Below are 113,486 nucleotides of genomic sequence, written 5' to 3' on the forward strand. Positions count from 1 at the left end.
TCTTCCGCTCGCCATTCGGCATGCGCCGTCATCCGATCCTCGGCTATAGCCGCATGCATACCGGCGTGGACTGGGCAGCACCGCGCGGCACGCCGATCATCGCGTCCGGTAATGGCGTGGTGGAAAAAGCCGGATGGACCAACGGTTATGGCAACCAGACCTTGCTTCGCCACGCCAATGGTTATGTGAGCAGCTACAATCACCAGAACGCAATCGCCCGTGGTGTTACGGCCGGTGCACGCGTAAGACAGGGACAGGTGATCGGCTATGTTGGATCGACGGGCCTGTCGACCGGTCCTCATCTTCACTACGAGCTGATCGTGAACGGCACCAAAGTCGATCCTCTACGCATCCGCCTTCCGGACAACAAGGCACTTTCCGGCAAGGAACTCGAAGCCTTCAAACAGGAACGAGACCGCATCGACACGCTTTTGAACAGCGATGAAAACGGCACCAAGCTTGCCTCGAACGGATCGACCAAGAGCTGATAAAGAAAAGGCCGGGCGAAAAACTCCCGGCCTTTTACTTAAAGAATGTTGTCAGACTTACTCGGTGAACTCGACCGTAACGCCAGCCTTCACCAGCTTTGCCAGCTCTTCCGCGTCCCAATTGGTTAATCGCACACAACCGTGGCTCGACGTCTTGCCGATTCTCGACGGTTCAGGCGTGCCGTGAATGCCGTAGGTCGGCTTGGAAAGCGCAATCCAGACAGTACCAACCGGACCATTCGGCCCTGGCGGAATAGTCAGCACCTTGTCATTATTACCCTGCTTGAAGTTGATCTTCGGATTATAGGTGTAATTCGGATTGATCGCGATGCGCTCGACCTGAACGATGCCGGATGGCGACGGATTGTCCGACGAGCCGATGGTCGAGGGATAGGCGACGACCAGCTTGCCGGTTTCGTCATAGCCGCGAACCTGCTTGCGCCCCTTATCTGCAATGATGCGGGCGACTTTGGTCCTGACAGGCTTGCCGAGATTCGGAATCTTCACAATCGAGCCGGGCTGGTTGAAGTTCACACCGGGATTGATCTCTTTCAGATAGGTCTCGTCTATATGAAATTTCTCGCCCAGCATTTCGGTGATCGAAGTATAGGCCATCGCCGGGAGCTCCGCCTTATGGGCGTAATCCTCCGGAATAGAGGCAAGATATTGCCGCCCGACATCCTCGTTGGTGATGGTATATTCCGAGAAGGCCGGGCCGCCTGTAGCTTCAAGCTCGGCATTGACGGCCGATTCGTCTATCGGGTTGATCGACTTTCCGGTCAACTCGCCATAGGCAGCAGCCGCCTTGTCGACATTGCTTCCCGAACGACCGTCGATGACGCCTGGCGATGCACCGGCGCGGTCGAGAAGTATCTGATAGGCTGCGATCTTTGCCTTGGCGCCTTGCCCCTTTGGCATTTCGATGGCCGGAGCCATGTCGTCCGGATTGGGAACACCCCTCGGCTGCTCATAACCCGGCTGTTCGTTACCGGGCTGGCCATAATCCTGTTGGCCATCATAACCGGGATTCGCACTCGCTGAGCTCGTGTTGGTATTGTCGGGATATTGATCGCCTGCCGGAGGCAGCTCCGACCGCTGCACTTGTCCATCCCGGTTACCGCCATATTGCGGTGCCGCCGGCGCATCCGGGTAATAGTTCGGATCTTCGGGCACATTGCCAAAGCCGTCATAGGGCGCGCCACCACCGACCGGACCATCGAGCGTCCAGTTGTCGTCGGGCTGCGGTGCGCGGCGAACCCGACGATCATAAGCGTTCGGGTCATAATTATTGGCGTCCTCGACACTGAGAATACGCCCGCGACGATCCATGGTAACGCGGCGACCCTGTTGGTCGATAAAGACCCGCACCCGTCGATCATGATAGATTTCTTCACCCGGATCATAAAGCTGCGCAAGCTGCACGGGGCGTTCGGTAGCTGTTGCAGAACCGCCTTCCTCTGCGCGTGCACTACCGTCAACGGCGGTTGCCGCAACAGAAGCAAACAAAGCGAAATGAAGCATGCGTATGTAATGCGCCATGAAGAATGCCCTGGGTGATCGAGAGATCATGGATGCCGCGAATATGGTTAATAACTGATTAGCTGATAACAGCAGATGCCAGATGAACTGGACATGAAAATGGCCGACATCGGAGGAAACCCGGAAAAACTATCAGGATCAGTATGAAAAAGGCGCCGCAACCTATCCGGTTGCGACGCCTGATGGCTTCAACTCTTGAACGTTCAGGCGTTCTCGTCGACCTTCTGACCTTCACCCTCAAGCGCACCGCGAATCGGACGGAAGTTGAGCCTGTCCGAACCAGCACTAATCTTGACGATGGAGCCATCCAGAATATCGCCCAGAAGAATACGCTCGGCGAGCGGATCTTGAACTTCCTTCTGAATGACACGCTTCAACGGACGTGCGCCATAGGCAGGGTCGTAGCCCTTGTTGGCCAGCCACTCGCGTGCATCTTCTTCAAGCTGCAACGCAATCTTGCGATCGCTCAAGAGCATCTGGAGCCGCTGCATCTGGATATCGACAATCACACCCATGTCCTCGCGGCGCAGCCGGTGGAACAGGATGATTTCATCGACACGGTTCAGGAATTCCGGACGGAACGCAGCACGCACCACGCCCATCACTTCATCACGAACCGACTCCACATCATCCTTCTCGCCAAGATTGACGAGATATTCAGCACCGAGATTCGAGGTCATGATGATGACCGTATTACGGAAATCAACCGTACGACCCTGCCCGTCGGTCAGGCGTCCGTCATCCAGTACCTGCAACAGCACGTTGAACACATCGGGATGCGCCTTCTCGATCTCGTCGAATAGGATCACCTGATAGGGCCTGCGCCGCACAGCTTCCGTCAGAACACCGCCTTCTTCGTAGCCGACATAGCCGGGAGGTGCGCCGATCAGCCGGCTCACGGAATGCTTTTCCATGAACTCCGACATATCGATACGAACCATGGCCGTGTCGTCCTGGAACAGGAACGAAGCCAGCGCCTTGGTCAGTTCCGTCTTGCCGACGCCGGTGGGGCCCAGGAAGATAAACGAGCCGATAGGCCGGTTGGGGTCCTGAAGCCCGGCACGTGCACGGCGAACGGCTTTCGAGATGGCCTGAACCGCCTCGCCCTGTCCGACGACCCGCTTTGCAAGTTCGTCTTCCATACGCAACAGCTTCTCACGCTCGCCTTCCAGCATCCGGTCGACCGGAATACCGGTCCACCGCGAAATGATCTGCGCCACGTGGTCAGGTGTAACGGTTTCCTCGAGTAGAGAACCCTTGTTTTCCTGGCTTTCCGCTTCGACAAGCTGCTTTTCAAGCTGCGGAATCTTGCCATAGGCAAGTTCGCCCGCCTTCTGGAATTCACCGCTACGCTGTGCGATGGCGAGAGCATTGCGCGCCTCTTCGAGCTGGCGCTTGAGATCGGCGGCAAGTCCAAGCTTCTGCTTTTCAGCCTGCCACTTCGAGGTCAATTCCGCCGATTCTTCTTCCAGATCGGTCAGTTCTTTTTCAAGACGCTGCAGACGATCCCTTGAAGCCGTATCGGTTTCAACCTTCAGCGCTTCACGCTCGATTTTGAGCTGCATCACGCGACGATCGATTTCGTCGAGTTCTTCCGGCTTGGAATCCACCTGCATGCGCAGGCGCGATGCGGCCTCATCGACAAGATCAATCGCCTTGTCCGGCAGGAAGCGGTCGGTGATGTAGCGATTCGACAGGGTTGCCGCAGCAACCAGAGCCGAATCCGAAACGCGCACCTTGTGATGCTGCTCGTATTTTTCCTTCAGACCGCGCAGGATCGAAATCGTATCCTCGACGGTCGGTTCATCGACAAATACCGGCTGAAAACGACGGGCAAGCGCTGCGTCCTTCTCGACATATTTGCGGTATTCCTCCAGCGTCGTCGCGCCAACGCAGTGCAGTTCGCCACGTGCAAGGGCCGGCTTCAACAGGTTCGAAGCATCCATCGCGCCATCGGACTTGCCTGCACCGACAAGCGTGTGCATTTCATCGATGAAGAGGATGATCTGGCCGGCAGCCGTCTGCACTTCGGAAAGTACCGCTTTCAGACGCTCTTCGAACTCGCCGCGATATTTGGCACCGGCAATCAACGCGCCCATGTCGAGCGCCATCAACTGCTTGTCCTTCAAGGATTCAGGCACGTCGCCATTGACGATGCGAAGCGCCAGACCTTCCGCGATTGCGGTCTTGCCGACGCCCGGCTCGCCGATCAGAACCGGATTGTTCTTGGTGCGGCGCGACAGGACCTGAATCGTGCGGCGGATTTCCTCGTCGCGGCCGATCACGGGGTCGAGTTTGCCTGCACGCGCATCCTCGGTCAGATCGCGGGCATATTTCTTCAACGCATCATAATTGCTTTCAGCGGACGCCGAATCGGCGGTACGGCCCTTACGCATATCGTTGATGACCTTGTTCAGTGCCGTCGGGGTCACACCGGCAGCGGAAAGAATTTCAGACGTCTTTGCAGATTTTTCCATCGCCAGCGCCGTTAGAAGGCGCTCGACGGTGACGAAGCTGTCACCTGCCTTGCTGGCAAGCTCCTCGGCAAGCGAGAAAACCTTGGCAAGCGGCTGCGAAAGATAAAGCTGGTCGTTACCGCCCGATACTTTGGGCAGTTTTTCGAGCGCGTTCTGCAAGCCGATACGCAGATCGGCAATCCGTCCGCCTGCGCGTTCGATTAAAGACGTGGCTAGTCCTTCGTCGTCATCGACCAGAACTTTCAACACGTGTTCCGGTGTGAATTGCTGATTGCCGGATGAAAGCGCAAAAGTCTGCGCGGACTGAATGAAACCGCGAACGCGTTCCGTATATTTTTCAATGTTCATAATGTCTCCTTTGCCTTCCAGCCCGTCATGCGGCGCCAGAAGATGTATGGTGACGAAGCCCCCACAATGGGCAGGCTCCTTTTCCAGTACAGCATATGGGACCATCACCGGGCTTCGGCAAGGGTCACATGCGCTTGCAAAACCAAATAAAAATGGCGCGGAAACCGCGCCATTTTGAAGTCGTTACGAAGATACGAAGTTACGCGTCGGAATTCGCAGGTTCCGATGCCGGCGTCTCATCACCGCTATCCTTGGCAGCGCGGCGCGGACGGCCCGGACGGCGCGTGGCGCGGCGTGGTGCGGCTTCCTCGCCAGATGCAGCATCGGCGACGGGAGCGGCTTCAACGGCCACCGGTGCTGCCTGCTCGGCAACAACCTCAGCCGGAGCAGGAACCTCTTCAGCCACCGGCTGAGCCTGCGTTTCCTGCGGCTGTTCGTCGGAACGTTCGTCGGCGTTGAAACGCTCACGCTGCGGACGGCGACCGCGACCAAGGCGACGATCACGATTGTCGCGTTCGCGCGGCTGCTGACGACCTTCACCGGACTTTACCGGCTCGCCACCATCTTCACCGTAGACAACCTCGGCAGGCGTCCCTTCGATAACCGGCTGCGGGCCGGAACCGTTGACAGGCTGCTGTGCGACGGCAGGTGTGAAGCCTGCTTCCTCATCATCCGCACCATCATCGTCGAAAGTTTCCTCGCGCTGGAACGGCACCGGATTCTGCGCCATGGCAGCCATGATGATGCGATTGTAATGTTCAGCGTGCTGAAGATAGTTTTCCGCTATCACGCGATCACCAGATGCCTGTGCGTCTCGCGCAAGTGCCGAGTATTTTTCTGCAATATGTTGCGCATTGCCACGGATCTTCACATCCGGGCCATTGCTTTCGTAATTGCGCGACAGAGGATTGGGGCCCTTGCGGTTGTTGTTATTATTATTGTTATTATTGTTATTGCCCCGTCCGCGCATGCGCCTGTTCTGCTGTGCTGGCCTCATATTCATCTCTTTTCAGATTAAAGGGCGTAGAAACTCCCAGCCAAAAAAGCTGCCGGTTTCACGCTATCGAGCCATGGAGGAAGTACGCCCTAAAAACTTCCCACAAATCGACTGCTCCTGAGTTAGGTACCTCTGTAGGTCACCGAAACTCCGCGGTTGCATTAATGCATAACCATTCCGAAAAGCTTGCTCTTCGAGATTATGCTTGAAAGTCGTGTACTTCCGCACAAGCCATCCCCAAAGAACCCTCCGGGGAGCATGACCAAAAATCGTCATGGAGCATTTCCGCCACCGCCCATCAGCGGGCAAAACCATTCTGGCTGTATACGGTGGCCGGAAACTAAACGGCTTCGCCGCAAATTCCAAGTGTTTTTTAGCGGTTCGCCGCATCAAAATTGCATATTCGATTTGTGCGCGAAAAGCATGGCCCTTCTGTGGCCACCAAGATCACTCGCCTGTCCCGCGAGAGAAAAACCTGCGCTTTCGAACAGCGCCTCAACATCCTGGAATTGTCCGGCGCCAATTTCAACGGCAACCATTCCTTCCTTATATAGGTGATCTACTGCCTTCAGCGCAAGGGCTCTGTAAAAATTCAGCCCGTCAGCGCCGCCATCCAGTGCTGCAAGCGGATCGTGCTCGCGAACTTCCCGCGACAATCCCGCAATGTCTTCATGCGGGATATAGGGCGGGTTTGAGACGATGAGATGAAACCGCCCGCACACATTTTCGAACCAGTCGCTTCTGAGTGCTGCAAAGCGGTCGCCCACCCCATTGGCAGTTGCATTGATTCGCGCCATTGCAAGCGCTCCCTCTGCCACATCGAGACCGATGCCGTGCGCGCGCTCGAAGTGGTGCAGAAGCGAGATGATGATAGCGCCCGTTCCCGTTCCCATATCGAGCAGTTCAAGCGTGCTCGTCTTTGCCGCGAGCGCATCCAATGCCGGAATGACCAGCTCCACCAGCACTTCCGTATCGGGACGCGGTTCGAGCGTATCGGCGGAAAGCCGGAAAGGCAGGCCGAAAAAATCGCGGGCACCCATGATCCGGTGAACCGGCTCACCCTTTACGCGCCGATCCAACGCAGCGGAGAGGCGTTCGATCACGGCAGGCTCTATCGGTTGTTCAGGTGCGGAAATCAAATCGAGCCGCGTCTTGCCTGTCGCCCATTCGACCAGCAAGCGCGCATCGAGGTCTGGCGTCTCCAGCCCCGCCGCACGAAGCCTTGCCCGTGCATCGGCCATCAGATGGTCAAGGCGCATCTCGCTCACCCTTAGAGCGCATCCCGAAAAGTGTGAAACGGTTTTCGGAAAAGATGCGCGGTTCAAAACAAGTATCTAGAGCGCCGATCTGATTCAATCAGATCGAAACGCGCTCTAATGGCCCAGTTCCGTCAGAAGCGCGGTCTGGTGATCGGAAATCAGCGCATCCACCAGTTCATCCAGCTCACCTTCCATAACCCTGTCGAGTTTGTAGAGCGTCAGATTGATACGGTGATCGGTGACGCGCCCCTGCGGGAAATTATAAGTGCGGATACGCTCGGAGCGATCACCGGAACCAACCTGGCTGCGCCGCGATTCCGAACGTTCGGTATCCGCCTTCTGGCGCTCCATGTCGTAGAGGCGTGCGCGCAAAATCTGCATGGCGCGGGCGCGGTTCTGGTGCTGGGATTTTTCTGCCTGAACGACCATGATGCCGGTCGGAATATGGGTAATGCGTACGGCCGAATCGGTCGTATTGACGTGCTGGCCGCCTGCGCCCGATGCGCGCATGGTATCGATGCGGATATCCTCGTTGCGGATTTCGATATCGATATCCTCCGCTTCAGGCAGAACCGCGACGGTTGCAGCCGACGTATGAATGCGCCCGCCAGCTTCTGTTTCGGGCACACGCTGCACACGATGCACGCCCGATTCGAATTTGAGTTTGGAGAACACGCCCTTGCCGGAAACTGTGGCGATAATTTCCTTGTAGCCACCGGCATCGCCTTCGCTGGCCGAGACCAGCTCGACCCGCCAGCCCTTTTCACCGGCATAACGCTCATACATGCGGAACAGGTCACCGGCGAACAAAGCCGCCTCAAGACCACCGGTACCGGCGCGAATTTCGAGAATGGCATTCTTTTCGTCGGCAGCATCCTTCGGCAAGAGCAGGATCTGCACTTCCTGTTCCAGTCCATCGATACGCTTTTCGACTTCCGGCAACTCTTCCTGCACCAATGCGCGCATCTCGGCATCGTTGGTTGCATCGTCCCGCATGGCCGCCAGATCGATTGCTTCCTTGCGGGCGTCCGTCAATTCGCGAATCTTGCCAACCACCTCCTGAAGCTCGGAATATTCCGATGCGAGCTTCACATAGGTTTCCGAATCCGGATTGTTGGCCATCTGGCTTTCGATCATCGAGAACCGCTTCAAGAGCTGGTCCATCCGGTCCTGCGGCAATGCGATCATGTCATGTCCTAAAAATTGTCAGCGGCGTGCAAGAATACAAAACGAGACGCCGCGCAGTCCTGCACCGCGACCGTCCCCTCAGATCAATCTGCTTCGCTATAACGGAATATCGTTGTCTTCGGCAAATTTCATCAGCAGTTCGCGCAGCGAATGCGCACTGTTCGGCTTGTCCAGCTCCTCCGCCAGCAAGGCCGTGAGCTTGCCTGCGTCCAGCGCATCGAGCATGGCCTTGACGGGCCCGATTGCCGCCGCCGACATCGAGATCGAGCGGAAGCCGATACCCACCAGCGCCATGGCAGGAAGCGGCCTGCTGGCCATTTCACCGCACAGGGTGACCGACTTGCCGTGACGATTGCCCGTCTCCACAATGAAGCGCAAAGCGCGCAGGAAGGCAGGCGAAAGCTGGTCGAAGCGACCAGACATCAGCGAGTTGCCGCGATCGGTCGCCATCAGGAACTGGAAAAGATCATTCGAACCGACGGAGATGAAATCGACGAGCGACATCAGTTCCTCAAGCTGCCAAAGAAGCGACGGCACCTCGATCATCGCGCCCAGTTTCAGGCACATGGGCAGCTGATGGGCGAACCGCGACAAATGACGGACTTCACGGTCGATGATCTCGCGCGCGGCCTTCACCTCGCTGACTTCCGTGATCATCGGCAGCAGGATTTTCAATTCGCGTCCGCCCGCCGCCTTCAAAAGTGCTCGTAGCTGGGTGCGCAGCAATCCCGGACGGTCGAGCGTCAGGCGGATAGCGCGCCAGCCGAGTGCCGGATTTTCTTCCTGCACGGTCGAACTGAAATAAGGGAGAACCTTGTCTCCGCCGATGTCCAGCGTCCGGAAAGTCACCGGCTTGTCGCCTGCAGCCTCGATAACCGAGCGATAGAGGCGTTCCTGCTGTTCGGCACGCGGAAATGTCGAGGCGACCATGAACTGAAGTTCGGTACGAAACAGGCCGATCCCCGCTGCGCCGGAGGCCGACAACTGCGGTAGGTCGACAAGAAGACCGGCATTCATCAGAAGCGAGATATCGACACCGTCCTTCGTGACGGACGGCTTGTCGCGCAGCTCGCGGTAATGAGCCTGACGCCGCGCCCGGAAACGAACCTTTTCGGCATAAGCCGTCTCCAGATCGGACTGCGGACGCAGATGCATGATGCCTTCATCGCCGTCGACGATGGCCGCATCGTTGTTTTCGGCCATGGATACAATACCCTTGGCCTGACCAACCACCGGAATGCCCATGGCACGGGCAACGATCACAACGTGGCTTGTGGCGGCGCCGTCCTCCAGAACGACACCGCGCAAGCGTTCGCGCGGATAATCCAGAAGTTCGGCAGCTCCCATGGAGCGGGCAACGATGATCGCATCCTTGACCAGCGATTCGGCGATGGTCTTGATGTCGCGCCCCATGAGCTGGCGCAGAAGGCGATTCGCCAGATCATCAAAATCCGACAGGCGTTCGCGCATATAGGGATCGGTCAGGTGCACCATGCGCGCGCGTGTGTCGCTCTGCACCTTCTCGACCGCCGCTTCTGCAGTCAGACCGTTGTGAATAGCCTCTTCCAGACGGCGCACCCAACCGCGGTCATGAGCAAACATGCGATAAGCTTCGAGCACTTCGCGATGCTCACCTTCCGCCGCCACATCGCGGCGCGACAGCATGTCATCGATGGAGATACGCAGGCTGCCCAGCGCTTCGTCGAGCCGGTTGAGTTCCGCCTGACTGTCCTCGTTGAAAAGATTGGTGACGACGATGCGCGGTTCATGCAGAACCACATGGCCAAGACCAATACCGTCGTTGAAAGCATGTCCTGTCACGCTCATCGGGCGGCCGAGATCAAGCTCTATGCCCGGACGGGCCAGACGCAGACCGTCGCCGGTTGCGATGATTTCGGCAAGGACCATGGCGGTGGTTTCAAGTGCTTCAACCTCGTCTTCCCGATAAGCCCGCTTGGTCTTGTTCTGGACGACAAGAACGCCCAAAGTACGGCCAGCGCGCAAGACGGGAACGCCAAGGAAGGAATTGTAGGCTTCTTCACCCGTTTCCGGCAGATAGGCGAAGGCCGGATGGCTTTGCGCATCCGTCAGATTGAGAGGACGGGCACTTGCCGCAATCGTACCGACCAGGCCCTGACCGAGGCGAAGCTGGGCAAGGTGAACAGCCTGCGGATTGAGGCCTTCGGTCGCGTAAAGTTCGAGAACGCCGTCGGCGCGCAATATGTAGAAGGAGCAGACTTCCGCGACCATGTTCTGGGCGATTTCACGAACGATCCGGTCAAGGCGCGCCTGCGGTTCCAGCGGCTCCGCCATCAATTCGCGCAACCGCTTGAGCAGTACGCGGGGACCGGTTGTCAGCTCACGCATGATCGTCGGGGGCTCCTTTCAGGTTGCTGACGCGCTTTCGCCAGCTGATTCCCAATACCTGCCCGCGAAGCGTTACGCCAATCCCTTTGTGAGCATTTTTGACACGCGCGTCCAGAACAAATAGTCGCGCCTCGCAAAATGTTGCGGAGCCGCGCACCCTTTCGGATACGCGGCCCGGTGTACAACTATGTTTCAAAATGGAATGTGAACCGGCTGATTACTTGTCGAGGCCATAGACGGCATGCAACGTGCGCACGGCCAATTCCGCGTAAGGACCGTCGATCAGGATCGAAATCTTGATTTCAGACGTCGTGATGGCGCGGATGTTGATGCCCTTTTCGGCCAGCGCCTTGAAGGCGGTAGCGGCAACGCCAGCATGGCTGCGCATGCCGATGCCGATGACCGAAATCTTGGCGAGACCCGTTTCGGACTGGATGTTGTCGAAGCCGATTTCACCCTTGACCTTGTCCAGCACCTTCAGCGACTTGTCGACGTCGCCGGTCGGAATGGTGAAGGTCATGTCGGTCTTGGAGCCGTCTTCCGACACGTTCTGCACGATCATGTCGACATTGATGTGCTCTTCGGCGAGCGGCCCGAAAATTGCTGCCGAAACGCCCGGCCTGTCGGCCACGCGTCGCAGCGAGATCTGAGCTTCATCCTTCGCAAAGGCGATACCTGTGACGACCTGCTGTTCCACGATTTCATCCTCGTCGCAAATAAGGGTTCCGGGCGGGTTGATCGGATCACCCATGCCCGGCGCATCTGGGTCCGTAAAGCTCGAGCGCACGAAAGTGCGCACCTTGTGCACCATGGCAAGTTCCACCGAACGCACCTGCAGAACCTTGGCACCAAGTGATGCCATTTCCAGCATTTCCTCGAAGGAAATCTTCGAAAGACGCTTCGCCTTCGGCTCCAGGCGCGGGTCAGTGGTATAGACGCCATCGACATCCGTATAGATATCGCAGCGATCAGCCTTCACACCGGCGGCAATGGCGACAGCCGACGTGTCCGAACCGCCGCGCCCGAGCGTTGCAACGCGGTTGTCTGGTCCGATGCCCTGGAAACCGGCAACGACGGCAACCTGCCCCATTTCCATGCGGCGGATGATTTCCGAGCCGTCAATGTCCTGAATGCGGGCCGCACCATGGGCGTTGTCAGTCTTGATCGGGATTTGCCAGCCCTGCCACGAACGCGCATCGACGCCGATGGACTGAAGAGCGATCGCCAGAAGGCCGCTCGTCACCTGTTCGCCGGAAGCGACGATGGTGTCATATTCACGGGCATCGTAGAAAGGCGAGCTTGCGCCGCAGACTTTCGGCATGTTCTGCACCCAGCCGACCAGTTCATTGGTCTTGCCGGACATGGCCGAAACGACGACGGCAACCTGATTGCCCGCCTCGACCTCGCGTTTGACGTGGCGCGCCACATTATAGATGCGTTCCAGATCAGCTACCGAAGTGCCGCCGAATTTCATCACGATGCGCGCCATTTAAGGTTACGTCCCGCTGTTTAGAAAAATTTCACTCTCACCTGCCCAAACATTATATTGTTGCGACAGGCAAACCCGGGGTCACATAGCTAAAATGCCGCGCTTCCGCAAGGCCGCGATTTGTATCGGGCCACTTGAGAGCAAAATTGATTTGTTCCTTGACTTTGGAGTACTACCTTGAGAGCAGAACCGCACGCTTCCGCCGCTGGAGAATGAAATGACCGAGACTGCCCGTACCACCATCGACGCTTCGGAAATCGAGCATTTTTCGCGCATCGCTGCGGAATGGTGGAATCCACAGGGCAAGTTCCGCCCGTTGCATAAATTCAATCCGACACGGCTTGCCTATATCAAGGAAAAAATCTGCGCCAGGTTCAACCGCGATCCGAACGCATCGCGCCCCTTCGAGGGCTTGCGCCTGCTTGATATTGGCTGCGGCGGTGGGCTTCTCTGCGAGCCAATGGCACGTCTTGGAGCAACCGTAGTTGGCGCGGACGCCTCCACGACCAATATCGAAGTGGCAAAAATCCACGCCGCACAAAGCGGCGTCGAGATCGACTACCGTGCCACCACCGCAGAAGCGCTGGCAGAAGCGGGTGAAAAATTCGACGTGGTGCTCAATATGGAAGTGGTCGAGCACGTCGCCGATGTCGACCTGTTCATGTCGGCAACGAGCGAAATGGTAAGGCCCGGCGGACTGATGTTCGTCGCCACCATCAACCGGACGCTGAAGGCTTACGGTCTGGCGATCATCGGCGCGGAATACGTCTTGCGCTGGCTGCCGCGCGGCACGCATCAATATGAAAAGCTGGTTCGCCCGGAAGAACTCGAATCGGCGCTTGCGAAAGGCGGCCTGCGCCTCATCGACAAGCTGGGCGTGACCTACAATCCGCTGGCCGATAGCTGGAGCCGCTCCCGCGACACTGATGTGAACTACATGGTGCTTGCCGAACGGCCCGCCTGATCAATCTTATACTCAGCCTCTCTGCGCGCGCGTTGTCATGGCAACGCCTGCGCAGATGACCAGCGCCCCGATCCAGGTCAGCGGCGGATAGTGTTCGCCGAGAAACAGTGTTCCCGAAATAAGCCCCAGTGCCGCCGCGACATAGCCGATCTGGCTGAGATAGACCGGGCCCCCAACCGCCTGTAACCGGAAGAACAGGGCGAACATGCCTGCCGATGCGATCGACTGGGCCAGCGCAGCCCATGGTGCGAATGCAAGAGTTTCAATCGGAAACCGACCGGTGAAGACAAATATTCCGACCAAAAGCATCAGTGCCGACGCCAGATGACTTCCCGCAGCAAGCTCGGTCGGATCGGAATTTTTCGGCCAGTCCAGTGTGCGATAGACATTCCCTATGGCCAGAAACACCGGAATGAGCAATGCCGCAGCGATCCACAATGGATCGGCAGGCTTCCCTACTTCGCCACGCGTCATCGCCACCATCACCGCTCCGATGAAGCCCGCCGCTATACCGGCGATCCCGAGCGCATTGGGACGCCGCAGCCCAAACCCCATCGACAGAACAAGCGTGATGACCGGCGACAGTGTGTACATGATGCCAGTAAATCCTGCGCCAAGGCGCGGAATGGCGGAAAGAATGAGGAGATTGGGCAGCGCATAGGAGATGAACGCGGTGCAGATATAATAACGCAACCGCCCGCCTGAAAAGCTGATTTTCTTTCCTTGCAGGAGAAGAACGGCGAAAAGAATAATACCGGCACTTGCCGAGAACAGAAATGTCCAGATGGCTGGCGGGATACCTGACTGCGCGGCGATCTTGCCAAGCGGCAGGATGAGACCCAGCAAAGTGCCAGTTGCGATCAGCAAAAAAGGCGCAGAATCCGTCAGTTTCATGCGCCCCGTCTCCTATGTGGCAATCAGTTCTTGTCTTCAGGGAATACCGGCAGCGGCAGAACGTCGACACCGTCTTCGAGCAGCGTTTGCACATCCTCGCGCGACGCTTCGCCGTAGATACCACGTGTCTCGGTTTCGCCGAAGTGGATCTTCCGGGCTTCCTCGGCAAATTTGTCGCCCACATAATCCGCATTCTCGCGAACTTTGCGGCTCAACTCCCGCATTTCGTCCAATATCTGCTTCTGGGTTTCGCCGAGTGCCATGGCAATCTTTTCCTTGCCACGGCTTGTCGAAACGGCTGGCGCCATCAGCGATTTCTGGACGGATTGCGAATTGCACACCGGACAAGCGACAAGCTTCATTTCCGACTGGCGGTCGAAATCGGCATTGTCGCGAAACCAGCCCTCGAATTCATGGCCCTGATCGCAATGAAGCGAAAAGCGGATCATGGAATTTACGCGTCCTCTTTCTGCGTCGCGGAGCAAGTCCGAATATCGAACTCCCGCGCATTCTTCAGGTTCGGTATCTTGGCACGTGCAGCCGTGCTTTCCGCCACGTCGATGTCGGCCAGAATGACAGCCGGTTCGTCATGGTCGGCTTCGGCGAGAATTTTACCCCATGGCGAAACGATGATCGAGTGACCATAGGTTTCGCGCCCGTCCTCATGCAGACCGCCCTGCGCGGCAGAGATCAGGAAGGCGCCATTTTCAATCGCACGCGCACGCTGCAGGATATGCCAGTGAGCCTCGCCAGTCTGTTTGGTGAAGGCAGCCGGACCAGTAATCACATTGGCACCGGCGAGCGCCTGCGCGCGGAACAATTGCGGAAAGCGGATATCATAGCAGATCGCCATGCCGAGATTTGCGAAAGGCAGTTCCGCAATAATGGTTTCCTTGCCCGGCTCATAGGTTGCCGATTCGCGCCAGCTTTCACCATTGTCGAGATCGACATCGAACATATGGATCTTGTCATAGGTTACGAGCTTCTCACCTGAAGGCGTGAAAATTCCGGCGCGATTGGCGATCTTGCCGTCTCCGGCATCGATAGCGGTTGAACCGATATGCAGGAAGATGCCGTGTTTCGCGGCAAGCGCCGAAGCAGCCTTGAAAACAAGATCGTTGGCCTCGTCACGCAGGCTCGCCTTGAAGGCCGCACGATCACGCATCATCGCGCCGGTCATTTCCGGCGATTGCACATAAACCGCGCCCTTCGCTGCCGCCTCCGCGACGAATTTTTCCAGAGCCTCGATATTGCGGACAACATCTGTGCCGGAACGCATCTGTATTGCAGCAGCGCGGAAGGTGCTCATCGGTTTCTCCCCCTTAAGATTTTTAGGCCAGTTCGCCAGTCTTGAGCAGGCCATCCAGCTTGCCCTGATCTTCCAGCGCGAAAAGATCATCGCATCCGCCGACATGAACGGAGCCGACGAAAATCTGCGGGAAAGTGTTGCGGCCCGAACGCTGCTGCATTTCGGCACGCAATTCCGGCGATGCGCCTGCATCGATTTCATTATAGGCAACACCCTTGCGGGTCAGAAGGTCCTTGGCCCGGCTGCAATAAGGGCAGCCGATACGCGTGTAGATCGTTACATCAATCATTATGAACTCCAATGTTTGACCACTATATAGGCGGCAAAAGCATCATCTGGAAGCCCCGAAGCTTTTCACGAGCCCGTGTAGCCATCATCCGCTTCAATCCGGCAAAACACGGCTGAAAGTCAGCACATCCACGCTTTTCGCGCCGCCGCGCAACAGGGCTCGCGTTACCGCCTTGACCGTAGCGCCAGTCGTATAGACGTCATCGATCAGCAAAACTTGTCGGCCGCGAACGTGAATCTCATATTCCTGAGGCACACGAAACGCGCCGTCCACATTGCGCTTTCGTTCTTTGGTGCCGAGCCCAATCTGCTGTTCGGTCCGGCGCACACGTTTCACGCCTTGCGGCGCAAAAGGTTTCGATTCCAGTTTCGCCAAGGCACGGGCGAGTTCCGCCGACTGGTTGAAACGCCGCTGCCAGAACCGCCAGCGGTGCAGAGGTACAGGAAGAATAACCTCGCATTCATCCAGCAGTTCACGACCCGCGCGCTGCATCCAGCGCGCCATCCACGGAGCAAGATCGGTCCGGTCATGAAACTTGAGCGAAACCGCCATGCGCTGCGCTGCTCCCCGATGCAGGACTGCGGACCGGAGACGCCGGAAAGGTGGGGGATCGGCAATCGCTTCCGCACTCATGAAGTTCTCACCGAGATCATGACTGAAAGGTATGCCAAGCACCGGACAATAGGGCTTTTCTATAAAGCGCAGTTCCGGCCAGCATTCTGGACACAGCGTCCCTGGCTCGGATACATGCGTCCTGCAGCCGATACAGGTCGGCGGAAACAATATGTCCGCCGACGAGCGAACGGTGCGGCCGGCAAGCTTCAGCGGCCTGTCGCTAACCCCGCGCAAAAAGGTTTGATGCGTTCTATCGTCATCTGCCATTGCATTCGCCCCCGTTCGAATGCATCTATCCCCGCAACGATTGTACTGAACCTTGCTCGAAAGAGAAGACGGATTCCATGCCTGCGCCGACCGATGAAAACGCGATCTTCGATCGCGATCTCCTGCTCTCGTTTCGCCGCCGTGCCTTTGCGCGCGCCGAACCTGGCGCGGATTTCCTGTTGCAGCGCATTGCCGACGATCTCACTGATCGGCTCGACGCCGTGGAGCGGCGTTTTCCGGTAGCCATCGATCTCGCGAGCCATACCGGTGCTGCTGCCGTCGCCATTGCACATTCCGGCAAGGCGGACCTGATTGTCCGCATCGAACGCGACAAGGATTTTTTGCAAGGCCCATTCCCGGCTATTGTCGGTGATGAGGAAATGCTGCCGCTGAAACCTGGCAGTGCCGATCTTGTCGTGTCCCTGATGGCACTTCACGCAACGAACGATACGCCGGGCACGATGGTACAGATCGCCCGTGCCTTGAAGCCGGACGGTTTGTTTCTGGCCGCCCTGAGCGGCGGCGGAACGCTTGGCGAACTGCGCGAAAGCCTCCTGCAGGCGGAAATCGAACTGACGGGCGGTGCCTCGCCGCGCATCTTCCCGTTCCCCGACGTGCGTGATGTGGGTGGCCTCCTGCAACGTGCAGGCTTTGCCCTGCCCGTAACCGACGTCGACAACGTTACCGTCCGCTACGATTCGCTGTTCAACTTGATGGCCGACCTGCGCGCGATGGGCATGCAGAACATTCTGCGCGACCGTTCCAGAAAGCCGGTTTCGAAACGCCTTTTCCTGCGTGCTGCTGAAATCTACGCAGAACGGTTTTCCGATCCGGATGGACGCATCCGGGCAACTTTCTCGATAATCTGGCTATCGGGCTGGGCACCGCATGAATCGCAGCAAAAGCCATTGAAGCCAGGCTCAGCAAAAGCATCGCTGGCCGAAGCACTCAAAAAAGCCGAAGAGGAATAATCAACAGTCGCCGTGATGGCTGCCGTTTGCCTCAATAATGCAGACGGAATGCGAGCTTGGCTGAAGCACGCTCTTGCGCACCGTATAGGTCTGGCCTGCTGCGTGCGACCGGTTGCCGGTATCGCGCTTGATCGAACCCGTCATGGTGCGATCGATCCCGTCTGGAAGCACCGACTGAGCTGCGACCTTGTTTGCCTGATCGTTGAGAACCGGCACAATGATGAGAGCCAGAGCGACAACGGCAGAGCCGAACAGCAGCACAACGCGCAGGATTCCGCGACCGGCCCCAAGACCGGTTTTGGTCAGCGACTTGGCCGTGTATTCGTTATGATCGGCGCTAAAATAATTGTTATCAAAACTCATGCTTCAAAACTCCGGGGCAGCTCGTGAACGAGAATGCCTCAACGGAGTGAATCATAGATTAACCGGCCGCCGGAATCGTAAGAAATTGCCAACCTTTTCCACAGTCGGAAAAAGTACTCAGTTTACAAAAGATCGAGCAGGAACGGGATCAGCGGTTCATCGGCTGGTGGCATAGGATAGTCGCGCATATCCTTCGGACGAACCCATTTCAGTGCCTGTCCTTCCAGCCCCTGTGCAATGCCGTCATAACGGCGGCAGACATAGAGGGGCATGAGCAGGTGAAAGTCATCATAGGTGTGGCTGGCAAAAGTCAGCGGTGCAAGGCAGGCCGCTTTCGTGGTGATGCCGATTTCTTCCTGCAATTCGCGGATCAGCGTCTCTTCCGGTGTTTCACCTGGCTCCACCTTGCCGCCGGGAAATTCCCATAGTCCGGCTAGCTGTTTACCCTCAGGGCGCTGCGTCAGCAGAACCCGGCCATCCGAATCCACCAGCGCACAGGCCGCGACCAGAAGAATGCGGCGTCCATTCACCTCGGTCATTTCTCGTTGCTCTCCCGATAGGCATAGCGATAGGCTTCCTGAAAGCCGAAGCTCTCGTAAAGCGCAAGTCCGGCAACATTGTCCGCCTCGATCTGCAGCCATGCCGTCTTCGCGCCGAGCTTTGCCGCCCATTTGAGCGCAGAACCAACAACAGCATGCCCATGCCCCTTGCGCCTTGCATCGCGCCGGGTCCCGACATCGAACAGTCCCGCCATCACCCCATCCTGAACGCAAAGCAGGCTGGATACGGCACGTCCGCCCTCCTCCAGCACGAACATGCCCTTGTTCGGACGAACGCTGTTAAGAAGTTCGGAAAATCCGGGGCGCATATCCTCCGGTCTTTCGTGGATGGAAAGCGAAGCATCCACGAAGCGTCCGATATCCTTCAACGGTATCTGGTCAATGACGCCCGACAGATCGAGCGTCTCGAGATCTGCGGTCATCACGATGGTCTCGTCCTGACGCTTCCAGCCAAGCCCTTCGAGATAATCCTCAAGCTCGCGCGGCGCGAGCGGCGAAAGCCTGAAGCACGGGACGCGGCCATAAGCGCGGAAACGTTGCGCCGCCAGTTCCACGCGCGTTGGAATATCGCGCGTGTCGCCGGGATCGAGCGGGTTGATCGAGTTCAGACGCCTGGAAGGATGCGCCGCCGTCATGCGTATCGCCCATGTGCCGTCATAATGAACCGACGTGGCTGGCCAGGCACGGAAGCCGACGGCTTCGAGCTGGCGAACGATGGCAAGACTTGGAGTGCTGGGCTTTTCCATTGCTTCAATCAACTTCTGTAGTCGCCATTGATGGCGACATATTCCTTGGTAAGGTCGCAGGTCCAGACGGTTGCCTTACCCTTGCCGATCCCCAGATCGACGCGAATGCGAATATCCTCGCCCTGCATATAGGCGGACGTCGCTGCTTCCGAATAGGCCGGATCGCGCTCGCCCTGGTACGCTACGCGAATATCGCCGAACCAGATCGCCAGCAAATCGCGGTCGGCAGGTTCACCGGCCTTGCCGACAGCCATGACCACGCGGCCCCAATTGGCGTCCTCACCGGCAACAGCCGTCTTGACCAGCGGTGAATTGGCGATGGAAAGCGCGATCTTCTTGGCAGAAGCCGCAGACTTCGCGCCTGTCACTTCGATTTCCACCATCTTGCGTGCGCCTTCACCGTCGCGCACAACCTGCAGCGCCAGTGATTTCAGGAGACGGCCCAGCGCCTTCTTGAATTCGCCCAGACGCTTGTCGGCAGGGTCGGTGATTTGAGGCGCACCACGTTCCGCCGCTGATCCGGTCGCGAACAGCATCAGCGTATCCGACGTGGAAGTATCACTATCCACCGTTACCGCATTGAAAGTCGAGCCAACGCCCTTGGAGAGCAGGCTCTGCAACACATCAGCCTTGATTGGTGCATCGGTGACGACGAAGGAAAGCATCGTTGCCATATCCGGCGCGATCATGCCCGCACCCTTGGCGATACCGTTGATTGTGACCGGCACCTGACCGAGCAGCACCGTTTCAGTCGCAACCTTCGGATAGGTATCGGTGGTCATGATCGCCTTGGCGGATTCCGTCCAGAAATCCTCGACGGCATCCTTGTTCATATCGCCCAGCAGATGCGCGAACTTGCTTGCATCGAGAGGCTCGCCGATCACACCGGTTGAAGCCAGAAACACGTCAGTCGTGGCGCAACCGACGGCCTTTGCTGCAGCTTCTGCGGTTGCTTCCGTCGCCTCACGGCCCTTGACGCCGGTAAAGGCATTGGCATTACCGGAATTGACGACGACTGCACGGGCCTTTCCGTGCACGAGATTGCGACGGCAAAAATCCACCGGCGCCGAGGGACAAAGCGAACGCGTGAAGACACCTGCAGCTTCGGCCGGTCGGTCGAACACCATCAACATCACATCCGTCCGCCCCTTATACTTGATCCCGGCAGCAGCGGTGGCGATGCGCACACCATGAACGACCGGCATTGTTGGGTAATGTTTTGGAGCAAGCGGAGAAACAGACGCGGACATATGTGCCTCGATGGGATGCGGTTTCGAAGAAAACCCGAGAATCGTAAAGCCCAGAAAACGGCGTTCCACGAATTTCGGATTCAAAGCATGACGCGCGCATTGGAAAGGTTTGCAGTCTAAAATCAAGCGGAAACGCAAGATCGAAATAAAAAACGCCCCGGCAAGCCGGGGCGTTGATGCTTGAAGTGAAATTTTACTGCTGCGGAGCAGCCTCTTCCGGGGCTCCGTCCTTGTCCGCCCCTTCCTGGGCAGCGGCGGCATCCTTCATGGCTTTCTCGACAGCCGGATCCTTGTAGTCGATTTTCATGCCGTCACGCAGCTTCTTGACCGCTTCGACATAACGCTCGCGCATGATGATCGAACGGATCTGGTCCTTAACCTGATCGAATGCCGGCGGCTGCTTGGTGCGGCGATCTTCCAGCTGGATCACATGGAAGCCGAACTGGGTCTGTACCGGCTCCTTGGTGTATTCACCTGGCTTGAGCGCAAGGGCGGCTTTTTCAAACTCCGGCACCATCTGACCTTCGCTGAAATAACCAAGATCACCACCATTGGCAGCCGTGCCGTCGGTGGAGCTTTCCTTGGCAAGATCCTCGAACTTGGCGCCGCCTTCAAGCTTCTTGATGATCGCTTCGGCTTCTTCCTTCGTCTTCACGAGGATGTGACGCGCACGCACTTCTACCTGCGGCGGCATGGCCGCGATTTCCTTGTCGTAACGAGCACGGACATCGGCATCGCTGATCTTGTCGACAATCGCATCCTTGAAATATTCATTATGGAGCGCACGCTCGCGCAGGAACGCCATGCGATCCTTGAATTCCTGAGACTGGTCCAGCTTTTCCTTTTCCGCTTCACCAGCCATCGCCTTGATGTCGATCAGGGCGGCGAGCGCAGCCAGACGGCGCTGCTCGGCAGGAAGGCGCGAGAACTGCGGATCGAGATCGCCTGCAGCCTGATCGACCTCACCAACCGTGATATCCTTGCCGTTGACGGTGGCCAGAACCTTGGACGGGTCTTCCTTCTCTGCAGGGGCTGCGGCAGGCTTTTCAGTGCTCTGGGCAGCATCCTGTGCGAATGCGGCACCTGAGTAGCTTGCCAGCGCCACAGAGGCTGCCAGAGACATGCCGACGACAGCGAGAGCCTTGCGATAAGGGGCTTTCAGAATGGCTTTCATATGGAATTCTCTCCTTCGTGACCGCTTACCGGCCCGATGAATGCGGCGGAATTTGGCCCGGATACCTCCTATATTGCAACAAAGGAAAGGTTTTCCAGCCCTTAGAGCAACGTTGACATCGCCCGAAGCCCCTCTTATCTGTCCTTCGGCTTTACGTCCAGTAAGGGGCGGGTGAATTGCGCCGGAAATGCGCCGTACCTGGCAGCTTTCACGATGCAGTTTTCTTGCAATTGGTTCAATACGCGTGAATAAAGCATTCGACGAAGCATTATCAGCAAAAGTGCGAAGCGGTTTTGTGTTCGAAAATGCGATAAAACAAAGAGTTAGCGCCTTTCGAGAATTTCAGTGAAATCGAAAAGGGCTATGGCGCCGGAAGCGCTTCCGGCTGAACGGACAGGAAAGGACCAGTGATGGTCAGCTTTGGCGGCCTCGCCCGCAAGATATTCGGTTCATCCAATGACCGTCAGGTAAAGACCCTGCGTCAGCGTGCGCAACAGATTACCGCGCTTGAGAAGAATTACGAAACGCTCACCAACGAGCAGCTTCAGGCCAAGACCGCCGAACTCCGCGCCGCGCTGGCTGACGGAAAGACGCTCGACGCCATTCTGCCCGACGCGTTTGCGACGGCGCGTGAAGCCGCGAAGCGCGTGCTCGGCATGCGCCCGTTCGACGTGCAGCTGATCGGTGGCATGGTTCTGCACGAACGCGGCATCGCCGAAATGCGTACCGGTGAAGGCAAGACCTTGATGGCGACCCTGCCGGTCTACCTCAACGCGCTTGAGGGCAAGGGCGTCCATGTCGTGACGGTGAACGACTATCTCGCCACCCGTGACGCCGAAACCATGGGCCAGCTTTACAACTTCCTCGGCCTCACCGTCGGTGTCATCAAGCATGGCCTTGATGACGATGAGCGCCGTGCGGCCTATGCCTGCGACATCACCTACGGCACCAATAACGAACTCGGCTTCGATTATCTGCGCGATAATATGAAGTATGAGCGCGCCCAGATGGTGCAGCGTCCGCATAATTACGCCATCGTCGACGAAGTGGACTCGATCCTCATCGACGAAGCGCGCACGCCGCTGATCATTTCCGGCCCGCTGGAAGATCGTTCGGAGTTCTACAATCTCATCGACACCTTCATTCCGCCGCTGGCGGACGAAGATTACGAAGTCGATGAAAAGCAGAAGACCGCCATTTTCACCGAAGTCGGCACCGAAAAGGTCGAACAACTTCTGGAAGCGGCAGGCCACCTCAAGGGTGAAAGCCTTTACGACATCGAAAACGTTGCCGTCGTTCACCACCTGAACAATGCGTTGCGCGCTCACAAACTGTTCCAGCGCGACAAGGACTACATTGTCCGCAACGACGAAATTGTCATCATCGACGAGTTTACCGGTCGTATGATGCCGGGCCGCCGTTATTCGGAAGGCCTGCATCAGGCGCTGGAAGCCAAGGAACAGGTGACGATCCAGCCGGAAAACCAGACGCTGGCGTCGATCACCTTCCAGAACTATTTCCGCATGTATAACAAGCTGTCGGGCATGACCGGTACGGCTTCGACGGAAGCCGAAGAATTCGGCAATATTTACGGCCTCGAAGTGCTCGAGATTCCGACCAATCTGCCGGTTAAGCGTATCGACGAAGACGATGAAGTCTATCGCACTGTCGAAGAAAAATACAAAGCCATCGTTCGTGACATTCGCGCCTCGCACGAAAAGGGCCAACCGATCCTCGTCGGCACGACCTCGATCGAAAAGTCGGAGCAGCTCGCCGAACGCCTTCGCAAGGAAGGCATCAAGGACTTCCAGGTCCTGAACGCCCGCTATCACGAGCAGGAAGCCTTTATCATTGCACAGGCCGGCGTGCCTGGAACCGTCACCATCGCCACCAATATGGCCGGTCGCGGTACCGATATCCAGCTCGGCGGCAATCTGGAAATGCGCGTTCGTCAGGAACTGACCGATGTTCCGGAAGGCCCAGAACGCGACGCCAAGATTGCAGAAATCAAAGCTGACATTGCGCAGCTGAAGGAGAAGGCTTTGGCCGCTGGCGGGCTTTACGTTCTCGCCACCGAGCGTCATGAAAGCCGCCGCATCGACAACCAGCTGCGCGGCCGCTCCGGCCGTCAGGGCGATCCGGGCCGTTCCAAGTTTTTCCTGTCGCTGCAGGACGATCTGATGCGCATCTTCGGTTCCGACCGCATGGACAGCATGCTGCAGAAGCTCGGCCTCAAGGAAGACGAAGCCATCGTCCACCCCTGGATCAACAAGGCGCTTGAAAAGGCGCAGAAGAAGGTCGAAGCCCGTAACTTCGAAATCCGCAAGAATCTTCTGAAATACGACGATGTGATGAACGATCAGCGCAAGGTGATCTTCGAACAGCGTCTGGAAATGATGGACGAAGAAGACCTGACCGAGATCGTCGGCGAAATGCGCCACGAGGTCATAGAGGACATGGTCGCCCTGCGCATCCCGAAAGATGCTTATGCAGAAAAGTGGGATATTGCCGGTCTGAAGGAAGACATCATCTCCAAGCTCAATCTCGACCTTCCAATCGAGGATTGGGCCAAGGAAGAAGGCATTGCGGAAGAAGAGTTTGAAAACCGCATCAAGGAAGCCGCCGACAAGGCTGCAGCCGAAAAGGCCGAACGCTTCGGCCCGCAGATCATGACCTATGTCGAGAAATCTGTGATCATGCAGTCGCTCGACAATCTGTGGCGCGAGCATCTTGTCAATCTCGACCATCTGCGCTCGGTGGTCGGTTTCCGTGGTTACGCCCAGCGCGATCCGCTGAACGAATACAAGACCGAAGCTTTCGAGCTGTTCCAGTCGATGCTTGCGAATCTGCGCGAAGTGGTTATCTCGCAGCTGATGCGCGTCGAGATCGTTCGCGAAGCGCCGCCTGAACCGGAATTGCCGCCGATGACCGGCCGTCATATCGACAGCACGACAGGCGAAAACGATTTCGACGAAGCGTCCTGGTCTGAACATCAGCACGACGAGCGCAACGTGCCTGCTGCCGAACGCGATCCGGCCGACCCACGGACCTGGGGCAAGGTCAGCCGCAACGAACCATGCCCGTGCGGCTCCGGCAAGAAGTACAAGCACTGCCACGGCGCTTTCGAGTGATGTGAGCGAGCTCAATCGTCGTCTCTAACAAACAAACCCCGGCAAGCCATTTGCCGGGGTTTGTTTTTTCAATCAAGCAACCAATGCCGATATAAGCCGAAGGCAGTGATACTGCCTTTCTTATTTTAGATATCTCAAATATAGATGGCATTTAGGAAATACTCACCATTCCTTGAAGTCTTGCGAACTTCGGCAGATTAGACTTTTTCTTTTTCTCTTTATAAAGAACTCCTGTCTAAGGTTTTCATGCGCCTCTTGATTAACAGAGCATGGGCGTGAAAAACCGGGTTATCCGGTGCAGAACAAGCAAGTCCCGAGAGGCTTGCAAAGACAGGGTTGGCAAGTAGTGCGGTTTTCGGCGGCTGAAATGGCGAGCCGGTTTCTACCCGGCAGGATCGCAGCCAGACTTCGTCCTGTGACGGAGCGGCTGGATGCTGTGCTTACGGATAGCGGACCGCAGGCAAGCGCGCAGCGTTCTTCCCTTGTCGCCTTTTCCGTGCGCATTGCGAGTGCCGCCATCGCACTCCTGTCTCAAGTCATTCTGGCCCGCTGGATGGGTGAATTCGAATACGGCATTTTTGTCCTCGTCTGGTTGACCATGATCATCATCGGCGATCTGGCCTGTTTCGGACTGCACACAACCATTATCCGTTACGTCCCGGAATATGTGCAGCGCCAGATGTTCGGCCTCGTGCGCGGTATTATCCTGACCGGGCGTATTTTCGCTTTCACAGCCGCCACACTCATCGCGCTTCTGGGGGTGGCCTTGCTGCTCCTGCTCAAGGACCATGTCACGAGCTATTATCTTGTGCCGTTCATCCTCGGTTTCATCTGCCTGCCGATGATTACGCTCGGTAATATGCTCGACGGCATAGCGCGCTCGCGCACCTGGGTGATGATGGCGCTGACACCAAGCTATATAGTCCGCCCGCTTCTGGTCCTCCTGTTCATGATCATCGCGCATGAGGCAGGGTTACCCTCCACGGCCACCGTCGCGCTGGCGGTATCAATCGCTGCGACCTGGCTCACAACCGTCGGACAATTTCTGACGGTCGGCCGCTCACTGGAAAAAGATATACCCCCGGCATCGCGCGACCAGCGCTTTGGCGAATGGATGAAGGTTGCCCTGCCGATTTTCCTTGTCGAAGGGTTTTTCTTCCTGCTCATCAACGTCGATGTGCTGATGGTGGGTCACGCACTCGACCCTGAACACGTTGCAATCTACTTTGCGGCAACGAAGATCATGGCGCTTGCCCATTTCGTCTATTTTGCCGTGAAGGCGAGCGTCGCCCAGCGCTATTCGGACCTGCTGCATAGCGGCGACCGCGCCGCATTTGCAAGCTTTGCCGAAGCCTCCGTTCGCTGGACATTCTGGCCGACACTTTTTCTGGGTGTCGTCATTCTGCTGGCAGGCTATCCGCTTCTGCGGCTTTTCGGCCCCGCCTTCACTGCCGGCTACCCACTTCTGTTCATCCTCATCATCGGGGTAATCGCGCGCGCCAGTGTCGGCCCTGCGGAAAGCCTCCTCAACATGTCGGGAAAACAGAATATCTGCGCCTTGCTCTACGCAGCCACACTTGCCGTCAACGTCATTCTCAATCTGGTGCTGATACCGCGCCTCGGCCTGACGGGCGCCGCCATTTCGACAGCCATCGCCATGCTGATGGAAGCAGCACTTCTTTCGGCAGCCGTATCACGCACCTTGCACATAACCATGTTCATTCTCATTCCACGAGACCGTACCAAGACCTCGGAGGGGACTTTGTAATGGCCGCGAAACCTTTGCTTGAAGAATCGGCAGGCGGAAATGCAGCCCACATCGTTTCGGAACTTTCCGAAAGCGGCGTGGCCCATGAAGCCGCCAAGAAGCTTGAGGAAAGCCTTCATAGCCGCGATATACCGCGCAAGCTCGCAATCTATGGCGCAGCAGCCGGCTTCGAGTTGCGGGATGAACTCGATCACTTGAGCAACCGTACGGTCGAGCCGAACGTCTTCTTCAATGCGCGGTTCCTGGCGCCAGCCATGCCGCGCCTTGAAGATCGCGAGGTTCGCTTCATGGTCATGCGCGACGAGAACGAAATCCGCAGCCGCTTGCGCTTCGTTATGCCCTATACGATCGAGCGTCCCGGCCTACCGCTTTCGACGCCCGTGATCCGCGCCTGGTCCACACCGTTCGGGCCTCAGGGCACACCGCTGATCGATCACGACGACCCTGTCGGCGTGCTGGAGGACCTGTTCGATATTCTGGCGCGCCAGCATCTCAAACTGCCCGATGTGCTTGTCTTGCCGGAAATGCGAGCCAATGGCCCGGCGGCAAAACTGATCCGTTCGGTTGCTGTTGGCCGACAACTGCCTTTGGTCGCCATAGAACAGAAGGAGCGCCCCTTCCTCCAAAGCGAGCTGGATGGCGACGCCTATATCAAAGAGGCAATCGGCGCGCACCATCGCCGGGACTATAATCGTCTGTGGCGTCGGCTGGCGGAAAAAGGCGAGCTTGCCTATCGCGTCGCCCGCACGTCTGACGAAGTGCGCCACGCATTCGAACATTTCCTGACCCTTGAAGCGAGCGGCTGGAAAGGCAAGCGCGGCACCGCCATGGCCGTCGACCGGTTTCGCGCGGCTTTCGCCCGCGAGGCGGTCAACAATCTTGCCGAGCGCGACTGCGTGCGCGTGCACACGCTTGAACTTGATGGACGGGTCATCGCTATTCTGATCGTCTTTACTGTTTCGGGCGAAGCCTGGACCTGGAAGACAGCCTATGACGAGAGCCTGAACGCCTGGTCACCCGGTGTGCTTCTGATGATCGAAGTCGTGAAGAACCATCTGAACGATCCGAATATCAACCGCACCGATTCCTGCGCCGTTCCAGATCATCCGGTCATGATGCGGTTGTTCGACAAACGCGAGACAATCGAAACTCTGGTGATCGGTCTCAATCCATCTGCGGACAAGCTTGTCCGTCAGGCTGCCTCGCAGATCCATCTCTATCAGCGAACACGCAATCTGGCCCGCATCGTGCGCAATCGCATCCGCAGCTTCGCCGAAAGGAAATAGGGGTGAACTTAAGTTCACCTTAAAAAAGCCCCGAAATCACTGTCCTGAATCACCGATCAGCGGATTTATCCGACAAAGAAAGTTGCGATTGCAGTTTCGCACAAGCCCTGCGAAGCTTCGCCCGCAACGGCAACTATCGGCCTGTACCGGCCCATACTCGCCCATATCGAATTGTGAAGGTTCAGGAATGCGATTTCGACGCCCGACCATTGCCAGCGGTACGCTTTGCGTCCTGACCGCGATTTATCTCCTTGCCTTCACCAACACTTCTTTCTGGCAGCGCTTGATCGCCTATTTCTCCGATCATCCGCAAAAGCTCGTTGTTGCGGCGGCGGCCCTTCTTCTCATCCATATTGCCGTCCTGATGGCTTTCTCGGCGAAATATATCATCAAGCCGGTTCTGATTTTCGCCATATGGGTCGCCGCAGGCGGATCCTATTTCACGGATACTTTCGGCACGATCATCGACCGAAATGTGGTTGAGGCAACGCTCACGACGACAAAGGCCGAGTCGGGCCATCTGATAACGACGGGCTTTCTGCTGCATATGCTGCTTTACGCCGTCATTCCCTCGCTTCTCATCATCTGGATTCGCGTGAAGCATCGGCCTCTGCTGCAAAAGCTTCTCGTCAATACGGTTTCGATCATCGTCTGCCTGGCCGTCGCCATTGCGCTGATCGGTTCGGATTACGGCAGTTTCTCCTCGATGTATCGCGAGCATCGCTCCGACATCATGGAACGACTGATGCCCGGCACGCCGCTCAAGAGTACGGTGCAATATGTCGCGCGCGACCTGAATGACAGGCAAATCGTGATGCAACCACTCGGGCTCGATGCCAAACAGACATTGCCGCCGATTGCATCGGGCAAAAAACTGCTGACGGTTGTCGTGGTGGGCGAAACGGCCCGCGCCCAGAATTTCAGCCTTTACGGCTACCCGCGCGAGACCAATCCCGAACTCAAGCAGCAGGATATCGTCACCTTCACGAACACGACAAGCTGCGGAACAGACACTTCTGTTTCCGTGCCATGCATGTTCTCGCCCTTTACGCGCGAGGATTATTCGAGCTCCAAGTTCCATGGCTCGGAAAATCTGATGGATGTTCTCAAGCATGCTGACGTACAGGTTGTATGGTACGAGAACAACACCGGCAGTAAGGGCGTGTCGGACCGCATACCGACGGTCGATCTGCAGAATTCGAATAATGCGCAATATTGCGAAGGTGGCGAATGTCTCGACCAGATTCTGGTCGACCAGCTACGCGATCACCTGAAAGGTGTGAAAGGCAATGCGACCATCGTCCTGCATATGACGGGCAGTCACGGACCATCCTATTATCGCCGCTATCCGCCGGAATTTGCCAAGTTTACACCGGAGTGCCGCACGAGCGAATTTTCCGACTGCACGACAGACCAGATCGTCAACGCCTATGACAATTCGATCCTCTATACCGACCATATACTGTCGGAGGTCATCAACGTCCTCAAGGCGAGCGAAGACCGCTTTGCCCCTGCCATGATCTACATGTCCGATCATGGCGAATCGCTTGGCGAAGATGGCCTTTATCTTCATGCGGCGCCCTATTTTATTGCTCCTGACGAACAGACGCATATTCCTTTCGTCGCGTGGTTCTCACCGGACTACGCCAATGCCACCAAGCTCGATACGGCTTGCGTCAGACAGGATGCCGCCGCACCTTCTTCACACGACAATCTGTTCCACACGATCATTGGCATGATGGGTATTAAAACCTCGGTCTATGATCAGGCGCTGGACCGCTTTGCCAACTGCCGGAAAGCCAATGTCGCAAGGTCGAACTAGAACGCACGGTGTCGCGCAGATAGCTGATTATATCAGCCGAACCAATGATTTGAGCCATCCGACAAAGCATGATACACTTTGTCTTGGGAGAGCGCATGGACAGGTGGATTAGGAGGTCCACACCGGTGCAATCCGGCACTTTAAATGAGTGCCTGGAGCCCGGATAAAATTGTAAAGCTTCCGCCTGGCTCAAACGCTATCGCGCCCTCCCGGGGAAGGAGATGCGCTATGGAATATTTTCACTATGTCAGCACGCTGGATTACGTCCTGCTGGGTTTCATCGCCTTGCTGGTCTTCTGGAATCTGGTCGAGGCGAACATACACAGATAAATAGCGGCGACTTATCTTGGAGTGCGTTTCAATCTGATTGAAGCAGATCGGCGCTCTAACTGATTGTTTTGAACCATGCATCTTTTCCGAAAACCGTTTCACACTTTTCGGGATGCTCTTTAAGTCGCTCGATCCCATGGAGCCTGTTGCGCCTGATACGATCAGGAACAGGGTTCTTTGACGAAAATACAGCCGTTGCGACGAACGGCTGATTGAGTTGTGTGTCATTACTTCTTTGCTCCGCCCGCTATCCGTACGGAGAGCGGTGGAAGCTGCACTTTTGAGCAATTGACCTCGTTTCGTTTAGCCGGTATATCCCAACCCGCTGTCCCTTGGACCATATCGAACTGCTTCGGCAGAAATGTGCGGGTGTGGTGGAACTGGTAGACGCGCCGGACTCAAAATCCGGTTCCGAAAGGAGTGTCGGTTCGATTCCGACCACCCGCACCATTTATCCCACCACACGTTTTATTTCGTCACGCCGCTTCAAGCGCCTGCGCCAGATCGGCGATCAGATCGTCCGGATGTTCGATACCGATGGAAAGCCGGATCGTCGATTCCAATACGCCGATACGCTCTCTCACGTCGACGGGAACGCCCGAATGGGTCATCGCAGCCGGGTGGCTCGCAAGTGACTCCGTACCGCCGAGACTGACAGCAAGCTTCAATATCTGAAGCGCGTTCAGGAAGCGGAATGCCGCCGCCTGCCCGCCTTCGATATCGAAAGAGAAAGTCGAACCCGCACCGCTGCATTGGCGCTTGAAAAGCGCACCGACGTCCGAGCTCTCATCCTCAAATGGAAGATAGTGCAATTTCTCCACCTTCGGATGATCGCGCAGAAACTCCGCGATTGCCTGGGCGTTGCTGTTGGCGCGCTCCATGCGTAGTCCGAGCGTTTCAAGCGAACGCCCCAACATCCAGCATGAATGCGGATCAAGTTGTGTACCGATAGCACCGCGCAATGCCTTGACCTGCTTTACAACAGCCTTGGCACCCAGCACCGCCCCGGCAATCAGATCTGAATGTCCGCCAACATATTTGGTCAGCGAATAGACCGAAAGATCGGCACCATGGTCGAGCGGCTTCTGGTAAACCGGGCCAAGCAAAGTGTTGTCGCAGGCAATAATCGGACGGTGTCCCTGCTTTTGTTCGATTTTTTCCGCGACGCGCCGGATGGCCGCAATATCGACAATGCTGTTGGTGGGATTGGCGGGCGTCTCGATCAAAATCACCGAAACGCGTCCCTTGCGAACGGCCTGTTCAGCAGCCTGTTCTATCGAGGCTTCGTGCACGCCATCAGCGAAGGCGACCGCTTCGACGCCGAAATTGAGAAATGTCTTGGCAAGGAGCGTTTCCGTGCCACCGTAGAGTGGTTGCGAATGTAAAATGACATCGCCGGGGCGTGCGAAAGCGAACAGCGTCGTGGCAATTGCCGACATACCGGAAGAAAACAACGCACAGCTCTCGGTGCCTTCATAGACGGCGAGGCGATCTTCAACGATCTCGCTGTTGGGATGATTGAAACGGGAATAGACAAGACCGGCGCCAACTCCGGCGGGCGGCTCCTTGCGACCTGAAACAAAATCAAAAAAATCACGCCCGTCTTCTGCGGTCTTGAAGACGAAAGTCGACGTCAGAAATACCGGCGGTTTGACCGCTCCCTCGGAGAGTTCCGGGTCGTAGCCGTAATTGAGCATCTGCGTTTCAGGATGAAGCGGATGATTGCCCAACATGGTCTTTGAAGGCCGTGGCGCAGTCATGAATACCTCCTTGAGAAAAATCCTCCCGCCCGTATTCGGACAGGAGGAGCTTAACAGAGGTCTTCGAGAATCTTCTTGCGTTGTTACGCTCTCTGGAGAAATCGCTGCAATGGCAGAAGATGCAGGTTGGGTAGAAATACCCTCGATTATTTGACGACCAATACCGGCACAGTGCTGAGTGACAGAACCTCTGCAGCCTGACTTCCCAGCAGCAATTTGTTCACGCCACGACGGCCATGCGATGCAATGACGATCAGATCGGCATTCTTGGCATTCGCCGCCTCGACGATGCCTTGCGCCGGGGACTGATTTTCGACATGCACGGCCTCGACGCTGACGCCGATCTCCGTTGCCTTGGCTTTTGCCTTCGTTAGGATTTCGGTGGCTGCCTTGGTGATAGCCTCACGATATTCCTGAAACGCCGCCGGGCTCGATGCCCATTCCGCCGCGACAACGATACCGTAGGATGGCAGAAGTTCGGTCACGGAAACGAAGGTAACCCTGGCACCCGTTTCCTTGGCCAACGCCACGCCCTGGTCGACGCCTTTCTCGGCAAGTTCCGATCCATCGGTTGCGATCAGTATGTTCTTATACATTCGTGTTCTCCTGGCTGCCTGATACCCGATGGTGCGCGTCTCCCCGTCGCAACGCATTGACGCGGATCAATCGAGCTTTAACCCAAGCTAATACGCCAACTCCCAATTATGATGGAATTTACTTCCAATTTATTCGATTATAAAGAATAAATTTCTAAACTTGATACGACAAGCGCATGCACCCAACTATGCTTTTGCGCAGTTTCCTCTTAAACTTTGCGCGACAATAGGGAGATCAAGCCATGAACAAGCCCCTGAACGAACCGAAAACCGGCAAAACCGCAGGTCGCGGCCGCATTTATGATTCCATTCTCGACACGATCGGCAACACCCCGCTTGTGCGTATCGACAAGTTCGCCAAGGAAAAGGGCGTGGAAGCCAACCTTCTCGCCAAGCTTGAATTCTTCAATCCTCTGGCAAGTGTGAAGGACCGTATCGGCCTGGCACTGATCGAAGCGCTGGAACGCGATGGCAAGGCCGTACCGGGCAAAACGGTCTTCGTCGAACCGACTTCCGGCAATACAGGCATTGCGCTCGCCTTTGCCGCTGCAGCCAAGGGCTATCGCCTCGTCCTCACCATGCCGGAAACAATGTCGGTGGAACGCCGGAAACTTCTCAAGCTTCTTGGCGCTGAACTGGTTCTGACCGAAGGTGCAAAAGGCATGAAGGGCGCTATTGCCGAAGCAGAAGCCATTGCTGAAGGCAATCCGAACGCGATCATCCCACAACAGTTCGAAAACCCTGCCAACCCGGAAATTCATCGCCTCACGACGGCAGAGGAAATCTGGAACGATACCAATGGAGAAGCGGATATCCTGATCTCCGGCATCGGAACCGGCGGCACAATTACTGGCGTCGGCCAGGTCATCAAGGGACGCAAACCGTCCTTCAAGGTAATCGCGGTGGAGCCGAAGGATTCACCCGTTCTTTCGGGCGGAACACCCGGCCCGCACAAGATTCAGGGCATCGGCGCAGGCTTTGCCCCAAAGACGCTCGATACCGGCATCTATGACGAAGTCGTTCAGGTTTCCAACGACGACGCTTTCGCCAATGCGCGCCTGCTCGCCCGTCTCGAAGGCATTCCGGTCGGCATTTCTTCCGGCGCCGCTCTGGCGGCCGCTGTCGAGATCGGCAAACGTCCGGAAAATGCTGGCAAGAATATCGTCATCATCATTCCATCCTTTGCCGAGCGCTATCTTTCGACGGCGCTGTTCGAGGGCCTTGAATAGCCTATTTCACGCGCGCGTTCTCAAAAGACAAAAGCCAGAGCGGGCAACCGTTCTGGCTTTACTTCAAACGTACCTGCCGTGCGTGAAACGAACGGAAGGCTTTAAGTGCTCATATCAATGGTGCGTACGCGCCGCGCAAGCCGGTCCTGGTCCGCGCATATAATAACGCTCGGGCCTGTAGCTCGGTGCGACGAACTCGCGGATGACATTAACGCTGTCACGCAGCTGAACAAGAATGCTCATCGTCTTAACCTTCGTCAAAAACACGCTATTCGGAATGGATGCCCGTCATGTCCCGTCCAACCGGGACCATGAAACGTTGTTCATTTCCGAACATCTTAATGAAAACTTTAACAATCAAAGATGAATAAGCTCTGAACCCTTATGGTTAAGAGTAAGTTAATGGTAAGGATGTTGAAGCTTTCCACAGATCGCAAATTGCTGCCACAATTGAAAAAGGCCGGATTGAACCGGCCTTCTTCGTGCAAAATTTATAAGTATTACCGCGTCGGAACCGGATGCTCGCCACGATAATCGTAAAAGCCACGGCCTGTCTTGCGACCCAGCCATCCAGCCTCGACATATTTGACCAGAAGCGGACATGGGCGATATTTGGAATCCGCCAGCCCGTCGTGCAGAACCTGCATGATCGACAGACAGGTATCGAGGCCAATGAAATCGGCGAGCTGTAGCGGCCCCATTGGATGGTTGGCACCAAGCTTCATGGCCGTATCGATCGCCTCGACGCTGCCGACGCCTTCATAAAGCGTGTAGATAGCCTCATTGATCATCGGCAAAAGGATACGGTTGACGATAAAGGCCGGGAAATCCTCGGCAACAGTTATCGTCTTGCCAAGCGCGGTTACGAAATCGTTCGATTTGCGGAAGGTTTCCTCATCGGTGGCAATGCCACGCACCAGTTCGACAAGCTTCATCACCGGCACGGGATTCATGAAATGAATGCCGATAAAACGCTCGGGACGATCGGTCGTGGATGCGAGACGCGTGATCGAGATCGATGACGTGTTGGTCGCGAGTATCGCCTGCGGGTTCAAAGCCGAGCAAAGCTGCGCGAAGATCTTGCGCTTGACGGTTTCGTCTTCGGTTGCCGCTTCGATGGCGAGATCGACGCCAGCCAGATCGGCCATGGAATTCGCCGGACGGATAAGCTTCATCGCCGCGGCGCGCTGATCTTCAAGCAGTTTGCCGGAAGAAACCTGACGCGCCATGTTGCCATTGATGGTGGCAATGCCCTTTTCGAGCCGATCCGCTGCCGCATCGTGAAGAAGCACATCGAACCCGGCCAGCGCGCATACATGAGCAATACCGCTGCCCATCTGTCCTGCGCCGACCACCCCTACCGTCTTGATTGCCACAGTCATAACTCCTTCATTCAGCCGCTCCGGAACGGAGCCGAGGCCTAGAGCATTTCCAATGATTCAGGAAACACGGAAATGCTCTATCTTTTGTTTTTACGCATTTTCCAACGCAAAACCGCTTCGCACTTTTGCTGGAAATGCTCCAGTATACCAATTCCGTCCAAGACAGATACAGCCCTCATATTGCGAAAGGCAAAAACAGCGCTTTCATGCCGGAGGGCTTCCTATAAAGAAAAAGCGGCGGGACTTGCCCGCCGCTTTCTGATCGATCAAAGCGCTTTTTGCAATTCAGGAAGAATTGTAAAGAGATCACCGACGAGGCCATAATCTGCCACCTGGAAGATCGGCGCTTCTTCGTCCTTGTTGATGGCGACGATGACGCGTGAGTCCTTCATGCCCGCCAGATGCTGGATCGCACCGGAGATACCGACGGCGATGTAGAGATCCGGTGCAACCACCTTGCCCGTCTGGCCGACCTGCCAGTCGTTCGGCGCATAGCCCGCGTCGACAGCTGCACGGCTGGCGCCGACCGCCGCACCGAGTTTGTCTGCAACCGGCAGGATCACTTCCTGGAACTTTTCAGCCGAACCAAGCGCACGACCACCCGAGATGATGATCTTGGCCGAGGTCAGTTCTGGACGGTCCGAATCCGAGAGCGCGTTGCCCACGAAGCTCGACAGCGCCGGATCGACCGCTGCATTGACGCTTTCAACTGCAGCCGAACCACCGACACCCGTTGCCTGGAAAGAGGCGGTGCGGACCGTGATCACCTTCTTGGCGTCGGTGGATTGTACCGTCTGGATCGCATTGCCCGCATAGATCGGACGCTTGAACGTATCCGCCGACACAACTTCCATGATTTCGGACAACTGCATCACATCGAGAAGGGCTGCAACGCGCGGCAGGATGTTCTTGGCCGAGGTGGTCGCCGGCGCAATGATCGTGTCGTAGTTGGCTGCCAGTTCCACAATGAGAGCTGCCGTCGGCTCGGCCAGACGGTTTTCCAGCGCATCGCTTTCAGCCAGCAGAACCTTGCGTATGCCCTTAAGCTTGGAGGCGGCATCAGCAGCAGCCTTCGCACCCTTGCCTGCAACCAGAACATCCACGTCGCCGCCGATCTGGGCAGCTGCCGTCAGCGCCTTGGCCGTCTGGTCCGAAAGGGTTGCATTGTCGTGTTCGGCAATAAGAAGAATAGCCATTTATTTCGTCCCTTCCGATTTCTTTAGAGTACGCCGTCGGCCTTGAGCTTCTCGACCAGTTCAGAGACTGAACCGACCTTTACGCCAGCCTTGCGTCCACCTGGCTCTTCGGTCTTCAGGACCTTGAGGCGCGGCGCAATGTCGGCGCCGAAATCGGCAGGCGACTTTTCGTCGAGCGGCTTCTTCTTGGCTTTCATGATGTTCGGCAGCGATGCGTAGCGCGGCTGGTTCAGGCGCAGATCGACCGTAACGATGGCCGGGAGCTTCACGTCGATGGTCTGGAGACCGCCGTCAACTTCGCGCGTCACCTTGGCCGAACCGTCGCCCAGTTCCACCTTCGAGGCAAAAGTTGCCTGGCTCCAGTTGAGGAGCGCCGACAGCATCTGGCCGGTCTGATTCGAATCGTCGTCGATGGCCTGCTTGCCGAGGAAGACGAGGTCCGGCTTTTCCGCATCGACCACGCCCTTCAGCACCTTGGCAACACCGAGCGGCTCAACCGTTTCATCGCTCTTCACAAGGATCGCGCGATCGGCGCCCATGGCGAGCGCCGTGCGCAGCGTTTCCTGTGCCTGAGCCGGACCGACCGAAACCGCAACGATTTCCGTCACCTTGCCCGCTTCCTTCAGTCGGATCGCTTCTTCAACTGCGATCTCGTCGAACGGATTCATCGACATCTTGACGTTCGCAAGCTCAACGCCCGAACCGTCTCCCTTTACACGGATCTTAACGTTGTAATCGACAACCCGTTTCACTGCGACAAGGACTTTCATCCGCGATTACCTCTTCAATAACTCTTGCAGCAGGACTATGCCGCCGTGAACTCCCACCCGCATGTCAAAATCCGACATGAAAGCGGCACCGGCGCAACTTGGGTTATGGCGCAAATGCGCTGCCTATCCGCCGGGAACCGGCACGAAACCTAAAGACGGTTGACGTGCACGTCAATCAGGCTTGGGCCGCTATATCGATTAAAATCAATTTATCTTGACAAGAGGTCATTCCGAAACTGCGCAACCCGGCGCCCCCTGTTTTCATGTCGTTTACAAGCCACACGCCATGCTTTAGGTAACGCCTCGTAATCCGGTCGCAGCCTACCCGGTCAAAACAAGGAACCCTGACTTATGAAAACGCTCGTCGTCTGCTCCGGTGGACTCGATTCCGTTTCGCTTGCTTACAGAATAGCAGCCGAACACCAACTCACCGCCCTCCTCTCCTTCGACTATGGCCAGCGCCACAAGAAGGAACTGGATTCGGCCAAAGCCTGTGCCGAAAGGCTGGGCGTTCCTCATCAGATCATCGACATTCGCCCGATCGGTGCCAGCCTGACCGGCTCGGCACTGACCGACGACGTCGATGTTCCCGACGGACACTATGCCGAAGAAACGATGAAGGTCACCGTCGTTCCGAACCGCAATGCAATCATGCTGGCGATCGCATTCGGCGTAGCGGCTGCGCAAAAAGCGGACGCCGTGGCACTTGCCGTGCATGGCGGCGATCACTTCATCTATCCTGACTGTCGCCCCGGCTTTATCGATGCTTTCCAGACCATGCAGAACCATGCGCTGGACGGTTATGCGGACATAAAGCTGCTCGCCCCCTATGTGCACGCGTCGAAAGCCGACATCGTTATCGACGGCGCAAAATATCGCACACCCTTCGCGGCGACATGGTCCTGCTACAAGGGTGGGGAACATCATTGCGGACGCTGTGGCACCTGCGTCGAGCGACGCGAAGCTTTTCATCTCGCCGGTATTGAAGACCCGACGGTCTATGAGGATGCCGATTTCTGGCGCTCGGCAATCGAGAAGAGGAGCGCCTGATGTTTCGCATCACCAAGGAGTTTCACTTCTCCGCGTCACACCAATTGACCGGACTACCCGCCGATCATCAATGCGCGCGGCTGCACGGCCACAACTATATTGTCGAGGTCGAGCTTTCGGCTCCCGATCTCGACCAGCACGGTTTTGTCCGTGATTATCACGAACTGGCGCCGTTCAAGCACTATATCGATGATTGCTTTGACCATCGTCATCTCAACGATGTTCTGGGCCACAACCAGAGCACGGCTGAAACGCTTGCCCTGCATTTCTTCGAATGGTGTCATACGCGGTGGCCTGAAATTTCCGCCGTGCGGGTCAGCGAAACGCCCAAGACATGGGCCGAGTACAGACCATGACATCGGAACAGAAACCGGTGCGAGACATCCGCATCGCAGAGATTTTCGGTCCGACGATACAGGGCGAAGGTGTACTCATCGGTGAGCCGACGGTTTTCGTGCGAACCGGCGGCTGCGATTATCGCTGTACCTGGTGCGACAGCCTCCATGCCGTCGAAAGCCGCTTCCGCCATGATTGGCAAGCGATGAGCGTGGAGGCGATTTGGGATGAAGTGACGGCACTTTCCCGAAGAAAGCCGCTAACGGTGTCACTTTCTGGCGGCAATCCGGCCATTCAGCCGCTGGGACCATTGATTGAACGCGGCAAGGCCGAGGATTATCGCTTTGCACTGGAAACCCAGGGGTCGGTTGCGCAGGACTGGTTTTCCGCACTCGACACGCTGGTGCTTAGCCCCAAGCCCCCCTCAAGCGCCATGAAGACAGATTTCGATGCGCTCACCGCATGTGTTGAAGCGGCCGGACCGAAGCCGCGAACGGTGCTGAAATTCGTCATCTTCGATGATGCCGATTACGCCTTTGCCAAAGAGGTGGCCAGTCGACATCCGCGATTGCCGGTCTATCTCCAGCCCGGCAATCATACGCCGCCGCCGCCTGAAGCACATGATGCCGCAATCGATATCGACGGTATCATGCGGCGGATGGAATGGCTGGTGGAAAAGGTGACTACGGATGGCTGGTACGATGCACGCGTCCTGCCCCAGCTTCACGTGTTGATCTGGGGCAACAGACGCGGTGTCTAAACTAGCGATTTGCGCCAGGCACCCAGAGAATATCCTGCGCACCATTATCGTTGACAGTTCGCGATGCCACGAACAGGAAATCGGAAAGGCGGTTGATATATTGCAGGGCTTCCGCCGAAACGACCTCTCCTTCAACACGGGCAAGCGCAACCATCAGCCGCTCCGCCCGGCGTGAGACAGTGCGGGCGAGGTGCAATGCAGCCGATGCCGCCGAACCGCCGGGAAGAATGAATGAGCGGAGCGGCTGCAGATCAGCATTGAGGAGATCGATATCGGCTTCCACGCGCGAAACCTGCGACGCGACGATGCGCAGCGGTTCGTAGGCGAGCGGCTTGCCATCATCCGGCGTCGACAGATCGGCACCAAGATCGAAAAGATCATTCTGGATACGTGCCAGCATGGCATCAATCTGTGCATGGGCATTCTCTTCACCGCCGGTATGAATGCGAGCCATGCCGATGCAGGCATTGGCTTCATCCACCGTGCCATAGGCTTCGACACGCAGGTCCGACTTCAGCCGACGTGGCCCGCTGGCAAGCCCGGTCGTGCCCTTGTCGCCAGTGCGGGTATAGATCTTGTTGAGCTTGACCATATTTACTGGCCGGTTTTCTGGCGGGCGAAGTAGATCGCCCCGACAATCAGAACAATGGCAATGAACTGCAGGAAAACGCGCAGCTGCATCATCTTGTTCGAGAAATTGCCATCACCGCCGCGCATCATGTTGCGCAGACCGATGATCAGAACGACAGCCACAGCAAACATGGCCACCATTGCCGCGCCCTTGAACAGAACGTCCATTTTATTTCCTTCCCATGCGCGCTGTTCCTGACCTCATGACTGGTCGGACAGCATCCGGTAGAGCCAGCGTGCAGGCATCAGGCGCCGCGCCAATGACCCAAGTTTTGCCGGTCTTGTCACCACATAATGCGGACGGGGACGCGGCGCCTCCAATGCATGAAGCAGTACAGCATAGACGGCTTCCGGTCCAAGCTTGTTCTTGGATTTTGTCCCGCCGCTTGTCAGTTTCGCCATCTGGCGCTGGTAGAGCTCGCGATGCACCGAGGCTTCCATGTCGATATTGGCTCTAGCGTGGCTGGCGGCGTTATAGGTAAAACGCGAAACGATCGGGCCAGGCTCGATCAGCGACACATCGACACCGGAGCCTTCCAGTTCCATGCGCTGGGCGAGCATCAGTCCTTCAAGTGCGAATTTGGACGCCACATAAGCACCGCGCCATTTCATCGGCACGAGACCGAGGATCGATGAACAATGCACGATACGCCCATGCCCTTGCTGGCGCATGACCGGAACCATGCGCCGGGTAAGATCATGCCAGCCGAAGAAATTGGCTTCGAACTGCTGGCGCAAAGCTTCGACCGGCAAGTCTTCTATCGCTCCAGGCTGAGCATAGGCGCCGTTATTGAACAGGGCGTCGAGCGTCCCGCCGGTCTGGCGCAACACCTCATCGGCAAGGGCCGCTATCGACTGCGGCTCCGTATAGTCGAGATAATGGGCTTCCATTCCCTTTGTCTGGAGCGCCGCAATATCCGCATCCTTGCGGGCGGTCGCAAAGACGCGCCAGCCACCTTTGTGAAGCGCCTCGGCACAATACGCTCCAATACCGGAGGAACAGCCGGTTATGATGATACTGCGCTGTCGGTTCTGACCGGGTTCTGCCGGAGCCATATGTTCGTTTCCCGCTGCCATTTCGCCAAGCTTGCTTGATTCGGGCTCGGTTTAAAACGGCCCATGCTCTTGCAATCCGCAGACCGATACTAGATTTAAGGCCTTGAAACACAGGCTGAACGCGTACCGAACATCGAAAGTGCTTTAGGGGACAAATCTGCGGATGCGAAAAATCAGACGTTTTCTCCGTCAGATCACCTACGACGTCATCGGTCATTTCAGTTCGGACGATGGCTGGGCTTTCGCCAGTCACATTGCGCTTTCCGGCCTGATGGCACTGTTCCCGTTCCTCATCTTCGCCACGACGCTTGCGAGTTTTCTCGGCACCAAGGAATTCGCCGAAACGGCGGTCCACGTTATTTTCGATATGTGGCCATCGAACATTGCAGGCCCCATCGCCAATGAAGTGACCAATGTTCTGACCGTACAGCGCAGCGGACTTTTGACGTTGAGCGTGATCGCCGCCGCCTATTTTGCTTCCAACGGCGTAGAGGCGCTGCGCATCGCGCTCAACCGCGCCTATCGCGTCACCGATCAGCGCTCAATCATCTTTTGCCGCCTTCAGAGCCTCGGCTTCGTTCTGGTCGGCACACTCAGCCTGATGGCAATCAGCTTCCTACTGGTTCTTGCGCCACTGGCCGTGCGCATTGCCGAACAATGGTTTCCCGACATTGCACCGTTCACCGGCACCATCGCCTTTTGGCGCTATAGCGTCGCGGTGGCGGTTCTGGTGCTGGCACTGTTCACGGTGCATATCTGGCTTCCGGCCGGGCGGCGCAGCCTCGGTGATATCCTGCCCGGTATCCTCATCACGCTTCTCGCGTGGCTTGCCGCCGCGATGGCCTTTGCCAAATATCTGGAAACCTTCGCCACCTATGTAACGACCTATGCGGGTCTCGCTTCGATCATGGTTGCTATCGTCTTCCTCTACATGCTGTCGGCTATTTTCATCATCGGCGCAGAGATCAACGCCGCAATCATGAATTTCCGCAAACGCGAGCAGCAGCCGGATTTGCTCGTCGAATAATCAGCGTTTGATCGTGGTCAAGGCAACACCAAGTGTGGTTACGACCATGCCGGCAATCTGGATCGGACCGAGCGTTTCACCGAAAATCAGATAGGCCATAATCGCCGCCGCCCCCGGCACGAGATAAAACAGCGACGCGACTTTCGACATCGCTCCTTCGCGGATCATCACCAGAAGCGCCAGAATGGCTCCAATGGAAATCGCCAGCGTCAGCCAGACCAGCGCGAAAATGAGCTGTGGCGACCAGATGATCACCCGGGTTTCAAAGCTGAATGCACAAAGCGCAGTCAGCACCGCCGCCGCAATATACTGAACTGCCGTGCCCGTTTTCAGATCGCTCGTCGTGCCGAAACGCTTCTGCCAGACCGTGCCTGTACTGATGGCCAGAACTGCAAAGAACGCCACTGCAAGGCTTTTCGGATCAACGCCGCTGCCTGCCGAAAACTTCGGCCACACAACCATCGCCACACCGAGAAAACCGATCAGCAATCCCGCCCACTGGCGTTTGCTAGCCCGCTCACCGAGAAGCATGGCGGCAATCAGCGTGGTGAGCATAGGTTGCAGGCCGGCGACGAGGCCCGACATGCCAGCGGGCAGGCCGTGATGAACGGCCCAGAACAAAGCGGAGAGATAAGCGCCATGGATCAGACACCCGGCGATTGCCGCATGAACCAGCGTCGCCCCCTTCGGCCACATCGCCCTGCTTGCCAGCGCCCAGAGCGTCATGATGACCGCCGCGATGGAAAAACGCACCGCCATGAAGGTGAATGGTTCCGCATAAGGCATGGAAAGCCCTGCCCCGATAAAGCCGGTGGCCCAAAGCAGGACAAACATGATGGGGAAGAAACGGGCAGCCATGGCGAAACTCTCACTTTCGCGGCTCGCCTTATACCGGTTCGCAACGAACGCCTATCTTATAAAACTGATTGCAGCGTTCAATTTGCCAAACAGGCGTCCGCATTTTATGAAGCAGCATGAACAACGAACCCGAAACAATCCGCATTCTCGTCGATGCCGACGCCTGTCCGGTGAAAGCCGAAATCTACCGTGTCGCGGAGCGGCATGGCCTGCCTGTCGTGCTGGTCGCCAACAGTTTCATGGCGATCCCGCGCGATGCCGAACGGGTGGAGCGCGTTGTCGTATCGGACAAGCTCGATGCTGCTGACGACTGGATTGCCGACAATTCGCGGCCGGGTGCAATCGTGATTACCGCCGACATTCCGCTGGCCAGCCGCTCGCTTGAAAAGAATGCAACCGTCATTGCGCCCAATGGACGTGTGCACACCCAAAGCACCATCGGCAACACGCTTGCGACACGCAATCTGATGGATTCGTTGCGTTCCGCAGGCGAAGTCACCCGTGGTCCTGCACCCTTTTCACCCAAGGACCGCTCAGCATTTCTCTCCGCGCTCGATCTTGCCATCGTGCGTCTGAAACGCGCCGGTTTTACCTCAGCTTGAACGGATGGTCGCGGTTGCCACACCGGCGCCAATCAGCAAGGTTCCACCTGCGCGATTGAAAATCCGCAAGGCCCGCTCGCTGGCAAAGAAGCGCCGCGCCCGCGCCGCCGTCAGCGCATAGGCGAAGGCGTTGAGGAAGGCGAGCACCAGAAACGTGCTTTCGAAGACCAGCATCTGGGTCAGAAAATCCCGATGCGGACTCAGGAACTGCGGCAGGAAAGCCACGAAGAAGGTGATGCTTTTCGGATTGAGCGCCGTCACCAGCCAGGCGTGAACCAGCATCTTTGCCGGATGCACCTTGTCGTGCCGCGCCTTGGCATTCATCGTGCCTCCAGCCCGGAACAGCTTGATGCCGAGCCAGACGAGATAGGCAGCGCCAACCCATTTGACCGCCGTGAACACCGTTGCGGAAGCGGCAAGCAAAGCGCCCACCCCCAGCATGGAGAGCGTCATGGCTGTGAAATCGCCAAGTGCCACGCCCACCGCCATCGGGAAAGCCGTCTTCCAGCCCTGCCCCAGCGCATAGGAAACGACGAGCAGGACCGTTGGCCCCGGAATGATCAGAAGCACGATGGATGCGGCGGTGAATGCAAGCCAGACGTCGAGGCTCATGGGATATCTCCTTTGAAAAAGGAGGAAGCCACCGATTCTAATATTTGTCGAGAACTAAAGTTTCTGTGCCGCTTCGATGAGTTTCATGGCTTCCGGGCTATCCCATGGTGCAGGACCGTTCATGGACGCAATCTGGCAGCCATCCTTGTCGACGAGCAATGTCACCGGAAGGCCGAAAGCCAGATTCTTGCGCTTCAATTCATTGAAGCTCGCCATGGAAGCGTCCCGGTGCAATGTCAGATCCTTGATGCCGATTTCGCTCAGAAAGCCTTTGGGCTTGTCGTCAGAACCCGTGTCGATATTGATCGCCACGACATCGAAATCGCTGCCACCCTTTTCGGCCTGCAACTTGTCGAGGGCGGGCATTTCCTCGCGGCATGGGGCGCACCATGTCGCCCAGAGATTAACGAGAAGCGTCTTGCCCTTGTAATCGCCAAGCGTCATCTGCTTGCCGTCCGGCCCGGTAAAGGCCAGATGGGCGACGGAAATCGGCTTTTCCGCCGGGCGCATGGCGGCCACGCCGCCGGTTGCCGCCGCGTCGAGCGCCTTCAACGAATCCGCTTTTAACGCGCATTGGGCGGACGCTTCGTCATTTTCGGACGAAACATTAGCGGCTACCACATTGCCAGAGGGGCGCTCCATCACGTATACCGCCCCGATACCGGCAATGACACCGGCAAGGGCTGCAAGAAGGACGATCTTGCGATTTCCCGATTTCGCCTTTTCGTTGTCTTCTGCCATGTCGCGTCACTTCTTTCTATTATCCGGCCAAATCGTCACTCGGGGCATATGAGCATGAGCGAACAAAAATCAAGCAATCAGATGTGGGGCGGCCGTTTTGCCTCAGGACCCGATGCGATCATGGAAGAGATCAATGCATCGATCGGCTTCGACCGCAAGCTCTACGCGCAAGACATTCAAGGCTCGCTCGCGCATGCAGCCATGCTCGCAAAGACGGGCATCATTACGGCAGACGATCACAAGCAGATCGAGCAGGGCCTGAAAGCCATCCTCAAGGAGATCGAGGACGGCAAGTTCACCTTCTCGCGCAAGCTCGAAGACATTCACATGAATATCGAGGCGCGGCTCGCCGATCTGATCGGACCCTCCGCCGGACGCCTGCACACCGCCCGCTCGCGCAACGATCAGGTGGCTGTCGATTTCCGTCTCTGGGTCAAGCAGGAGATGGAAAAGACCGCCATCGCCCTGAAAAACCTGATCGAAGCTTTTCTGGAGCGCGCCGAAGAACATGCGGCGACCGTCATGCCGGGCTTCACCCATCTGCAGACCGCGCAGCCTGTCACTTTCGGCCATCATTGCATGGCCTATGTGGAAATGTTCGGCCGCGATCTGTCCCGCGTGCGCGATGCAATCGAGCGCATGGATGAGTCGCCGCTGGGTGCCGCAGCTCTTGCCGGCACCGGTTTCCCGATCGACCGTCACATGACGGCAAAAACGCTCGGCTTCCGCGAACCGACCCGCAATTCGCTCGATAGCGTTTCCGACCGTGACTATGCGCTGGAATTCCTGTCGCTCGCATCAATCTGCGCCGGTCATCTATCGCGCCTTGCCGAAGAAATCGTCATCTGGTCGACGCCGCAGTTCAACTTTGTGCGCCTGTCCGACGCCTTCTCCACCGGCTCGTCGATCATGCCGCAGAAGAAAAACCCGGATGCCGCAGAACTGGTGCGTGCCAAGACCGGCCGTATCAACGGTTCGCTGGTCGCCCTTCTGACCATCATGAAGGGCTTGCCACTCGCCTATTCCAAGGACATGCAGGAAGACAAGGAACAGATCTTCGACGCTGCTGAGAATCTGGAACTCGCCATTGCCGCCATGGCTGGCATGGTGCGCGACCTGACGATCAATGTCGCATCCATGAAGAAGGCTGCCGGTTCCGGCTATTCCACGGCGACGGACCTTGCCGACTGGCTGGTGCGGGAACTGGGCCTCCCCTTCCGCGAAGCGCATCACGTCACAGGCCGTGCGGTTGCTCTGGCAGAAAGCCGCAAGGTTGACCTCGCCAAGCTCTCGCTCGAAGAGCTGCAATCGATCCACCCAGGTATCACCGATGCGATCTTCGGCTATCTCACGGTCGAGAAATCGGTCAAGAGCCGCCAGTCCTTCGGCGGCACGGCCCCGCAGGAAGTGCGCCGCCAGATCCGCTACTGGAAGAAGCGCATCGTGAAGGCGTGATCGCCGTTCAAGATAAAGTCATGCGAAATCATCCGGCCAACGGATGATTTCACTCTTGAGAATTTTGCGTTACAGCTAGCCCAACCAAGATTTTGATTCAGGAACCAAAGCTGATGACAGGCCGCTCCGCCATTTCTTCTGTGCTTCTGATCGCCGCGCTCGCGGCCACGCTCGCCGCTTGCGGTCGCAAGGGCCCGCTGGAGCCGCCGCCATCCGCCGTCGTGACGGACGAACAGGGGCATACCAAGCCGAAACCGAAGGAAGATAAGCCAATCATCCTCGACAAGCTGTTGTAAGTTTCCGCTACAGGGCCTTCCCGTGAACCATTTCGAATATCGCAACGGCGTTCTTCACGCCGAAAATGTCAGCCTGCCTGAAATCGCTCAGGCCGTTGGCACACCTTTCTACGTTTATTCCCGCGCAACCATCGAGCGCCATTTTCGCGTGTTCGGCGAAGCCTTCGCCGGCATGGAAACGCTCGTCACCTATGCGCTGAAGGCCAACTCCAACCTCGCAGTGCTGAAAACGCTGGCGAAGCTTGGCGCCGGGGCGGACACCGTTTCGGAAGGCGAGATTCGCCGGGCGCTTGCGGCGGGCATCCCCGCCAACAAGATCGTCTTTTCTGGCGTTGGCAAGACACCGCACGAAATGGATTTTGCGCTGGAAGCCGGTATCTGTTGCTTCAACGTCGAATCCGAGCCGGAACTGGAAATTCTTTCCGCCCGTGCCGTCAAGGCAGGCAAGGTCGCATCCGTATCGCTGCGCATCAATCCCGATGTGGATGCGAAGACACATGCCAAGATTTCGACCGGCAAATCCGAAAACAAGTTCGGCATTCCGCGTGTCAAGGCGCGCGAGGCCTATGCCCGCGCGGCAAGCCTGCCCGGTCTCGACGTGGTCGGCATCGATATGCATATCGGTAGCCAGATCATCGACCTTGAGCCGTTCGACAATGCCTTTGCCCTGATGGCGCAACTGGTCAAGGAACTGCAGGGAGACGGCCATAACATCCGCCACGTCGATGTTGGCGGCGGGCTCGGCATTCCTTACCGCACCGACAATACGCCTCCGCCGTTGCCTGTCGCCTACGCGGAAATCGTTGCAAAACACATAAAGCCGCTGGGCTTGAAGACCGTATTCGAACCGGGCCGCCTGATCGTTGGCAATGCCGGACTTCTGGTAACGGAAGTGATTTTCGTCAAGGAAGGCGACGCCAAGAACTTCGTCATCGTGGATGCGGCGATGAACGACTTGATTCGTCCGACACTTTACGATGCGTTCCACGACATCAAGCCGGTAGCCATGCCGAAAGATGATGCGCCACGCATCCGCGCCGATTTCGTCGGTCCGGTCTGTGAAACCGGCGATTATCTCGGCCTCGACCGGGAAGTAGCAAAACCTGCTCCGGGCGATCTTATCGCCGTCTGCACGACGGGCGCATATGGTGCGGTGCTGTCCAGCACTTACAACAGCCGCCTGCTCATTCCCGAAGTGCTGGTCGACGGCGACCGTTATCATGTCGTGCGTCCACGCCGTACCTATGAAGAACTGCTCGCGCTCGATTCCGTACCGGAGTGGTTATAAATCTCGCGGCTATAATTATCATGGCAAAGCCTCGTCTTTGCCATGATGCGTGTTATCCTGTCGGCCGAACCGAAATCGGCTGACGCGAAAGACGAGTCCCTATGACTGCCCCAAAGGCGGCCCCACAGACAGATAGAAGCAACGACAGGAAACCCCTGCCGCGTCACGCGTGGGATGCTTTTCTACGGCTGTTTTCAGGTGAAGGCGCTGGCCTGCGACGTTTGCGTGCGCGTGCCTTTCTTTCGATCAGTTTCGAGCGGTTCTGGCCGCTCATCCTGCCGCTGATTCTTCTTATCGGTCTGTTCGCCAGTCTGAGCTGGTTCAGCCTGTTTGGCATGATGCCACGGTGGCTGCATATCGTTGTGCTGGCGCTCTTCGCCCTTGCAGGTCTTATTGCGCTTTACCTGCCGTTCCGGTTTCGGCCACCGGTGGAAAGTGACATCACCAACCGTATTGAGGCAATCAACGGTCTGGTTCACGAGCCGCTCGCAGTGCAGACAGGCCATATGGCAACCGGCGAACAAGATCCCTTCGCCGTCGCCTTGTGGCGGGAACACCAGCGCCGCATGGCTGACCAGCTCAGGAACCTGCAATCCGGTCTGCCTCATACGCGCGTTCCCGAGCATGACCCCCTTGGCATTCGTGCGGTGGTTGCCCTGCTTTTCGTTACCGCCTTTGCCTATAGCCTCAGCCCCAACAGCGGTCGTATTGCCGATGCCTTTCATATCCGTCCGGGCGATGGCACCGCTGTTGCCCGCATTGATGCGTGGGTAACGCCGCCGCGCTATACCGGTCGCGCACCGGTCTTCCTGACCACTGCGGATGACAGTGAACAGGCCGCAATCAACGTACCGCAGGGCAGCATTCTCTCGGTCCGCGTGATCGGTGGCGGTTCTGAACGCCTGACTGCGACCGATGCGGAAGGCGAGCGTCGTGACGTGCAGCCGGTAGGGGCGAAGGAAGAGCAGAAGGAGCCTGCAGAGCAGGCCGTTGTCGATGGCAGCCGCAATTTCCGCTACGATTTGCAACAGGACGAGACATTGGCACTTTCCGGCACCGATGCTCGCTGGAAATTTGCCGTCACGCCAGACAATCTGCCAACGATCCGCTTCACAAAGGAACCGGGGCATGCGCTGAACGGCACATTGCAGCTTTCCTATCAAATCGATGACGACTATGCGCCGGTGAAGGCCGAAGGTCAGATCGTTTCGCTCAACAATGATGAGGACGAGGAAGCCGCACCGCTTTACGATGCACCGGAACTGCCGCTTGCATTGCCGCGTCGCGGCGTGAAAGACGCCACGACATCGAAGGACCTGACCGAACATCCATGGGCAGGCGAAAAAGTTGCGCTTACGCTGATCGTTACCGATGCCGCCGGACAAACGGGACGCAGCGAAACCAAGATCATCACCTTGCCCGAGCGCCCTTTCAGCAATCCGCTGGCCCGCGCTGTTGCGGAACAACGCCGTATTCTCGCGCTCGATGCCACGCAGCGCGATCATGTTCTCGACATGCTGTCGGCAATCATGCTGCGTCCCGAAGAGACGATCAAAAGCGCGGCCCACTATCTGGGTCTGGTCACGATCCGGACGCGCCTTCGTGTTGCCAACAGCGATGACGCCCTGCGCGATACAGTCGACTATATGTGGCAGGTTGCGCTTGGCATCGAGGACGGAAACCTGTCCGCAGCCGAAAAGCGCCTGCGGCAGGCACAGGAAGCCCTGAAAAACGCTCTTGAGAACGGCGCCTCACAAGAGGAAATCGAAAAGCTGTCGGCTGAACTGCGCAAGGCGATGCAGGATTTCCTGCGAGAGTTCGCCCAGCGCCAAAAACAAAATCAGAATGCACGCCGCGCCGCGCCAGACCCCAATGCGCGGATGCTGACGGAAAAAGACCTCCAGCGCATGATGGACCAGATCGAGAATCTGGCGCGTCAGGGCTCGCGCGATCAGGCGCAAGAGTTGCTGTCGCAATTGCAGAACCTGATGAACAATCTGCAGATGGGACAGGCGCAGCCGGGACAGCAAGGCCAGGGACAAGGCCAACAGGGCCAGATGCAGCAGCAGATGAACAAGCTTGGCGAACTGATGCAACGCCAGCAGCAGACGATGAACGAGACCTTCGATCTCGATCAGAAAATGCAACGCCAGTTTGGTGGCAACGAAGGTGAAGGCGAATTCGGCGATAACATGTTCCCCGGCGATGACGGCTCCATGGGCGGCGGGCAGCCGGGCGGAGAAGCCGAAAACGGCCAGAGCGGGAACGGTCAGGACGGTAAAGGTGACATTCCGCCCGATATGGCGGAAGCCATGCGCAAGCTGCAGCAAAAGCAGAAGGATCTCCAGTCCGATCTGCAAAAGCTGATGGACGATCTGAAAGGCATGGGCATCGAACCCGGCAAGGATTTTTCGGACGCCGGAAAATCAATGGGCGACGCCACGGATGCGCTCGGTCGCAGCGAGGGCGCGGAAGCGAGCGACCAGCAGGGCAGTGCACTTGATGCGTTGCGGCGCGGTGGACGCGATATGATGCAGAAAATGCAGCAGGCCATGGGCCAGCAAGGCCAGGGCCAGAACGGCGCCAATGGCAGTCGCGGAAAGGACCCGCTTGGGCGCCAGCAGGGCACCGGGGACAGTGGCCTCAACGATGACGTCAAGATTCCGGGTGAAATCGATATTCAGCGTGCACGTGAAATTCTCGATGAAATCCGCCGCAAGCTCGGCAATGCACTGACGCCGCAGATGGAAAAGGAATATCTGCAGCGCCTGTTGAAGTTCGATTGAGCCGATAGGCCGCTGCCGAGCAGCCTTATTCCATCACACGTCCGACATAGGGCAGCTGGCGGAAGGCGTGCCCAACATCCATGCCATAACCGACGACAAAATAGTCCGGGCATTCGAAAGCCACGAAATCGGCATCGAGATCGACTTTGCGACGCACGCTCTTGTCGAGAAGAACAGCAATGCTGACGCTCCGCGCCCCACGTTCCAGCATGAGTTCGCGAACAAACTTCAGCGTCTTGCCGGATTCCAGAATATCGTCGATCAGCAGCACATCACGGTCGTGCACGTCACTATCGATATCGCGCAACAGGCGAACTTCCGTACTGGTCGTGCCCTTGCCGTAGCTCGAAACGGTGATGAATTCGACATCGGGCTCTACGCCTGCATCATGCATCGCACGAATGAGATCGGCCGCAAAAATGAAGGAACCTTTCAGGATCGAAATCGTCAGCAGATTGTGGAACTTGCGTTCAGAAATGGCCTTGGCGAGATCGAGATTGCGACCGGCAATCTCGTCCGGGCTAAAGAGAACTTCAATTGTCTTGCCACCGACTTCCGGCATCTGCTGCTTCTCCTGATCGTTCGCTTTCGCGCAGACTTGGGCGCGCATCAAAGGCGCCAGAAAGGCACGCTCTATAGCATGGTTTGAGGAAATTGCACCCCACCAGATGAAGATGCTCGGGCTTCTCCATTTCCCAGCGTCAAGATTTCATATAGCGTGACCATCATGCATCCGGACATCATTGAACTGCGATCATTTTACGACACCACGCTGGGCCACCTGGCGGAGCGCGCCGTCCGTATGGCACTTGCCGGGCTGTGGGGGCACGTGCCGGGAGAGCGGCTTGTCGGCATGGGCTACAGCCTGCCCTATCTCGACCGCTTCAGTGCCGATACCGAGCGCACATTCGCTTTCATGCCGGCAGGTCAAGGAGCCGTTGCCTGGCCTTCGGTTGAGAAAACGGCGACAGCGCTTGTTTTCGACGAGGAACTGCCGCTACCCGATTCCTCGATTGACCGCGTGCTTATGGTGCATGCGCTGGAATATGCGGAAAACCCGACGGAAACGCTGAAGGAGATGTGGCGCGTCCTGGCCCCCAATGGGCGGCTCGTTATCGTGGTGCCCAACCGCCGTGGCGTTTGGGCCCGCTTCGAACATACGCCTTTCGGCAGCGGACGTCCCTATAGCCGGACACAGCTGACAACCCTTTTGCGTGAGGCGAATTTCACGGTCAACACGGTGAGCGATGCCCTGCATTTTCCACCAGCAACGCGCCGATGGATGATGCGGCCTTGTCTCGCTCTGGAAGGCATGGGACGGCGGCTGTGGCCGGTCTTTTCGGGCGTTCTGGTGGTCGAGGCACAGAAACGGCTCTATCAGGGATTGCCTGTCGCTCAACGCTCGTCGCGCCGCGTCTTCGTTCCTGTTCTCGCACCGCAAGGAACACCCGTCGGCGGATTGCGAAAGACACCGGTACGAACCAGCCGGACAGAGAGAAAAAGCTAGGGCATTTGCGCATCACGACCCGCAAAAACGTACAGTTGCTGCGGTCGGCACGTACCACCGAACAAGGTTTTTCTCGACTTGGACGCAATGGCGGGATATGCCGCCATCGTACAATTAACGTTGACCTTTTGGCGGAGCCAAAATCATGACCGATACGCAGAACCTTACCCGTCCCCAGCCCAAGGCAGGCCTGCTCGATATCGCAGCCTACGTGCCTGGCAAGGAACATGTGGAAGGCGTTGCCAAGGTCTATAAACTCTCCTCCAACGAAACGCCGGTAGGCCCAAGCCCGCATGCGGTCGAGGCCTATCGACACGCGGGCGAAAAACTGGAGCTTTATCCTGATGGGCAGGCGCTGGTGCTGCGCGAGGCAATTGCCGAAACGCAGGGGCTCAACATGGCCAATATCCTGTGCGGCAACGGTTCCGACGAGCTGCTCGGCCTGATCTGCCAGACTTATCTTGCTCCGGGCGATGAAGCTATCATCACCGAGCATGGTTTTGCCGTCTACAAGATCCAGACGCTGGGCGCCGGTGCGACACCGGTCACGGTCAGGGAGAAGAACGAGCGGATCGATGTGGACGCCATTCTGGCCGGCCTGTCGCCCCGCACAAAGATTGTCTTCATCGCCAATCCGGCCAATCCAACGGGAACCTATCTGCCTTTCGAAGAGGTCCGTCGCCTTCATGTCGGACTGCCGAAACATGTGCTTCTGGTTCTCGATGCGGCCTATGCCGAATATGTCCGTCGCAACGACTATGAAGCAGGTCTCGAACTCGTTTCATCCAACGAAAACGTCGTCATGACGCGCACCTTCTCGAAGATCCATGGGCTCCCGGGCCTGCGGATCGGCTGGATGTATGCGCCACTGCATGTGATCGATGCGACCAATCGCATCCGCGGGCCGTTCAACATGAATTCAGCCGCCATTGCTGCTGGTGCTGCGGCCATCCGCGACCGTGCCCATATCGAAAAATCGATCACCTACAATGACAAGTGGCTGGGCTGGCTGACCGAAGAGTTTACCAAGCTCGGCCTTCGGGTAACGCCATCAGTCACGAATTTCCTGCTGATCCATTTTCCGGACGATGCCGCGCATTCGGCGGACAGGGCTGACGAATGGCTTTCCAGACGCGGCTACATTCTGCGTCGTGTCGGCGGTTACGGTTTTCCCAATGCGTTGCGCATGACGGTCGGACCGGAAGAAGCCAATCACGGCGTCGTCGCCGCCCTGACTGAATTTTTGAAGTAGAACAATGTCCACGGTCCATTTCAACAAGATCGCCCTGATCGGTATCGGCCTTATCGGTTCATCGCTGGCTCGCGTCATTCGACGCGAAAAACTGGCAGATCACATCGCCATTGCCACACGCAGCAGTGAAACACTGAAGCGTGCCGATGAATTGGGGCTCGGTGACAGCTATACGACCGATAGCGCCGAAGCTGTCAAGGATGCCGATCTGGTCATCGTGTCGGTTCCCGTCGGCTCGTCAGGAACGGTAGCACGCCAGATTGCGGCAAACCTCAAGCCCGGTGTCATCATTACCGATGTAGGCTCCACCAAGGCTTCCGTGATTGCGCAGATGCAGCCGGAGCTGCCGGGCAACGTGCATTTCATTCCCGGCCATCCTTTGGCGGGTACTGAATATTCCGGTCCCGATGCCGGTTTTGCGGAGCTCTTCACCAATCGCTGGTGCATCCTGACCCCCTTGCCCGATACGGATGAAGCAGCACTGGAAAAGCTGAGCGACTTCTGGATCGCCTGCGGTTCGCGGCTCGACCGCATGGACCCGCAGCACCACGACCTGGTGCTGGCCATCGTCTCGCATCTGCCGCACATCATCGCCTACAATATCGTCGGCACGGCAAGTGATCTGGAACAGGTAACCAAATCGGAAGTCATCAAATATTCCGCTTCCGGTTTCCGCGACTTCACGCGCCTTGCCGCATCCGATCCGACGATGTGGCGCGATGTCTGCCTGCACAACAAGGATGCCATCCTTGAAATGCTCGGACGCTTTTCGGAAGACCTCGCCTCGCTGCAGCGCTCGATACGCTGGGGTGACGGTGAAGCACTGTTCGATCTTTTCACGCGCACACGCGCTGTCCGGCGCGGCATCATCGATGCAGGTCAGGAAGTGGATGCGCCAGACTTCGGACGTCAGGCTGCAACACGCACCAGTGAACAGAAGTAGGGGCAACGGAAGGGCAGCAAACATACTGCCCTAATCCCTTACTGCCTTATTCCCCTACTCCCCTACAGAGCGGGCAGCCGCCCAAGCGGAATAAATCCGGCACTGACTTTGCCCTTGCGAACGGCAATCTCCATCACGGGATTGCCGTTTTCGTCTTTCGGCATGGCCGAGAGAGCAAACAGAACAGTCGCGATATTGCCGCCCTGCTCGGGGAATACCGTTTGACCTGCCTGTGCCAGCGATTGCGGATTGACCAACGTAAGCTTTACATCGGCATTGATCAGCCCGTCCGCATCGACCGAAAACGGCCCCGCAACAGAAACCATGGCGCCATTCGGCATGGACAGGAATGCTTGATTGATGGTGCCGGAATGCCCGCGCAGCCGTTCGTGAAAAGGAGCGTCGCCCCTTGCGAGCAGTGTTGCGGCGTCCAACACATCGATATCCGCCACACCGTCGATTTCAGGACTGGTGGCACTGCCAATGGCAGCCTTGGCAAGCTTCAATCCAGCAAAGCGGCCATTAATCTTCAAGGTGCCGTCCGCTTGGCTCATGCGGAAATCCATCTGCTCAAGCGTGCTGAGCGGCTCCGTCGTCGTGGTTTCGGTGCGAAGGCCAACCGCGACCTCACGTGCCGCCAGTTCGATTTCGGTCGGGAACGGACGGGCCAGCCGAGTGTTGGAGGTAAACTTGCTCCAGTTGACTTCGAGCGGCTCCAGCCCCGGAAACTCGATGAAGGCGGGTCCAGTCAAGTCATTCGACAGGGAACGTGGCGCATAGACCGGAGATCCCGAAGTGAAACGCCCGGCGCGGAAAGACATACCCTCGGAGGGACGCTGCCAGGAAATGCTGTCACAGACGACATTGACGCGCAACGGATAACCGCCCATGCGCAGGTCCTCGCATTTCACGCCGACACCTTGGGCAGCAAGCTTGGCCATGTCGGCCTTGGCTCGCGCCTCCAGCCTGTTTGCGATGTAGAACCAGCCCGCCGTATAACCAGCGATCAAGACAACCAGAATGAGGATAAGCGCTATGGGACGCTTTCTGGCTTTCGGTGCGTTCATTCCTGTGTGCGCCATTTCAAAAGCCTTACATTAATCAGACGGTTGTTTCGAAGAGCCTCGCTCCCGGTTCAGAACGATTATTCCAACCCCGTTGTGTTTGCTCCTCCCGACTGTTGGCCATATTATGGCAGGAATGTGCCTTGTGAAGCGATGAAGAAGAAAAATCGAGGGATATCCGTTGATTACCAGTGGAAATCGGCGTTCACTAAATCATTATGGACACCCTCATGACCACACGCCTCGATGACAGACGAATGAATGATTTCTGGGTTTTCGGCTATGGGTCGCTGATGTGGCGGCCGGGCTTTGCGCATGTCGAAACCGTCCGTGCCCGTCTTTATGGCTACAGACGCAGCCTGTGCATCTATTCGCATGTTCATCGCGGAACACCGGACCATCCGGGCCTTGTTCTGGGACTGGACGCCGGCGGCTCATGCCTCGGCATTGCTTTTCGCGTACCCGGCGATATGACTGGCGAAGTGATAACCTATCTGCGCGAACGGGAAATGTCGAACCAGGTTTACCACGAAAAGCATCTTCGCCTACGTCTTGCCGACGGACGCGATGTCGATGCGGTTACCTATGTCGCGGACCGGCGCCACATACAATATGCCGGATCGCTTTCAGCCGAGAATGCAGCGGCAATCGTCGCATCCGCGCGCGGCGATTCCGGTGCCAATGTGGATTACGTTGCCAATACGCTCCAGCATCTGCGCAATATGCGTGTGCGCGATCACTGGCTGGAGCATGTCAACGATCTCATTCATCGTAATACTCAACGGCAATCGAACGATTCGACCGGCTGAAAATACGCTCAGTGCTTCCCAAAAAATCCACGCCTGCGCGCTCAGCCCTTGTTCTTGCCCCATGCAACCGCTACATCTCGGCCAATTGCCAAGGAGGCCTCCATGATCGCATTGTTCCGCACCATTGATTTGGCGCTCGATATCTACACCTATATCATTATTGCGAGTGCTATCTTCTCATGGCTCTATGCGTTCAATGTCGTTAATTCCGGCAACCGCTTCGTGGCCTCAATCGGTGAGTTTCTCTACAAGGTGACAGAACCCGTCTTGCGTCCGATCCGCAATATTCTGCCCAATCTTGGCGGCATTGATATTTCACCGATCATCCTGCTGTTGATCATCTTCTTCGTCCGTCAGTTCATGTGGACAACGCTGCTGCCGCTTTTCCTGTAAGCGTACACGACTGTTCACAAGCCCATAAACAAAAGCGCCCGGACATCGCCGGGCGCTTTTGTTTTAGGCTGATCGGAGAGCTATCGCTTACTTGCCCTTGGCGCGTTCGATAGCTTCGACGATGAACTTGCGTGCGTAATCTTCGTCACCCCAGTCACCGATCTTGACCCACTTGCCGGGTTCCAGATCCTTGTAGTGTTCGAAGAAGTGCGCGATCTGCTTCAGAGTGATCTCCGGCATATCGGTATAGTCGTGGATCTTCTCGTAGCGGCGCGTCAGGTGCGGTGACGGAACTGCGATGATCTTCTCGTCCTTGCCGGAATTGTCTTCCATGACCAGAACGCCAATCGGGCGAACATTGATCACGCAGCCGGGAACCAGCGGACGGGTGTTGCAGACGAGAACGTCAATCGGATCGCCATCTTCCGAAAGCGTATGCGGCACGAAGCCGTAATTGCCCGGATAGGTCATTGGCGTGTAGAGGAAGCGGTCGACGATGAGGGCGCCGGCCTTCTTGTCCATCTCGTACTTGATCGGCTGGCCGCCGACAGGCACTTCAATGATGACGTTGACGTCTTCAGGAGGATTGGAGCCGATGGAGATGGCATCAATATTCATGATGTGTCCTTTCGTGTCGGGCTCTGATAACGGGTTTCAAGGTTGCGTGCAAGAAAAACGAAAGTTCTAGAAAACGCGGCGAATTGTCGTTCTCGCAACGCAATTGAACGTGATCAGGCCGTTAACATGCTGTGAAGGTTAAGCGCCGAGCTCGTTCAGTCTTTGAACGGCAGTCGGTGGCATGGGTGGTGGATTAGGATCGCGGCTGGCGGCGACCAGAAATTCGTCGCAAGCCGCTTCGGTCGTTTCGATCAGTCGTTTGAGGAATTCTTCCTTCGGAAGGCCCGGCGGAATAGGCGGCAGAATACGGGCGCGAACGGTTCCGGGATAGCGCAGGAACTTGCGGCGCGGCCAGTAGAGACCTGCATTATGTGCAATCGGCACAACCGGCAGATTGAGCGCTTCGTAGAGGTGGACGATGCCGTATTTGTACTGTGGTGGAGCGCCCGGCGCCCGGCGCGTTCCTTCGGGATAGATGAGAATCTGTCGACCTTCCGTGATCGCCTTTTCCGCTCCCTTGGTGATGGAATGCAGTGCCTTGACGCGAGAACCGCGATCGACCGGTATCATCTGCATCTTGGCGATATACCAGCCGAAAAGCGGAATACGCATCAGTTCCCGCTTCAGGATCAGCACGGGATCATCAAGATAAGGCAGGAAAGCGTAGGTGTCCCAGGCAGACTGGTGCTTGGGTGCACAGATATAAGCGCCTTCGGGAATGTTCTCCAATCCCTCGACCACATAGTCGGTGCCCACGATATGCTTCTGGAGCCAGAGATTGACCCGTGCCCACAGCTTCGGCACGATCCAGGCCTTCTTGCGGGGCAGCAGAAAATAGAAAGGCGTATAGACGATCATCTGAACCAGTGTGCAGATATAAAACGCCGCATTGAACACGATTGAGCGCAGATAGAGAAGCATCTGTCGGCGGAGACCCTGGCTAAAGCATTCTCGCTCCCGGCTGGCGGGAAACGATCACGCGCAAATTCTGGACTTTCTTCAGAAAGTGACGGCACCGATATATCAGGAAGATCGGCCATTTCCATCAGGAAATTGTAATCCGGCAGCGAGATCAGCTCTCGGTCGTTGCGCTGTGCTCAGGCTGCGTTCCAAACAGTTCGGTCGTACCCACGCGAACGGCCGCTCCGAGATACTTCACATATTCGATGAAGAGCACACGCAATGTGTCGCCTTCCGCAACCCAGCTATGTTCGCGGCGCTCCCCATTCACCACCGGATAGGGAATGAATTCCACATCCTTCATGCGATAGGACATTTCCAGCGTGCTGCGCGGGATGTGATAGTTGTTGGTGACCAGGATCACACGGCGATAATTGTTGCTCCGGATCCAACGTTCGCTTTCGGTCGCGTTGCCGATGGTGTTGAGTGCCGACCGATCGAGATCGACGCAGCAGTCAAACAGGCTCTGGTCGGCATGCGTGGCACGTTGCAGCGCTTTTTCGTTGGTCGCCGGATGAACACCGCTGATCAAAAGACGCTTTCCGCGCTTGTCCTTGAGGAGGTCGACCGCCGCCTGAATTCTGGACTGGCCGCCAGTCAGGACGATGATCGCATCGGCAGGCTCGTCAATGACCGGAGGCTGCATCCTGGTGACCTTTTCGCCGAACGCGACGAAGCCGACGAGAAACGCCAGAAGGATAACAAACAAGACGATGGAAACAGGTTGAAAACGTCTGAACATGCGCATCATGACAGACCATAGGAAATTGCCGGACGCAAGTGCAAAGGATTGCAGGGGAACGTCGTTCCGGCTACGGCGCCAGACCACATCTCCCGTGGAAAATCCGTTCGCTGTCTGTCTCTGTGCCACTGCATCGTCACTCGACCGGTTCCCGCCCGATAGCGCTTGCGGGATTCGCGTACCATCTCTTCTTCCATCATAGCCAGCATTGCGGCGAGAAGTCGGAGACGTAGCCGAAAATCTTGTCCTGAAAGCACCTGTATCGGAGAAGGTTCTCATTCGGAACGCACTCCCGGACCGTCCATGGTAGCAAGTTGGCGGATCACCGTCAGGCGGCTGGTCAGCATGGTCAGGAAACTGACCAGAATGATGATGACCGCAGCCCCGATATAACCGTCACGCCCAATGGCGAAATTGCCGAACAGAGCCGCTGCCTGGTCGCCTTCGGGTGTCGCCATGCGGCTCGATGCCCACCAGGAAAAGATCAGGAAGACCAGCATTGCCGCCGCTCCTCCACATAGCGCACCCTTCAATGCGGTGCGAAAGAAATGCCATTCGAACTCGCGTGCTACAAATTTCGATTCCGCGCCGATGAAATGCAGCACTTCGATAATGTGCCCGTTGCCTGACATTGCGCCGCGTGTAGCAAAGATCACAGTCAAGACGGTCGCGGCAACCACAAGCGAGAGAACGCCCGTGCCAACGAACACCGTCGTATGCGCCATGGAGACAAGACGGTCGACCCATGTGCGATGATCGTCGAAGGACGCAGCCGGAATGGCGCGTGTGATTTCAGCGCGCATGGTTTCAAAATCAGGCGGTGCATTTTCATCGATCGTGACGACGACAAGACGCGGCACGGGGAGTTCATCGATATTGAGACCACTGCCGAGCCATGGTTCGAGAAGCCGCGCGGTCGCATCCTTGTCGACAATATTTGTGCTTTTCACACCGGCAAAACCGCGTGCGATCTCGCTCGCCTGAGCCAGAGCCTCTTCCATGTCCTGTCCGTCGACAGGTCGGATCTGGATAGTGGCTTCGCGGGCAATCTGGCTCTGCCAGGCGGCAGCCGAGGCACGAACGAGTGTCACACCTCCCATCGTCAGACATGCCAGAAAGGTCATGATGGCGATAACAATGACGAGTGCGGTACCCGTAACGCTGCCATCGGGAACGATGGGACTTGGTCCCTGACGTTTCCGACGCTTGCCGATACGGACGAGCACCATATCCTTGAGGTCTTCAAGACGGACCCGAATATCATCCAGCGTGCGCTGACAGGCCTTCCTTGCATCAATCATAGATGTCGAGCCGCCCATGTTCGAGGATCATGCGCCGCGCATCGACCTGATCCATCAGGGAAAGGTCGTGGGTCGCGATGATAACAGCCGTGCCCGAACGGTTCAGCTCGGTGAAAAGGCGCAGGAGGCGCTTTGCGAGCGGTGGATCGACATTGCCGGTCGGTTCGTCAGCCAGAAGCAGTTCCGGCTGATCGATCAGCGCACGCGCAATTGCGGCACGCTGCTTTTCCCCGCCCGAAAGAACCGGCGGCAGTACATTCATGCGATCGCCGAGCCCAACCCAATGCAGAAGCTCCTCCACCTCATGGCGGTAGGTTACCTCCTCCTTCCCGCGCACCCGCAGCGGAAGAGCCACATTCTCATAAGTTGTCATATGGTCAAGCAGGCGAAAATCCTGAAACACAATACCGATACGGCGGCGCAAAAGCGGAATTTCGGCATGATTGAGCCGTGCAACGTCCTTGCCGAAAATATTGATAAGACCGCGCGTCGGCTTCAGCGCCATGAAGAGAAGGCGCATAAGCGAAGTCTTTCCTGCCCCGGAAGGGCCGGTCAGAAACTGGAATGAACGCGGCGGAATATGGAAACTGACATCGCGCAGGATCTCAGGACCCATTCCATATCGCAGGCCGACATTCTCAAAACGTATCACCGGCTGTTTCTCTTAAATTGTCCGTGCGTTTGAAGACGAACGGATGACATCGATATCAGATCGACCTTTATCCTCTATGGTTAATGTTGCGTTAATTCCGCCCGAACGAGCCGTAAAAAATGCGTGACCGTTGCTGCAGCCATGAAGCATTAACCATTATGAGCCAGTGTGTGGCACCAGTCGAAGGGGCGAAAAGCGCAAAGGAAGATGACGTCATGATGGCGAAACAACCATCGACAGCGCAGATTTCGCGGATGCCTTCGCGTGGACAACCTCCTGCAGCTTGGTTTGCTTCCAATGCCGGGCCGATTGAGGATGCTGAATTCGAAACCATCGCTCCAGCCTCGTCACGCCAAAAATCGTTCTCGCTCAGCATTTCGGAAAAGCTGTTTTTCACACGAAAACTTGCGTCTGAAACACGTCTCGCCAGCGAATGGCCGGGATTCGGATATTGGGTTTTCGTCGCTCTTTGCGCGACAACCGTTTTCTGGGTAGCTGGCGGATATACGCTGCTTGCCGACAGGAGGCCCGCACTCTTCGTCGGACAGCCGGCACTGCCGCTCATTTCAGCGCTTCAGCTCACAGAGCTGAAAACCAGTGTCGGAATACGTGACAAGAGCGACGTTTTGAGTGTCGCTGGACGCATCCAGAACAACACAACCGAAGAACGCGCCGCGCCACCGCTGATCGTCACGATTATCTATAGCGACGGCAGCAAACGTGAACGTCCTCTGGCTTCAGGCGAAGCCATGCTAAAACCAGGTGGATATATCGACTTCGAAACAATGTTACCGGCTCTGCGCGGCACAATCGAAAAAGTCGATGTCCGGCTGGCCGGCCTGGCCTGATGCGTAGATTCAATAAGTTAGAGCGACCTTTGTGCGTCCAAATGAACGCACGGTGCTCTATTGCCAGCAACCCAGATTACGACCCTTGAGATTGTGCGCATCAATATCGACCACGAGACGCGGGTCTTCACGCAAAAGAACCAGCGTCGTGCGCTGCTTGAGATCGATTTTCTGCCAGCCTGTGCATTCGGTCGGCATAGGGGTGGTGTCGATCTTCACCTTCTCCGTCCATGCCGTCGCTGTGCAACCCGACAGGGCTGCAATAATCGGAAAGACTTTGACGGCCCCCAAAACAAGCCTTTGCGCTTTCGTCCCAGGATGAGTGTTCAAGGCTGACAACTCCTATCTGCCCCGCGAAATCACCTGCCAATTGCACTTGCACTGGCCAGTGTCGCCCATTCGACAGTTGCGCTTATAACGTGCCGCCGCCCCTCTCCGCAATACGGCTGAACGGGTTCGGCGCCGTTTAGGGCGCATCCTGCAAAGTGTGAAACGGTTTTCGGAATGCGCATTAAAACAAGTATCCAGAGCGCCTATTTGGTTCAATCAGATCGAAACGCGCTCTAAAGAACAGGGCGATCAGCGCTTACTATCCACCGGCGCCCAATTTGGAAGAGTTATAAAAGCAACCACGAATATAAGAAGAATAGCTTTCTCATTTACTGAAATGAATGATTAAATCCACAGAAAACGAACGCTGCGCGTCAAGTTAAACATGATTGATTGAAGAAAAATACGATTATATGCTTCTCGCTAAATGATTCGCATGCGGCAGTTTCACTACACCAACCTTGGGGATTTCCATGCTGAATAAATTGTCGGCTGAATTTTTCGGAACATTCTGGCTCGTTTTCGGGGGCTGCGGCAGCGCAATCCTTGCCGCAGCCTTCCCTGAACTGGGCATAGGCTTTCTCGGCGTCGCCCTCGCCTTCGGTCTGACGGTCCTTACCATGGCCTATGCTGTCGGCGGCATTTCCGGCGGCCATTTCAACCCCGCCGTCTCGTTGGGCCTCATGGTGGCTGGCCGTTTTCCAGCCAAAGACCTGATCCCTTACTGGGTCGCGCAGGTTCTGGGCGCCATCGCGGCCGCGGCCGTGCTCTTCCTCATCGCCTCAGGCAAGGAAGGCTTCTCGGCCGGCGGTCTCGCCTCGAACGGCTACGGCGAACTTTCGCCTGGCGGTTACAGCATGATGGCAGGCCTGCTGATCGAAGTCATCCTGACGGCCTTTTTCCTCATCATCATTCTGGGCTCCACCTCGTCACTGGCCCCAGCTGGCTTTGCCCCGATTGCCATCGGTCTTGGCCTGACCTTGATCCATCTGATTTCAATCCCGGTCACCAATACGTCGGTCAACCCGGCCCGCTCAACCGGCGTTGCACTTTTCGCCGACACGGCAGCGGTCAGCCAGCTCTGGTTATTCTGGGTAGCGCCGCTCGTCGGCGCGGCTATCGGCGCGATTATCTGGAAAGGCTTGCTCGGCAAGGATTGATCCAGAGCAATAACAATGAAAGGCCGGTTCAAACCGGCCTTTCTTGCTTTCAAGCTCCGCTTGAGTTGCCTTGAATGAACCCCACAAAACAATTCCCAAAAAATTGTTCCGATCATGGGAAGGATGCTGTAAGTAACATCTATCTTTCCCTTAGATGTTCTGAGCAATGTCCCCCTCCACCGATGCTTCTCCTGCGGATCGTTACGCAGCATTCCGGCACTCTGCCTTCAAAAAATATTGGGGCGCTCGTTTTCTGAGCGCATTTGCGGTCCAGATCGTGAGTGTGTCGGTTGGCTGGCAGATCTATGATCTGACCCGCGATGCCTTCAATCTCGGCATGGTCGGGCTGGTCCAATTTCTGCCGGCCCTGCTACTAGTTCTGGTGACCGGTGCTGCCGCCGACCGCTTCGGCAGGCGCCTCATTATGGGCCTGTCACTTATCCTGGAAAGTGTTGTGACGGCATTGTTGCTCGGGCTGACTGTTGCCGGTCTGTTCGAGCCTCTGACTGTCTTTGCAGCGCTGACGATTTTCGGTGTGGCGCGGGCATTTCTCGGACCTTCCTCAGCATCGCTGGTCGTCAATCTCGTACCGGCTGAAGATTTCGCCAACGCCGTTTCCTGGAATTCTTCCGCATGGCAGGTTGCGACCATCGTCGGTCCGGTCGCAGGTGGCTTGCTTTATGGAATTTCGCCCGTTGCGGCTTATTCCGTCGCGACGATATTCCTGTTGTTAGGCTCCTTCCTGATCTTTTCCATTCCAAAGCCCAAGCAGCACACGCTTGCCGAGCAGCGCTCGTTGACGAGCATGCTGGCCGGGTTCCGCTATATATGGAAGGAAAAGATCGTCCTTGGCGCGATTTCGCTCGACCTCTTCGCCGTTCTTCTTGGCGGGACGGTAGCTCTATTGCCGATTTATGCACGCGACATCCTCGATCTCGGCCCCTGGGGGCTTGGCTTGCTGCGCTCCGCTCCCGGTATCGGTGCGGTTCTAACCGCCGTCTGGCTGGCCGGGCATCCGATCCGCGACCATGCAGGCCGCGTGATGTTCGTCTTTGTCGGTCTATTCGGTCTGTTCAATATTATCTTCGGCGTCTCGACGCTGACATGGCTGTCAGTCGTTGCCCTTGCGTTTGCAGGTGCGGCTGACATGATCAGCGTCTATATCCGTGAAACGCTGATGCAGCTCTGGACGCCCGATCACGTGCGTGGCCGCGTCAATGCCGTCAACATGGTCTTTGTCGGCGCATCAAATGAGCTCGGCGAATTTCGCGCCGGTCTGATGGCGGCTGCCATCGGTGCGGTCCCTGCTGTCGTCATCGGCGGATTGGGATCGATTGCCGTCGCTGTCGTCTGGGCAGCGATGTTCCCCCAATTGCGCAAGGCCCGCCACCTGCAGGGACGGACCTGACCCATCATATCCGGAATGGTCAGGAAGCAGGTGTGCTGCGGCTAGCCTTGTCCATGCGATCCTGAATAATGTTGCGGTCATCCTCCCGGATGCCGATAAGTTCGGCAACCCGCCACATCACGTCGGCTTCGACTTCGCTCACCTTGCCATCGGCATAGACCATTTCCCACATCAGGGCGACCAGGTCGAGACGGGCCTGATAATCGAGCTGCCGCTTCAAAACCAAGGTAAAGTCCGACAGGTCAATTGCTTCCTGATCGGCTTTTTCCGCCGCACGGATGAGCCGTCTCAGACTATCGCCCTTCAGGCCATATTTCTGCGACAGCATCGAAGAAAGTTTCTTGCGCTCGCTTTCACGCGTTTCGCCGTCGGCATCCATGATGTGATAGAGCAAAGCGGCAGCAGCCAGTCTCGGATCGTCATTGGAAAATTTTTCGCTCCGGTCACGAAAACCGTTTGCGGGAAGTTCTTTTAAAAAATCCAGGAGACGATCGAACATTCACCCTCGCTGCCACATTCACTATTTGCCAACCGGAATGGCGATTCCGGCATCATTTGTTAGCAATATTGAAGGTAACGGGCTTAAGACGCCAGGCAAGGCGATAAACGGTCTTGCACAGCCGTTTATCGCCCAAGAGATACGCTGCGTTGTTTTTCGGCAACGATTCCACGGAAGCCGGATCAGAAAAGCCTCAATCCGCTCTGGGCCTTTTGCGGAGGCTGACTTTCATCGACGCCCGGATCGTCCACCACGATATGAGCGTGGTGTGGGTCATCCCCCGCATTATCGTCAGCCAAAGGCGGTTTCATTCCTTCGACCTTTCTTGCCGGAGGAGCTGACGACACTTGGACGGGCTCGGCTGCAGGCACAACTTCTGCTTCCTCCACATCTCGGACAGGTGGTTTGCTCTTCACACTATCGAATACATCCGCGACGTCAGCCTTGTCTTTCGGCTCCGCCAGAACAAGCGGATTGACCGGCTTTGCTTCCACCGGTCCCTTGATTTCAGGCTTTTCCGCTTCAATTGCCGGAACGAGTTCCACCACGGGAACCTTCCACTCGAAGCTATTCAGTCGCCCTGTGACCGGCGATACCGGCGACCATTGTTCGGAAACATAGCCGTCGGCAGTCCAGGCAGGGTCGCGCGGCGCTTTGACCGCGCGTGCCAGCCATTCACGAACCTTGCCCTGATCGCCAGTTTCAGCCTCTTCAATATCGGCGAGCAGCAGATAGGCACTCTCGCGTGGCGAAGCGCGCAGAACCTGCTCGGCACTATCACGAGCAAGACGATAATCGCCCGCTTCATAGGCAGCCCGCGCCAGAGCAAGACTGCCTTCGGCATTGTTGGAGCGCAGCGATACCAGATGCTTAGCGCGCTTCAGGCGATCTTGTGCCGTATCCCCAGAGCGGGCGTAGACATAGGTCGAAGCTATATCGGGCTGTGGCAACCGTTTCCAGGCCGCCTCAAGAATTTTCGAACCTTTCCGCACATCGCCATCAGCGAAAAGCGCGCGCGCAGCAACCACGGCAGCAGGCACCAGATCAGGCGCGAGCTTGTTTGCTTCAAGCGCCAGTGCCTTTGCCTGTGCATGATCGACATCGACCACCGCCATCGCCTTGGCGGTCAACAATGCGGCGCGTTCCTTCTTCACCACGTCCTTGCTATGGGCAAGCGCCTGCTTGCGCGCATCGACGAGCTTCAGTGCCGCATCCCAATCACCCTCGGCACAAAGCTGCCCCATCATGGCCGACGAGGCCCATTCAAGCTGCGGCGCTTGCTGGGCAGCTTCTGCAGCATAGTGGCGGGCGGCATCGCGGGCGCCAACACGCTGGGCCTCGATATAAAGCCCACGCAAACCGAGCAGCCTAGTCTCGGGATCATCCACCATCGCCTCGAAGCCCTTGCGGGCATCTTCCGTGCGTCCTTCCAGCATGGCGGTTTGCGCTTCCAGAAGCTTTATCAGCGGTTCCTGGTCGGAGCTGAGCAACTTGCCCGCCTGTTTAGTCATGCGGCGCGCTGCTTCCGCATCGCCCGCACCGGCTGCAATCAATCCGGTCGAAAGCGACTGATAGCCACGATCGCGCTTGCGGGCACGAAAATGCCTGCGCAGCGTATAGGGCGACTGGATGATGCTCTTGACCAGCCACCACAGGATGAGAATGGCTGCGACAATGGCAACGATTCCCGCAACGGCGGTTATCAGCGGCACATTATAGTGGTTGCCCGCGAAGGTGACATCAAGTTCGCCCGGACGGTCCGCGAGCCATGCAAAGCCGAAACCAAGCACAGTGACGATGACGAGATAGAACAGGACACGTAGCATCGGCCCGCCTCCTATTGACCTGAAGAGGCCGGAGCCTCGCCGGTTTCACCCGCTGAAACCTTGGCTTTCAGGCTGTCGGCGACGAGACGCTGTACAAGCGCATCTGCATCACGTCGCGCCCGAACCTGATCGGCGAATTCCTGTGAGGTGGCCTTTGCATCAGCAGGCAACTGTTCCCATTCGCTGAGCGCGCGCTCCAGATCGCCTGCCTGAAGAGCGGCTTCCATGCGGGCAGTGATCGGTCCGACACCAGTGCCGCCGACATTGCCCGCAACCGGGCGCACGCTGACCAATCCCTTGGCGCTGGCGACAAGCTGATCCCAAATTCCGGCATCGGCAGGCAGCTTGTTCTCCGTCGCGACGATCCGGTTTGCAACGGCACCGAACCAGGCATTCAGGTCGGCAACGGTCGGAACGCCCTTCTCGGCGAGGGCACGCAGCTGTTCGATGGACGCCTCGTCGGGCACAACCGACACATAAGTGTCCAGTTCCGCCTTGAAAGAACCGCCGCGATCGATCGCCGTTTTCAATGCATTTGCCGCTATAAGCGCCGTCGCATCGGGCTGGCGCGAAGCCTGACTGACCTTTTCCTGCAAGGAGGTCAGTTTCGATTCCAGCGATGAAATCGTGCCGCTATTTCCCGAAACGCCGACCGTTGCCTCATCGGCCCGGCTCTGCGCCGCTGAAAGCTTGCTCTCCAGCGCGTCAAGCCGCTCGATCAGAGCAGAATTATCCGCTGCCACTTCCTGTCCCGCCTCTTTCGGCAAGGCGGCAAATTGCTGCTGAAGATCGGCGAAGGAACCTGCGACAGCCTCTGACTTGATCTCGGCGGCCTGTACGTTCTTTTCCAGAGCTGCAAGCTGCGCGCGACTGGCATCGTCAAGCGGCGCAGGCGTTGGATTGCTTCGCAGATCGGCGATCTGCTGCTCCATATGCGCCAGCTGTTCCGCCGTCACTCTAGCGCCCGGAGAGGGAATAACATTGCCCCATTGCAGCGCCAGCAAACCGCCAAGCCCGATAATACCACCGGCAATCCCGGCCAGAAGATGTGACGCGGTCGCACCGTTCTTTTGCATAGGCTGCTGGGTTTCAGGTTTCACGCCCGACGTAAAAGGCGGCCTGGCATATGTCGAACTTTCCGGCGTTTCGGTTTTTGCAGTCTCTTCGGCAGTCGCTGCTTCCGGTTTTGGCGGTACGGCCTTCGGGGTTTCCGGCTTTGGGTTCTCAGGGTTTGAAAAGCTTCCTACCGGCTCCGCGTCTGGCGTCGCCTTCGCCGGTTCGTCAACCCGTTTTACATCTGATGGATCGAGATTGATCGTCAAAGGATTACGGGCCGGTTTGGAATGTCGCGGAGTGCCGGGTTTCGCCATGGATCCTCTCGTAAACGCCGATTGGTTGCCTGAAAGTCTAACAGATAAAATCGCCAGATGAAGGAAGGTTGCGCCGAAATGAGTCAAAGTTTGGCAAACAGCCGGAAAAGTCCTTCTTCATCCGGATGGTCTGCAACAAGAGCTTTTGCCCGCCAGAATGACGGCAATCGCTCGGCCACGCGGGCTGAAATGCACAAAAACCGTGTTTTCTCATCAAAAGGCGGCTCGACCTCACGCACTGCTTCGATGAAGTTCGTCGCAGCGACGCCGGAATAAAGCATGACCGCGACAAAAGGCGCGCCGTGAAGCACGTCCAGAAGTGTTGATGTCGTGTAAGAAATTGTCTCCGTGTCATAGACATCGACGACATGCATATCGAGTTTTCCGGCCCGCATCTCGTCTTCGAACACCGGCTGGCGCACCCGTCCGGCGAGATAGAGAACGCGGGATTGTTCGGGAAGATCGCTCCGCATCGTTGCAGCAAGACGAACCGCATCGCCGCCGCCGTCGATCACATGGCTGAACCCGGCCTTCCGCGCTGCTTGCGCGGTTCCCTGCCCCACGGCAAAGAGCGGCAGGCCACGAAACGGCTTCAGCCGTTCCATGTTGATATGCTGAAAGGCATTGGCGCTCGTCACGGTCAAGGCCGCAAACGGGCCCTCGGGCACAGCAAAGGAAAGCGCAACAGTCCGGCTCAGCGGAAGCAGAACCGGCTCATAGCCCTTCGACACCAGTTTTGCGACAGTCTGCGAGCCAGCCGGTTGTGGCCGCGTCACCAGAACGCGGCCAAGGGGCGCGATGTGTACTGGCCCCGCCAAATCTACTCCCAGCCCTCGAAGAATTGGGGACCTGCTTTTGCGCGCAGATGCTCTGCTGCTTCCGTGCCGAGGGCGGCGGCATTCGATGCCTGACCTTCAACCTTAATCTCGTGCGCCTCTGACCCGTCTGGTTTCAAAATCATGCCGTGGAACGAAATCGCATCGCCGTCCACGGTTGCAAGACCGGCAATCGGCGTGCGGCAGGAACCATCAAGGGCAGCCAGAAATGCCCGTTCGCAGGCAAGGGCTATGCCTGTTTCGCGATGCGCAAGAGGGGCAAGCAGCGCATCGATGCGTGTATCGCCGATACGGGTTTCTATGCCGATGGCACCCTGTCCGGGCGCAGGCGGGAAGCTTTCCAGATCGGCCAGATCAGTAATGACATCGCCAAGGCCCAGACGCCGCAATCCCGCACAGGCGAGAAACGTCCCATCAACTTCTCCGGCTTCCAGCTTGCGCAGGCGGGTATCGACATTGCCACGGAAAATCACCACTTGAATGTCGGGGCGAAGGCGACGGATCAAAGCCTGACGACGCAGCGACGACGATCCGACTGTCGCGCCCTGCGGCAGATCGAGAAGGCGGGAAGCCGTGCGACCGATAAAGGCATCGCGGGGATCTTCGCGCTCAAGGAAAACGGACAGATGAAGACCATCAGGCAGAACCGTCGGCATATCCTTGGTCGAATGGACCGCAAGATCGATTCGCCCGTCCGTCAGCGCCTGCTCGATTTCTTCGGTAAAAAGTCCCTTGCCACCGATCTCGGAAAGCGCGCGATCCTGAATGCGGTCGCCCGCCGTCGACATGGGAATGATTTCGATGGCTTCTTCCGGCAGACCATGCGCCTCCATCAGCCGGCGACGCGTCTCGTAAGCCTGGGCGAGAGCAAGCTTGCTGCCCCGCGTGCCTATCTTCAACGTGCCATTCTTCAAGGATGCTGTTTGCATATTGCGCCGTCCATGGTACCGGATTTTTCAATGAATTATGAGACAGGCAGGGTCTAACCGCAAATGCGCATTCTTGGAATAGAAACAAGTTGCGACGAAACAGCCGCCGCAATCGTCGAACGTGACGGTCGGGGTGAAGGACGGATTCTGTCCAATGTGGTTCTGAGCCAGATCGCCGAGCATGAACCTTATGGCGGCGTGGTGCCGGAGATTGCCGCACGCGCCCATGTCGAAGCGCTGGACCGGCTGGTTGCACGCGCGCTGGATGATGCCGACATGAAGCTTGCCGATGTCGATGCGGTGGCCGCAACGGCGGGACCGGGATTGATCGGTGGGCTGATCGTCGGACTGATGACCGCCAAGGCGCTGGCCATGGCTGCACAAAAGCCGTTTTATGCCATCAACCATCTCGAAGGCCATGCATTGACGGCGCGTCTGACTGACGGCCTGCCATTTCCCTATCTTCTGCTGCTCGTTTCCGGCGGTCATACGCAGATGGTGCTGATACGCGGCATCGGTGATTACGAACGCCTCGGCACCACAATCGACGATGCGCTTGGTGAAGCCTTCGACAAGACGGCAAAGCTTCTGGGCCTGCCCTATCCAGGAGGCCCGGCAGTCGAACGCATGGCGCTTCAAGGCGATCCGAAGCGATTCGCCCTGCCTCGACCGCTGAAAGGCGAAGCACGGCTCGATTTCTCCTTTTCGGGCCTCAAGACGGCGGTGCGTCAGACGGCAACCGAATTGGTGCCGTTGTCGGATCAGGACGTGGCCGATATTTGCGCCTCTTTTCAAGCTGCGGTTGCCGACACGCTGTCCGACCGCGTGGGCCGTTCGCTCGAACGTTTCAAAAGCGAATTTCCCGACTGTGAAACACCGGCGCTTGTCGTTGCCGGCGGCGTTGCAGCCAACAAGACCTTGCGCGCCGCACTCGAAACTCTTTGTGCCCGGCACGGTTTCAACTTCATCGCTCCGCCGCTCGATCTGTGCACCGACAATGCCGCAATGATCGCCTGGGCCGGTGCAGAACGGGCAGCAACCGAAGCTCCCGATTCGTTCGACCTTGCGCCGCGCTCGCGCTGGCCGCTGGACGAGAAGTCGGCTCCGCTGATCGGAACCGGACGACGTGGAGCCAAGGCATGAATGGAAAGACTAGCAAGATTGCCATTCTGGGCGGTGGCGCCTGGGGCACGGCCCTTGCAGCCATGGCATGCAGCAGCGGCCATGATACATGGCTTTATGCCCGCGACGAGGTGATGGTCGAAGCCATCAACCGGACCCACCACAATCCGCGCTATCTGGGCGAGATCGAACTTCCCGGCGCTATAAATGCAAGCACGGACGCGGCCGCTGTCGTCGAGCGTGCGGATGCCGTTCTGGCCGTCATTCCCGCACAGGCCATGCGCGCCGGACTTTCGGAATTGAGCGGCCTTATTCCCCTAAGCGCGCCCGTCGTCCTCTGCGCGAAGGGGATAGAACGCGGTACCGGACGGCTGATGTCAGAAGTCGTGGCCGAAGTTCTGCCGAACCACCGGATCGCAGCGCTATCCGGTCCAAGCTTTGCAACGGATGTCGCCCGAGGACTTCCCACCGCCGTGACGGTTGCCTGCGAGAATGCTGCAACCGCCGATCAACTCGCTGCACTTTTGTCCGGCCCGGCGTTCCGCTGCTATTCGACAACCGATCTAAAAGGGGTCGAAATCGGCGGTGCCTTGAAAAATGTTCTTGCCATTGCCGCCGGGGCTGCGGTTGGGCGCGGGTTCGGCGCCAGCGCACAGGCTGCACTCGTCACGCGCGGGTTCGCCGAGCTACGCCGCATCGGTCAGGCCATGGGTGCGAGACCCGAAACCATCATGGGCCTTTCCGGCCTCGGTGATCTGATGCTGACCTGTTCATCGTCGCAGTCGCGCAATTATTCCTACGGACTGGCGCTCGGACGTGGCGAGGATCTGACCAATCGCCCGCTCGCCGAAGGCGTGGCTACCGCGCCGATCGCTGCCGAATTATGCCGCAAACATGCTATCTCTGCCCCCATCATCGATGCGACGGGCGCGCTGCTTGACGGTACCATCACCATTGACGAAGCCGTGACGGCTCTGCTCAACCGACCACTCAAGACCGAGGACTAAACAATGCTTTTTGCTCTTCTGTGCAACGACAAGCCGGACCACCTGCAAGTGCGCCTTGATACGCGCCCTGCGCATCTCGACTATCTCAAGGGTCTTGGTGACGGGCTGAAGTTCGCAGGCCCCTTCCTCGGTGAAGACGGCAAGCCGAACGGCAGTCTGGTCGTTGTCGAAGCCGCCGACAAGGCCGCAGCAGAAAAGATCGCCGCTAATGATCCTTATGCACTGGCAGGCCTGTTCGAGGGCGTGACCGTGCGTCCGTGGAACTGGGCGATCAACAATCCAGCCAACGCTTGAGGCTCGTGACTGATGGCTTACTGGCTGTTCAAATCCGAACCGTTCAAATGGTCATGGGAAATGCAGAAAGCCCGTGGCGAAAAAGGCGAGCAGTGGGACGGTGTGCGCAATTATCAGGCCCGCAACAACATGCGTGCCATGAAACTGGGCGACAAAGGCTTCTTCTATCATTCCAATGAAGGCTTGGAAGTCGTCGGCATAGTCGAGGTCTGCGCCCTTTCGCATCCGGACAGTACCACGGACGATCCGCGCTGGGACTGCGTGGATATCAGGGCTGTCCGCGACATGCCGAAGCCGGTAACGCTGAAAGACGTGAAGGCCAATCCGAAGCTGGAGAAGATGGCGCTCGTCACCTCGATGCGGCTTTCGGTGCAGCCGGTCATGGAAGACGAATGGATCGAAGTCTGCCGCATGGGCGGAATGGACCCAAAGACTTCTTTGTTATGAGCATGTCTTTATCCCCAAACCGGTTTCCACTTTGGGGAGACATGCTCTGATGCTCGATCCGGCACATAACAGCGCGCGCGATTTCATTCTGGCCAATACCAGTCTGCAAGCGCCGCCGCATGTGCCGGAAATTCTTTTGCATCTGGCCGATGAAGCACACGACCTCTGGCACAAGACGGAGGAAGAGCTTGCCACAATCGGCCTGCCACCGCCTTTCTGGGCTTTCGCCTGGGCTGGCGGTCAGGGTGTGGCGCGCTTTATTCTGGATCATCCCGAAACGGTGAAAGACAAGATGGTACTCGATTTCGCATCGGGTTCCGGCCTTGTCGCCATTGCCGCCATGCAAGCGGGCGCATCAAACGTTCTGGCTTCGGACATCGATCCCTTCGCGCTTCCGGCCATCGAGATGAATGCATCGGCCAACGGCGTGTCGGTCGTTCCTTCTCTGGAGGATCTCATCGGGCAGGACGGTGGCTGGGACGTGGTTTTGGCAGGTGACGTCTTTTACGAAAAGCCGCTTGCGGAGCGGCTTATTCCCTGGTTTTCAAAACTTGCCGAACGCGGCGCCCATATCGTCGTCGGTGATCCGGGTCGCGCCTATCTGCCCAAGGACCGGCTGCAGCAGCTCGCCGTCTATACCGTGCCCGTCACCCGCGCCCTTGAGGACGCGGAAGTGAAACGTACGACCGTCTGGGCCTTTGGAGCATTTCCAGCAAAGGTGCGAAGCGGTTTTGCGTAGGATAATGCGTACAAGCAAAGAAATAGAGCGTTTCCAACGCCTCTGTCTAAACCGGAACCGCGCAGGTTAAGCGAACTTCTTTGCACCCGCCACACAGACGACGACGACCGCTGCCGTTGCGACCATTCCCATGCTGACAGGTTCTCCCGCGATACCGGCAGCGAGCATAAGTCCAAAGAACGGCTGGAGCAGCTGCAACTGACCGACAGTGGCGGCGCCGCCCTGCGCAAGACCGCGATACCAGAAGAAAAAGCCGATCAGCATCGAAAACAGCGAGACATAGCCGAGACTTATCCAGGCCGGTGTGCCGATGCCTGCCCATGTCTCGGGACGTGTCATGACACTCAACGGCAGCATAACCGGCAGCGAGAACACCAGCGCCCAGCAAATAACTTGCCAGCCGCCGAGCCTGCGCGAGAGCTGCGCGCCCTCCGCATAACCCAGACCGCATACGATAACGGCAGCGAGCATCAACACATCGCCCACAAGCGTGGACTGGCTTCCCTGCCCATAGGCATAGGAAGCGACAATGAGGCTTCCAACCACTGAAAACAGCCAGAACATAGGGCGCGGACGCTCTCCGCCACGCATGACAGCAAAGATTGCCGTGGCGAGCGGAAGCAGTCCGATAAAGACAATCGCATGAGCTGACGTCATATGCTGGAGCGCAAGCCCCGTCAGAAGCGGAAAACCGACGACCACGCCAAGTGCTACCACAATCAATGAAATTGCATCATTGCGGCGTGGAAAAGGTTCCCGGAATGCCAGCAGAAGCGCCAGTCCCAGCACACCGGCAATCGATGCGCGCGCCATTGTCAGGAAGGTTGGATCGATATCGATCACCGCCAGCCGCGTTGCCGGCAGCGACCCGGAAAAAATCAACACGCCCAAAAACCCGTTAATCCATCCCGCAGTCTTATTCTCAACATTCTTGCGCATCGTGTCTTTTCGGCTTTCTCTAAAATCGTATATGGGTTTTGGAGACAATGCCGCGAAACCGCCCGAATAATCAGGGACAGTTTTCGGACAATTCTGACAAACTGTACTGGTACAAAGGATAGTACAGATGATTTCGACGGGCCTGCTGCGCAGCCTTGAAGCTGTAGAAGCCGCTTACGCAGGCGGAGAGATCGAGCACGGTGAAGAAAACGCCGCTGACAAGATACCGCTCGTCGAAAAAGTGATGGGCATTATTCGTGGACGCATTTCCGCGATGAGCCTCGCACCGGGCGCACGGCTACCGTCCATCCGTCGCCTTGCCGAAACGATGAACGTCTCGAAATCCACCGTCGTCGAAGCCTATGACAGGCTGGTGGCGGAAGGCATCATCCAGTCGCGCCGTGGCGCGGGCTTCTATGTTTCTGAGCGCGCACGCCAGCCGTTTTCGCTCGCCACCAACACACCGCACAAGGAACGCCAGATTGATCCTTTCTGGGTCATGCGACAGTCACTTGAGGCAGACGACGCCACGCTCAAACCCGGATGCGGCTGGCTGCCCGACGCGTGGCTTCCGCAGGACGCGATCCGGCGCGCAATGCGCACGGTCGCCCGCGACGAGACAAGCAATCTAGCCACCTATGGCGAACCGCTCGGTTTCCGCCCCTTGCGCCGGCATCTTGCTCACCGGCTCGGCGAGCAGGGAATTGACGTCTCCAGCGGAGAGATACTTCTGGCCGATTCAGGCACGCAGGCCATCGATCTGATTTGCCGCTACCTTCTGCAGCCGGGCGATACCGTACTGGTTGACGACCCATGCTACTTCAACTTTCAGGCAGTGCTCCTCACGCACCGTGTCAGGCTCGTCGGCGTGCCCTACACCCATACCGGGCCGGACCTCGAAGCCTTTGCGAGAGCTGCGAGCGAACACGCACCAAAACTTTATATATCCAATGCCGGATTGCACAACCCGACCGGCGGCTCGATGACACCGGCCACTGCGCACCGACTGCTGAAGCTTGCCGAAGCGCATGGCGTCACACTCGTCGAGGACAATATCTTCGGCGACTTCCATCCCTCGCCCGCTCCGCTTCTTGCCGAGCTCGACGGATTTGATCGCGTCCTGCATATTGGCAGTTTCTCCAAGACGCTATCCGCTGCTGCTCGCGTCGGCTATATCGCCGGACGTCGCGACTGGATCGACGGGCTGACCGACCTGAAGCTCGCCACCAGCTTCGGCGGCAATGCCTTGTCGCCACAGATCGTGCACGCGCTTCTGACCGACGGCACCTATCGCCGTCATATCGACAGTCTGCGCGCCAAACTGGCCGATGCCATGACACTGACCGCCAACCGTCTGAAAGCGGAGGGCCTCACTCTTTGGACCGAGCCGCAAGGCGGCATGTTCCTTTGGGCGGAATTGCCCGATGGGCTGGACTCCGGCCAGATTGCCCGGCATGCTCTGGAAAAAGGTGTGCTGCTGGCGCCTGGCGACGTCTTCAGCCCGTCACGGACGGCAAGCGGTTTTCTCCGCTTCAACGTTGCGCAATCGCTGGAACCTTACATTTTTGCAGTGCTGCGCGATGCAATGAGAGAAGCCCGCACCAAAATAGACGGCTGAAAAACTCCCTCAACATTAGCGTTCCTGCATCGAAAACAATTTCAATCAAAACAGACACAGTCATCCGGGCGGCTGCGGTTATACTCCTGCGACATGTCTTTGGAGGAGACATCGCGCATTTCGTCGTCAGTACCGTGTCGAAAGACATGCGGCCACGACGATCCGGCGCAGGGAGAACGGAGAGAGCAGGCTGGCGATGAGCTTGCGCCTGCTGGGAGGGAGTATCATTGAATACGCACCAGTCCGGGGCGGATGCGCTTTCGCGTCCCGAAGATGAAAAACTATCTGTAACTGCCAATCTGGCTTATGGCTTCCAGCATGTTCTGACCATGTATGGAGGCATCGTTGCGGTTCCGTTGATCATCGGTCAGGCGGCCGGTCTCAGCCCGACCGAAATCGGCTTGCTGATCACCGCGTCGCTATTTGCCGGCGGTGTTGCCACTGTCCTGCAAACCATCGGCATTCCGTTCTTCGGCTGTCAGCTACCTCTGGTTCAGGGCGTCTCGTTTTCGGGCGTTGCCACCATGGTGGCCATCGTCACATCGAGCCAGACCGGTGAAGCAGGCTTGCAGGTCGTGCTGGGAGCCGTCATTACGGCTGCTGTGATAGGCCTTATCATCACGCCGATATTCTCACGCATCACGCGTTTCTTTCCACCGCTCGTCACAGGCATCGTCATCACCACGATCGGTCTGACGCTGATGCCCGTTGCGGCGCGCTGGGCAATGGGCGGAGACAGCAACAGCCCCGAATTCGGCAGCATGGCCAATATCGGTCTTGCTGGTCTCACGCTGGTCATTGTTCTCATTCTCAGCAAAATGGGCAATGCCACGATTTCCCGGCTTTCGATCCTGCTCGCCATGGTCATCGGAACCTTTATCGCCTGGGCGCTCGGCATGACCGACTTTTCGCGGGTCGGCGAAGGCACAATGGTGGCCCTGCCGGAGGTTTTCCATTTCGGCATGCCGGTGTTCAGCCTGGCGGCAACGCTCTCCATGTTCATCGTGATCATGGTCACACTGGTCGAGACTTCCGCCGATATCCTGGCTGTCGGTGAAATCATCGGCACGAAAGTGGATTCGCGTCGCCTGGCCAATGGCCTGCGCGCAGATATGCTTTCAAGCATCCTGTCGCCGATTGTCGGCTCCTTCACGCAGAGCGCTTTTGCGCAGAATGTCGGCCTTGTTGCGGTGACGGGCGTGAAAAGCCGCTATGTTGTGGCAACAGGCGGGCTGATTCTCATCACGCTCGGCCTTCTGCCGGTGATGGGCCGGGTGATTGCCTGCGTTCCTCCGGCGATTCTGGGCGGAGCAGGCATTGTCCTGTTCGGCACGGTGGCCGCAAGCGGCATCCGTACGCTCGCGAAAGTGGACTACGAAAACAATATCAATCTCATCATCGTGGCAACCTCAATCGGCTTTGGCATGATCCCGATCGCCGCACCGCAATTCTATCACAACTTCCCGACCTGGTTCGAAACCATCTTCCACTCCGGCATCAGCTCGGCAGCGTTGATGGCCATTGCGCTCAATCTGATGTTCAATGAGATCAAACTGGGCAACAGCAACCAGATGTCAGTCTTTGCGGAAGGCACCGAGCGCATCATCCGCCATCACAACATCTCGGAGCTGCATGACGGAGATTATTTTCTGAACGGCAAGCTTTACGATGCCGATGGCAATGAAGTCAGGGTCGTTGCCGCCGCACATTGAGTAGGTTACCGCAAGACACGGATCACGGTCCGGTCTGTCAGATGAGGCAGGAGGCGCGCCATGTCGGCGCGCCTCAATGCTATGCAGCCTTCGGTCGGCGTATAGCCGGGGCGCGCCAGATGAAAGAAGATCGCACTGCCGCATCCGCGACGGCGTGGTGCAATATTCCAGTCCATGACAACGCAGACATCATAGAGATCGTCACGCCGCCACATATCCTCGTGGCTTGCCGCATAAGGCAGCTTTACGGGACGATTGTAATTGGCGTCGGACGGCGCGTCGCACCAGCCATCCAGACGGCGGACACGGCCGAGCGGCAAACGTGACAAGGGCAGCAAACCCTTGTCCCCGCGTCGATATCCATAGAGCAGTCGCATGGTCGCCAGAGGCGTCGCCCCGTCACCTTCGCGCTTGAAAGCGCTGATCCCCCCCTTGCCAAGAGCGCATTCCAGCACCAGATTGCCGGCAACAAGCAAGCCGCGAGTCTTGTGGCCCGGTTTGGCCCGCACATCGATAACGCCAATTCCCCGGCTAATTTCGTATCTGGCCAAGCCCTCGCCTCCGTGTCATGCATGTTTAAAACCGTTGTCGGCGGGCGCAAAAACCTCTTTCGCGTTTCGCCGCTTCAACTTGTGTCCATTAAATGTCATAAAACACCAAGAGCCATTTAAATCAAAGAGTAACGAGGACAGGCATGACAGGCCGTACGATACTGATTGTGGACGATGACGAAGATCTCCGTTCCATCCTCGTCGAACAGCTCGAGCTGTGCGAAGAATTCCAGATTCTGCAGGAAGACAATGCCACCAAGGGCATCCAGACTGCGCGAAACGGCATTGTAGACCTCCTGATCATGGATGTTGGCCTGCCGGATATGGATGGCCGTGAAGCCGTAAAGCTGCTGCGCAAGGGTGGTTTCAAGGCGCCGATCATCATGCTCACCGGTCACGATACGGAATCGGATACGATTCTCGGCCTCGAATCGGGTGCCAATGACTACGTCACCAAGCCGTTCAAATTCGCCGTGCTACTGGCGCGCGTCCGCGCGCAGCTACGCCAGCACGAGCAGAGCGAAGACGCGACCTTCATCGTCGGCCCCTATACGTTCAAACCCGGCCAGAAGCTGCTCATCGACGAGAAGGGCAGCAAGATTCGTCTCACCGAGAAGGAAGCGGCCATCATCAAGTATCTCTATCGTGCCGGCGACAAGGTTATCGGCCGCGATGTGCTCCTTGAAGAGGTATGGGGCTATAATTCGGGTGTGACCACGCATACGCTGGAAACCCACGTCTATCGTCTGCGCCAGAAAATAGAAAAAGATCCGTCCAATGCGGCGCTTCTGGTCACAGAAAGCGGGGGATACAAGCTTGTCCCATGATGGACAGCGCCCGATGCAGGTGTATTGACGATCCATGGCGCTTGATGACGATATTCGCATTCTCGGCACGGTAGGCCTGTTCGAGTCTTTCACGCCCGAACAGTTGCGGCTGCTTGCCTTCGGCGCGGAGCGTCTCGTTCTCAGAGCCGGGCGCGAGCTTTTTCGCGAAGGACAAAGCGCCGACTGCGCCTATATCGTCGTTTCCGGGAGCATTACCCTGTTTCACGAACAAGACGAAGGGCGGATTGCAATCCGCCCCGTCGGCCCAGGCGCCATGATCGGCGAAATGGCGTTGATCGCACAGACCTCGCGCCTCACCGGTGCGGTCGCCGAAGCGGAAACTGAGGTTATCCGCATCAGCCGTTCGATCTTCCGGCGCATTCTCGAAGAATATCCGGAAGTGGCAGCCGCACTGCACTCCCACATCAGCCGCGATCTGCTGGAACTGATCGGCGAAATCGAAAAAGTCGCACCGCGCCTGAATGGCGACTGACCCTTTCAGAGGTCTATCACCCTTTCCATTCCGATAGCGTCGAGAAACGTCTGATCGTGGCTCACAATGATCAGCGCGCCCTCGTAAGCGTTGAGAGCGGTTTCAAGCGCCTCAATGGAATCGAGGTCGAGATGATTGGTCGGTTCATCGAGGATCAGCAGTTCGGGAAGCTCTGTTCCGCCAAGTACGCAGGCAAGTGCTGCCCGCAACAATTCGCCGCCACTAAGACTACCGGCAAGCCGGGAAGCGCCCTCGCCGCGGAACGAAAACCGCGCCAGTGCTGCACGCGCATCATTGTCGTTCGATCCCGGATTGAGACGCCGATAGTTTTCATAAAGGGTCTGACTGCGATCCATCAGGCTCATCTGCTGGTCGAACATCGCTACACGCGCCGGACGCAGAACCGTTCCGGCCACAGGCTGAAGATCTCCCGTCATCAACCGCAGCAGGCTGGTTTTGCCTGCGCCGTTCGCCCCTGCAATAACCACCCGCTCAGCGCCTACAATCTTCATCGACAGATCACGGATCACCGGGCAATCGGCTTGAGGTCCGCCCGAAACACGCTGCATATCCAGCATGACGCGCCCCGAAGGCGGAACCGCGCCAGCCACATCGAAATGCATCGGCTTTACCCGCTCGACTTTTGCCTCGGCCTCCCGCAACTGCTCGTTGGCCTCGCTGGACTGGCGTTCCGCCAGCGCGTCGCCCCGACCCTTCGACTGCTGCGCACGATCTTCCCGGGCATCAAGCAGCATTTTGCTCATTCCGGCATCAGCCCGTGATTTCCGACCGCGCGCGTCGCTGCGCGCCTGTCTTTCGGCTGCCGCCTGCGCCTTTCGCTCGACCTGCTTGACCTCGCGTCGTGCCATTGCGAGATCGCGCGCTGCCGTCTCGCGCTCTTCGGTCTTTTTCCCGTGATAGAAATCCCAATTTCCGCCATAGGCTCGAAGCCCGTCTGCCGATAATTCCGCTATTGCATCCATCGACTGCAACAGCTCGCGGTCGTGGCTGACCACGATGGCTGCGCCGCGCCAGGCCGCCAATAAATCGACGACAGACCGACGCCCGGCGCGATCGAGATTATTGGTCGGTTCGTCCAAAAGAATCAGGTCAGGCTTCTGGAAGATGAGGGCTGCAAGCGCCGCGCGCGTCTGCTGACCTCCACTCAAGGCGGAAAGGAGAGCATCAGGAGCCATATCAGGCAAACCAAGCTGCTGTAGTGCGTCGGCAAAGCGCTGCGGCAAGAGCCAGTCTGCTTCATTCAGATCGCTATCACTGGCCAGCCCCTGTTCGACGCGTGCCAGAATATCGAAATCTGTCCGCGCATCGAAAAGATCTGCCAGTGTCGCACTACCAGCGCCGCCGACATTCTGCCGCAGCACGCCTATGTTTCCGTGCGCCGTCACATTTCCGCTTGTCGGAAGCAGCCGCCCGCTCATGATGCGCAACAGCGTCGATTTGCCGACGCCATTGCGCCCGACCAGACCGATGCGGCCTGCGGTTACGCTAAAATTAATGGATTCGAAGAGAGTACGGCCATCAGCCGTGATGCAGGAAACGTCCTGAAGTGTCAGAAGAGCAGTCATTGCGAACCATGGAAACATTGAAAACACTGGTCGGTTGATACAGTGCTGCCTGATCCATCGTTCTTCTCTCCTTGCTTAGACTGCTCCCAATATAGGGACTGTGACGAAATCAATCCAGATCGAATGTCGCAATAACCGGCACGTGGTCTGATGGCCGCTCCCAGCCGCGCGCATCGCGCAAGATTTGCAAGCCCTTCATATGGGCCTCCAGATCGGCAGAACCCCAGATATGGTCGAGGCGGCGACCACGATCCGATTCATCCCAATCCTTGGCGCGATAGCTCCACCAGGTATAGATTTTCTGGTCTGCCGGAATGAGCTGTCGCATCAAGTCGCTCCAACCGCCCTTCACACGCAAGTCTTCAAGCGTTTCGGTCTCGATCGGCGTGTGGCTGACGATCTTCAAAAGCTGCTTGTGCGACCAGACATCGTTTTCGAGCGGCGCGATGTTGAGATCGCCGACAAGAATGGATGAATGTCCGTCCTGCCTGTCCGCCGCAATGGCTCGCATTTCTTCAAGGAAAGCCAGCTTGTGCGCAAATTTCGGATTGATCTCCGGGTCCGGTTCGTCGCCGCCCGCAGGAACGTAGAAATTATGAATGCGAAGCTTTTTACCACCTGCTTCGACCACTGCGCTCAGATGGCGGCAATCACCCATGTCGCAGAACCCGATCTTTTCCACGCCAGTCAACGGACGACGCGATATCGTTGCAACGCCGTGATAGCCCTTCTGGCCGCTGATCGCGATGTGCTCATAGCCAAGTGCACGAAAACCCTTGGAAGGGAACTGGTCATCGGGACATTTGGTTTCCTGAAGGCAGAGAACATCCGGCTGATAATCGCTCAAAAACTGCTCGACCAGCGGCATACGCAGGCGAACGGAATTGATGTTCCAGGTAGCGACAGAAAAAGTCATGGAGGTAGGTCTCGCAGCAACGAAAAGATGCCGCGAACCTAATCATTTATCTGGCAAATGCAAACGGGTTGCCCACCACAAACTGACGATTACTGACCTTTGCGCTTCATGGCGATACGCTGATAGTCGATCTTGAACATATCGTCGGTAAAACGAACACCGGTGCGCAGATTGAAAATCATGACCGTGGTATCAAGCTTCTGCGCATCGGTGATGGTCCACTGCTTCAGCTCATAGGATTTGGGATCGAACATCATCGTGATCTTCGAATCGCCGAAAATGGATTTGTCGCCCAGCACCAGCGTGGTCATGTCCGGCTCCTGCTTCACATTCTGAAGACGGCCGCCGCCAAGGTCAATCCGGTCCGCGAGCAGCAGCTTCAGCGGTGTCTTCGAAAGCGGATAGAGGTCCCATGTGTCGAGCTTGCGATTGTTGATGACCACCGATTCGCCATCCGAAATCACCCGGATCGGCGAGTTGTTGTAGTTGAAACGGATCTTTCCCGGACGCTGTATATAGAAAGTGCCGCCGGTCTGGTCACCCTTCGGGCCGAACTGAACGAATTCGCCGGTCATTGTGCGCACGGATGAGAAATGATCCGCAATCTGCTGTGCCGCAGCACCAGCGCCAGCACCTTGTGCCATCGCGGCGACTGGTGCCAGAACCAGCGACGTCATGCCAAGCCCAAGCGCTCCCATTCCCAGCACGGCTGCAAGACGACCAGCTTTCGCAAAGGCGGAAAAACGGGAGAACATCATCGACAAACTTTCTCTTTTCATCATTCTGTATAACTAAGCCGCCAGTTGGGCGCGAGTATGGCGCACTGCTGCACTCGGCTTAGAAGTCGTCGTCACCGGTTGGCACCAGAATTTCGCGCTTGCCTGCATGGTTGGCGGGACCGACAATGCCTTCATCCTCCATGCGTTCGATGATCGAGGCCGCACGGTTGTAGCCAATTCCAAGACGGCGCTGGATGTAGGAAGTGGAAGCCTTCTTGTCACGTAGCACCACGGCAACGGCCTGATCATACGGGTCGTCGGAATCTTCCAGATTGGAGGTTCCAGCCGGGCCGCCGCCCTCGTCATCTTCTTCATCCTCAGTAATGGCATCCAGATATTCCGGCACGCCCTGAAGCTTCAGATGCTGCACGATGCGCTCCACTTCGTCGTCGCCGACGAAAGGCCCGTGCACACGCTGGATGCGACCGCCGCCGGCCATAAAGAGCATATCGCCCTGTCCGAGCAGCTGTTCGGCACCCTGTTCGCCCAGAATAGTGCGGCTGTCGATCTTCGACGTCACCTGGAAGGAGATACGTGTCGGGAAGTTGGCCTTGATCGTTCCGGTGATGACATCGACCGATGGGCGCTGCGTGGCCATGATGACATGGATACCGGCGGCACGCGCCATCTGCGCCAGACGCTGCACCGCGCCTTCAATATCCTTGCCTGCAACCATCATCAGGTCGGCCATTTCGTCGATGATCACGACGATATAGGGCATTGGCGCCAGATCCAGCTCTTCGGTCTCGTAGATCGCCTCGCCGGTGTTGCGGTCGAAGCCGGTCTGCACGGTGCGCGCAATCGGTTCGCCCTTCTTCTGCGCCAGACCGACACGCTGGTTGAAACCGTCGATATTGCGCACGCCGACCTTCGACATCTTACGATAGCGGTCTTCCATTTCGCGCACGGTCCATTTGAGCGCGACAACGGCCTTCTTCGGATCGGTCACGACAGGCGTGAGCAGATGCGGAATGCCGTCATAGACGGAAAGTTCCAGCATCTTCGGATCGATCATGATCAGGCGGCATTCCTGCGGCGTCATGCGATAAAGCAGCGACAGGATCATGGTGTTGATCGCCACCGACTTGCCGGAGCCGGTCGTACCAGCAACGAGCACATGCGGCATCTTCGCGATATCGGCAATCACCGGCTCGCCATTGATGGTCTTGCCGAGCGCCAGCGCCAGTTTCGCCTTTGACTGTTCGAAGTCGCGGCTGGCCAGCATTTCGCGCAGATAAACCATTTCGCGCTTTGGATTGGGCAATTCGATGCCGATGGCGTTGCGCCCCGGAATGACAGCCACACGCGCTGCAATCGCGCTCATCGAGCGGGCGATATCGTCGGCAAGCCCGATAACGCGGGAAGACTTGATGCCGGGCGCTGGCTCAAGCTCGTAAAGCGTGACCACCGGACCCGGCTTCACATTGATGATTTCGCCGCGCACGCCGAAATCTTCGAGCACGCCTTCCAATAGGCGCGCATTCTGCTCAAGCGCATCCTTCGACAAAGCGGGATCGCGCTGGATCAGCTTCGGCTCGGCAAGGAAATGCAGCGACGGCATTTCAAAGACGCCGTTGTCCTTGAGGAAGGACGGCTGTGCCTCACGCTGGGCGCGTGCTCCGGGCTTTGGCGACGGCGCAGCCTGTTCCACGCGAGCCTTGCGGCTTCGCGCTGGCGGCGCATCATGCCATTCCTGACCGGCCAGCGGTGCGCCGTCATCCATATCGTCCATATCGAAAGGCGGCTCGTCATCGGCCGGGGCAGGTGCTCCGAAACCGGGCTCGCGGCGCGGCGCATTGCGTGTTTCCGCATTGCGGCGCACAACGCGCATTTCGTCGAAATCTTCCTCGCGCGGACGGCGGCGTCCAAGCCCCGTCAGGCGCTTGAAATTTGCGGTCGTCGTCAATGCCAGATGGGTGAGCGCGCCAACAAGCTGGAAACCGCCACTGGCAGATGCTTCATCATCTTCCTCGTCTCCGGCAAAATCATCCTGCTCCGTACCACGACGTGCCGATGGCTGTGCAGGATTGACGATTCCTGCCCCGCGACCAATGATGCCGCTGGCAAAAAGGCAGAGCCACAGAGCCGGTACTGCAAGGATGAGCGCAATTCCCGACGCTATCGCGCCCTGCGGAAAGCTGCCGATGAAGAGGCCCGGGAACTTCAGGATCATGTCGCCAAAGACGCCACCAAGGCCAATTGGCATGGGCCAGCTCTCCGGCACGGCAAAGCAGCTGGCAATAGCTGCGAACAGGAGTGCAGCGCCAAGCCAGGCGAAACTGCGTTTGGCTATACGGCCGATGCCGCCACGCGTCATCATCAGGAGCGACCAGACGGCAAGCGGAAGCAAAGCGGGAACGCTCGCCAGACCGAAAAACTGCATCGCAATGTCGGAGAACACAGCGCCTGGGTATCCGAGCGCATTGGTTACCGGATTGTCGGTCGCGTGACTGAAGCTCGGATCGGCAACATTCCATGTCGCAAGCGCGCCGACGGCCATGCCGGTGAGCGCCATAAGCCCCAACCCGAACAAGATATAGAACTGCCTGCGGAAGAGATTGGCCAGTCTGAGCCTGTCTTCCGTAACCCGCTCGTCACGCAGCGGGTATGAGGGCGAATATCCTTGCCGCATATAGCCTGTCCCGAACCGAATATCTTTGCTGGCCCCTGAGCGGAAATGCTCCGGGCACACTGAATCGGTCCGATCCTAATCGCCGGATGGTTAATTCCTCATTAACCATGCAAGGGGCCACAAACAAATCCGTTGATGAAATGAAAAAGGTGCGGTTTCCCGCGCCTTTTTCTTCTTGGGACAACTCTGTTCTATTGAACAGACTCGCCGTGCAAAGCGATGTCGAGGCCTTCAATCTCGGCCTGCTTGCTGGGTCGCAGGCCCATGACGGCCTTGACCGCGTAAAGAATGATCGCAGTGGCAATCGCCGTATAGACAATCGTGATGGCAGCGCCGAAGAACTGCTTGCTGATGGTTGCCCCTTCCCCGGCCGGGTTGATCGCCGCATCGGCGAAGAGACCCGTCAGCACCGCACCGACGAAGCCGCCGACACCATGGACACCGAATGCATCGAGCGAATCGTCATAACCAAGCGCGTGCTTGATCTTCACGGCAGCCAGGTAGCAGACAGCACCGGCAACGATGCCGATGATGAGCGCGCCCATCGGGTTGACGAAACCCGCGGCGGGCGTCACGGCAACAAGACCTGCAACAGCGCCTGAAATGATGCCGAGCACGCTCGGCTTGCCCGCAATCGCCCATTCCACGAACATCCAGGCAAGCGCGGCACCGGCGGTCGCAACCTGGGTATTGAGCATGGCGACACCGGCAAGCGCGTTAGCGCCAACAGCGGAACCGGCATTGAAGCCGAACCAGCCAACCCACAGGAGAGCAGCGCCGATGACCGAGAGGACGAGATTGTGCGGAGCCATGTTGGTGTGGCCGTAGCCATCGCGCTTGCCGATGATGAGGGCGGCAACCAGACCGGCAACACCGGCATTGATATGAACGACCGTACCGCCAGCAAAATCAAGCACGCCATCAGACGCCATGAAGCCGCCGCCCCAGACCCAGTGTGCCACCGGGATATAGACGATGAACAGCCAGAGCGTCAGGAAGACCAGCATGGAGGAAAATTTCATGCGCTCGGCGAACGAACCGGCAATGAGTGCTGGCGTGATGACGGCAAAGGTCATCTGGAAGGTGATGAACACATATTCGGGGATGGTTCCCGTCAGCGATTCCATCGTGACGCCGGAAAAGAAAGCCTTGGAAAGACCGCCAATATAAGAATTGAGAGAGCCTCCATCGGTGAAGGCGAGCGAATAGCCTGCAACCATCCACAGAATGGACATGAGACAGGTAATCGCAAAGCTCTGCATCACCGTGGACAGCACGTTCTTCTTGCGCACCATGCCGCCATAGAACAGCGCGAGACCCGGTATAGTCATCATCAACACAAGCGCGGTCGAAGTCAGCATCCACGCCGTATCGCCCGTATCGAGGGTTGGTGTCGGTGCGGCGTCCTGTGCCATTGCCGTCCCGGCCATGGCGACGAGCGCAGGCAGGGTAGCCAAAAGGGCGGTTTGCTTGTTTCTTCCTGTTATCAGCATCGAATATCTCCGTCGAAGGGCGGTTTCAAACGCGGCTGCGCTGGAAAGACCGGTTCAAACAGAGAGAAACAAAATTCATGCCAGTTGGCCGATGTTGGCAAATTAACTGCGAATTTTCTGAAATTATGTGCACCGGAGGCGCAAATGCAGGTCCAAGGAAGAGGGGGCGTTGCTGCAACTTATCCTGAATGAAGCCTTAAATGATTCATTCAGCTTGGTTTTCCGTCATGGGCATCCGCTTTCGCGCAGCGAATGCCCTGTATTTAATCACATATGAGAAGCGTGATTAAATAATAGTCATTTCTTTTTATCGTGAACGCGGATCAATCCTTCCTGTGCGACCGAGGCGATCAGCACGCCGTCACGCGTATAAAGCGCACCCCGGTTAAAACCGCGCGCGCCGGAGGCACTCGGCGTATCCTGCGTGTAGAGCAGCCAGTCATCGAGCCTGCATGGGCGGTGGAACCACATGGCGTGATCAAGGCTTGCAACCTGAAGATCACGGTCGAAAATCGTACGGCCATGCGGATGCAGGGACGTATCGAGCAACGTCATATCCGAGAGATAAGCGAGAATGGCAGCCTGCAGGGCCCTATCATCCGGCACAATGCCGCGTGCCCTGACCCAGACATGCTGGACGGGCTCAAGCTTCTCGCGCGAGAAATAATGGGTCAGCGACACCGGCTTTATTTCAATGGGCCGCTCCTGCTCCCAATATTTGCGCACATTGGGCGGCGCCATATGGAGATATTGTTCCTTGATGTCACGATCGCCGACAAGCTGTTCAGGCATCGGCAGTCCTTCCGGCATGGGAAGCTGGTGATCAAGCCCGCCCTCATCCACCTGAAACGAAGCCGAGAGGGAAAAAATCGCCTTGCCGTGCTGCTTTGCCAGAACGCGCCGGGTGCTGAAGCTCGATCCATCACGAATGCGATCAACTTCATAGACAATCGGTATCGACGGATCGCCGGGCCGCACGAAATAAGCGTGCAGGGAGTGGACGTCCCGTTCGGGCTCGACGGTGCGCTGCGCCGCTATCAGCGCCTGCCCGATCACCTGTCCGCCGAAAACCCGCTGCCAGCCGACCTGGGGGCTGTTACCACGGAACAAATCCACCTCAAGCGTTTCCAGATCGAGAATGGAAAGAAGCTCACGCATTGCATCAGTCTGGGCATCAGTCTGGGCGCCAGCAGACTTTTCTTGATCGGTCATGGACAGCCTGTCTCCTGCAACCATATATGAATAGGGTTCATGTTTGAGCCGGAGCATCCGAATCTGTCAAGAAGCGCACGGGAAAAGCTATGTTACCAGCGCCCCATATGATGCGAATGTCTCATTCCGGCTGTCCGGTCCTGATATGCGCCGCGGCAAAATATCGGGTTTCTTGGACTGCAATATATGCCAAAACACCGCTAGAGCGGTTCCAGCCAAACCGGAATTGTGGAACAGCTCTATCTCTTTGTTTCTAAGCATTTGCCTCACGCAAAACCGCTTCGCACTTTTGCTGGAAATGCTCCCGTGAGATGGATTCTCGAAAGGAAATGACAATGGCCGCCCGGAAGAAGCAGGAAGCAGCACGCAGTAACGATGTAGTGATTGCAGGCGGCGGCTATGTCGGGCTCGTCACGGCAGTTGCGATCAAATCAGCGGCGCCACACCTTTCCGTCACCGTGATCGACGGTGCACCGGCTGGCGCCTGGAAGAACGACCCGCGCGCGTCCTCCATTGCTGCCGCCGCTTCACGCATGCTCGACAAGCTTGGTTGCTGGCAGGCAATCCTTCCCGAAGCCCAGCCCATCACGGAAATGGTCATCACCGATTCGCGTACCTCCGATCCCGTGCGTCCGGTATTCCTCACTTTCGAAGGTGAAGTCGAGCCCGGCGAACCCTTTGCCCATATGGTCGAAAACCGCGTCCTCAACACCGCCCTGCACAACAAGGCTGAAACGCTCGGAATCACCTTCCTTGAAGCCACCAGCGTGGAGAATTTCAACACACTTCCAGAAGGGGTGACCGTCACTCTCTCCAATGGAGATACGCTTGAAACGCGTCTTCTGATTGCTGCCGATGGTGCACGCTCCCGCCTGCGCGATCTGGCTGGCATCAAAACCGTCAACTGGGACTACGGCCAGTCGGGTATCGTGTGCAATGTTGCTCATGAACTGCCGCATGGCGGACGGGCCGACGAGCATTTTCTTCCAGCCGGTCCATTTGCGATCCTTCCATTGAACGGCAATCGCAGTTCGCTGGTCTGGACCGAGCGCACAACAGATGCCGAACGCCTCATCCGCGAAGACGACTTCGTGTTCGAGGCCGAACTCGAGCAGCGCTTCGGTCACCGTTTGGGTGCCCTGCATGTCGAAGGCCCCCGCCGCGCCTTTCCGCTCGGCCTGACGCTGGCGCGTGAATTCGTGAAGCCGCGCTTCGTTCTGGTGGGCGACGCGGCACACCGCATCCACCCCATTGCCGGGCAGGGTCTCAATCTCGGCTTCCGCGATGCGGCAGCAATTGCCGAGGTGGTGGTCGAAACAGACCGGTTAGGCCTCGACATCGGGTCGTTTGCCGCTCTGGAACGTTACCAGTCCTGGCGTCGCTTCGACACCGTGCAGATGGGGGTAACGACGGATATTCTGACGAGGCTTTTCTCCAACGACCATCCGGCCGTCCGCTCGATCCGCGATATTGGTCTGGGGCTGGTCGACCGGGTACCGGCGTTGAAATCCTTTTTCATCAAACAGGCAGCCGGGCTTTCAGGCGATACCCCACGCCTGTTGAAAGGCCAGGCTATTTGATTTCTGGCTGGTTGCTGGAAGCCGTGGTCAAGCGCCCTATATCGGTAGCGGAATTCCCAACCGAGAGGAGAGCTTCCCATGGACAGAAAAGCAACCGCCATCTGGCAGGGTACGCTGAAGGAAGGCAAAGGTACGCTTAACACGCAAAGCGGTGCACTGAAGGATCTTCCCTATGATTTCAAGGCTCGTTTTCAAGACGAAAGCGGTCGCTCCGGCACCAATCCGGAAGAACTTCTGGGCGCCGCTCACGCAGGCTGTTTCGCCATGCAGCTTTCCGCGCTTCTGACGGAACACGGAACGCCACCGGAAAAACTGGAAGCCACTGCGGCAGTCACCGTCGGCCCCGCAGCAGGTGGTGGCTTTGAAATCAGCCGCAGCGCACTTACGCTCAACGCCAACATTCCCGGAATCTCCGTCGAGGATTTTGAAGCGCTCGCCAATAAGGCCAAGCAGTCCTGCCCGCTCTCGAAAGCACTCGGCGCGATTGAAGTGACACTGGATGCAAAACTGATCTGAACAACTTCAAGACACGAAAACGATGAGCGGGCGCAAGCCCGCTTTTCTATTCGGGCAGGTGGCAGACAGCCTCGATATTGTGACCGTCCGGATCGGTCACGAAGGCGGCGTAATAATCGGGGTGATAATTCGTACGAAGCCCCGGCTTGCCGTTGTCTGCGCCACCGGCAGCGATGGCTGCTTCATAAAAGCGATCGACTTCCGAGCGGGTTCCCGCAGAAAAGGCGACATGCAAAACGCCTTCCAGTTTGGCGCCCTTCTGCTTGCCGATCCAGAATTCCGGCTTGCCGTTGCGCCCATATCCGACCCAGTCGCCGAACTCCATGGCGCGGGAAATGCCCAGTGGGGCAAGTGCCTCATCATAGAACTTGCGCGACTTGGGCATGCTGGAAATGTTGAAACCGATGTGATCGAGCATGATTGCCCTGTCTCCGATGGACCTGTTCTCCAATGAGATATCGGTGCCGCTACAAAGATCAAGCCTTCTACGAACACAACAAAGGTTCAGACAAAGAAAAAGGGGAAGGTTTGCACCTTCCCCTTTTCATTCTTGCGGTCGATATTGCGAGTTACACGCGACGCTCGACCATCATCTTCTTGATTTCCGCACAAGTGGCGTGGAGGCAACAGGCCGAAAGGGATTGCAAAAACTGGCGATTGCCGCGCTTACACGCGGCGTTCCACCATCATCTTCTTGATTTCGGCAATCGCCTTGGCAGGGTTCAGACCCTTCGGGCAGGTCTGCGCGCAATTCATGATCGTGTGGCAGCGATAGAGCCGGAACGGGTCCTCAAGATTGTCGAGGCGTTCGCCCTTGGCTTCGTCGCGGCTATCAATCAGCCAGCGATAGGCCTGAAGCAGCACAGCAGGTCCGAGATAACGGTCGCCGTTCCACCAATAGCTCGGGCACGAGGTCGAGCAGCAGGCGCACAGAATGCATTCATAAAGACCGTCGAGCTTCTGGCGGTCCTCATGGCTCTGCAGCCATTCTTTCTGCGGCTCCGGCGAAACCGTCTTGAGCCATGGCTCAATGGAACGGTGCTGGGCGTAAAAGTTGTTGAGGTCGGGAACGAGGTCCTTGACCACCGGCATATGCGGCAGCGGGTAGACCTTGATAGCCCCCTTGATGTCGTCCATGCCCTTGGTGCAGGCCAACGTGTTGGCGCCGTCGATGTTCATCGCGCAGGAACCGCAAATGCCTTCACGGCACGAACGGCGCAGCGTCAGCGTCGGGTCGATCTTGTTCTTGATATAGAGCAGACCGTCCAGGACCATTGGGCCGCAATCGTCGCGATCGACATAGTAGGTGTCGATGCTCGGATTGGCGTCGTCATCCGGCGACCAGCGATAGATACGGAATTCGGTAACCCGCTTGGCACCGTCGGGGCGCGGCCAGGTCTTGCCCTCTTGCGGGCGCGAATTCTTGGGAAGTGCGAGTTCAACCATTGCTCTTTCCCTTAATCAGTAAACGCGCTTCTTCGGCGCAATCTTGGCGAGGCTGATGCCGCCTTCCTCTTCCGTCGTCAACGGATCGAGGTGGACAGGGCGATAGTCAAGCTTGACCTTGCCATCCGGCGACAGCCAGGACAGCGTGTGCTTGCGCCACTCGGCATCATTACGATCCGGGAAATCCTCATGCGCATGGGCGCCGCGGCTTTCCTGACGCGCTTCCGCCGAAACAACCGTCGTCAGCGCATTCGCCATCAGGTTTTCCAGCTCGAGCGTTTCGACCAGATCGGAGTTCCAGATCATCGAACGGTCGGTAACCTTGATGTCCGGCAGCTCTTTCCAGAGCTTTTCCATGCGCTCGACGCCCTGCTTGAGCGATTCCGACGTGCGGAACACGGCAGCGTCTTCCTGCATGGTACGCTGCATCTTCTCGCGCAGTTCCGCGGTCGGCTGGGAGCCATTGGCAAAACGCAGGCGATCAAAGCGTTCCATGATCTTGTCGCAGGCAGCGATGTCGAGGTCCGGAACCTTCGTATTGCGATCGATAACCTCACCGGCACGGATCGCAGCCGCACGGCCGAACACCACCAGATCGATCAGCGAGTTGGAACCGAGACGGTTTGCACCGTGCACCGAAGCGCAGCCCGCTTCGCCAACGGCCATCAGGCCGGGCTGTACGCGGTCCGGATCGGCTTCGGTCGGGTTCAGCACTTCGCCCCAGTAATTGGTCGGGATGCCGCCCATATTGTAGTGAACGGTCGGCAGAACCGGGATCGGTTCCTTGGTTACATCGACGCCTGCAAAAATCTTGGCCGACTCGGAGATACCCGGCAGGCGTTCGTGCAGAACCGCCGGATCAAGATGGTCGAGATGCAGGTAGATGTGGTCCTTGTTCTTGCCAACGCCGCGACCGGCGCGGATTTCCATGGTCATGCAGCGTGAAACCACGTCACGCGAAGCAAGATCCTTGGCCGATGGCGCGTAGCGCTCCATGAAGCGCTCGCCTTCGGAGTTAACCAGATAACCGCCTTCGCCGCGTGCACCCTCGGTAATCAGGCAGCCTGCACCATAGATGCCGGTCGGATGGAACTGAACGAATTCCATATCCTGAAGCGGAAGACCAGCGCGTGCAGCCATGCCGCCGCCGTCGCCGGTGCAGGTATGCGCAGACGTTGCCGAGAAATAGGAACGGCCATAACCGCCCGTCGCCAGAACCACCATCTTGGCGGAAAAGCGATGGATCGTGCCGTCATCGAGGTTCCACGCCACGACGCCGGTGCAGACACCGTCGGTCATGATGAGATCGAGCGCGAAATACTCGATGAAGAACTGCGCGTTGTTCTTCAGCGACTGGCCATAAAGCGTATGCAGGATCGCGTGGCCGGTACGGTCAGCGGCAGCGCAGGTGCGCTGAACCGGAGGGCCGTCGCCGAAATTCTGCATGTGGCCGCCGAACGGACGCTGATAAATCTTGCCTTCTTCGGTGCGCGAGAACGGCACGCCGTAATGCTCGAGCTCGTAGACGGCCGCAGGCGCTTCACGCGCCAGATACTCCATCGCATCGGTATCGCCGAGCCAGTCCGATCCCTTGACGGTATCGTACATATGCCACTGCCAGCTGTCCGGGCCCATATTCTTGAGCGAAGCGGCGATGCCGCCCTGTGCTGCAACCGTGTGCGAACGGGTTGGGAAAACCTTGGTGATGCAAGCCGTCTTCAGGCCCTGTTCGGCCATGCCGAGCGTTGCGCGCAGACCGGCACCGCCAGCTCCAACCACCACCACGTCGAACTTGTGATCGACATAGGTATATTTGCTTGCTGCGGCAGGCGCCGCATTATTTACTGCACTAGCCATCGGGCTATCAACCTCCGAAGCTCAGCTTGAGGATCGCGAAAACGCAGGCAAAACCGACCACCGCCGTAAAGAAGGTGTTCAGCATCACCAGCACGACCTTCATGCCTTCGCCATGCACATAATCTTCGATAATGACCTGCATGCCCAAACGCATGTGATAGACGCCCGTCAGAACGAACAGCGCCATGACAATGGCTGTAATGGGATGCGAGAGAGCAGCCCGGACTTCCGCATAGCTTGCGCCATTGAGCGAAATAACCAGACCGATGAAAAACATGACCAGCGGCACCAGAGCGACCGCGCTCAGGCGCTGGTACCAGAAATGACCGGTGCCTTCCTTGGCCGACCCCAGACCCCGGACCTTGCCGAGCGGGGTGCGCATATCATTGTTCATACCGTTCATGAAACCTGCTCCCCTTAACGCACCGAATAGGCGACGACCCAGATGAGGATCGTGGCGATGACGGAGAAAACGACGGTCGCCCAGGCGATCTTCGAAGCGGTATGTTTTTCGAGGCCTGCGCCCGTATCCCAGATCAGGTGACGAACACCACCGGCCAGATGGTGCAGAAGCGCCCAGGTATAGCCGAACAGGATCAGACGACCGATCCATGACGAAAAAAATGCATTGACGAAGTTGAAGCACTCTTCGCTGACTGCAGCCGAGATCAGCCAGGCCGCCAGCAACAGGGTGCCGAAGTAAAGTGCACCGCCTGTGATGCGATGGACGATGGACATCGTCATCGTAATGACCGGCTTGTAGATGGACAGGTGCGGCGACAAAGGACGCTGGCGCGTTACAGTCGGTTGTGTCATGGCTCTGTAGGCTTCCCTGACGTTTCTCCCCGGCCACACCCCGCTGACGAAGATCAGCGAAGCAGCCAGGTTGCGGGTTCTCCCGAACCCTGGTTCGACGTCGCCCACAGCACAGGGAACCGGACTCTTGATCCCGCACCGGTACGACCTAAGAAAATATGGCTGGACCGTGACGTACGGCCCTATGTGGCGCTTTCTACTGCGCTTTTACCATCACGTCAAAGAAGCTTTTTCACGAAAAGACTAACAATTGGTCGCACCTGGGCGACACATTCGCGTGATTGCGGCATTCAAACGATTGAAGGCCGCAATCAGCAAAAACATGTGTAATTTCATCCACTTTTGGGAAATCGATTAATTACCGAATCGAATCACGTAGCTCGACCAGTCGGCAGCCGTGGCAATCTGTTCATAGAGCTTGCGCCCGTCTTCCGGCGCGCGCGGCGCATTGAGCACCAGCTTGGACCAGCTGCGCTCTTCAGCCTTGTCGGCAAGCACGTCGATCAACGCCTTGGCTATGCCTTTCCCGCGATGATCGTGATGCACATAGATATGGTCGACCTGCCCTGCACGCAGCCCGGTCACCGGCTCAGGCAGGTCGTAGAAAATCACGAAGCCGACCAGATTGCCGTCAACCCTGGCCCCCAGCGTTTCGGCAGCGCGATCCTGAAGCAGATGCTCGGCATAAAAATCGTCGGGACGGCGTGGTGCACCGCGCTTCAGCGCCTGCGCATAGCTTGCCAGCAGCGGTGCGAATTCGTGGGCATCACGCAGATGGAGGAGCGCAATATCGACGGCATGATCTTTGGTCATTGGACGTTCCTTGGCGTTTCCAGTTCTTCCGCCTGCAGCTTGCGAAGCAGTGCCGCACGGGAAGGCCGGTTCGATTTTAGCCAGCACGGATGACAAAGGTAAAGAAAGAGTTAAGATAGCCCTCATTCTCTTTGGGATCATGCATGGTGAGGCTCGATCAACGATGACAAACCGCGAACGGACGATGTTTGGCCTGGCTGTCGTCGGTGTTCTTGTTCTGACCGGCCCCGCACTGACCCATCCCGCACTGGCCGACAATGCCATACGCTCTGTCGATGCGTCGGGAAATATTGTCATTCAGATGCCGGATAACGGCGCGAAGATCATCCGGGTCGGAGCGGCGCAAAAGACAGCCTCCCATTCGCCACAGCGCATCAAAGTGATGTCCGCACCGCGGGATCGCGCCGTCGCCTATGTCGTCGCCAGGCCCAACAGCGATTGCGAAAGTGCAGTCGTACTGCACGGGCGCTCTTTCATGTTTGGGATCGATCGTGGGGAAACGCCAGTTCTCGACCATGCAGGCTGCGGCGATCGATAGGCTTCATTCAACGCCCGGTCATTGAACGGAATTCCAGAACGTTTTCGTCGACCAGTATCGGCAGAGCGGTACGAACACAGTTGCGCCCGCCCTTCTTCGCTTCATAAAGCGCACCATCTGCCCGTTTGTAGAGATCGGAAAAAACGTCGTCGAATTCCATTTCTGCAACCCCGAAGCTCACAGTGAAATCAATCTCCCTGTTCTTGCCGTTAAGATGGATATCACGGCAGGCAAGTCGAGCCTTGTCGGCAAATCGCCATGCGGATTGAATCGTGTTTCCCGGCAAAATGACTGCGAATTCCTCACCGCCTATGCGCGCGGCAATCCCGCCCTTGGCGCTGGCCGCCTTACGCAGTTCGGCAGAGAAAGCGGCAATGACGCGATCCCCCAACGCATGACCATACGTGTCGTTGATTGCCTTGAAGTGATCGATATCGCACAGAACGAGTGACAGAGCCTGTCGCATACGTTTCGATTTTTCGATTGCAGCTTCCGCACGAAACTCGAAGCCGCGCCGGTTGAGCAGCGCCGAAAGCTGGTCCGTTTCCGAGCGGATCAGCATATTGGTGATCAGCTCCCGCATCAGGCTCAAAAGCAAAAGCAATCCGCCTGCAACCGAAAGAGCTGCCCCCATCGACTGCGAGAACATCGCATAGGTCGTATCGATATAGTCAGCCGGTTCAGCACCTGTGCCTCCCGACAGCACGGCGATGACCGGTTTGAACAGAAAATGCACGGCGCTGATGCCGAACAGTACCGCCATCAAGGTATCGATGCCGTTGCAGTCCACCCGCAGTATCACCCACACCGCAAGCAGCAACATGAGGACGTAGGGCGCCTGATAAAGCAGCATGCCGATCATCTGGCTGCGGGCAATGTCATATATGCCGTAGACCACCGCAAGCGACGTAATGGTCAGCAAACCGAGCGCAATCCACGGCACCGGTCGGGCATACATTCGGGCCAGACCGACGACCAGACAGGATAATGTCAGGTAATAGGTTGTGAAGGCGAGCATATAGCCGAGACGGGGATTGGGAATGGAAGGCATGGCAAGCTCTGTCAGGAAGTAGAGCATTGCGAAAATGAAGCCAAAGGCGAAGACGGGCGCTGCAGCATTATCCCGCGCATAAACGGCTATGCCGAGAAATGCGAAAGCAAACAGACCGGAAACGGTCATGTTGATCAGGAGGATAAAGTCGGCCCCATTCATCAATGCTCTTCCCCGCGCCGGCACTCAAAAGCTTCTCGATGCCAGCCCCCTTCTCTCCTTACAATCAAAGCGTGAAAAAGCTGCTAATACACAGCCAAGAAAAAACCGCCGGGATGAACCGGCGGTTTGATCTTTCCGGAAGCGTTCAGAAACGCTTCAAATGGCAGTCTTCGGTATGAAACCTCAGTTCCACTCGCGAATGTCGACGAAATGTCCGGCAATCGCAGCAGCGGCAGCCATAGCTGGCGACACGAGATGCGTGCGGCCCTTGAAACCCTGACGGCCTTCGAAGTTACGGTTCGAGGTCGAAGCGCAACGTTCACCCGGCTTCAGGCGGTCGTCATTCATGGCAAGGCACATGGAACAGCCCGGCTCGCGCCAGTCAAACCCGGCTTCGATGAAGATCTTGTCGAGGCCCTCGGCTTCCGCCTGTTCCTTCACGAGACCCGAACCCGGCACGATCATGGCATTGACGCCATCGGCAACCTTCTTGCCTTCAGCCATGCGGGCAGCGTCACGCAGATCTTCAATACGGCCATTGGTGCATGAGCCGATGAAGACGCGGTCGATCTTGATGTCGGTCATCTTGGTGCCCGGCTTCAGGCCCATATAGTCAAGCGCACGCCACTTCGATGCACGCTTGGTTTCATCCTTGATCTCGTCCGGATTCGGCACGATGTCGGTGACGAAAACAACGTCTTCCGGCGAAGAGCCCCAGGAGACGACAGGCGAAATCTTGGCCGCATCCAGTTCGACAATCTTATCGAAATGCGCGCCTTCATCCGAATGCAGCGTCTTCCAGTAGCCGATAGCCTGTTCCAGCGCTTCGCCCTTCGGCGCGCGCGGCTTGCCCTGCACATAGGCAAAGGTCGTTTCGTCCGGCGCGATCAGACCAGCGCGTGCGCCGCCTTCAATCGACATGTTGCAGACGGTCATGCGACCTTCCATCGACAGCGAACGAATGGCGCTGCCTGCATATTCGATCACGTAACCGGTGCCGCCTGCGGTGCCGATCTTGCCGATGATGGCCAGCGTGATGTCCTTGGCCGTGACGCCCGGAGCCAGTTCACCTTCAACACGCACCAGCATGTTCTTGGCTTTCTTCTGGATCAGCGTCTGCGTCGCGAGCACATGCTCGACTTCGGACGTACCGATACCATGAGCCAGCGAGCCGAAAGCACCATGGGTCGAGGTATGGCTGTCGCCGCAAACAATCGTCATGCCCGGCAGAGTGAAGCCCTGTTCCGGTCCCACGATGTGCACGACGCCCTGGCGACGATCACGTTCGGAATAATATTCGACGTTGAAATCGGCGGCATTCTTGGCGAGAGCCTCAACCTGAATGCGGCTTTCTTCGTTCTTGATGCCGTTGACGCGGTCTTTCGAGGTCGGCACGTTGTGATCGACCACGGCGAGCGTCTTCTCGGGATGGCGCACCTTGCGGCCTGCCATGCGCAGACCCTCGAAAGCCTGCGGGCTCGTCACTTCGTGCACAAGATGGCGATCAATATAAAGGAGGCAGGTCCCGTCTTCCTGCTGATCCACTACATGGTCGTCCCAGATCTTGTCGTAAAGTGTACGCGGCGCGCTCATTGCGAGAGGTCCTTTGAATAGTTCTTAACTTTGGCTGTCATATGCACCCGTCGCCGCATTTCGTCAAGAAACACAAACCGCAACAGGGTGTCGCAGTAACAATCTTGCGAGAGTCAGGCAGAATTATGCAATATGTTACGCAGCCCTTGGCATTTGGCAAATAAAAAAGGCGACCAAAGGCCGCCTTTTTCAAACAGATTGCCCTGAAGCTTATTCAGCAGCAGTCTTAGCAGCCTCGGCCTTGGCGGCGGCAGCCTTGTCGGCTTCGCGCTCGGCCTTGGTACGGTTGTCTTTCTTTTCAGCGATACGGGCAGCCTTACCGGTGAGGCCACGCAGGTAGTAAAGCTTGGCGCGACGGACCTTACCGCGGCGAACCATTTCAACCCCTTCTACGATCGGCGAGTAAACCGGGAATACGCGCTCTACGCCTTCGCCGTACGAAATCTTGCGAACGGTGAAGTTTTCGTTGAGGCCAGCGCCGGAACGGGCAATGCAGACGCCTTCATAGGCCTGCACGCGGGTACGCGTACCTTCGGTAACGCGAACCTGAACGCGAACCGTGTCGCCCGGCTGGAAATCTGGAAGCTTGCGCTTTTCTTCGATCTTTGCTGCCTGTTCGGCTTCAAGCTGACGAATGATATCGGTCATCGTCTGACTCCTTCTTTGTTCTTCTCAAACAGTCAGAGCGCTCTGCACTTGCCGCCAAGCAATCCTTGGCCTTGCGACTATGCCTTCAATCTCAGGCAGGAGCGGTACACCATTTATTGGTTTACGGACGTCTCGGGCTTTGCCCGAACGGGATATTGCAATGTCGGTTTTTCCCGAACTGACGGGCCAATACAGCATCGCGGGGGATTTGTCACGCCCTGTCATAAATTTTCGTAGCCAGCGACGCAGGACTGTGCCAGAGTTATTGTTAACAATAAACTTTCAATTGTAAACAACTTAAAAAGACAATGCTAAAATGGGGACACTATGACAATCAAAAATCCATCACCCTCATTGTATAATGAGGATCTGGCACCAGCCGAAGAGCGCAAATGGGGCGCCTTCAGTATTTTCAACGTCTGGACATCAGACGTTCATAGCCTCTGGGGCTATTATCTTGCCGCAAGCCTGTTTCTTCTGTGCGGCAGCTTCTTGAACTTTGTTCTGGCCATCGGCGCGGGATCACTGGTCATCTTTTTCCTGATGAGCCTGGTTGGCAATGCCGGTGTGCGAACCGGCGTGCCCTTTCCGGTGCTGGCGCGCGCGTCTTTCGGCACGTTCGGAGCCAATTTTCCAGCGCTCGTGCGCGGCGTCGTCGCCTGTTTCTGGTATGGCGCACAGACAGCCGCAGCCTCCGGCGCGCTCGTTGCGCTGCTTATCCGCAACGAGAGCATACTGTCCTTTCACCAGAACAGCCATCTTCTCGGCCACTCGACACTCGAAGTGATCTGCTACGTCGCGGTTTGGGCAGCCCAGCTTCTCATCATCCAGCGTGGCATGGAAACTGTACGCAAGTTTCAGGATTGGGCAGGCCCAGCCGTCTGGATCATGATGCTTATCCTGGCTGTTTATCTGGTCATCAAAGCCGGTACCTTCTCCTTCGGCAGCGAAATCCCGCGCGATGTACTGCTTGAGAAAACGAGGGATGCGGGTGTCATGGGCGAGCCGGGGTCCTTTGCAGCGCTCGCGGCTGTTGCGGCCACCTGGATCACCTATTTCGCGGCGCTCTATCTGAACTTCTGCGACTTCTCACGTTATGCCAAGGATGAAGCATCCCTGCGGCGCGGCAACCTGTGGGGGCTGCCGATCAACCTCATGGCCTTCTGCCTTGTTGCAGGCGTCACCACCACCGCAGCCTTCACTGTTTACGGCGAAGTTCTGCTTCACCCGGACCAGATTTCGGCTAAATTCGACAGCTGGTTTCTCGCACTTCTGGCTGCGATGACATTTACCGTCGCAACACTCGGCATCAATGTGGTCGCGAATTTCGTTTCGGCCGCGTTCGACTTCTCGAATACATTTCCGCAGAAAGTCTCGTTCAAGCGAGGCGGCGTCGTTGCAGCGCTGATTGCACTGCTCCTCTATCCGTTCGCACCGTGGGAAACGGGTGCCGCGCATTTCGTCAACTTCCTCGGCTCCACCATGGGTCCAATCTTCGGAATCATGATGGTTGACTACTACCTGCTCCGTCGCGGCGAACTGAACGTGGCAGATCTCTATCAGGAAAACGGTGAATTCCGGTTCCAGAACGGCTGGCACGTCAAGGCTTTCATCGCCTTTGTAATCGGCGCATTGTTCTCGTCCATCCTGCCGATTGCCACCAATCTTCTGCCGGCCTGGTGGGCAACCTATGGCTGGTTCTTCGGTGTAGCGATTGGCGGCGGTGTCTATTTTGTGCTCCACAGATCGCAGAGAGAACTTCGCAGGCCTGCAAATCAGCATTCCGCCTGACAATAGCAAATGAAAATGCCCGGCAGATGCCGGGCATTTTTTTGTTTAGTTCTGCTCTTCGTCCAAGATGCGCATTCCGAAATGCCTGATCCATATTGGGGCCCGGCGCCGAGCCCCAGGAAAAGATTTTCGAGTGCAGGATCAGGTTCGTTTGGGTTTGCTCTCGCAATAGGTTTTCCAAAGATCGGGACGCCGTTCCTTCGTGATCCCCTCGGCCTGTTCATGGCGCCATTTATCGATGGCGCCATGATTGCCGGAGGTCAGGATTTCTGGAATCGACCGATCTTCCCAAACCTGCGGGCGGGTATAATGCGGATGTTCAAGCAATCCGGTCTCGAAACTTTCCGTCTCACCGGATTCGCGATTGCCCATCACACCCGGCAGAAGCCGGACGATGGCGTCCAGCAGAACGATTGCGGCGGTTTCTCCACCCGACAGGATATAATCGCCGATCGAGACTTCCTCGAGATCGCGCGCTTCGATCACGCGCTCGTCCACGCCCTCGAAACGGCCGCATAGAATGATCGCACCCGGCCCGTCCGCCAGTTCACGCACACGCTTCTGCGTCAGCGGCTTTCCGCGCGGGCTCATCAACAGCATCGGACGGCGACCGTCGGCAACCGAATCCAGAGCCCGCGCAATAACGTCGGGCTTCATCACCATGCCTGCGCCGCCGCCAGAGGGCGTATCATCCACCATACGATGCCTGCCTTCGGCGAAATCGCGAATCTGCACCGCATCGAGCTGCCATTTGGCATCGCCGAGCGCCTTGCCCGCAAGGGAAGCGCCAAGTGGTCCGGGAAACATTTCGGGATAAAGCGTCAGCACGGATGCATGAAAGAAACCCGCCTCATCATCGACCTTGAAAACCTCGGTCATGACTTTTTCGGCTTTTTCTTTTCACTTTGCGGACGCTCGTCCTCATCATCGGCAATCAACCCGGCGGCATAGGGGTCGACCAGCAGCGTGCCCTTGTCCAGATCGATTTCCGGTACGGCAGCTTCCGTGAAAGGAATAAGCATCGGGCGCTTGCCCTTTTCGCTGAGTTCAATGAGGTCGCCGCCGCCGAAATCGAACAAGGCGCTCACCACGCCATATGTCTTGCCTTCGGCATCGACCGCCAGCAAGCCAATCAGGTCCGTCTGGAAGAACTCGTCGTCATCCAGTTCGTCGTCCGGTAGCTGGGAACGATCTATGAAAAGTTCCGTTCCGTTCAGCGCCTCTGCGGCATTGCGGTCGTTGATACCCTTGAAGCGCACGACCACGACCGTCTTGGCAGGGCGCGCTTCCAAAACCTCGTAGCTCTTGCCCTGTTCATCATAGAGCAGGCCGTATTCGGCGATTGCCAGCGGATCGCCGGTAAAGGTCTTCACTCGTACTTCGCCGCGCGTGCCATGGGCGGCACCGATGACGGCGAGCTGGATCGGGTTTTCTGGACGCGGCATTGCCAACCTTGTTTCTGCTGCTCGGATAGGACTATTTTTCGTTCAATAGCCCTTTCGCCAGCTCAATTCACCTCAATTCGTAAGAATAGTGCTTTTCACCTCACGAACAACCAGCCGGTAACCTATCGCTGGCAGACTGTCCGGGAACCTGGAGCATTTCCAGCAAAAGTGCGAAGCGGTTTTGCGTGGGATAATGCGACCCACAAACACTTGGAACGAACAACCGGCTGCCCCATGACGACGAACAGCGAATTTCTGATCCCTGCCCGTGCCGACCTCGCAGCCGCACGTGAAGAATGGCTGAAGACGCTGAAAGATGCGCGCCGCCTGTCGGAAAATACGCTCGAAGCCTATGAGCGCGACACGCGCCAGTTTCTCAATTTTCTAACCGGCCATCTGGGCGAGCCACCATCGCTGAAAGATGTCGGCAATCTGCGCATTGCCGATCTGCGCTCCTTTCTGGCCAGCCGTCGCAATGAAGGCGTCGGTGCCAGGACGCTGGGGCGCGGTCTTGCCGGTGTGCGCTCGCTTCTGCGTCATCTGGAGAAGCGCGGCCTTGCCAATGCAGCGGGCGCAAGTGCCATGCGTGCGCCGCGCCAGCCGAAATCACTGCCGAAGCCGCTGACTGCCGACGACGCCCGGCGCGTTGTCGCCGCCGACGGACAGATGGCGGAGGAACCATGGATCGCCGCGCGCAACGCCGCCGTCCTCACCTTGCTCTACGGCTGCGGCCTGCGTATCTCCGAAGCGCTTGGCCTGATGGGCGACGCATTATCCGACAGCACCGCCCGTTCGATCCCCATTACGGGTAAGGGCAATAAAGCCCGCCTCGTGCCGTTGCTGCCCATCGTGCATCGCGCCGTCGCACAATATCGGGTGCTTTGCCCATTCGATCTTGCCGCCGACAAGCCGCTTTTTCGCGGTGCCAAGGGCGGTATGCTTCATGCCGCGATCATCCAGCGCGAAATGCAGAAACTGCGCGCCGGCCTCGGCCTCCCCGACAGCGCGACACCGCATGCGCTGCGCCATTCATTTGCCACCCATCTGCTGGGACGGGGCGGCGATCTCAGGACAATTCAGGAACTGCTGGGCCATGCAAGCCTCTCGACCACACAGGTCTATACCGGCGTGGATACCGAGCGGCTCCTGGAGGTTTACGACAAGGCGCATCCACGGGCTTGAGATTTGTCTCGCACCGGCAAAAACCGCACCTATATTATTCTCATGAAAAAGCTGCTTCTCGTTCTTCTTTATGCCTGTCTGGCAGGCGCAACATCTGCCCGCGCCGACGATGCGCCTGCCACCTGCGCGGTGCATGGCGTCAATCTCATCGAAGGTCTGGAGAAGAAAGATCCGGCAAGCTGGAAGGAATTGCAGCGTGCTGCCGACGCTGTTCCCAATCACAAAGGGCTTCTCTGGAAAATTGATAAGGATAGCGTCGAGCCCTCCTATCTTTTCGGCACGATCCACCTCTCCGATCCTCGGGTGTTGACATTACCGAGGGCCGCCGATGAGGCCTATCGCTCGGCGAAGACCGTCGTCATAGAAACAACGGATATTCTGGATCCCAAGGCCTTCCTGCATCTCAAGCTTGAACAGCCTGACCTGCTGCTCTTCACCGATGGCACTACGCTCAAATCGCATATTCCGGCGGAACGCCGCGAAGAAGTTGAACGGAAGCTCGCAGAACGCGGTATCGTTCTCGATGCGGTCGCAAAAATGAAACCGTGGATTCTGACCGGTCTGCTTGCACTTCCGGAATGCGAACGAGAGCGCAAAAGCGAGGGCAAAAAATCACTCGATGAACAGCTTGCTCTGGGCGCGCAAGCCGAAGGCCGCAACGTGCAGGGACTTGAAAGCGCTGCCGAACAGTTCGAGGCCATGAACAAGATGCCGCTCGATTTCCATATCCGCAATCTGGTTGCTACCGTCGATTATGACGACAAGGTCGAGGATGCCATGGAGACGACGACCGCACTCTACCTTAAGGGCGAAATCGGTATGATTATGCCGTCGCTCCGAAAGATTGTTCCCGACAGCCTTTCCGAAGAGGATTATGAGTTATTCATAAAGTATCTCATTTCCGACCGTAATCATGTTATGGCCGATCGTGCCGTTCCGATCATCGACAAGGGAAATGCGTTTATTGCTGTCGGCGCGCTACATCTGCCGGGCAAAGACGGGATAATCGAATTGCTGCGCGCAAAAGGCTATCGGGTGACCCCGCTATAAAACATGTGCCTGAATGTTGCTAACCGGCTTTCAGATCAGTGATGCTGTTTTCAATGGCCGTGATATTGAGTTCGAGCTCGGCAATCTGTCTCAGTATGGATTTTCCCGGAAGCGCTTCGTCCCTGGCGGCTTCATCCAGAAGCTTGAACTGTTCATCGCGCAAAAGCGAAGAAAGCTTTTCGAAGCGCTCGATGGTTTTCAGATTCTCTTTCGATGGCATGATGTCATTCCTCAAATTTCGGCGTGGTTTCTAATCGCTTATGATGATCCCGACTTATCAGCGCTTTACAGTGATAAAGCCTAGATAGCCAGTAGATCGACCATAACTCGCTTATCGGACCACTTCCGTGATTGAATATACATAGCGATATGCAGTTTCGCTCGGGTTAACGGCACGTGTGCCGAACACCTTCGCACAGCTATTAATTCATGTTCCTTCTTATATTGGATTTTTTGGAACTATCAGCCTTTTTTCGCATTGATATACACCGGTTTTGTTATCACAACGCAGAACGACACGCATCAGAGGCGGCAGGAGTATGGATTGGCTCACGATTAACCGCAAATAACCGGTCAACTGTCGTTTCCCAACTGTCACTTCCCAACTGTCACCTCAATGACGGAAGGGAACATTGGAGGAACCCGTTATGGTCGATCCCCTTGATCCACGAAACAATGATCCCCGCACCACATCCGACCCTCGCCTTTCGGACCCGTCTGGCCAATCTGGAATGCCGCCACCTCCACCAGCACGCGGCGGGAGCGGCTATCTGCTCGGCGCGGTGCTTCTGGCAGCGATCATTATCCTTGGTTACTTCTTCTATCGGAACGATAGTGGAACCGATACCACCGCTCCACCTCCGTCGCCACCAGCGACACAAAGCGAGCCTGCAACACCGGCTCCAGCTCCACCGGCACAAAATTAGAGCATAATCCGACCGGAGTGAAACGAGGATCGATAAGATTATGCTCTGGAAAGAAAACTTAGAGCGCCGATCTGATTGGATCAGATCGGCGCTCAAAACAACAAAAAGGCCCGCATTAGCGGGCCTTTTTTACAATCAGATGGTTGCAACCGATTACATATGGATCGGCTTTGCAAAGGTCGCCAGAGCCGATTCGCGCACTGCTTCCGACATGGTCGGATGCGCATGGCAGGTGCGAGCCAGATCTTCCGACGATCCGCCGAACTCCATCAGAACGGCAAGTTCGTGGATCATTTCACCCGCATTGTAGCCGAGGATATGCGCACCCAGAACGCGATCCGTCGCCTTGTCGGCCAGGATTTTCACGAAGCCATCGGTGTGTTGCATGGCACGCGCGCGACCGTTGGCCGTGAACGGGAACTTGCCGACCTTGTATTCAATACCGGCAGCCTTCAGTTCTTCTTCGGTCTTGCCGACCGAAGCGACTTCCGGCTGCGTATAGACCACGCTCGGGATAACATCGAAATTCACATGACCGGCCTGACCGGCAATGATTTCGGCAACAGCAATGCCTTCGTCTTCGGCCTTGTGTGCCAGCATCGGGCCCTGAACAACGTCGCCGATGGCGTAAATGCCTTCGACATTGGTGCGCCAGTGATCGTCAATCGCAACGCGGCCACGATCATCGACATTCACGCCCGCTTCCTGAAGGCCGAGACCGTCCGTATAAGGACGACGGCCAGTTGCAATCAGAACCGTATCAGCGTCGAGCGTTTCAGCGTTGCCGCCCTTGACCGGTTCGAAGGTCACTTTCGCGCCCTTACCGGCCTTCTCTACGCCGGTAACCTTGGCGCCGAGCTTGAAGGCAATGCCCTGCTTTTCGAGCAGGCGCTGGAACTGCTTGGAAACTTCGCCGTCCATCGGGCCAAGCACCTTGTCGAGATATTCGACAACCGTAACCTTCGCACCGAGACGCGCCCAGACGGAACCGAGTTCCAGGCCGATCACACCGCCGCCAACAACGATCAGGCTGGCCGGAACCTTGTCGAAGGAAAGCGCGCCGGTCGAAGAAACAATGACCTTCTCGTCAATATCGACCTTAACGCCCGGAATACCTGCAACGTCGGAACCGGTCGCAATGATGATGTTCTTGGCTTCGATTTCCTCGACCTTGCCGTCTTCGGCGGTCACGGAAACCTTGCCCTTGCCCACGATCTTGCCTGTGCCGATGAAGGCTGTGATCTTGTTCTTCTTGAACAGGAATTCAACGCCCGTGACATTGGCCTTCACGGTCGTGTCCTTGTGCGCCAGCATCTTTCCCAGATTGAGCTTCGGCGTCACTTCCACGCCAAGCGTATCGAAGGAGTGACCGGCTTCGGCAAAAACTTCCGACGCATGCAGAAGCGCCTTGGAAGGAATGCAGCCGATATTCAGGCAGGTGCCACCGAAGGTCTTGCGCTTTTCCACAACAGCAACGGAAAGACCAAGCTGTGCAGCCTTGATCGCGGCGACATAACCGCCAGGGCCCGTACCGATGACAACCACATCGTATGACATTGAACTATCCTTCTTCAGTCTGTCCTGAACGCTTTTCGAACGCCCGGTTCATCCGGGCCCGTTCTCTCATTCGAAATTATTTCCATGCAACCGGCGCCTACAGGGCTACCGGTCATTCCTCGTCGGGTGAACATCCCTGAAAGCGGAATGCTTCCCACTGAAGCGGCTTTTCGGGTTTTGCCGCTCCAAAATCATAACCATCAAGTGCCGTCACCAGATCGGGCAGCAGGATAGCCTGCGCCGCCGGTTCTTCCGCTTTGGGCAGGACATCGGCCTCCGCACCTTCCTTCAGCGCATAGATGACGCTCTGCCATATGCTGCAATCGTCGAGATCTTCCGGATTGGAACCATCGCCCTTGCAGTTGAAAGTCAGCAACGCATAGGGGCGCGCCACGCCTTCTTCCGGCCAGATCACCATGCCGCTCAGCTTGAATTCAGGCTTGTCGTTGGCGGTAATGGTGAATTCATTCGTCGGTGCCGGAGACATTTTCAGGTCGTTCGACTGTTCCGGGCGAAACGTCAGCGTGTAAGCATCGTCGCGATCGCGATAAACCGCCCGATTCTGGGTGCAAGCCGCCTGAACCGCGGTCGAGAACACGGTGAGCGCGAGCACCGAAACGGCGGCGGTCCTGAAAAGCTTGTTTGCAGCGTGCATCTGTCGGTTCTCCCTGAGTGTTTCCGGCAGCGAATCGAGATTCAGCCAAACTGAACCTGTTGCTTCTTACATAGCCTTTTCGGTGGCAAGTTTAAGTCCCAGCGCGATGAAGACAACACCGCTGGTCCGATCGATCCATTTCGAAGCCCGCGAGAAGGCAGCCCGCATTTTCGGCGTGGTCATGAAAAGGCTGACCCCGATGAACCAGGAAATCAGGGCCGTCGCCATCACCACACCGTAGCCGAGCTTAACCTCGGTCGGCGTATGGGCATGAACGACCGTCGAAAAAATCGACAGAAAGAAGAACACGGCTTTCGGATTGAGCGCATTGGCGGCAAAGCCGAGGCCGAACGCTTTGGCGAAACTCTGCGGCTTACGCGGTTCCTTCGGTGCCGTTTCCACATCGATCTTCGTCGTTCCGGCGCGCAGCGCCTTGATCCCGATATAGACCAGATAGGCTACACCGCACCATTTGACGATGTTGAACAGATAGATCGATTTGGAAATGATAAGTCCGAGACCCAGCACCGTATAGGTGACATGCATCATGAGGGCTGCGCCGATGCCGAAGCTCGTGATGATCGCCTCACGACGGCCATGCAGCAGCGATTGCCGGATGACCATGGCGAGATCGGCACCGGGGGAAACGATGGCAAAGACGAAGATCGCCATCAGGGATGCAAGTTCGAACAGATAGGGATGCATCGCGTTTCCTTCGTTGCGCGTCGTTCACGCGCAGGCTGTTATGAAAAATCAGAGCATTTCCAGCAAAGATGCGAAGCGGTTTTGCGTGAGGATAATGCGAAAGATAAACAGAAAAGCTTTTCTGAATATCTGTTTAATCAGAAAAGCGCCAGAAGCATCACTCCGAGCCCCACCAGACTAATGAGCCAGACGAAGGACCGGAAATAGGGAATGCCCGCCAGATAAAGCGGGATATAGGCGATGCGGCCGAAAAACCAGAGCCAAGCCCCGAGGATGCCCCATCCGGACGGGTCGCCTTTCAGCACGAGCGCCAGCGCCAGCGCCACGAAAGCCGGATAGGTCTCGCGGAAATTGGTGGAGGCGCGCTCCGCGCGACCGGCAAATTTGCCGGAGGGTTTAAAACCCTCGTCGCGCGGACCGGCATTCCATTGAGAGCCGAGTTCCTTTGTCGCCGCAAAGCCCTGCAGGAGGATATGAACCACCAGCAGGACGACGCTCAAGCCGACCAGCGGCAGAAACGGGGATGCGGAGAAGATGCCCGGCTCCATCGTTTTTCCTTAGAGATCAAGAACCAGACGTTCCGGATCTTCCAGGCTTTCCTTGACGCGCACAAGGAAGGTCACGGCTTCCTTGCCGTCCACGATGCGGTGATCATAGGACAGGGCAAGATACATCATCGGACGGATCACGATCTGACCGCCGACGACGACCGGACGTTCCTGGATCTTGTGCATGCCGAGGATACCCGACTGCGGAGCGTTCAGGATCGGCGACGACATCAGCGAACCATACACGCCGCCATTGGTGATGGTGAACGTGCCGCCCTGCATGTCAGCCATGGAGAGCGTGCCGTCGCGGGCTGCCTTGGCCAGACGGCCCAGTTCCTTTTCGACGCCTGCAATCGAAAGCTGATCGGCGTCGCGGATGACCGGAACCACAAGGCCCTTGTCCGTACCGACAGCCATGCCGACATGGGCGAAGTTCTTGTAGATGATGTCAGTGCCGTCGATCTCGGCGTTAACAGCCGGGATTTCCTTCAGCGCATGGGTCACGGCCTTGGTGAAGAAGCCCATGAAGCCAAGCTTCACGCCATGCTTCTTCTCGAAGACGTCCTTGTACTTGGTGCGCAGTTCCATGACCGCAGACATGTCGACTTCGTTATAGGTCGTCAGCATGGCGGCAGTGTTCTGCGCATCCTTCAGACGCTTGGCGATCGTCTGGCGCAGACGGGTCATCTTCACGCGTTCTTCGCGCGATGCGTCGCCAGCCGACGAAGCCGGACGTGCAGCAACAGGAGCGGCTGCCGCAGGAGCTGCCGAAACGCCCTTTGCAATAGCATCGAGAACGTCGCCCTTGAGAACCTGACCGCGCTTGCCGGAACCTTCGACCTGATCGGCAGAAACACCGCTTTCAGCCAGAAGCTTCGAGGCGGCAGGTGCTGGCTGCATTGCCGGGCCTGACGATGCGGAAACAACAGATGCGCTAGCTGCCGGAGCGGCGGCAGGCTTGGCTTCTTCCTTCTTCGCAGCCGGAGCAGCAGCAACGGCAGCGCCATCGGTGGAAATCTGGCCGAGAAGCGCATTGACCTCGACCGTGTCGCCTTCCTTGGCCGTGATTTCAGCCAGAACGCCAGCGCTCGCAGCCGGAACTTCCACTGTCACCTTGTCGGTTTCCAGTTCCACCAGCGGTTCATCGGCGGCGACGGCATCGCCGACCTTCTTGAACCATTTTCCGATGGTTGCCTCAGTAACGGACTCCCCAAGCGTGGGAACGCGAATTTCGGTGGCCATGGTTTCTTCTTCCGTTGATCTTCAAACTTTAGATTTCGTGTTCAATTCAGGCTGGAGCAGCTTCGAAAAACTGCTCCAGAACTCCAACCCGGATCAGTTACCGAGCGCATCCTCAAGGAAAGCGGCAAGCTGCGCAAGATGCTTCGACATCAGACCCGTTGCAGGCGATGCTGCAGCCGGACGGCCCGCATAGCGCACACGCTGATGCTTGGCATCGATATGAGCCAGCACCCATTCCAGATACGGGTCGATGAACGACCATGCACCCATGTTCTTCGGCTCTTCCTGACACCAGACCATTTCCGCATGGCGGAAGCGTGACAGCTCGTTGATGAGCGCCTTGGCCGGGAACGGATAAAGCTGTTCGACACGCAGCAGGTAGACGTCATCAATGCCGCGCTTTTCACGCTCTTCGTAGAGATCGTAATAGACCTTGCCCGAGCAGAGTACGACGCGACGGATCTTTGCATCCTTCTGGAGCTTGATGCCTTCGTCCTTGTTGTATTGCGCATCATCCCACAGCAGGCGGTGGAACGAGGATTCGCCCGACATTTCGGCCAGGGTCGAAACGGCGCGCTTGTGGCGCAGCAGCGACTTAGGCGTCATCATGATGAGCGGCTTGCGGAAGTCGCGCTTCATCTGGCGGCGCAGAATATGGTAGTAGTTAGCCGGCGTCGTAACGTTGGCAACCTGCATGTTGTCTTCGGCGCAGAGCTGGAGATAACGCTCCAGACGAGCCGAGGAGTGTTCCGGACCCTGACCTTCATAGCCATGCGGCAGAAGGCAGACCAGACCGGACATACGCAGCCACTTGCGTTCGCCCGACGAGATGAACTGGTCGAACACGACTTGCGCACCATTGGCGAAATCGCCGAACTGGGCTTCCCACAGAACCAGCGCACGCGGTTCGGACAGCGAATAGCCATACTCGTAGCCGAGAACCGCTTCTTCCGAGAGCATCGAATTGATGACCTCGTAGATCGCCTGACCCTTCTGGATATTGTTGAGCGGGATGTAGCGATTCTGGGTTTCCTGATCGTAGAGAACCGTATGGCGCTGCGAGAAAGTACCGCGCTCGACATCCTGACCCGAGAAACGGATCGGATTGCCTTCCGCGACCAGCGAACCGAAAGCAAGTGCTTCTGCCGTTGCCCAGTCGATCCCCTCGCCCGTTTCCATCATCTTGGCACGGTTGTCGAGGAAGCGCTGGATCGTGCGATGGACGTGGAAGTCCTTCGGTACTTCAACCAGCTTCTTGCCGATTTCCTTCAGCGTCTTTACCGGCACGGCGGTCTTGCCGCGGCGCTGTTCGTCGGCATTGTCTGCGGTGCGCAGACCAGCCCATGCGCCGTCCAGCCAGTCGGCCTTGTTCGGCTTGTAGCTCTGTCCGGCGTCGAATTCGGTTTCCAGATTTTCGCGCCACTGCGCTTTCATCTGGTCGATTTCTTCCTGCTTGATCAGGCCTTCCGCGATCAGCTTGTCGCTATAGAGCTGAACTGTCGTCTTGTGCGCACGGATTGCCTTGTACATCAGCGGCTGGGTGAAGGACGGCTCATCGCCCTCGTTATGACCGAAGCGGCGATAGCAGAACATGTCGATGACCACCGGCTTGTGGAAGGTCATGCGGAACTCGGTCGCAACCTTGGCGGCGAACACCACAGCTTCCGGATCGTCGCCATTGACGTGGAAGATCGGCGCTTCGATCATCTTCGCCACATCCGACGGATAAGGCGACGAACGCGAGAAGGCCGGATTGGTGGTGAAACCGATCTGGTTGTTGATGATGAAATGCACCGTACCGGCGACGCGATGGCCCTTCAGGCCCGAAAGGCCCAGGCACTCGGCCACGACACCCTGACCGGCAAAGGCAGCATCGCCATGCAGGAGCAGCGGCAGAACCTTGGCGCGCGTTGCAAGCGGAACCATGTCGTCGCGGGTGCGACCAGCCAGCAGGTCCTGCTTGGCGCGGGCCTTGCCCATCACGACAGGGTTGACGATTTCGAGGTGCGACGGGTTGGCGGTCAGCGACAGGTGGACCTTGTTGCCGTCGAACTCACGATCCGACGAAGCACCCAGATGGTACTTCACGTCGCCCGAACCTTCCACATCGTCCGGCGCATAGGAGCCGCCCTTGAACTCGTGGAAGATGGCGCGATGCGGCTTGCCCATCACCTGTGAAAGCACGTTCAGACGACCACGGTGGGCCATGCCGAAAATGATTTCCTTGACGCCAATGGCGCCGCCGCGCTTGACGATCTGCTCAAGCGCCGGGATCAGCGATTCACCGCCGTCGAGGCCGAAACGCTTGGTGCCCTTGTACTTGACGTCGATGAACTGTTCGAAGCCTTCCGCTTCGATCAGCTTCGACAGGATGGCCTTCTTGCCTTCCGGCGTGAAGGCGACCTTTTTGTCCGGACCTTCGATGCGTTCCTGGATCCAGGCCTTTTCAGCCGGATCGGAAATATGCATGAACTCGACGCCGATCGTGCCGCAATAGGTACGCTTCAAAATGTCGAGCATTTCCGGCACGGTCGCATATTCGAGGCCGAGCACGTTGTCGATGAAGATCTTGCGGTTGTAGTCGGCAGGCGTGAAACCGTAATTTTCCGGCTCCAGCTCATTATAGTCGTTCGGCTTTTCGGAGAGACCGAGCGGATCGAGATTGGCGTGCAGATGGCCGCGCATGCGATAGGCGCGGATCATCATGATGGCGCGAACGCTGTCGCGTGCAGCCTGCGTGATCTCTTCGCTGGTAAGGGCGGCACCGGTCGCACCCTTCGCTTCGCCCTTCGCAGCCTTGCCCTTCAGCTTGTCGGTGACATGCTTTTCGACTTCAGCCCAATTGCCGTCGAGCGCAGAAATGAGTTCGCCATTGGCGGCAATCGGCCAGTTCTTTCTGGTCCAGCTTGCACCCTGCGCATTCTTCTTCACATCGTCGGCATTGTCGCCCAGCTTCGCGAAGAAATCGCGCCACTGCGGATCGACCGAATTCGGATCATCCTCATACTTGGCGTACAGCTCCTCGATATAGTCGGCATTGCCGCCATAGAGGAACGAGGTAAGGGCGAAAACGTCGTTGGCCTGTTCTTGCCTTGCCATAACCTAATCCGGAGCTTTGCTCCGTCTCCTTGTCAGTAGCTCATCTGCGCGGGCCGGAAGTTCGATACCGAAACCTTCATCCCTCACGCCGCCGGGGAGGAACCACAACAGACCCCGGCAAAACTAAACTC

Annotated in this window: 109 protein-coding genes and 1 tRNA gene (1 of these 110 cut by a window edge); 42 read left to right on the forward strand and 68 right to left on the reverse strand. The window is 57.3% G+C overall.

From position 1 onward, the window contains the following. Window positions 1-488, forward strand: the final stretch of a protein-coding gene (locus tag CQZ93_RS12255) for a M23 family metallopeptidase (RefSeq protein ID WP_105542791.1). 1,468 nt of this gene lie to the left of the window's left edge; only the last 488 of its 1,956 coding nucleotides appear in the window; its start codon lies beyond the left edge, outside the window; its stop codon occupies window positions 486-488. 57 nt (window positions 489-545) lie between these two features. On the opposite strand, the gene CQZ93_RS12260 is transcribed toward CQZ93_RS12255, so the two are convergent. From CQZ93_RS12260 to CQZ93_RS12295, 7 genes are all read right to left on the reverse strand, one after another. Then, entirely contained in the window at window positions 546-2,027 is a 1,482-nt protein-coding gene (locus CQZ93_RS12260) for a L,D-transpeptidase (protein WP_105542792.1), read from the reverse strand. A 203-nt stretch (window positions 2,028-2,230) separates the two neighbouring features. Beyond that, window positions 2,231-4,852, reverse strand: a complete 2,622-nt coding sequence (gene clpB / locus CQZ93_RS12265) for an ATP-dependent chaperone ClpB (protein WP_105543295.1) — start codon at window positions 4,850-4,852, stop codon at window positions 2,231-2,233. A 199-nt stretch (window positions 4,853-5,051) separates the two neighbouring features. Next, window positions 5,052-5,849 carry a DUF4167 domain-containing protein gene (locus tag CQZ93_RS12270; RefSeq protein ID WP_105542793.1) on the reverse strand — a complete coding sequence of 266 codons (798 nt, stop codon included), beginning with the start codon at window positions 5,847-5,849 and terminating at the stop codon, window positions 5,052-5,054. Window positions 5,850-6,238: 389 nt separating this feature from the next. Continuing rightward, on the reverse strand, window positions 6,239-7,108 hold the full coding sequence (gene prmC, locus CQZ93_RS12280; protein ID WP_286153483.1) for a peptide chain release factor N(5)-glutamine methyltransferase: 870 nt from the start codon (window positions 7,106-7,108) through the stop codon (window positions 6,239-6,241). Window positions 7,109-7,222: 114 nt separating this feature from the next. Beyond that, window positions 7,223-8,296, reverse strand: a complete 1,074-nt coding sequence (gene prfA, locus CQZ93_RS12285; protein WP_105542794.1) for a peptide chain release factor 1 — start codon at window positions 8,294-8,296, stop codon at window positions 7,223-7,225. Between the two features lie 96 nt (window positions 8,297-8,392). Next, entirely contained in the window at window positions 8,393-10,663 is a 2,271-nt protein-coding gene (ptsP, locus tag CQZ93_RS12290) for a phosphoenolpyruvate--protein phosphotransferase (protein WP_105542795.1), read from the reverse strand. Between the two features lie 217 nt (window positions 10,664-10,880). After that, window positions 10,881-12,152, reverse strand: a complete 1,272-nt coding sequence (locus CQZ93_RS12295) for an aspartate kinase (RefSeq protein ID WP_105542796.1) — start codon at window positions 12,150-12,152, stop codon at window positions 10,881-10,883. A 217-nt stretch (window positions 12,153-12,369) separates the two neighbouring features. Here CQZ93_RS12295 and ubiG point away from each other — a divergent pair, with 217 nt between their 5' ends. After that, the gene (gene ubiG, locus CQZ93_RS12300) at window positions 12,370-13,116 is read left to right on the forward strand and encodes a bifunctional 2-polyprenyl-6-hydroxyphenol methylase/3-demethylubiquinol 3-O-methyltransferase UbiG (RefSeq protein ID WP_105542797.1); all 747 of its coding nucleotides are present in this window, start codon (window positions 12,370-12,372) and stop codon (window positions 13,114-13,116) included. A gap of 12 nt (window positions 13,117-13,128) precedes the next feature. Here the strand turns inward: ubiG and CQZ93_RS12305 are convergent, their stop codons facing one another. From CQZ93_RS12305 to CQZ93_RS12325, 5 genes are all read right to left on the reverse strand, one after another. Continuing rightward, window positions 13,129-14,010 carry a DMT family transporter gene (locus tag CQZ93_RS12305; RefSeq protein WP_105542798.1) on the reverse strand — a complete coding sequence of 294 codons (882 nt, stop codon included), beginning with the start codon at window positions 14,008-14,010 and terminating at the stop codon, window positions 13,129-13,131. A gap of 23 nt (window positions 14,011-14,033) precedes the next feature. After that, entirely contained in the window at window positions 14,034-14,459 is a 426-nt protein-coding gene (locus tag CQZ93_RS12310; protein ID WP_105542799.1) for a DUF1178 family protein, read from the reverse strand. A gap of 5 nt (window positions 14,460-14,464) precedes the next feature. Continuing rightward, window positions 14,465-15,319 carry a carbon-nitrogen hydrolase family protein gene (locus tag CQZ93_RS12315; protein WP_105542800.1) on the reverse strand — a complete coding sequence of 285 codons (855 nt, stop codon included), beginning with the start codon at window positions 15,317-15,319 and terminating at the stop codon, window positions 14,465-14,467. A gap of 22 nt (window positions 15,320-15,341) precedes the next feature. Beyond that, window positions 15,342-15,608, reverse strand: coding sequence for a glutaredoxin 3 (grxC, locus tag CQZ93_RS12320; RefSeq protein WP_105542801.1), 267 nt, complete (start codon window positions 15,606-15,608; stop codon window positions 15,342-15,344). Between the two features lie 93 nt (window positions 15,609-15,701). Then, window positions 15,702-16,490 carry a ComF family protein gene (locus tag CQZ93_RS12325; protein WP_105542802.1) on the reverse strand — a complete coding sequence of 263 codons (789 nt, stop codon included), beginning with the start codon at window positions 16,488-16,490 and terminating at the stop codon, window positions 15,702-15,704. 77 nt (window positions 16,491-16,567) lie between these two features. Here CQZ93_RS12325 and CQZ93_RS12330 point away from each other — a divergent pair, with 77 nt between their 5' ends. Further along, the gene (locus CQZ93_RS12330; RefSeq protein WP_105542803.1) at window positions 16,568-17,461 is read left to right on the forward strand and encodes a methyltransferase domain-containing protein; all 894 of its coding nucleotides are present in this window, start codon (window positions 16,568-16,570) and stop codon (window positions 17,459-17,461) included. Here the strand turns inward: CQZ93_RS12330 and CQZ93_RS12335 are convergent, their stop codons facing one another. From CQZ93_RS12335 to CQZ93_RS12355, 5 genes are all read right to left on the reverse strand, one after another. Further along, entirely contained in the window at window positions 17,462-17,824 is a 363-nt protein-coding gene (locus CQZ93_RS12335; RefSeq protein ID WP_105542804.1) for an LptF/LptG permease family protein, read from the reverse strand. It abuts the gene before it with no gap. A gap of 122 nt (window positions 17,825-17,946) precedes the next feature. Next, window positions 17,947-18,363, reverse strand: coding sequence for an 8-oxo-dGTP diphosphatase MutT (gene mutT, locus CQZ93_RS12340; protein WP_105542805.1), 417 nt, complete (start codon window positions 18,361-18,363; stop codon window positions 17,947-17,949). Further along, a complete protein-coding gene (locus tag CQZ93_RS12345; RefSeq protein WP_105543298.1) occupies window positions 18,360-19,130 on the reverse strand; it encodes a GNAT family N-acetyltransferase in 771 nt (256 codons plus the stop codon). Before CQZ93_RS12345 ends, mutT begins: the two co-directional genes overlap by 4 nt. An 8-nt stretch (window positions 19,131-19,138) precedes the next feature. Next, window positions 19,139-20,380, reverse strand: coding sequence for a bifunctional glutamate N-acetyltransferase/amino-acid acetyltransferase ArgJ (gene argJ / locus CQZ93_RS12350; protein ID WP_105543297.1), 1,242 nt, complete (start codon window positions 20,378-20,380; stop codon window positions 19,139-19,141). Window positions 20,381-20,573: 193 nt separating this feature from the next. Continuing rightward, window positions 20,574-21,554, reverse strand: a complete 981-nt coding sequence (locus tag CQZ93_RS12355; RefSeq protein WP_105542806.1) for a peptidylprolyl isomerase — start codon at window positions 21,552-21,554, stop codon at window positions 20,574-20,576. 410 nt (window positions 21,555-21,964) lie between these two features. Between CQZ93_RS12355 and secA the strand changes: the two genes are divergently transcribed. From secA to CQZ93_RS12380, 5 genes are all read left to right on the forward strand, one after another. Beyond that, window positions 21,965-24,685, forward strand: a complete 2,721-nt coding sequence (gene secA, locus CQZ93_RS12360; RefSeq protein ID WP_105542807.1) for a preprotein translocase subunit SecA — start codon at window positions 21,965-21,967, stop codon at window positions 24,683-24,685. A 367-nt stretch (window positions 24,686-25,052) separates the two neighbouring features. Next, the gene (locus CQZ93_RS12365; RefSeq protein ID WP_286153195.1) at window positions 25,053-26,453 is read left to right on the forward strand and encodes a lipopolysaccharide biosynthesis protein; all 1,401 of its coding nucleotides are present in this window, start codon (window positions 25,053-25,055) and stop codon (window positions 26,451-26,453) included. Next, complete coding sequence (gene bspF / locus CQZ93_RS12370) at window positions 26,453-27,739, forward strand: type IV secretion system effector crotonyl transferase BspF (RefSeq protein WP_105542808.1); 1,287 nt, start codon at window positions 26,453-26,455, stop codon at window positions 27,737-27,739. Before CQZ93_RS12365 ends, bspF begins: the two co-directional genes overlap by 1 nt. 187 nt (window positions 27,740-27,926) lie before the next feature. Then, a complete protein-coding gene (locus CQZ93_RS12375; protein WP_105542809.1) occupies window positions 27,927-29,561 on the forward strand; it encodes a phosphoethanolamine transferase in 1,635 nt (544 codons plus the stop codon). A gap of 695 nt (window positions 29,562-30,256) precedes the next feature. Next, a tRNA-Leu gene (locus CQZ93_RS12380) sits at window positions 30,257-30,341 on the forward strand. Window positions 30,342-30,367: 26 nt separating this feature from the next. Here CQZ93_RS12380 and CQZ93_RS12385 read toward each other — a convergent pair. Both CQZ93_RS12385 and CQZ93_RS12390 read right to left on the reverse strand, forming a co-directional pair. Continuing rightward, on the reverse strand, window positions 30,368-31,651 hold the full coding sequence (locus CQZ93_RS12385; protein ID WP_105542810.1) for a cystathionine gamma-synthase family protein: 1,284 nt from the start codon (window positions 31,649-31,651) through the stop codon (window positions 30,368-30,370). A gap of 146 nt (window positions 31,652-31,797) precedes the next feature. Further along, window positions 31,798-32,247: a universal stress protein gene (locus CQZ93_RS12390; protein WP_105542811.1), complete on the reverse strand. Its 450-nt coding sequence runs from the start codon at window positions 32,245-32,247 to the stop codon at window positions 31,798-31,800. A gap of 242 nt (window positions 32,248-32,489) precedes the next feature. Between CQZ93_RS12390 and cysK the strand changes: the two genes are divergently transcribed. Next, complete coding sequence (gene cysK / locus CQZ93_RS12395; RefSeq protein WP_105542812.1) at window positions 32,490-33,476, forward strand: cysteine synthase A; 987 nt, start codon at window positions 32,490-32,492, stop codon at window positions 33,474-33,476. A gap of 114 nt (window positions 33,477-33,590) precedes the next feature. On the opposite strand, the gene CQZ93_RS26940 is transcribed toward cysK, so the two are convergent. The 4 genes from CQZ93_RS26940 to CQZ93_RS12410 form a co-directional block, all read right to left on the reverse strand. Further along, on the reverse strand, window positions 33,591-33,719 hold the full coding sequence (locus CQZ93_RS26940) for a hypothetical protein (protein WP_286153199.1): 129 nt from the start codon (window positions 33,717-33,719) through the stop codon (window positions 33,591-33,593). 257 nt (window positions 33,720-33,976) lie between these two features. Then, window positions 33,977-34,852, reverse strand: coding sequence for a 3-hydroxybutyryl-CoA dehydrogenase (locus CQZ93_RS12400; protein ID WP_174977406.1), 876 nt, complete (start codon window positions 34,850-34,852; stop codon window positions 33,977-33,979). Between the two features lie 272 nt (window positions 34,853-35,124). After that, the gene (locus CQZ93_RS12405; RefSeq protein ID WP_105542814.1) at window positions 35,125-36,054 is read right to left on the reverse strand and encodes an electron transfer flavoprotein subunit alpha/FixB family protein; all 930 of its coding nucleotides are present in this window, start codon (window positions 36,052-36,054) and stop codon (window positions 35,125-35,127) included. Window positions 36,055-36,077: 23 nt separating this feature from the next. Next, on the reverse strand, window positions 36,078-36,824 hold the full coding sequence (locus CQZ93_RS12410; protein WP_010657517.1) for an electron transfer flavoprotein subunit beta/FixA family protein: 747 nt from the start codon (window positions 36,822-36,824) through the stop codon (window positions 36,078-36,080). A gap of 351 nt (window positions 36,825-37,175) precedes the next feature. On the opposite strand from CQZ93_RS12410, the gene queC reads away from it, so the two are divergent. Genes queC through queE form a run of 3 tightly spaced genes read left to right on the forward strand, consistent with a single transcriptional unit; the run spans window position 37,176 to window position 38,970 of the window. Continuing rightward, window positions 37,176-37,874, forward strand: coding sequence for a 7-cyano-7-deazaguanine synthase QueC (queC, locus tag CQZ93_RS12415; RefSeq protein WP_105542815.1), 699 nt, complete (start codon window positions 37,176-37,178; stop codon window positions 37,872-37,874). Further along, a complete protein-coding gene (gene queD, locus CQZ93_RS12420) occupies window positions 37,874-38,230 on the forward strand; it encodes a 6-carboxytetrahydropterin synthase QueD (RefSeq protein ID WP_105542816.1) in 357 nt (118 codons plus the stop codon). The genes queC and queD overlap by 1 nt, the downstream gene beginning before the upstream one ends. Then, window positions 38,227-38,970, forward strand: coding sequence for a 7-carboxy-7-deazaguanine synthase QueE (gene queE, locus CQZ93_RS12425; protein ID WP_286153211.1), 744 nt, complete (start codon window positions 38,227-38,229; stop codon window positions 38,968-38,970). The genes queD and queE overlap by 4 nt, the downstream gene beginning before the upstream one ends. Window position 38,971: 1 nt before the next feature. On the opposite strand, the gene CQZ93_RS12430 is transcribed toward queE, so the two are convergent. Genes CQZ93_RS12430 through CQZ93_RS12440 form a run of 3 tightly spaced genes read right to left on the reverse strand, consistent with a single transcriptional unit; the run spans window position 38,972 to window position 40,656 of the window. Beyond that, complete coding sequence (locus CQZ93_RS12430; protein WP_105542818.1) at window positions 38,972-39,562, reverse strand: cob(I)yrinic acid a,c-diamide adenosyltransferase; 591 nt, start codon at window positions 39,560-39,562, stop codon at window positions 38,972-38,974. 2 nt (window positions 39,563-39,564) lie between these two features. Beyond that, complete coding sequence (locus CQZ93_RS12435; RefSeq protein ID WP_010657522.1) at window positions 39,565-39,768, reverse strand: twin transmembrane helix small protein; 204 nt, start codon at window positions 39,766-39,768, stop codon at window positions 39,565-39,567. 33 nt (window positions 39,769-39,801) lie between these two features. Continuing rightward, the gene (locus CQZ93_RS12440) at window positions 39,802-40,656 is read right to left on the reverse strand and encodes an SDR family oxidoreductase (RefSeq protein ID WP_105542819.1); all 855 of its coding nucleotides are present in this window, start codon (window positions 40,654-40,656) and stop codon (window positions 39,802-39,804) included. A 163-nt stretch (window positions 40,657-40,819) separates the two neighbouring features. On the opposite strand from CQZ93_RS12440, the gene CQZ93_RS12445 reads away from it, so the two are divergent. Then, the gene (locus tag CQZ93_RS12445; protein WP_105542820.1) at window positions 40,820-41,683 is read left to right on the forward strand and encodes a YihY/virulence factor BrkB family protein; all 864 of its coding nucleotides are present in this window, start codon (window positions 40,820-40,822) and stop codon (window positions 41,681-41,683) included. Here the strand turns inward: CQZ93_RS12445 and CQZ93_RS12450 are convergent, their stop codons facing one another. Then, window positions 41,684-42,541: a DMT family transporter gene (locus CQZ93_RS12450; RefSeq protein WP_105542821.1), complete on the reverse strand. Its 858-nt coding sequence runs from the start codon at window positions 42,539-42,541 to the stop codon at window positions 41,684-41,686. It abuts the gene before it with no gap. Window positions 42,542-42,657: 116 nt separating this feature from the next. On the opposite strand from CQZ93_RS12450, the gene CQZ93_RS12455 reads away from it, so the two are divergent. Further along, entirely contained in the window at window positions 42,658-43,143 is a 486-nt protein-coding gene (locus CQZ93_RS12455) for a YaiI/YqxD family protein (RefSeq protein ID WP_105542822.1), read from the forward strand. Here CQZ93_RS12455 and CQZ93_RS12460 read toward each other — a convergent pair. Both CQZ93_RS12460 and tlpA read right to left on the reverse strand, forming a co-directional pair. After that, the gene (locus tag CQZ93_RS12460) at window positions 43,135-43,755 is read right to left on the reverse strand and encodes a LysE family translocator (protein WP_105542823.1); all 621 of its coding nucleotides are present in this window, start codon (window positions 43,753-43,755) and stop codon (window positions 43,135-43,137) included. The genes CQZ93_RS12455 and CQZ93_RS12460 overlap by 9 nt on opposite strands. Before the next feature lie 54 nt (window positions 43,756-43,809). Continuing rightward, window positions 43,810-44,496: a thiol:disulfide interchange protein TlpA gene (gene tlpA, locus CQZ93_RS12465; RefSeq protein ID WP_105542824.1), complete on the reverse strand. Its 687-nt coding sequence runs from the start codon at window positions 44,494-44,496 to the stop codon at window positions 43,810-43,812. Window positions 44,497-44,550: 54 nt separating this feature from the next. Between tlpA and argH the strand changes: the two genes are divergently transcribed. The 4 genes from argH (at window position 44,551) to CQZ93_RS12485 (ending at window position 50,321) form a co-directional block, all read left to right on the forward strand. Then, window positions 44,551-45,951, forward strand: a complete 1,401-nt coding sequence (argH, locus tag CQZ93_RS12470; protein WP_105542825.1) for an argininosuccinate lyase — start codon at window positions 44,551-44,553, stop codon at window positions 45,949-45,951. Window positions 45,952-46,064: 113 nt separating this feature from the next. After that, window positions 46,065-46,247, forward strand: coding sequence for an LPS translocon maturation chaperone LptM (gene lptM / locus CQZ93_RS12475; protein ID WP_006467922.1), 183 nt, complete (start codon window positions 46,065-46,067; stop codon window positions 46,245-46,247). A gap of 22 nt (window positions 46,248-46,269) precedes the next feature. Continuing rightward, the gene (lysA, locus tag CQZ93_RS12480; RefSeq protein ID WP_105542826.1) at window positions 46,270-47,535 is read left to right on the forward strand and encodes a diaminopimelate decarboxylase; all 1,266 of its coding nucleotides are present in this window, start codon (window positions 46,270-46,272) and stop codon (window positions 47,533-47,535) included. Between the two features lie 101 nt (window positions 47,536-47,636). Then, window positions 47,637-50,321, forward strand: coding sequence for a TIGR02302 family protein (locus CQZ93_RS12485; protein WP_105542827.1), 2,685 nt, complete (start codon window positions 47,637-47,639; stop codon window positions 50,319-50,321). A 25-nt stretch (window positions 50,322-50,346) separates the two neighbouring features. Here CQZ93_RS12485 and hpt read toward each other — a convergent pair whose 3' ends face one another. Continuing rightward, window positions 50,347-50,883, reverse strand: coding sequence for a hypoxanthine phosphoribosyltransferase (gene hpt / locus CQZ93_RS12490; RefSeq protein ID WP_105543300.1), 537 nt, complete (start codon window positions 50,881-50,883; stop codon window positions 50,347-50,349). A 165-nt stretch (window positions 50,884-51,048) separates the two neighbouring features. Between hpt and CQZ93_RS12495 the strand changes: the two genes are divergently transcribed. The 3 genes from CQZ93_RS12495 to CQZ93_RS12505 all read left to right on the forward strand — a co-directional run bounded on the left by CQZ93_RS12495 (window position 51,049) and on the right by CQZ93_RS12505 (window position 54,023). Continuing rightward, window positions 51,049-51,828, forward strand: a complete 780-nt coding sequence (locus CQZ93_RS12495; protein WP_105542828.1) for a class I SAM-dependent methyltransferase — start codon at window positions 51,049-51,051, stop codon at window positions 51,826-51,828. Window positions 51,829-51,973: 145 nt separating this feature from the next. Next, window positions 51,974-53,080 carry a histidinol-phosphate transaminase gene (hisC, locus tag CQZ93_RS12500; RefSeq protein WP_105542829.1) on the forward strand — a complete coding sequence of 369 codons (1,107 nt, stop codon included), beginning with the start codon at window positions 51,974-51,976 and terminating at the stop codon, window positions 53,078-53,080. A 4-nt stretch (window positions 53,081-53,084) separates the two neighbouring features. Next, on the forward strand, window positions 53,085-54,023 hold the full coding sequence (locus CQZ93_RS12505) for a prephenate/arogenate dehydrogenase family protein (RefSeq protein ID WP_105542830.1): 939 nt from the start codon (window positions 53,085-53,087) through the stop codon (window positions 54,021-54,023). A 62-nt stretch (window positions 54,024-54,085) separates the two neighbouring features. Here the strand turns inward: CQZ93_RS12505 and CQZ93_RS12510 are convergent, their stop codons facing one another. After that, complete coding sequence (locus CQZ93_RS12510) at window positions 54,086-55,105, reverse strand: DUF2125 domain-containing protein (protein ID WP_105542831.1); 1,020 nt, start codon at window positions 55,103-55,105, stop codon at window positions 54,086-54,088. A gap of 212 nt (window positions 55,106-55,317) precedes the next feature. Here CQZ93_RS12510 and CQZ93_RS12515 point away from each other — a divergent pair, with 212 nt between their 5' ends. Both CQZ93_RS12515 and CQZ93_RS12520 read left to right on the forward strand, forming a co-directional pair. Continuing rightward, window positions 55,318-55,896 (forward strand): gamma-glutamylcyclotransferase, encoded by a 579-nt coding sequence (locus CQZ93_RS12515; RefSeq protein WP_105543301.1) that lies wholly within the window; start codon window positions 55,318-55,320, stop codon window positions 55,894-55,896. 102 nt (window positions 55,897-55,998) lie between these two features. Beyond that, on the forward strand, window positions 55,999-56,289 hold the full coding sequence (locus CQZ93_RS12520; RefSeq protein ID WP_105542832.1) for a YggT family protein: 291 nt from the start codon (window positions 55,999-56,001) through the stop codon (window positions 56,287-56,289). A gap of 87 nt (window positions 56,290-56,376) precedes the next feature. Here the strand turns inward: CQZ93_RS12520 and ppa are convergent, their stop codons facing one another. The 5 genes from ppa to ftsE form a co-directional block, all read right to left on the reverse strand. Further along, window positions 56,377-56,907, reverse strand: a complete 531-nt coding sequence (ppa, locus tag CQZ93_RS12525; protein WP_010657539.1) for an inorganic diphosphatase — start codon at window positions 56,905-56,907, stop codon at window positions 56,377-56,379. A 138-nt stretch (window positions 56,908-57,045) separates the two neighbouring features. Next, window positions 57,046-57,828 (reverse strand): lysophospholipid acyltransferase family protein, encoded by a 783-nt coding sequence (locus tag CQZ93_RS12530; protein WP_105542833.1) that lies wholly within the window; start codon window positions 57,826-57,828, stop codon window positions 57,046-57,048. 151 nt (window positions 57,829-57,979) lie between these two features. Continuing rightward, window positions 57,980-58,888, reverse strand: a complete 909-nt coding sequence (locus CQZ93_RS12535) for a YdcF family protein (protein ID WP_105542834.1) — start codon at window positions 58,886-58,888, stop codon at window positions 57,980-57,982. Further along, on the reverse strand, window positions 58,885-59,910 hold the full coding sequence (locus CQZ93_RS12540; protein WP_422616086.1) for a cell division protein FtsX: 1,026 nt from the start codon (window positions 59,908-59,910) through the stop codon (window positions 58,885-58,887). Before CQZ93_RS12540 ends, CQZ93_RS12535 begins: the two co-directional genes overlap by 4 nt. Then, window positions 59,903-60,526 carry a cell division ATP-binding protein FtsE gene (gene ftsE, locus CQZ93_RS12545; RefSeq protein WP_286153487.1) on the reverse strand — a complete coding sequence of 208 codons (624 nt, stop codon included), beginning with the start codon at window positions 60,524-60,526 and terminating at the stop codon, window positions 59,903-59,905. Before ftsE ends, CQZ93_RS12540 begins: the two co-directional genes overlap by 8 nt. A gap of 251 nt (window positions 60,527-60,777) precedes the next feature. Between ftsE and CQZ93_RS12550 the strand changes: the two genes are divergently transcribed. After that, the gene (locus CQZ93_RS12550) at window positions 60,778-61,410 is read left to right on the forward strand and encodes a hypothetical protein (RefSeq protein ID WP_286153224.1); all 633 of its coding nucleotides are present in this window, start codon (window positions 60,778-60,780) and stop codon (window positions 61,408-61,410) included. A gap of 57 nt (window positions 61,411-61,467) precedes the next feature. On the opposite strand, the gene CQZ93_RS12555 is transcribed toward CQZ93_RS12550, so the two are convergent. Beyond that, window positions 61,468-61,740, reverse strand: a complete 273-nt coding sequence (locus tag CQZ93_RS12555) for a hypothetical protein (protein ID WP_105542838.1) — start codon at window positions 61,738-61,740, stop codon at window positions 61,468-61,470. A 473-nt stretch (window positions 61,741-62,213) separates the two neighbouring features. On the opposite strand from CQZ93_RS12555, the gene aqpZ reads away from it, so the two are divergent. Next, complete coding sequence (gene aqpZ, locus CQZ93_RS12560; RefSeq protein WP_105542839.1) at window positions 62,214-62,900, forward strand: aquaporin Z; 687 nt, start codon at window positions 62,214-62,216, stop codon at window positions 62,898-62,900. Window positions 62,901-63,066: 166 nt separating this feature from the next. Beyond that, window positions 63,067-64,308, forward strand: coding sequence for an MFS transporter (locus tag CQZ93_RS12565; protein WP_105542840.1), 1,242 nt, complete (start codon window positions 63,067-63,069; stop codon window positions 64,306-64,308). A gap of 19 nt (window positions 64,309-64,327) precedes the next feature. On the opposite strand, the gene CQZ93_RS12570 is transcribed toward CQZ93_RS12565, so the two are convergent. The 5 genes from CQZ93_RS12570 to hemC all read right to left on the reverse strand — a co-directional run bounded on the left by CQZ93_RS12570 (window position 64,328) and on the right by hemC (window position 69,768). Beyond that, entirely contained in the window at window positions 64,328-64,807 is a 480-nt protein-coding gene (locus CQZ93_RS12570) for a tellurite resistance TerB family protein (RefSeq protein ID WP_105542841.1), read from the reverse strand. A 182-nt stretch (window positions 64,808-64,989) separates the two neighbouring features. Beyond that, entirely contained in the window at window positions 64,990-66,633 is a 1,644-nt protein-coding gene (locus tag CQZ93_RS12575) for a heme biosynthesis protein HemY (RefSeq protein ID WP_105542842.1), read from the reverse strand. An 11-nt stretch (window positions 66,634-66,644) separates the two neighbouring features. Beyond that, window positions 66,645-68,003 carry a COG4223 family protein gene (locus CQZ93_RS12580; RefSeq protein ID WP_105542843.1) on the reverse strand — a complete coding sequence of 453 codons (1,359 nt, stop codon included), beginning with the start codon at window positions 68,001-68,003 and terminating at the stop codon, window positions 66,645-66,647. An 83-nt stretch (window positions 68,004-68,086) separates the two neighbouring features. Beyond that, window positions 68,087-68,821 (reverse strand): uroporphyrinogen-III synthase, encoded by a 735-nt coding sequence (locus CQZ93_RS12585; protein ID WP_105542844.1) that lies wholly within the window; start codon window positions 68,819-68,821, stop codon window positions 68,087-68,089. 2 nt (window positions 68,822-68,823) lie between these two features. Beyond that, the gene (gene hemC / locus CQZ93_RS12590; RefSeq protein ID WP_105542845.1) at window positions 68,824-69,768 is read right to left on the reverse strand and encodes a hydroxymethylbilane synthase; all 945 of its coding nucleotides are present in this window, start codon (window positions 69,766-69,768) and stop codon (window positions 68,824-68,826) included. Between the two features lie 63 nt (window positions 69,769-69,831). Here hemC and tsaD point away from each other — a divergent pair, with 63 nt between their 5' ends. The 5 genes from tsaD to CQZ93_RS12615 are packed head-to-tail and all read left to right on the forward strand — an operon-like array spanning window position 69,832 to window position 73,377. After that, window positions 69,832-70,911: a tRNA (adenosine(37)-N6)-threonylcarbamoyltransferase complex transferase subunit TsaD gene (gene tsaD, locus CQZ93_RS12595; RefSeq protein ID WP_105542846.1), complete on the forward strand. Its 1,080-nt coding sequence runs from the start codon at window positions 69,832-69,834 to the stop codon at window positions 70,909-70,911. After that, window positions 70,908-71,897: an NAD(P)H-dependent glycerol-3-phosphate dehydrogenase gene (locus tag CQZ93_RS12600; protein ID WP_105542847.1), complete on the forward strand. Its 990-nt coding sequence runs from the start codon at window positions 70,908-70,910 to the stop codon at window positions 71,895-71,897. The genes tsaD and CQZ93_RS12600 overlap by 4 nt, the downstream gene beginning before the upstream one ends. Before the next feature lie 3 nt (window positions 71,898-71,900). Beyond that, window positions 71,901-72,191: a YciI-like protein gene (locus CQZ93_RS12605; protein ID WP_105542848.1), complete on the forward strand. Its 291-nt coding sequence runs from the start codon at window positions 71,901-71,903 to the stop codon at window positions 72,189-72,191. A 12-nt stretch (window positions 72,192-72,203) separates the two neighbouring features. Beyond that, window positions 72,204-72,638 (forward strand): EVE domain-containing protein, encoded by a 435-nt coding sequence (locus CQZ93_RS12610; RefSeq protein WP_181153348.1) that lies wholly within the window; start codon window positions 72,204-72,206, stop codon window positions 72,636-72,638. Between the two features lie 49 nt (window positions 72,639-72,687). Next, window positions 72,688-73,377 (forward strand): class I SAM-dependent methyltransferase, encoded by a 690-nt coding sequence (locus CQZ93_RS12615; protein ID WP_105542850.1) that lies wholly within the window; start codon window positions 72,688-72,690, stop codon window positions 73,375-73,377. Between the two features lie 66 nt (window positions 73,378-73,443). Here the strand turns inward: CQZ93_RS12615 and CQZ93_RS12625 are convergent, their stop codons facing one another. Next, window positions 73,444-74,316, reverse strand: coding sequence for a DMT family transporter (locus CQZ93_RS12625; RefSeq protein ID WP_105542851.1), 873 nt, complete (start codon window positions 74,314-74,316; stop codon window positions 73,444-73,446). A gap of 127 nt (window positions 74,317-74,443) precedes the next feature. On the opposite strand from CQZ93_RS12625, the gene CQZ93_RS12630 reads away from it, so the two are divergent. Further along, window positions 74,444-75,934, forward strand: a complete 1,491-nt coding sequence (locus CQZ93_RS12630) for an aminotransferase-like domain-containing protein (protein WP_105542852.1) — start codon at window positions 74,444-74,446, stop codon at window positions 75,932-75,934. Between the two features lie 227 nt (window positions 75,935-76,161). Further along, window positions 76,162-77,646: a nucleobase:cation symporter-2 family protein gene (locus tag CQZ93_RS12635; protein WP_105542853.1), complete on the forward strand. Its 1,485-nt coding sequence runs from the start codon at window positions 76,162-76,164 to the stop codon at window positions 77,644-77,646. A 5-nt stretch (window positions 77,647-77,651) separates the two neighbouring features. Here the strand turns inward: CQZ93_RS12635 and CQZ93_RS12640 are convergent, their stop codons facing one another. Further along, window positions 77,652-78,197, reverse strand: a complete 546-nt coding sequence (locus CQZ93_RS12640; RefSeq protein ID WP_105542854.1) for a L,D-transpeptidase family protein — start codon at window positions 78,195-78,197, stop codon at window positions 77,652-77,654. A gap of 143 nt (window positions 78,198-78,340) precedes the next feature. Between CQZ93_RS12640 and optR the strand changes: the two genes are divergently transcribed. Together optR and CQZ93_RS12650 are read left to right on the forward strand one after the other, a co-directional pair. Beyond that, the gene (gene optR, locus CQZ93_RS12645; RefSeq protein WP_006467959.1) at window positions 78,341-79,024 is read left to right on the forward strand and encodes a response regulator OptR; all 684 of its coding nucleotides are present in this window, start codon (window positions 78,341-78,343) and stop codon (window positions 79,022-79,024) included. Window positions 79,025-79,058: 34 nt separating this feature from the next. Next, window positions 79,059-79,517, forward strand: coding sequence for a cyclic nucleotide-binding domain-containing protein (locus CQZ93_RS12650; protein ID WP_105542855.1), 459 nt, complete (start codon window positions 79,059-79,061; stop codon window positions 79,515-79,517). A gap of 5 nt (window positions 79,518-79,522) precedes the next feature. On the opposite strand, the gene CQZ93_RS12655 is transcribed toward CQZ93_RS12650, so the two are convergent. The 6 genes from CQZ93_RS12655 to tesB all read right to left on the reverse strand — a co-directional run bounded on the left by CQZ93_RS12655 (window position 79,523) and on the right by tesB (window position 88,135). After that, window positions 79,523-81,103: an ABC-F family ATP-binding cassette domain-containing protein gene (locus CQZ93_RS12655; protein ID WP_105543302.1), complete on the reverse strand. Its 1,581-nt coding sequence runs from the start codon at window positions 81,101-81,103 to the stop codon at window positions 79,523-79,525. 109 nt (window positions 81,104-81,212) lie between these two features. Further along, window positions 81,213-82,019 (reverse strand): exodeoxyribonuclease III, encoded by an 807-nt coding sequence (gene xth / locus CQZ93_RS12660; RefSeq protein WP_105542856.1) that lies wholly within the window; start codon window positions 82,017-82,019, stop codon window positions 81,213-81,215. Between the two features lie 89 nt (window positions 82,020-82,108). Further along, window positions 82,109-82,777, reverse strand: coding sequence for an outer membrane lipoprotein carrier protein LolA (locus CQZ93_RS12665; protein ID WP_181153349.1), 669 nt, complete (start codon window positions 82,775-82,777; stop codon window positions 82,109-82,111). 79 nt (window positions 82,778-82,856) lie between these two features. Then, complete coding sequence (locus CQZ93_RS12670) at window positions 82,857-85,430, reverse strand: DNA translocase FtsK (protein WP_105542858.1); 2,574 nt, start codon at window positions 85,428-85,430, stop codon at window positions 82,857-82,859. Between the two features lie 191 nt (window positions 85,431-85,621). Further along, the gene (locus tag CQZ93_RS12675; protein WP_105542859.1) at window positions 85,622-86,923 is read right to left on the reverse strand and encodes an ammonium transporter; all 1,302 of its coding nucleotides are present in this window, start codon (window positions 86,921-86,923) and stop codon (window positions 85,622-85,624) included. A 297-nt stretch (window positions 86,924-87,220) separates the two neighbouring features. Continuing rightward, window positions 87,221-88,135 carry an acyl-CoA thioesterase II gene (tesB, locus tag CQZ93_RS12685; RefSeq protein WP_105542861.1) on the reverse strand — a complete coding sequence of 305 codons (915 nt, stop codon included), beginning with the start codon at window positions 88,133-88,135 and terminating at the stop codon, window positions 87,221-87,223. A 335-nt stretch (window positions 88,136-88,470) separates the two neighbouring features. On the opposite strand from tesB, the gene CQZ93_RS12690 reads away from it, so the two are divergent. Both CQZ93_RS12690 and CQZ93_RS12695 read left to right on the forward strand, forming a co-directional pair. Continuing rightward, window positions 88,471-89,715 carry a ubiquinone biosynthesis hydroxylase gene (locus tag CQZ93_RS12690; protein WP_105542862.1) on the forward strand — a complete coding sequence of 415 codons (1,245 nt, stop codon included), beginning with the start codon at window positions 88,471-88,473 and terminating at the stop codon, window positions 89,713-89,715. 78 nt (window positions 89,716-89,793) lie between these two features. After that, window positions 89,794-90,231: an OsmC family protein gene (locus CQZ93_RS12695; protein WP_105542863.1), complete on the forward strand. Its 438-nt coding sequence runs from the start codon at window positions 89,794-89,796 to the stop codon at window positions 90,229-90,231. 46 nt (window positions 90,232-90,277) lie between these two features. On the opposite strand, the gene CQZ93_RS12700 is transcribed toward CQZ93_RS12695, so the two are convergent. The 6 genes from CQZ93_RS12700 to CQZ93_RS12730 form a co-directional block, all read right to left on the reverse strand. Then, complete coding sequence (locus CQZ93_RS12700) at window positions 90,278-90,649, reverse strand: VOC family protein (RefSeq protein ID WP_105542864.1); 372 nt, start codon at window positions 90,647-90,649, stop codon at window positions 90,278-90,280. Window positions 90,650-90,897: 248 nt separating this feature from the next. Continuing rightward, a complete protein-coding gene (locus CQZ93_RS12710) occupies window positions 90,898-91,677 on the reverse strand; it encodes a succinate dehydrogenase iron-sulfur subunit (protein ID WP_104755034.1) in 780 nt (259 codons plus the stop codon). A 15-nt stretch (window positions 91,678-91,692) separates the two neighbouring features. Further along, entirely contained in the window at window positions 91,693-93,534 is a 1,842-nt protein-coding gene (sdhA, locus tag CQZ93_RS12715; RefSeq protein ID WP_105542865.1) for a succinate dehydrogenase flavoprotein subunit, read from the reverse strand. Window positions 93,535-93,541: 7 nt separating this feature from the next. Continuing rightward, window positions 93,542-93,937 carry a succinate dehydrogenase, hydrophobic membrane anchor protein gene (sdhD, locus tag CQZ93_RS12720; RefSeq protein WP_105542866.1) on the reverse strand — a complete coding sequence of 132 codons (396 nt, stop codon included), beginning with the start codon at window positions 93,935-93,937 and terminating at the stop codon, window positions 93,542-93,544. 14 nt (window positions 93,938-93,951) lie between these two features. Beyond that, complete coding sequence (gene sdhC / locus CQZ93_RS12725) at window positions 93,952-94,350, reverse strand: succinate dehydrogenase, cytochrome b556 subunit (RefSeq protein ID WP_105542867.1); 399 nt, start codon at window positions 94,348-94,350, stop codon at window positions 93,952-93,954. 354 nt (window positions 94,351-94,704) lie between these two features. Beyond that, window positions 94,705-95,163, reverse strand: a complete 459-nt coding sequence (locus tag CQZ93_RS12730; protein ID WP_105542868.1) for a GNAT family N-acetyltransferase — start codon at window positions 95,161-95,163, stop codon at window positions 94,705-94,707. Between the two features lie 163 nt (window positions 95,164-95,326). Between CQZ93_RS12730 and CQZ93_RS12735 the strand changes: the two genes are divergently transcribed. After that, on the forward strand, window positions 95,327-95,701 hold the full coding sequence (locus CQZ93_RS12735; protein WP_105542869.1) for a hypothetical protein: 375 nt from the start codon (window positions 95,327-95,329) through the stop codon (window positions 95,699-95,701). Between the two features lie 7 nt (window positions 95,702-95,708). Here CQZ93_RS12735 and CQZ93_RS12740 read toward each other — a convergent pair whose 3' ends face one another. From CQZ93_RS12740 to rplS, 3 genes are all read right to left on the reverse strand, one after another. Beyond that, window positions 95,709-96,914, reverse strand: a complete 1,206-nt coding sequence (locus CQZ93_RS12740) for a GGDEF domain-containing protein (protein ID WP_105542870.1) — start codon at window positions 96,912-96,914, stop codon at window positions 95,709-95,711. Window positions 96,915-97,097: 183 nt separating this feature from the next. Continuing rightward, window positions 97,098-98,507 (reverse strand): 3-isopropylmalate dehydratase large subunit, encoded by a 1,410-nt coding sequence (leuC, locus tag CQZ93_RS12745; RefSeq protein WP_105542871.1) that lies wholly within the window; start codon window positions 98,505-98,507, stop codon window positions 97,098-97,100. A gap of 210 nt (window positions 98,508-98,717) precedes the next feature. Beyond that, window positions 98,718-99,155, reverse strand: a complete 438-nt coding sequence (gene rplS / locus CQZ93_RS12750; RefSeq protein ID WP_105542872.1) for a 50S ribosomal protein L19 — start codon at window positions 99,153-99,155, stop codon at window positions 98,718-98,720. 327 nt (window positions 99,156-99,482) lie between these two features. Here rplS and CQZ93_RS12755 point away from each other — a divergent pair, with 327 nt between their 5' ends. Next, a complete protein-coding gene (locus CQZ93_RS12755) occupies window positions 99,483-100,946 on the forward strand; it encodes an NCS1 family nucleobase:cation symporter-1 (protein WP_105542873.1) in 1,464 nt (487 codons plus the stop codon). A 141-nt stretch (window positions 100,947-101,087) separates the two neighbouring features. On the opposite strand, the gene trmD is transcribed toward CQZ93_RS12755, so the two are convergent. After that, window positions 101,088-101,825, reverse strand: coding sequence for a tRNA (guanosine(37)-N1)-methyltransferase TrmD (trmD, locus tag CQZ93_RS12760; protein WP_105542874.1), 738 nt, complete (start codon window positions 101,823-101,825; stop codon window positions 101,088-101,090). Continuing rightward, the gene (rimM, locus tag CQZ93_RS12765) at window positions 101,822-102,391 is read right to left on the reverse strand and encodes a ribosome maturation factor RimM (protein ID WP_105542875.1); all 570 of its coding nucleotides are present in this window, start codon (window positions 102,389-102,391) and stop codon (window positions 101,822-101,824) included. The genes trmD and rimM overlap by 4 nt, the downstream gene beginning before the upstream one ends. A 234-nt stretch (window positions 102,392-102,625) precedes the next feature. Here rimM and CQZ93_RS12770 point away from each other — a divergent pair, with 234 nt between their 5' ends. Next, complete coding sequence (locus tag CQZ93_RS12770; protein ID WP_105542876.1) at window positions 102,626-103,573, forward strand: tyrosine recombinase XerC; 948 nt, start codon at window positions 102,626-102,628, stop codon at window positions 103,571-103,573. Window positions 103,574-103,615: 42 nt separating this feature from the next. Then, window positions 103,616-104,623 carry a TraB/GumN family protein gene (locus CQZ93_RS12775; protein ID WP_105543303.1) on the forward strand — a complete coding sequence of 336 codons (1,008 nt, stop codon included), beginning with the start codon at window positions 103,616-103,618 and terminating at the stop codon, window positions 104,621-104,623. 19 nt (window positions 104,624-104,642) lie between these two features. Here CQZ93_RS12775 and CQZ93_RS12780 read toward each other — a convergent pair whose 3' ends face one another. After that, window positions 104,643-104,843, reverse strand: coding sequence for a hypothetical protein (locus CQZ93_RS12780; RefSeq protein WP_105542877.1), 201 nt, complete (start codon window positions 104,841-104,843; stop codon window positions 104,643-104,645). Window positions 104,844-105,270: 427 nt separating this feature from the next. Between CQZ93_RS12780 and CQZ93_RS12785 the strand changes: the two genes are divergently transcribed. Then, window positions 105,271-105,549 (forward strand): hypothetical protein, encoded by a 279-nt coding sequence (locus CQZ93_RS12785; protein WP_105542878.1) that lies wholly within the window; start codon window positions 105,271-105,273, stop codon window positions 105,547-105,549. 153 nt (window positions 105,550-105,702) lie between these two features. On the opposite strand, the gene lpdA is transcribed toward CQZ93_RS12785, so the two are convergent. From lpdA to CQZ93_RS12815, 6 genes are all read right to left on the reverse strand, one after another. Further along, complete coding sequence (gene lpdA, locus CQZ93_RS12790) at window positions 105,703-107,106, reverse strand: dihydrolipoyl dehydrogenase (protein ID WP_105542879.1); 1,404 nt, start codon at window positions 107,104-107,106, stop codon at window positions 105,703-105,705. Between the two features lie 112 nt (window positions 107,107-107,218). Then, window positions 107,219-107,761 (reverse strand): hypothetical protein, encoded by a 543-nt coding sequence (locus CQZ93_RS12795; RefSeq protein ID WP_105542880.1) that lies wholly within the window; start codon window positions 107,759-107,761, stop codon window positions 107,219-107,221. A 66-nt stretch (window positions 107,762-107,827) separates the two neighbouring features. Continuing rightward, window positions 107,828-108,466 carry a LysE family translocator gene (locus CQZ93_RS12800; protein ID WP_105542881.1) on the reverse strand — a complete coding sequence of 213 codons (639 nt, stop codon included), beginning with the start codon at window positions 108,464-108,466 and terminating at the stop codon, window positions 107,828-107,830. Window positions 108,467-108,603: 137 nt separating this feature from the next. After that, the gene (locus CQZ93_RS12805) at window positions 108,604-109,014 is read right to left on the reverse strand and encodes an MAPEG family protein (protein WP_105542882.1); all 411 of its coding nucleotides are present in this window, start codon (window positions 109,012-109,014) and stop codon (window positions 108,604-108,606) included. A gap of 9 nt (window positions 109,015-109,023) precedes the next feature. Continuing rightward, a complete protein-coding gene (odhB, locus tag CQZ93_RS12810; RefSeq protein ID WP_105542883.1) occupies window positions 109,024-110,256 on the reverse strand; it encodes a 2-oxoglutarate dehydrogenase complex dihydrolipoyllysine-residue succinyltransferase in 1,233 nt (410 codons plus the stop codon). A 93-nt stretch (window positions 110,257-110,349) separates the two neighbouring features. Continuing rightward, the gene (locus CQZ93_RS12815) at window positions 110,350-113,355 is read right to left on the reverse strand and encodes a 2-oxoglutarate dehydrogenase E1 component (RefSeq protein ID WP_105542884.1); all 3,006 of its coding nucleotides are present in this window, start codon (window positions 113,353-113,355) and stop codon (window positions 110,350-110,352) included. Between the last annotated feature and the right edge of the window lie 131 nt (window positions 113,356-113,486).

This window comes from Ochrobactrum vermis (assembly GCF_002975205.1).
Taxonomy (GTDB): Bacteria; Pseudomonadota; Alphaproteobacteria; order Rhizobiales; family Rhizobiaceae; genus Brucella; species Brucella vermis.

Excerpts from the sequence above, each read along its gene's own strand:
- CQZ93_RS12260 (WP_105542792.1), bottom strand. The coding sequence starts at position 2,027 with ATGGCGCATTACATACGCATGCTTCATTTCGCTTTGTTTGCTTCTGTT.
- clpB (WP_105543295.1), bottom strand. The coding sequence starts at position 4,852 with ATGAACATTGAAAAATATACGGAACGCGTTCGCGGTTTCATTCAGTCC.
- CQZ93_RS12270 (WP_105542793.1), bottom strand. The coding sequence starts at position 5,849 with ATGAGGCCAGCACAGCAGAACAGGCGCATGCGCGGACGGGGCAATAAC.
- prmC (WP_286153483.1), bottom strand. The coding sequence starts at position 7,108 with ATGCGCCTTGACCATCTGATGGCCGATGCACGGGCAAGGCTTCGTGCG.
- prfA (WP_105542794.1), bottom strand. The coding sequence starts at position 8,296 with ATGATCGCATTGCCGCAGGACCGGATGGACCAGCTCTTGAAGCGGTTC.
- ptsP (WP_105542795.1), bottom strand. The coding sequence starts at position 10,663 with ATGCGTGAGCTGACAACCGGTCCCCGCGTACTGCTCAAGCGGTTGCGC.
- CQZ93_RS12295 (WP_105542796.1), bottom strand. The coding sequence starts at position 12,152 with ATGGCGCGCATCGTGATGAAATTCGGCGGCACTTCGGTAGCTGATCTG.
- ubiG (WP_105542797.1), top strand. The coding sequence starts at position 12,370 with ATGACCGAGACTGCCCGTACCACCATCGACGCTTCGGAAATCGAGCAT.
- CQZ93_RS12305 (WP_105542798.1), bottom strand. The coding sequence starts at position 14,010 with ATGAAACTGACGGATTCTGCGCCTTTTTTGCTGATCGCAACTGGCACT.
- CQZ93_RS12310 (WP_105542799.1), bottom strand. The coding sequence starts at position 14,459 with ATGATCCGCTTTTCGCTTCATTGCGATCAGGGCCATGAATTCGAGGGC.
- CQZ93_RS12315 (WP_105542800.1), bottom strand. The coding sequence starts at position 15,319 with ATGAGCACCTTCCGCGCTGCTGCAATACAGATGCGTTCCGGCACAGAT.
- grxC (WP_105542801.1), bottom strand. The coding sequence starts at position 15,608 with ATGATTGATGTAACGATCTACACGCGTATCGGCTGCCCTTATTGCAGC.
- CQZ93_RS12325 (WP_105542802.1), bottom strand. The coding sequence starts at position 16,490 with ATGGCAGATGACGATAGAACGCATCAAACCTTTTTGCGCGGGGTTAGC.
- CQZ93_RS12330 (WP_105542803.1), top strand. The coding sequence starts at position 16,568 with ATGCCTGCGCCGACCGATGAAAACGCGATCTTCGATCGCGATCTCCTG.
- CQZ93_RS12335 (WP_105542804.1), bottom strand. The coding sequence starts at position 17,824 with ATGAGTTTTGATAACAATTATTTTAGCGCCGATCATAACGAATACACG.
- mutT (WP_105542805.1), bottom strand. The coding sequence starts at position 18,363 with ATGACCGAGGTGAATGGACGCCGCATTCTTCTGGTCGCGGCCTGTGCG.
- CQZ93_RS12345 (WP_105543298.1), bottom strand. The coding sequence starts at position 19,130 with ATGGAAAAGCCCAGCACTCCAAGTCTTGCCATCGTTCGCCAGCTCGAA.
- argJ (WP_105543297.1), bottom strand. The coding sequence starts at position 20,380 with ATGTCCGCGTCTGTTTCTCCGCTTGCTCCAAAACATTACCCAACAATG.
- CQZ93_RS12355 (WP_105542806.1), bottom strand. The coding sequence starts at position 21,554 with ATGAAAGCCATTCTGAAAGCCCCTTATCGCAAGGCTCTCGCTGTCGTC.
- secA (WP_105542807.1), top strand. The coding sequence starts at position 21,965 with ATGGTCAGCTTTGGCGGCCTCGCCCGCAAGATATTCGGTTCATCCAAT.
- CQZ93_RS12365 (WP_286153195.1), top strand. The coding sequence starts at position 25,053 with ATGGCGAGCCGGTTTCTACCCGGCAGGATCGCAGCCAGACTTCGTCCT.
- bspF (WP_105542808.1), top strand. The coding sequence starts at position 26,453 with ATGGCCGCGAAACCTTTGCTTGAAGAATCGGCAGGCGGAAATGCAGCC.
- CQZ93_RS12375 (WP_105542809.1), top strand. The coding sequence starts at position 27,927 with ATGCGATTTCGACGCCCGACCATTGCCAGCGGTACGCTTTGCGTCCTG.
- CQZ93_RS12385 (WP_105542810.1), bottom strand. The coding sequence starts at position 31,651 with ATGACTGCGCCACGGCCTTCAAAGACCATGTTGGGCAATCATCCGCTT.
- CQZ93_RS12390 (WP_105542811.1), bottom strand. The coding sequence starts at position 32,247 with ATGTATAAGAACATACTGATCGCAACCGATGGATCGGAACTTGCCGAG.
- cysK (WP_105542812.1), top strand. The coding sequence starts at position 32,490 with ATGAACAAGCCCCTGAACGAACCGAAAACCGGCAAAACCGCAGGTCGC.
- CQZ93_RS26940 (WP_286153199.1), bottom strand. The coding sequence starts at position 33,719 with ATGAGCATTCTTGTTCAGCTGCGTGACAGCGTTAATGTCATCCGCGAG.
- CQZ93_RS12405 (WP_105542814.1), bottom strand. The coding sequence starts at position 36,054 with ATGGCTATTCTTCTTATTGCCGAACACGACAATGCAACCCTTTCGGAC.
- CQZ93_RS12410 (WP_010657517.1), bottom strand. The coding sequence starts at position 36,824 with ATGAAAGTCCTTGTCGCAGTGAAACGGGTTGTCGATTACAACGTTAAG.
- queC (WP_105542815.1), top strand. The coding sequence starts at position 37,176 with ATGAAAACGCTCGTCGTCTGCTCCGGTGGACTCGATTCCGTTTCGCTT.
- queD (WP_105542816.1), top strand. The coding sequence starts at position 37,874 with ATGTTTCGCATCACCAAGGAGTTTCACTTCTCCGCGTCACACCAATTG.
- queE (WP_286153211.1), top strand. The coding sequence starts at position 38,227 with ATGACATCGGAACAGAAACCGGTGCGAGACATCCGCATCGCAGAGATT.
- CQZ93_RS12430 (WP_105542818.1), bottom strand. The coding sequence starts at position 39,562 with ATGGTCAAGCTCAACAAGATCTATACCCGCACTGGCGACAAGGGCACG.
- CQZ93_RS12435 (WP_010657522.1), bottom strand. The coding sequence starts at position 39,768 with ATGGACGTTCTGTTCAAGGGCGCGGCAATGGTGGCCATGTTTGCTGTG.
- CQZ93_RS12440 (WP_105542819.1), bottom strand. The coding sequence starts at position 40,656 with ATGGCTCCGGCAGAACCCGGTCAGAACCGACAGCGCAGTATCATCATA.
- CQZ93_RS12445 (WP_105542820.1), top strand. The coding sequence starts at position 40,820 with ATGCGAAAAATCAGACGTTTTCTCCGTCAGATCACCTACGACGTCATC.
- CQZ93_RS12450 (WP_105542821.1), bottom strand. The coding sequence starts at position 42,541 with ATGGCTGCCCGTTTCTTCCCCATCATGTTTGTCCTGCTTTGGGCCACC.
- CQZ93_RS12455 (WP_105542822.1), top strand. The coding sequence starts at position 42,658 with ATGAACAACGAACCCGAAACAATCCGCATTCTCGTCGATGCCGACGCC.
- CQZ93_RS12460 (WP_105542823.1), bottom strand. The coding sequence starts at position 43,755 with ATGAGCCTCGACGTCTGGCTTGCATTCACCGCCGCATCCATCGTGCTT.
- tlpA (WP_105542824.1), bottom strand. The coding sequence starts at position 44,496 with ATGGCAGAAGACAACGAAAAGGCGAAATCGGGAAATCGCAAGATCGTC.
- argH (WP_105542825.1), top strand. The coding sequence starts at position 44,551 with ATGAGCGAACAAAAATCAAGCAATCAGATGTGGGGCGGCCGTTTTGCC.
- lptM (WP_006467922.1), top strand. The coding sequence starts at position 46,065 with ATGACAGGCCGCTCCGCCATTTCTTCTGTGCTTCTGATCGCCGCGCTC.
- CQZ93_RS12485 (WP_105542827.1), top strand. The coding sequence starts at position 47,637 with ATGACTGCCCCAAAGGCGGCCCCACAGACAGATAGAAGCAACGACAGG.
- hpt (WP_105543300.1), bottom strand. The coding sequence starts at position 50,883 with ATGCCGGAAGTCGGTGGCAAGACAATTGAAGTTCTCTTTAGCCCGGAC.
- CQZ93_RS12495 (WP_105542828.1), top strand. The coding sequence starts at position 51,049 with ATGCATCCGGACATCATTGAACTGCGATCATTTTACGACACCACGCTG.
- hisC (WP_105542829.1), top strand. The coding sequence starts at position 51,974 with ATGACCGATACGCAGAACCTTACCCGTCCCCAGCCCAAGGCAGGCCTG.
- CQZ93_RS12505 (WP_105542830.1), top strand. The coding sequence starts at position 53,085 with ATGTCCACGGTCCATTTCAACAAGATCGCCCTGATCGGTATCGGCCTT.
- CQZ93_RS12510 (WP_105542831.1), bottom strand. The coding sequence starts at position 55,105 with ATGGCGCACACAGGAATGAACGCACCGAAAGCCAGAAAGCGTCCCATA.
- CQZ93_RS12515 (WP_105543301.1), top strand. The coding sequence starts at position 55,318 with ATGACCACACGCCTCGATGACAGACGAATGAATGATTTCTGGGTTTTC.
- CQZ93_RS12520 (WP_105542832.1), top strand. The coding sequence starts at position 55,999 with ATGATCGCATTGTTCCGCACCATTGATTTGGCGCTCGATATCTACACC.
- ppa (WP_010657539.1), bottom strand. The coding sequence starts at position 56,907 with ATGAATATTGATGCCATCTCCATCGGCTCCAATCCTCCTGAAGACGTC.
- CQZ93_RS12530 (WP_105542833.1), bottom strand. The coding sequence starts at position 57,828 with ATGCTTCTCTATCTGCGCTCAATCGTGTTCAATGCGGCGTTTTATATC.
- CQZ93_RS12535 (WP_105542834.1), bottom strand. The coding sequence starts at position 58,888 with ATGAGAACCTTCTCCGATACAGGTGCTTTCAGGACAAGATTTTCGGCT.
- CQZ93_RS12540 (WP_422616086.1), bottom strand. The coding sequence starts at position 59,910 with ATGATTGATGCAAGGAAGGCCTGTCAGCGCACGCTGGATGATATTCGG.
- ftsE (WP_286153487.1), bottom strand. The coding sequence starts at position 60,526 with ATGGGTCCTGAGATCCTGCGCGATGTCAGTTTCCATATTCCGCCGCGT.
- CQZ93_RS12550 (WP_286153224.1), top strand. The coding sequence starts at position 60,778 with ATGATGGCGAAACAACCATCGACAGCGCAGATTTCGCGGATGCCTTCG.
- aqpZ (WP_105542839.1), top strand. The coding sequence starts at position 62,214 with ATGCTGAATAAATTGTCGGCTGAATTTTTCGGAACATTCTGGCTCGTT.
- CQZ93_RS12565 (WP_105542840.1), top strand. The coding sequence starts at position 63,067 with ATGTCCCCCTCCACCGATGCTTCTCCTGCGGATCGTTACGCAGCATTC.
- CQZ93_RS12570 (WP_105542841.1), bottom strand. The coding sequence starts at position 64,807 with ATGTTCGATCGTCTCCTGGATTTTTTAAAAGAACTTCCCGCAAACGGT.
- CQZ93_RS12575 (WP_105542842.1), bottom strand. The coding sequence starts at position 66,633 with ATGCTACGTGTCCTGTTCTATCTCGTCATCGTCACTGTGCTTGGTTTC.
- CQZ93_RS12580 (WP_105542843.1), bottom strand. The coding sequence starts at position 68,003 with ATGGCGAAACCCGGCACTCCGCGACATTCCAAACCGGCCCGTAATCCT.
- hemC (WP_105542845.1), bottom strand. The coding sequence starts at position 69,768 with ATGCAAACAGCATCCTTGAAGAATGGCACGTTGAAGATAGGCACGCGG.
- tsaD (WP_105542846.1), top strand. The coding sequence starts at position 69,832 with ATGCGCATTCTTGGAATAGAAACAAGTTGCGACGAAACAGCCGCCGCA.
- CQZ93_RS12600 (WP_105542847.1), top strand. The coding sequence starts at position 70,908 with ATGAATGGAAAGACTAGCAAGATTGCCATTCTGGGCGGTGGCGCCTGG.
- CQZ93_RS12605 (WP_105542848.1), top strand. The coding sequence starts at position 71,901 with ATGCTTTTTGCTCTTCTGTGCAACGACAAGCCGGACCACCTGCAAGTG.
- CQZ93_RS12610 (WP_181153348.1), top strand. The coding sequence starts at position 72,204 with ATGGCTTACTGGCTGTTCAAATCCGAACCGTTCAAATGGTCATGGGAA.
- CQZ93_RS12615 (WP_105542850.1), top strand. The coding sequence starts at position 72,688 with ATGCTCGATCCGGCACATAACAGCGCGCGCGATTTCATTCTGGCCAAT.
- CQZ93_RS12625 (WP_105542851.1), bottom strand. The coding sequence starts at position 74,316 with ATGCGCAAGAATGTTGAGAATAAGACTGCGGGATGGATTAACGGGTTT.
- CQZ93_RS12630 (WP_105542852.1), top strand. The coding sequence starts at position 74,444 with ATGATTTCGACGGGCCTGCTGCGCAGCCTTGAAGCTGTAGAAGCCGCT.
- optR (WP_006467959.1), top strand. The coding sequence starts at position 78,341 with ATGACAGGCCGTACGATACTGATTGTGGACGATGACGAAGATCTCCGT.
- CQZ93_RS12650 (WP_105542855.1), top strand. The coding sequence starts at position 79,059 with ATGGCGCTTGATGACGATATTCGCATTCTCGGCACGGTAGGCCTGTTC.
- CQZ93_RS12655 (WP_105543302.1), bottom strand. The coding sequence starts at position 81,103 with ATGACTGCTCTTCTGACACTTCAGGACGTTTCCTGCATCACGGCTGAT.
- xth (WP_105542856.1), bottom strand. The coding sequence starts at position 82,019 with ATGACTTTTTCTGTCGCTACCTGGAACATCAATTCCGTTCGCCTGCGT.
- CQZ93_RS12665 (WP_181153349.1), bottom strand. The coding sequence starts at position 82,777 with ATGATGTTCTCCCGTTTTTCCGCCTTTGCGAAAGCTGGTCGTCTTGCA.
- CQZ93_RS12670 (WP_105542858.1), bottom strand. The coding sequence starts at position 85,430 with ATGCGGCAAGGATATTCGCCCTCATACCCGCTGCGTGACGAGCGGGTT.
- CQZ93_RS12675 (WP_105542859.1), bottom strand. The coding sequence starts at position 86,923 with ATGCTGATAACAGGAAGAAACAAGCAAACCGCCCTTTTGGCTACCCTG.
- tesB (WP_105542861.1), bottom strand. The coding sequence starts at position 88,135 with ATGACCGATCAAGAAAAGTCTGCTGGCGCCCAGACTGATGCCCAGACT.
- CQZ93_RS12690 (WP_105542862.1), top strand. The coding sequence starts at position 88,471 with ATGGCCGCCCGGAAGAAGCAGGAAGCAGCACGCAGTAACGATGTAGTG.
- CQZ93_RS12695 (WP_105542863.1), top strand. The coding sequence starts at position 89,794 with ATGGACAGAAAAGCAACCGCCATCTGGCAGGGTACGCTGAAGGAAGGC.
- CQZ93_RS12700 (WP_105542864.1), bottom strand. The coding sequence starts at position 90,649 with ATGCTCGATCACATCGGTTTCAACATTTCCAGCATGCCCAAGTCGCGC.
- CQZ93_RS12710 (WP_104755034.1), bottom strand. The coding sequence starts at position 91,677 with ATGGTTGAACTCGCACTTCCCAAGAATTCGCGCCCGCAAGAGGGCAAG.
- sdhA (WP_105542865.1), bottom strand. The coding sequence starts at position 93,534 with ATGGCTAGTGCAGTAAATAATGCGGCGCCTGCCGCAGCAAGCAAATAT.
- sdhD (WP_105542866.1), bottom strand. The coding sequence starts at position 93,937 with ATGAACGGTATGAACAATGATATGCGCACCCCGCTCGGCAAGGTCCGG.
- sdhC (WP_105542867.1), bottom strand. The coding sequence starts at position 94,350 with ATGACACAACCGACTGTAACGCGCCAGCGTCCTTTGTCGCCGCACCTG.
- CQZ93_RS12730 (WP_105542868.1), bottom strand. The coding sequence starts at position 95,163 with ATGACCAAAGATCATGCCGTCGATATTGCGCTCCTCCATCTGCGTGAT.
- CQZ93_RS12735 (WP_105542869.1), top strand. The coding sequence starts at position 95,327 with ATGACAAACCGCGAACGGACGATGTTTGGCCTGGCTGTCGTCGGTGTT.
- CQZ93_RS12740 (WP_105542870.1), bottom strand. The coding sequence starts at position 96,914 with ATGAATGGGGCCGACTTTATCCTCCTGATCAACATGACCGTTTCCGGT.
- leuC (WP_105542871.1), bottom strand. The coding sequence starts at position 98,507 with ATGAGCGCGCCGCGTACACTTTACGACAAGATCTGGGACGACCATGTA.
- rplS (WP_105542872.1), bottom strand. The coding sequence starts at position 99,155 with ATGACCGATATCATTCGTCAGCTTGAAGCCGAACAGGCAGCAAAGATC.
- CQZ93_RS12755 (WP_105542873.1), top strand. The coding sequence starts at position 99,483 with ATGACAATCAAAAATCCATCACCCTCATTGTATAATGAGGATCTGGCA.
- trmD (WP_105542874.1), bottom strand. The coding sequence starts at position 101,825 with ATGACCGAGGTTTTCAAGGTCGATGATGAGGCGGGTTTCTTTCATGCA.
- rimM (WP_105542875.1), bottom strand. The coding sequence starts at position 102,391 with ATGCCGCGTCCAGAAAACCCGATCCAGCTCGCCGTCATCGGTGCCGCC.
- CQZ93_RS12770 (WP_105542876.1), top strand. The coding sequence starts at position 102,626 with ATGACGACGAACAGCGAATTTCTGATCCCTGCCCGTGCCGACCTCGCA.
- CQZ93_RS12775 (WP_105543303.1), top strand. The coding sequence starts at position 103,616 with ATGAAAAAGCTGCTTCTCGTTCTTCTTTATGCCTGTCTGGCAGGCGCA.
- CQZ93_RS12780 (WP_105542877.1), bottom strand. The coding sequence starts at position 104,843 with ATGCCATCGAAAGAGAATCTGAAAACCATCGAGCGCTTCGAAAAGCTT.
- CQZ93_RS12785 (WP_105542878.1), top strand. The coding sequence starts at position 105,271 with ATGGTCGATCCCCTTGATCCACGAAACAATGATCCCCGCACCACATCC.
- lpdA (WP_105542879.1), bottom strand. The coding sequence starts at position 107,106 with ATGTCATACGATGTGGTTGTCATCGGTACGGGCCCTGGCGGTTATGTC.
- CQZ93_RS12795 (WP_105542880.1), bottom strand. The coding sequence starts at position 107,761 with ATGCACGCTGCAAACAAGCTTTTCAGGACCGCCGCCGTTTCGGTGCTC.
- CQZ93_RS12800 (WP_105542881.1), bottom strand. The coding sequence starts at position 108,466 with ATGCATCCCTATCTGTTCGAACTTGCATCCCTGATGGCGATCTTCGTC.
- CQZ93_RS12805 (WP_105542882.1), bottom strand. The coding sequence starts at position 109,014 with ATGGAGCCGGGCATCTTCTCCGCATCCCCGTTTCTGCCGCTGGTCGGC.
- odhB (WP_105542883.1), bottom strand. The coding sequence starts at position 110,256 with ATGGCCACCGAAATTCGCGTTCCCACGCTTGGGGAGTCCGTTACTGAG.
- CQZ93_RS12815 (WP_105542884.1), bottom strand. The coding sequence starts at position 113,355 with ATGGCAAGGCAAGAACAGGCCAACGACGTTTTCGCCCTTACCTCGTTC.